The organism is Bacteroidales bacterium (assembly GCA_035299085.1).
GTDB lineage: Bacteria > Bacteroidota > Bacteroidia > Bacteroidales > UBA10428 > UBA5072.
Genome location: DATGXG010000033.1, coordinates 57,672 through 173,014, shown reverse-complemented (window position 1 = coordinate 173,014; position 115,343 = coordinate 57,672). Strand labels below are relative to the sequence as shown.

Here is a 115,343-nt window from a genome sequence, read left to right as displayed (position 1 = left end):
TTATTAATGCAGTACATGAAGATAATTTTGAAACAATCAATGATTATAAAAGTATTAAAGATAAAATTGTTCAGATTCATAGCTATCCAATTAAGAAGTACTATCGTGACAATAAATCAGGAAAAATAAATCCTGCGATAGAGGAGTCAATAAAAAATAATAAGATCATTAGGATAAATCCTTATACAAACGTTCCTATTACATTTAGTATTGAAGAAACTAATCCTGAGAATATAATTCTTTCGAATATTGAGTTTTTAGACTTAATTAACGAAAATAATATAAGGATTGGCCCGTTTGTTTTTAATAATTTATTACATCCATATTTCTTTAAAACCAGAGACATTTTAAAAGAATCTGGAATTAAACTTTTTGAAAAAATTTTTACAACTAAAAAGCTTATCAGAGGCCGGAAATGCAGTTTAATTGAATTGATTGATACAAATGGATTAAACATATTTTATCCTAAAAAATCTGATATTGAAAATCTAGATTTCGTAAAATTTAAACAAAAAGTATTAAAAAGTGAAAGAGGAATTGGTAACTATAAATTGGAAAGATATCCAACAGAAGAAGGTTGGAGATTTCCACATACTACGGACTATTTTAATGAAATTGTTAGAGGTAATCAAGTCCTAATCTTGGATGACGGCTCATGCACTGGAGCCTCCTTGAAACAAATGATAAATGATGTGGCATACTTTATACCAAAAAAGATAACATTAGTATGTCTTATAGGTAGAGTATCAGAGCATAAAAGAGAGTTTCTAACTAGTATATCGCAAATTGTAAAAGGCTCAAATACAATTGAAGTAGAAATTTTCTTTGGTTCTTATTGGCATATCCCCACTTACTTCATAGACGATAATCCAAATATTAAAGAGCGAATTTGGTTATCTCGGATTTTAAAGCTCCCAAATTTACCTACAGAAATAAATAAAGTAGCAAATGAAATTAATTACATTCTTATACCAAAGGATGAAGAATACAAATATTTCCCAAGGAAAGATGGAAATATTCCAAAAAAGGAAATTATTAAGGTTAGAGATGAGATTGGAAAGATTATTGGTTATCTTTTCTACAAAGAAAGTTTCAATTATTTTAATGAATTTATTAAGCTTTATAGTTTTAGAGAAGAAAAAGAAGACAGATATAAGACTATTGAATTAATATGTGCTGTTATTGCTTATGAACCCCATGTATTTGAAAGACTTAAAAATATCATGCCAGATGTTGTTGAAAAATTAGTAGAATTTATTGATGTATTAATCTTTAAAAGCCCCAGAAATCTATCAAATTCGCCTTTAACATATAACTGGAATATAAGGGACATATTTCATCTATTTTTTATTCTAAACGAAGAGGAGCAAATATATAATAAATTGAAAGAAGGTTCTAAATTTTCTAATTTTGTAAAATTCATAAATTTAAATGATACTACTTCATTCAACTATCTATTATTTAGGGTTTTAAGATATTTCCCTTTAGAATTGTCAGATTTGCAAAGAAATATTGATCGTAAATTTCTTGTGTTACTTAATAAATTTAAAAAAAGTAGTGAATTCTCAAGTGAGACAAGGAGGATGATTAAAGTTTTTATTTCGTTTATACATACTCTACCTAAAAACAGAAGCTTTGAAAATCAACTTTTATTACTTAACAGGAATTTTGAGTCAATTGAAAATGATAAATCTCATTTAAATAATATTAGCGCCAATTTAGGCTTTATGCTTTCAGATATAACAACTCGCCTAAAAAATTATGATGAATCAGCTTTGATCAAATTCAAAAAGAGTTGGCAAGTAGCTGCAAATTTTATCGAACCATTATTATCATTCTATAGTTCGTTTCCTAATTTCTTCCCAAGTAAAATTTCAAATCAGGTAGAAGAAATTAGTCTAATATTTAAAAGACTTAATCAAAGAATAATTCTTAACATCAATGATTCAAATCTTACAAATATTCAATCCGATTTGAAGATTCTACAATCCGAATATTTCAATTGTAATACAGATCTTTTTAGGCTTTTTATTCAGCCAACCACATCGGAGCTAAAAGCAAAATTATCTGAAAAAATTATTGAGTTTAATAGAACTGAAATTGGTACAAATAGGTATATAGAATTGAAAGGCGAAATGGACGCTAATATATTTATTGATTTTCCTGATTTTTACTTTTCAGATATAATCCTTAATACTTTATTTAATAATTTTAGGCATAGCGCAGAAAAGGAAAAGATCACAATATATATTAAACCAGAAAAAGTTCATAATATTTTTTCAATGGAAATTTACAATACTATTTCAGAAGAAATTGATTCTGGAGGTGGAAATGGAATATCGAAATTACTAGAAGCAAAAAAGTATCCAAATAATATTTTCGATTATCAATTTAAATCAATCGGTACAACATTTTATCAAGTAGTAAGAATCAAACTTTTATAAATCCAATGGCTTCAACAGATATTACTTTGTTAATGTGGGATACTAAAGAAAACTTCAATTTGGAAGAAACCCAAAGGAATTTAGGTGATGAATTTGTTTTTAAGAAAAAGTTCTCTTTTAACTCAAAAGAAACTTTTAAAAGTATATGGCTCGCACTAGATGATGATGAAAAATTTATTTTTGCTTGCCATTACAAATGTGCAGATGGCAGTTTGTATAAAAGTTTTCAGTATTCCAGAATCGAGTCTGAATATAATATACCAGAAATACATTATCTTTCCAATGATGCTGAAAAAGCTTCCAAAAATTATCAAAGAACTAGAAAAGAAAGTGAAAGGATAGTTCATTATCATTCGTTTATGGAGAAAGTTACCAAAAATGATATAAGAATCTTTACAAAGAAGTCTATTGAAATTGATATTTTAGCAGTTAAAAAAGAGGTTGAAAATTCAAAGTATCCAAAAATAAAATATGCCATAATTACAGCACTTTATGATGATGAGTTTGAACAGGTCAGAAAAATATTTGATTTTCCTGAGAATGAAGAAATCAATATTGGAGATAAAACCTATTATGTTGGGTATTTGAAAACAAATCAGTTAATACAGGTTGTCGCAGGCATACCATTTAATACAGGTATGGTTGATGCGTCTATAATGGCAACACAAATGATTGAAATATTTAAACCAGAATATATATTAATGTCAGGTGTTTGCGGTGGATTTAAAGAGGATTGTAATCTTGGAGATATAGTTGTGGCACGTAATGTATATACATTTCAAAAAGGGAAATTATCTGATATAAAAACAAAAAATGAAAAGGGTGAATTAGGAAAAGTTGAATTATTTGATAAATTTAACAATCTTATTGATTATGATAATTTATATGATAAAGATGGCAATCAGATATCAATTAATATAGAAAAGTTTAAAAGAGAAGATGATTCTGTTATAAGTATTGATCATTTTAAGGATAAGTATGATAAGTATAAAAATAAAATAATAGATAATATTAATAAAAAAATTAAGGATGATTTTCCTATAAAGCTAAAAGCAGATATAAAATTGCATTATGAACCAATGGCCTGTAGCACAATGATTATCGACAAACAAGGATTCTTTGAAAATAATTTGAAGTCAATTGACAGAAAAACAATTGCTGTTGAAATGGAGAGCTATGGTATTGCTAGAGCCTGTCGTTATGCAAATGAAGGTAAAACAAAACCTATTATTTTCAAATCTGTTATGGATTTCACGTATGATAAAATGGATGCTACAGATCAAATAAATTGGAAAAAATTTGCTGCATTTACTAGTGCACAATTTATGAATAACCTATTTGAAAACAATGTTATCTAAACAGGTTTTCAGTATCCATTTGAAAACCGTATTCGACTCTTGTGAAAAAAAAAAAGTTATCCTAACTTCCAAAAAATATTCTTTAGATTTTGCATAGGTTGTTTAGTCCATTAAGGATTCGAACCAATGCTTCAGGAGAGCAACCAATCCACCAAATACGAAGAAATATGATTTCTCCTCCACCTTTTAAGCACCGATTCCGGCAATTAGTAATAAGTTGAGGCAGAAGCTTGTACAAAGCTTGACAATGACAATTTTGACAAAGATTCCACTTAGTGTTTTATTTCTTTATTTAACCAACCACCTTTTAATCCCATGTTATTTGATATTAATAAGTTACTTTTCAATTAAATAATATTCATCAAATATTCAAAATACTTATAAGATTTCTTCTTAATATAACTAACGTACAAAGCTTAAATAAGAACTACTGTATCGCTACATCCGATTTTCCCCTAATACAGGTCAGGTAAGTATATCCATAAACATAGAACAAACACTTATTTTTTTCGTATCCTTACAAAAGTGTATTTGTAATTTAAAATCAAAAGTTTATAATTTAAAAAACTTCTGGATTGAATGAAAATACCAGCACTTAGTAGTATGTTTTGTAAACATTAATATATGAATTCAATGGCGTTTAGGGTTCATTTCCTCAATGGTGTTCCCCGATCACTTTGATAATATAGTTTAAAAATGCTTATCAGATCATAAAATAACTAATTTATGAACAAGGTAAAATTTCAACTAAATAACCAGAATTATAATGAAAACCATAGTTTCCTTTGCACTTGTTATAATTAAAGCCTCTATTTTCTATTTGCTTATAACCAGCTGCAACAAAGATGATGTTAACTTGGACTGGCATCTTACTTCTCATCGAAAATTGTTTGATACTACAGATCATGTTTCATTAAATCATGATGTAAATTTTACCTTTCTTGATGATACAACATTCTTTTTATACGGGAAAAATCGTGTCACGAATTTTTACCGGACATATCTAGTATGGCCAGATTCAATAATTGAATTAACCGATAGTTTCCATGTATTTATTAATGAAATTTGTTTGACTGAACAGAATATTTTCTTTCGATCAAATTATAATATTTATAAGTCCGATAGATTAATTAATAAACTGCAATTGATAATTTCTGATGAACTCGAATCTTATGAAAAAATGCACTTTATTGATAAGGATACCGGAATTATATATAAAAGTGGTTATTCGGAATTTTTGATCACAAATGATGGAGGAGAAAATTGGAGCAACTCTTCCTTAACTAGCTTGGAAAGGTTTTATATATTTTTTGCATTAGGTGATGATAAGCGAATATGTTTTTTAACGTCTCTAGATAAAGTTTATATTTCCAGAGATGGAGGTATCAACTGGAATTTCTACTTTGCTACTGATTTTAAAATCTCAAAGTTATTCTTTGTAAATGAAAATGAAGGGTATTTAGTTGCAGAGAACAAAGTATATAAGACAAAAGATGGAGGTGCAACCATTAATCAAATTTTCGCTGCAGATTTTCATGTTGATAAAATACAAGCAAGAAATAATGAAGTTTATGTTCTTTCTTCATGGGCCTTGTTTTATTCGGAGGATGACTTTGAGAATTTCAGAATAATGACATTGGAGAATCCCGTACCTGAAAATATGGATCGATGTGTGATTAATTTTGAAATTAGAGATAAAAGGAGTTATCTCGTGGACAATATGGGAAATGTTTATTATAGAGATAATTAAATTTTTTCATTTAAATTATCAGAATTTGATCCAATAAGGATTGGAACCTTATTGAAGAAACCAGCTCATACCAGTGCGATACAGGTAGTTCATACCTGCTCGTTCCGGCGTTACCTGGTTAATTTACTCTGGCATAGATCTGCTGTATCATCAACATGGTGTTCTGACATATAAAGGCACCATTCCGGATTACTCATATTGCAATGCTTTCACCGGATCTTCTTTAGTCAGCTTAATCGATTGATACAATACAGACAATATTGTCACAATAATAATTATGAGTCCGCCATATATAAAAGTCATCAGATCTGCACCAATATGATATGCGAACGAGTTAAGCCACCAGTGGATCAGTAGCCAGGTAACCGGAACTGCCAGGACATAAGCAACAGCGATAAGGCCCAGGGATTCTGCTGACAAAATTTTCAGTAATAAAGAAAAAGAAGCGCCCAGCACTTTTCTTACGCCCATTTCTTTACGACGTTGTTCAGCCATAAAAGTAGATAGACCGAATAAACCCAGGCAGGCAATGAGTATGGCCAGAAAGGTAAATACCATAACAATTTGGGCAAATTGCTTCTCATTTCTGAATTTGGCTTGAAAGTCCTCATGGATAAACGAATACCGGAAATCAGCATCATCGGTAAAGTTCTTCCATTTCGATTCAATCTGGTCAACTGCGCTTACAATATCATGTGTACCGATTCTTACCAAAAGTATTTTTCCATCAGAACCCGGGAAAATGACAAGTGGCGTGATGTTTTTCTTAAGTGTCTGGAAATTGAAATCTTTAACAACTCCGATTATAGTGCGGGGTTCATTCATCGAAGCCCAATGAGTCTTTAATTTTTCTCCAATAGCATTGTTCCATCCAATGAATCTTGCAGCTGCCTCGTTTATAATAACTGCACTTGAATCTGATGGGAATTCAGTTGAAAAAAATCTTCCGGAAGCCATGGATATACCGAGTGTATTTTGATAATCTTCATCGGCCGTGAAATAATTAAATCCAACATCTTTAGCATCTTCTTTTACCGGAAAAAAAACATCCGAACCATCCACATCAGGTGGAGCCATATCAACAATACTGGCAGATTTAAAGATGGCCATGCTTTTTAATTCATTCTTAAAGGAAATTATATTATTACCGAGTGCATCCGCATTTTTTATAACCAGGATATTTTCATTGCTAAAACCAAGATCTTTCTTATCCAGATGTTTCAGCTGTTTATAAATTATGAGGGTGGAAACAATCAGGATTGCTGAGACAAAGAACTGAAACACCACGAGCCCTCGTCTGATCAGACTGCTCGATTTGCCGGCCTTTATCCTGCCCTTCAACACTTCCACTGGTTTAAATGATGAAAGGTAGAATGCAGGATAGCTGCCCGCAATTATCGCTATAATCAAAAGAAAAGCAATGATCCCCAGGATGAAATCAAAACGGATGAACATATTCAGATCAAGTTCTTTTCCTGAAAGCATATTAAACCTTGTCATTAGGGTGGCTATCAAGACAAGGGCAAGGAGAAATGAAAGGAAGGTCATTAAAAAGGATTCGCTCAGAAACTGGAAAATAAGTATTTTTTTGGAAGCACCCATTGTTTTACGCACTCCAACCTCCCTTGCCCTGACTGAAAATCTGGCTGTTGCAAGATTCATGAAATTTATACAAGCTATCGCCAGTACAAAAATGATGATGGTAATCAGGATATAAATTGTGCTCATGTTTCCTCCCGGCTCGAGTTCACGATCCAGATCAGATTTCAGGTGAATTTTCAGCATAGGTTGAAGTGTAAAACCATATGCGCCTCCTTTATTTATAAAGTCATCCATGCTAATTCCCATCGCTGCCTGAACCTGTGGTCCTACATATTTTTTAACCAATTCCGGAAACCTGTTTTGAAGTTCAGTCCAGGATGTATTAGGATCCAGCTTAAGGTAAGTATTAACATTGCTGCCTAACCATATCGGACTGTGACTTCCTTCCCAGGATTCCATGGGCAGTATGAGACTATAATGAAAATGTGAATGATGAGGCGGATCTTCTGTTATGCCCGATACTTTGAATACCTTTTTATCCGGACCAATTATCACAGTTTTACCTATCGGAGAATTATCGCCCTGTCCTTTGTATCCAAACAGGCGTCCAGCCATAGATTCGGTAAGTACCATTCCGTTAGGTTCATTCAATACAGAAGACTTATTCCCCTGCAGTAAATTAAAGCTGAAAAAACTGAAATAATTGGAATCAGCCACCAGTACCTTGCTCTCTGTGAAGCTGATCTCATTATATCGAACCGGAAGATCATTCCAGATGGCAATGCGGCATGCATCTTCAATTTCAGGAAATTCCGATTTCATACCTGCAGCGATCGGCGCTGCTGTATAACAAGTATTAAATTCCTGGCTGGCCAATTTTCCGTAAAGATTGACACGGTATGTTCGTTCAGCATCTTTATGGAAAGAATCAAAGCGATATTCATCTATGATGTATAATATGAGGAAAAGGCAAGTTGTTAATCCAACAGCCAGTCCAACCAAATTGATTAGAGCGTAAATTTTCTGTCGGGCGATCATTCTGATCCCGATTTTCAGATTGGATGTTAACATAATTGTAGTATTTGAGTTTGGATAACATATATTTGACATAGTTAACTTTCAAACGGTTACATAATTTTATCTGAATTTTCGGGATAATTATGTCCTTTACCATTTTCTTTATCGGTGCCCGGCAAAAGCAGTATTTCTGATAAATAACAAATTCGTCAAAATTCAAACCTTCGCTGAAAAGTTGACTTTTACTATTTATCAATATAACTTTAACATTTCAAGAAGCTGCCTTATGTCTTTTTAGGCAGCTTCTTGTTTTATGGATCTAACTAGAGCGGACTAATGGTACTGATAACTATTAGAATAGCACCTTAACTATTTCATTAACCAACTCAACCGGTAGCTCATTAATTACAGGTATACTGTTTTCGTTGGGTCTTTTGCAAAAGACAATCGTATTGGAACCGTATGCCAGTTTTCGTTTATATTGTCCAATTGGGGCTAAAAATCTACCCTCGAAAAGTAACTCCCATTCTTTTCTATCTCGTTTGCATACGTACTCGATATCGCATCCCTGTTCATCTTTACCCATTGTCATCAGCAAAACAGTCCGGCTGTGTGAAATTGAAATCTTAATATCGCTTTTCTCAGTAACGGGCTTTCCGTTGGCTGCCCAACTGCCGATCCGCAAATAGTAATATCAAGTCGCATAGGAGGACTTGATACATGGTATACAATAAAACCCATTGTGGCTGCCAATAGATTTCTCAAAGATATACAGTCTTTTGAGCCGGGCAGGGAATTGTCAGCAAGGGTGCATCTGGACGCTTCTACTGATCTTTACGTGGCTGATCATAATTATTATGAAAGTTTCAGCATATCGATAAGATAGTTGCACTTAACAGGGACGAGGCTTATTTTACGACAAAAGCAGCTATTCATAAGCAAATACTATTAGATAAGATCAGGAAACAATTAAATAAATAGGTTATTGCCGGAACAAGCCACAATCTGTCTTCAGTTAACCTCAGGTTTAAAGCATGGTTAACCGGCATATCCCCATCTACTTAAATTTACTTCTTGCCAACAGCCTTTAACTGAATAAGTCGGTCAGCTCCGGATCTCCTTCTATTACAGCCGACATTAGGACCGTATCTTCCATGCGTGTTTACTATAAATAAAGTAAAGACTCATTAATACCCGGAAAGTTACTGTTTTTAATTAAGTTTTTAACCGTATTGATAACCAGTTAAGCTGATAGAAATATATAAGTCTTTTGAAGTAATAATTATTGCTGAATTGTTATACATAGTTAATCGAAATTTGCTCTGACTATATGATTGATTTAAATAATATAATACAGGAATACCGCAATTTTCTGTTAAGGGCATTTCGGATTGTGAATAGCTATGATCCATTAATTGAGGAAGAGCCCATCAAAAGGTACTTATATGCGGACTCTCCACTTGAAAAGGATTATTGGTATACAAAAATCAAAAAGAAAGTTGCAGTGGGGCTGAACAGGCTACTAAACCGGGAGGTATCATTATTGAGAAAGACCAGATTGCAACTTAATGGCAGGTTACAAAAGGCAACGTCTTTCAATACTATTATGTTCATCATTATTCAGATAAATCATGTTTTTTCATGGTGGGATAAATCATATGAAATAAACTTAACAGGCGAATAATCCTAAAACTTGCATAAACATTAGATTTCTGAAGTTGTTCCTTTATTCATTCGATGTTTTCGTTTCATGAAAGGATTTCAACATGGCAAACACCACAAACGATACTGATAATGAGCGTTCTAAAAATCGAAACCGTTCACATATTCTGTTTTTAGTAATCTCACTAATTATACTCCTCCTGGGAATCATAGTAAACAGAGCTCTTCGCAGGGAAATTATTGAAACCCGAACCTCAGAATTAGAGTCAATCGCTCAGCTGAAGATAAATCAAATATCAGATTTCAGAAACGAAAGATACAGTGAAGCAAGATTCCTGGAAGGAAATCAAACTTTTATTAATTCAGTTTACAATTATTTGAAAACAGGAAATAACACTTATGCCAATGAGATACAAGACTGGTTAAGCCCGATAGTAAACAATCATCAATACCGGTCTTTTACAATAATCGAAAATAATACATGGAACAGTCTGTTTTCTGTTGGTAGCGATACAATGGATTGGTCAAGGCTAAACATAACAAAAGATGGTGTTCAACAATGCCTTAATGAAGAAAGGATTGTATTCGGAACTCTTACCAAGTTTCAGAATACCATCTTTATTCCGATTTTTGTCCCCCTTATAAAAATTAATGAAGGTCAGAGACATAAAATCGGCGCCGTTGAGTTCATCCTTGACCCTGAATCAGGATTTTTTAAATTGATTCAGTCAATGCCTTCCGCAGGTAAAAGTGGAGAAATTCTATTGGTTAAAAGGGTAGGTGATGATATTGTTTACCTTAATCAACTAAGATTTCGAGCCAAGACATCATTAGCATTTAAACTACCTGTATCGACACCAAATCTTCCTGCTGCTAAAGCAATTTTGGCCGAAGAAACTTCACTAATGGGGACTGATTATCGTGGTCATAATGTTTTGGCTGTTTCTAAATCGGTACCTGATTTTGACTGGAAAATCGTTGTAAAGAAGGACACCAGTGAATTATTTCAAGGTTTAAGAGTAAGGGAATTACTTATTTACAGTAGTGTAGCCCTTATTATTTTAAGTTTGGGATTGTTGTTTCGACACATTTCAGATAAGCGAAATCTTAGTTTTTATGCACAGAGAGTCAATGATTTAAAGACCATAGGTAAATTAAATCGATTATTTAAATTTCTCAATAACGTTGAAAGAGCTATTGTGAAAAACAGTGAGAAGGAAAGCTTGTTGAGCGAGGTATGCAACATTATTTTTAATGAAGGAGACTATGCCCTTTGTTGGGTAGGTTTGAAAAATGATAACACCGGCGTTATTGAATGTCTAGCTCAATGTGGACTTAAGAAAAGCAGAATTGACGCATTCAGTTATTTTACCGTTCACAATAATGAATCGGATTCCAGGACAGTTAGCTTTATAGAGGGAGAAAGATTTGTAAGTAATGATATTATTAATGATACACGATTAAAAAGCTGGCGTGAAAGACTGGAGGTTGAAAAATTCCGTTCGATGGCCATATTCCCATTGATGAGAAATTCAATAATGATAGGCTCAATAAATCTCTTCTCCTATGAAGTGGGTTATTTTAAAACTGAAGAGATTGACCTGTTCACACAACTTTGCGACGATATCTCTTATGCACTTGATAAAATAGATCTTCAGAAAAGGGAAACGCAGGTAAAACAAAGTCTGATTGAAAAGGAACATGAATTGCTATTCAATGAACAGAAATTAATGGATCAGAATAAGCAGTTGGGCATTCTCAATGACAAATATTACTGTACAAATGAAAATCTCAAACAATCCAATGAAAGAATCAAAAGGGTCAATCAGGACTTAATTATTGCCAGAGAGAAAGCCGAAGAATCGGCTCGGCTGAAATCAGCATTTATTGCAAATCTGAGTCATGAAATTCGTAGCCCCATGAATGCCATTATTGGCTTTGCCGAATTAATGAACAGTAAAAAGTTGACAAATACTGAAATTAAAGAATTTACATCGATCATTATATTAAAATCAAATGAACTCCTTCATCTTATCAATGATATATTAGATATTTCTAAATTGGAATCGAATACTACTTCGCTCTACTTTGAAACTGTTTCTCTCAATGAAATACTCAATGAGCTATATCTTGTTTTCAGTAAGCGTCTTGAACAGTCTATGAAAGACCACATCAGGCTTGAATGTGTCAGAGCACCGGAGAACTTAGAAATCACAACGGATTTGACGAAACTTAAACAAATATTCAACAACTTATTGGAGAATGCCATAAAATTCACTGATTCCGGTAAAATTCAATTTGGATATCAAGGTCATAACTACAAACAGCTGACCTGTTTTGTAAGCGATACTGGTATTGGAATAGCCCCACAACACCATGATTACATTTTTGAAATTTTCAGACAGGCAAAAAATGATCTGAACAGGAATTTTGGAGGTACCGGACTCGGTCTGGCTATTTGCAAAGGGAATGCCAGTTTATTGGGTGGTGATATTAAGGTTGAATCAGAAGCAGGGAAAGGCAGTACTTTTAGTTTCTCCATCAATTTTGAGAACAATATAAGCAAGTTTGAAAAACAGGAATCGAATCACAAAAAGATAAATCATAAGGAAGTGAAGAATATACTGCTAATTGAGGATGATTTCTATACATTGGAATATATAAAACACCTGTTTCAGAACAGTGGTTTCAACCTCTCGGTTGCCCGTAATGGAAAGGAAACGCAGGCTTTCTATAAAGTATTGAATAAATTTGATTTAGTACTGCTTGATATGAGATTACCGGATGCTAATGGTCTTGACCTTGTTAAAGAAATTAAAGAACGGAAGAAAGATCTGCCGGTTATAGCACAAACAGCTTTTGCTACAGAGGAAGATAGGGTAAATTGCTTGAATGCTGGTTGTGATGAATTTATTACAAAACCCTTTAAGAAAACAAAGCTTTTCTCGGTAATTGAAAGCTTTTTAACCTAGAAGTCAACTCAATCAGATTTGCTCATTCAACTTTAATTAAGAGCAATTTGTTTCTTTCAAAAGACAACCTTGTCATTATGGAAATCATTAGATCTAATTTTCAATTTTCCGAAGAAGTACTCCAAAATTGTATTCAACCAAGGAAATACCAAAAATCATTTGCCTCAATTGTTAATTTTGAACCCGGAGCAAAAACTGCCTGGCATACTCATCCACTTGGACAAATTCTATTTGTATTATCTGGAATAGGTCGGATACAAAAGGAAGGAGGTAAGGTTGAAGAAATTCATAGGGGCGACATAATATGGGTTGATCCTGGAGAAAAGCATTGGACTGGTGCATCGCAAAATATTCCATTGAGTCTTTTTAAATTTCAGGATGAGTTAAACAGTATTAAAGGTATTTGGCCTGAGAAGGATGAACAATAAAATCCAAACAATTCAGCCACCTTCGGTTATGCAGCGAATGTTCGGATCTCAACATGCGGTTTAGCAAGAGGCGATTTCTTAGTAAAAACATCATTTATTAATCTTTGATGTTGTGATCTTGTCTCAGAAAGGATAATACATGATTTTAAGCCTTGTGAATGAGTAAATAGCTCATAAACCATTGGCAAAATATTACTATCTTTATAAGTGTTCGTTATCTAAGCTAACCTGTTATCTTGTTTATTTGAAAATCATTAATAATATTCCGGATTCTATATTATACTATTCCAACCTAATCCAGTATAAATAGATACCATTTACATAAACTCGAAATGCATATGGAAGATAAAATCAGGATTTTGTATGTCGATGACAATATGCATGATCGTAAACTTGTCAGAGACCTCCTCATAAATCATCACAGTGTCTTTGAAGTGAAAGAAGCAGAAAGCCGGGAGAAATTCATCAAATATCTCAACGAAGAAATATTTGACTTAGTGCTTAGTGATTTCAATATCAGGGGATTTGAAGGTCTACAGGTTATTGAAATGGTTAAGCAAACCGACCCTAATCTGCCGGTTATAATTATAACGGGTACCGGTTCGGAAGAAATTGCCATCCAGACGATGAGGGCAGGAGCAGCCGATTATATTATGAAATCAGAAAAACATATGAAAGGTCTTGCTGCAACCGTTAAAACGGTTGTGGAAGATAGAAAAAAGAAAGAGAAAGAGAAGAAAGCACAAGAAGCTCTAAGGTTTGCCGAAAACAAATACCACAAACTCCTTGAGAGTATGATGGATGGATTTGCCTTTGTGACTATGAACGGAATTATTGAGAATTGTAACAGGGCTTTTGAGCAAATGTTGGCCTACACGTTATCAGAGTTACAAGTTTTGAAATATACTGATATTACGCCACAAAAATGGCATGCCTTTGAGGCTGAAATTATTAAAGAGCAGGTTCTTAAAGAAGGATATTCAGATGTATATGAAAAAGAATATATCAGAAAAGATGGTACAATTTTTCCGGTTGAAATACGATCTTTTCTTTTCAAGAATGACAAGGGAGAAAATGATGGCATATGGGCTATAGTCAGAGATATATCACTACGTAAACAACATGAACAATTATTGATTGAAAGTGAAGAGAATTTTCGTGAATTATTTGAGTATTCTCCGGTTGGAAAGTCAATGACTTCTCTTGACGGATCACTGACGGTTAACAATGCGTTCTGCAATATGTTGGGTTATACCAGGGACGAATTACTTACAAAGAAATGGCAGGATATCACATTTCATGAAGATATATCAAAATCAGATGAAGTTTCTAAATCACTATTAAATGGTGATGATTCTGTCGCCCGTTTTGAAAAAAGATTCGTTCATAAGAATGGACAAATTGTATGGACCGATATTTCGGTTTATTTGAGGCGGGATAAAGAGAATAACCCTAAGTTTTTTATAACCACAGTATCTGATATAACAGAACGAAAGAAAGCCGAAGAAGAACTGGCGCTTAGAAATGTTTTGCTCACCACTCAACAGGAAGTTTCTTTAGATGGTATATTGATTGTTGATGAAAACGATGCCATCATTTCTTACAACAATAAGTTTGTGGAAATGATGAATATACATCAGGAATTACTGTTAAAGAAGTCCGATGAAGCGTTATTGCAATACATGGTAAATAATATCGAAAATCCCGAACAATTCCTCTCAAGAGTGGAATATCTATATAACCACCGGCAGGAAACGAGTTTTGATGAAATACATTTCAAAGATGGAATGATATTAGAGCGTTTCTCATCACCCATGTTTGGAAAAGGGGATCATTATTATGGACGTGTCTGGTATTTCCGCGATATAACAAATCGCAAAAATGCTGAAAGAAAGCTATTGGAAAGTGAATCCCGTTTCAGAAGCTATTTTGAACTTTCCATAGCTGGAATTGCCATAACCTCACCCACGATGAAATGGATTGAGGTAAATGAATACCTCTGTTATTTGCTGGGTTATTCCAGAGAGGAATTAATAGCTCTTACATGGTCTGAATTGACCTATCCTGAGGACATTAACCTTGATCTTGAAAATTTTAAAAAAGTGATGCAGGGTGAAATGGATGGTTATTCTATTGACAAACGCTTTGTGAGAAAAGATGGAAGTATTATCTGGACGAGTTTATCCGTAAAATGTGTCCGGCAAAGCAATGGGAAAGTGGATTATTTTATGGCTCTTCTTTTTGATCTAACAGCACGCAAGCAGGCGGAAGAATCCCTGCAAAAAACTTCGTCAGAATTGCAATTGATCATTAAAAACATGCTCAACGCTTTCATTGTATGGGAATCTGTATTTGATGAAAAGGGAAATTATGTAAGTTTTCGATTTGGACTGTTCAATGACGCCTATGAAAGGATTTTAAGAGTGAAACAGGAAGAAGTTTTTGGAAAGGACGTATTTGAAATTTGGCCTGGAACTGAAAAAAGCTGGGTTGAAGTTTATGGGAAAGTGGCCACTACCGGGATACCACAAATATTCGACATGTATCATGAGCCGACCAAAGGTTGGTATCACTGCCATGCCTATCGGCCCACGGATTCATCCCGTATGATTTGTGTTATTTTTGAGGATATTACGGCGCGGAAATTAATGGAGGAAAAACTGGTCTGGGAACAGTATCTTATACATTCGCTTTTAGACAATATTCCTGATTATATTTACTTTAAGGACCTGGAAAGTCGATTTATCAGAATAAACAAAGCATTAGCACGCGTTTTCGGATTAGATGATCCCTTAAAGGCTCTTGGCAAAAGTGATTTTGATTTTTTTAAAACTGAACATTCACAAGAGGCTTATTCTGACGAACAAAACATTATTAAGAGCGGTGTTCCACTTATAGGTAAAGAAGAAATGGAGGTCTGGTTTGACAGGCCATCTACCTGGGTTTCTACGACAAAAATGCCCTTAAAAAATACTAAAGGAGAAATAATAGGTACTTTTGGAATATCCAGGGATATTACCGAAATAAAAAAGATTCAGGATGATTTGTTGCGTTCAAAGGAGAAGGCTGAGGAGAGTGACCGGCTGAAAACGGCGTTTCTTCAAAATATTTCTCATGAAATACGAACGCCCTTAAATGCTATTGTTGGATTTTCTACCATTCTGGGGAGTTCTGAACTTCCTGAGGAAAAGAAAAAAGAGTTCGCAAATATTATTAACGTCAGTAATGATCAATTGCTTTCCGTCATTTCAGGTATAATCGCTCTGTCCACATTGGATGCCGGGCAGGAGCAGGTTACAAACAAAGAAACCAACCTGGATGAGATCCTGAAAAGTGTATACGACCAGTTTTCATTAAATCAAACGAATACAGAGGTAACGCTAAGTTATTTTACAGATGCATTCGGGTTATCATCCATTGTGTTTACCGATTCTGTTAAACTGATGCAAATACTGATCAACCTTGTTGGAAATGCCCTGAAATTCACTCACAAAGGTTATGTCAAATTTGGATATACCATAGCCGGGAATACCATTCAATTCTCTGTTGAAGATTCAGGTATTGGAATATCTGAGGATATGCATGATCTTATATTCGAACGGTTCAGACAAATTGATAATTCTTCCACCCGAAAGTACGGGGGTACTGGTCTCGGACTTGCACTTTCCAAGGGCTATGTTGATCTTTTGGGAGGAGAAATAAAAGTGTCCTCCAAGCCTGGTCAGGGTTCGACATTCATTTTTACATTACCTTACAAGCCAGTATTCCGATCATTTCATTCAGAAGTAATGCCTGTTTTCGCAGGTATGGAAAGTACCGCATCAGGTAAGAAAATCCTGGTTGCTGAAGATGACACCAACAATTTCATGTTGGTTGAAGAAATACTGATTTCCAAAGGAATAAAGGTAAGTAGAGCTTCGAATGGGCTTGAGGCTTTGGATGCCTGTTCAGGAAAATATCCGCCTGATATAGTTTTAATGGACATTAAAATGCCTGTAATGGATGGTATGGAGGCAACCAAAAAAATTAAAGCAATTAAACCGAATATCATTATTATTGCATTGACAGCGTATGCATCTGAATTGGATGTACACCATATTCTTTCTTCAGGTTGTGATGATTATATTCAAAAGCCAATTCGAGTCGAGAATCTGTTTCAAACTTTATTAAAATACTTGTAAGAGGTTGCATTAAGGTTTGTATTCCCTTCAATAAGTGCAGTGACCTTCGTTTTCCAACTCGTTATTTCATTGATGAACATCAACTATTTCATTACAGAGTGTCATTCATATCCATACAAATTATCATTTGATATACTTATGTAAATCAAGCAACTAAACAAATCTTTGCAATGGGCAAATCGTAAACCCAAGAAAAGATTGTATATATGAAAAAGTTAGTGACAATTACATCTTTTCTAATATTAATGACCACTTTCCTAGATGGGCAGCAGAATATGGAACCGCAACAAAAAGCTAACTATGGAATAGAAATCAATCAATTTAAAACAGGAAGCGGATTTGCTACTGGCTCTGAAATCTTATTAGTTGTCCATGATGGAAAAAGAACCCTTCATGTAGGATTTTACTATTGTCCCGAATCAAAGCGTATTTCAGGAATAATTGCTCATCATGAAATATCCTTGATACACAATCCCATGACTAAGACTTTGGCTCCTTATTTATTTTATAATTGTACTTATAGGATGACCAGATTAAAAAGCAGTGATATTGACTCTTCTATGACAATGGGTATTGGAAGATATAAGACATTTGAACACCATTTTGGCGTTGGTCTCAAAGTAAATATTACTAAAGCAATATATTTTTCTGGTTCACTTGGTTATGGAGTTTATTTCGGATCAATTAAAAAGCCGGAAAAATTACCATATACTAACGAGATAGTTGGTACAAACGGTTTTTCTCCGATTGGGAAAGTGGGTTTTGGTATATTTATTCGCTGATGCACTCTAAACGCTATCTTGTCATATCATTTCTATTCAATAGCATTAACCGTACTATAAGCATTTTCCAATGGTTCATCAGAAGTTCTTCCTATAAGAGTTACCTCATTAATGCGTAATATTCCGCATTATTTCAGATAGATTTGCTTATGACCGGTTTAACCATACGAAAAACCGGTGATTTAACAACTTATTTATATCGTGTAGGGAGTAAACTTTTTCATGTAACTTTGATTTATAGTTGAATCAAAACCACGTAATGAAAAAGCAAATAGATTTTAATTCCCTTCCCCAGGCTATCGCTGATCTTTATGAAAAGGTTGAAAATATTGAAAAGCTGATTATTAAGTTAAGTGAGAAATTAGATAAGCCGGTTAAAAAGCCAGCAAAAGCAAAGCCCAATGTTCTTACTGAGGAAAAGGTCACTGTCATAAAAACACCTTCACCTTCTGGTATGGATGAAGATAGTCTGACTGTCGAACAAGCCAGTGCCTTTTTGCAAATGACCAGGATGAATATTTACGCCCATGTTAAACTATCGAAAATTCCTCATTGGAAAAATGGCAGAAGACTGGTCTTCTCCAAGATCGAACTGGAGGAGTGGATGAAAAAGAAGAGAAAGACGGATGCAAATAATACTAAAGACGCGATTACATTCCGGGATGCTGTAAAGCTTACCGGATTGAAGCCATCTAAGCTGCAATATGAAATAAAGAAAAGGAAAGTGCCGGTTATCGCGAAACAAGGAAATCTTCTGTACTACTCAAAACGGGCATTAACTAAGGCATTGACTTCAGAGTGAATAAAACTGCAACAAATGTTGGAATGGTTTTGGTATTCATTCGATAAGTATCCACATTAATCCGGAATATTCCGGATTATTCAAATAGGATTGCTTATGCTTGACTTAACCATCCAACAAATCGATGCTTATTTTATTTACTTAAAATAATGGAATCTGGTATATAATACACATAAAGGATTAATCCGGATTATTCCACATTAATCCGGATAATTGTGGATTATTCTGGATTATTGCGTAATGTTACGGCTATTCAAATCCTTCCGAAAAGAACTCCTGAATGGATACACCCAGAGCTTTTATAACCCTTAAAAGGCTTGTATATCGAAGATTTTCTCCGTTCTCATATTTGCCGTATTGTGCACGGGCAATATTATGATCGTAGGCAAAACTCTCATAGTTGCTATAGCCTTTTTTAATCCGTAGGGTACGGATGCGATCACCCAATCGTTTGAGGTCTTCATTCTGAACCTGAAGCTTTTCTTTTGCCATATACAAAAAAAGAAAGAAAACATCACATTTGTTACCTTTAATAAATTACGTCTTATATGATACTATATATTAATAGCTTTAATATATTTGTGGTGTTAAAAAAACAACAATAATTTACCAAACACTTGATTTATGAAACCATCCGTAAAATTCTCCAGGCTTGGCTTGATTATTCTAACATGTATTTCCACTATTCTTATCCTTTCAGCGACGGTTGATAGTATGAATCACCAGGATAAAGATCTGTCGCTCTCACGAGTTCAAAAAATGAGCGGTAAATACGTTTTCATCAATAGCGAGCCCATCAATGAATATGAAGTGGCTTTTGAAATCAAAGGATTTACATTAGGTCATTTTGATACTCCTGATGAAATATCAAATTTTGTTGTGAAAAATGCGCTGAAGATTTCTGGTAAGGATCATAAAGATTTTGATGGTGTTATTATTGGAAGTGGCAAGGTAGACATTGCAATCAAATTTAAATGACAAACCATCAGCTTAGTCAATGAAATTTTTATAATATCATCTTTCCCTACCCAATCATGTCAGCACAAGCATTGAAAAATAAAATTGAGAGAATGTCCACCAGGGAGCTTATAGATAGGATTACTAAATATAGGTGGGCATTATCGAAAACTGAAGACAAAAAAGAAAGGGCCGTTATGATATCGGTGATTAACCAATTTAAAAATGTCCTAGCCAAAAGATTAATTCTCGTGATGTATTTAATAACGAATCTGAACATCAGAAAATCTTAATTTAAGCGATTTTGTAATGGTGACATAAGTCATCTGCAAATTACCGGGTCGTGCGCTTAATTTTATTGTTTAACCTGTAGCCATATTTTAGGATATGACAAGTTTATCTGTACTTTCAATTACGAATTCTTCTGAGCCATCTTGAGTTTTGAATGTATCAAATTTCTCAAGTGCCTTAAAATCAATATTAGTTAATCTGCTTAGCATTTTTATGCTACACTGAAAATTTTTAAACTTTACATCTTTGTCAATATCCAAGGCTTCTTGCTCTACACGCATGCTTTCATCAAATTTGATTGGATCAACAAGCATTTCTTGGGAAAGCTTAAATGCAGTAGCCTTTGGTTTGTTATTATCATCAAGCCAGACAATAACTTTATAAAATTCTATAGGGATAACGACTCCTTTAAAAATCCTATCTTTCTCTTCGTTAAAGATCGGACCGTTGAACACAGTCATTTTAGCTTGTTTTCCAGCTTCCTTGGTTATTCCTTTTTCTAACACCGCTTTTTCAAGTTTCCCCCATATACCAGCAGCCCTATTAAGAGCAACAACCTGAGGGCAGGCATTAGTATAAAAGCAAGTATGTATGCCATTTCTTAAAGCATCGGATTTTGTATCACCCCAATTTGCATCTTCAAAACGGCTCATATGCCCTTTGTCAAAGTTTGATTTAGAATAGAATTTGTCAAATAGCTGGCATTCTATATCGATACGATTATCTCTCAACCAATCATCATTTCTCTTACTATCATCCAGTCTTTTCGATGCATCACCTTCCACATTTACCGCACTAATTAAGGGCATTTTGAATACTGCATTGAATATTATACTGTAATTAAAATATTTAAGTTCAATCGTTTTGTCTTTCAACATCGCAATTTGCTTGAGTATTTTATTTTTAGGCTGAGGTAGCGGAATGGCTACGCCTAAGAAATTCGAATCATAGCCTCTGCATTTGCTGAAATCTACAGCATTCTCTTTCTCGGCTTTAGCTACTTCCAAAAGTAAATCGTCAGTTTTGTTTACTTCTACAGTATCTTTTATTATAGGTCCTTTGGTTATTAACTTACTAGATAAACTTAACTCTATAGATCTTTCACTGTCTAACGCCGCCGTAGGAATACTAACAACTAAATTTTTGGATGAATCGTTTAAAATTATCTTGTCAGTTTTTGATTTTGAGGATGATGAATTACTAATAACAAACTCTAAATTTTCATACAATGGAGGAACCGTTAAAGTCTTTAATGAGGCATTACCTGGATTTTTACTAAATATGTGCTTTAATATGACACTTATACGAATGCCTTCATTCTTTTCCCAGACAATTCTTGTAACATCAATTTTATCATCAATAATTGGAATGATTAAATCATTTTTATCCAGGTAGTTCTGACCATCTGAACTCATCTTGGCAATACTTTTATGATGAAGACCTACGACCTGCCATTGATCATTGAATACAGGACTTCCGCTACTACCTGGAGCAGTATCGGTTTTGTACATTATTTTTGTCTCGTCAATATCTACAAATGTATTTTCCCGAATTGAGATTTGTTTATAGTCCCCTTGGGGGTGATGTATTATGTTTAAGCACTCTACATCTTTATCACCGATTTTACCTAATGTACCATCAAGAAATAAATAGCCAATATCTTGAAGGGAGACTCGGCCGCTAACATCAAAAGGTTTGACTGCAACAAAACAGTAATCTAGATCCTCGTTATTAAAAAACTGAGTAGTGTCGAATGAAAAGATAACAGGTGATAAGGGGTGCCCTTGCATGTCATACTCGTAGAAGAAATGAACCTCACTTTCTTCGGCTATTCCTTTATTTTTAAATACATGCCAATTAGTAAGCATTAAACTTTTTGATACCATAAAACCAGTAGCATAGCCGGTTATTTTATTGTCTTCCTTTTGTACAATCCTTCCGACCTTTCTCTTCGTCAGTGCAATTAATTCAGCAAAGTTGCTATATAGAGAATCATTGTTTCCAATTGCCCGTTCAAATGCAAAATCTGTTGGTTCAAAGCCAACTGCAGAAATCATATCCCTTCGATGTTTTAAGTTCTCTGATTCTCCAATAATAGCACCTGATACAATTGGTTCTTTTAAAACAGTCACTTCAAATGGTTTTCTTTTTTCTTGTGAAACATTAGTTTCCTTTCTTAATTGTTTTGCAGAGACTAACATGATACCTAATTTTTAAATTACTTATTTGAAAACTAATTCAATCAGTTCAAACTTAACACAGCTTAATGAAGATCTTCAAACTTGAGACATCGCATACATTGAAACCGGGCCATGAAATATTCAAGTCTTCTCCCTAGATCAATTTCCAACTTTTATCGATAGCCAAACTATACTCTACCCGATTTGATTTGCATAAAATGGTCTACAATCATGTTCCTTGTGAGATTTTGGTTTCATCATGTAACCAAAATGGGTCATTTATAAACTTTATCCAGTCCGAGTGAAAAACACCGATCATTTGATCAAGTAAAGCATTATCAACAGCGGAACCGGATTTCTTTAATTCGATGCAATACTTTAATAGGTTATAACAAGAAGTGAATTGTCCGCATGACACAAGATTTTTCAGTCTTGATACTTCTTTGTCCTTTTCAGTAAACCAAAGCGTTGTCCCCATTTCCCTAGCAATTTTCGCGGATGAAAATATTTTTTCGCCCGGATTTTCAATGAAATCTTCTTTTTCTTCCTTGCGGATTTCATCTGATTCCCCTTTCAGGAACTGCTCCTTGGTAAGTTGGTATATAAGCGATGTTATTCTACGATTCTGTAAATTTTCATCCTTATAGAATAAATCATAATTGAGCCGCCTGATTTGCTTCAGAAAAATATCATTAATCATAGTAACAGCAGAAGTATAGCGTTCTTCAAGCATAATCTTCATCAGTGATAGTTGCAGGTCATAAAAAATGGTCAGTTTTGGTTTGAGAAATCCGGGAACCATTTTGCCAATCCGCAACAAATTTTCTATAATCACTTGCTTTAACTTCCTGGAAAATATCATTATCAACGTCGAACATAACCAGGCAAAACCAACAGCGCCGATCGCAATCCATGCCCATTTACTTTGAATGGTTTGAAATCCTGTTATTAAAATGATTAAACCAATAAACAAGGTAACGTAAAGCAATTTGAGCTGATTAATACTTTTCCTGGTTCTTGTGAAGATTTTTTTCAGACTAATCGGTTTATTTTGAAAAACATCAGCATTCGATGAGGCTTTCCAAGGATCCATAAAGTAACTACCCACATCACAAACCATTATCAGGTCGAATGTTTTCCTGCTTTTTTTCCTTCTCGCATCGGCTTTCATTATACTACCTATGCCTTGATTATCAACAATGCCTCCGTCCATTAGCCCCACACCGTGTATAAAATTAGGTTCCATTTTAAGGTTAGTGTATAATGAGGAGGAATGACTGAAAAAGTCATCAGGAAATACTATTGGCTCAAATCCAAGAGGAAAGCATGATGAGGCCGCAATTGCATCAGCAATTTTTATTTCACCTATTAGTGGGTCCAAAATTCTATTTTTAAGCCTATAGTTTCCAAAATCCCCTGTTGTTTGAAAACGAAATGCCAATCCAAAGGATAAATCAGTTGCATTAAAACAAATGTCCTCCAGATGTGATTTATCCCCATTCTTAATTTCTCTAAAAGCTCCATTTGTAAGAATCTCCTCATAGGCCAGCGCAAATGCATTAATAAGTGACCTTCTCTTATGTGAAGTCTTCCAAACCTCATCAGCACTAAATTTATCAAATGCAGTTTTTAAGATTATATCTTCATCAAGGATATGGTAAAAATCTTTGTAAAAATCAGGAAACTTATTTCCTTTCGCCATGTAAAGCGCATAGGTAGCTCCAGTAAGTGTGCCACCACTTACTGTACTGAGTCCTTTTACAGATTCAAGCAAAGGTTTCTCTTGAAACGGTGTATGATTTAGATAGGATAAAACACCTAAGCCAAAAGCTGATGCACGATAACCTCCACCACTTATGGTAAGAGCTATATTCTGAAAAAGATTCACCTTAAGGTTAGACAAGGTCTTAGGATCTGACATGTTTTCGATACTACGGTTTAGTCTTAAACTGCAATTATTTCCTCTGAATTGAAGGAAAAAGAATTTGCAGCTTAAAATTAGTTGTTTCGTTGTTGGAAGTCAAGCAAATAAAATTCTTTTTGATTAAATAAAAATCTAGCATACGAAGTTCGCTTCTAAATTTCATAAGCTACTTGGTAATTCGTTCAACAATAATTTCATAAAATGTAGAGTCATTAAATAATAAATATTAAATTTAGGATGGGTCTAAATATGAATTTGTTAATCAGAATCAGAATTCATGAATGCAATCATTTATTTCGGTCGAAATGAAAAACCGAAAGATTTTCCTGCCATAATTAATCTTTTACATATCGTTGCTAAAAAGAAAGGTTGGAATGTTGAAGGTGTCGTTGAGGAGGCAGTCTTTGCACCGGATGATACCAGTGATCTTAAGGAATATTACCAGGAACACGACTCGTTATATGAGTTCCTTAACCAAAATCAAATTGAAAAGGCAATTATAATGGTTAAGGACGTGCAAGATTTAGGAAACAACTTACCCAGTATACTTACTTTCGTTAAAGAAATGCATGAATCGAATCGGAGTGTTTATTTAGAGGCCTATGATATCCTTTCCTATGAAAATGGACAAGAAAGTGGAACTTTTAATTTTTTCTTAAATATGCTTTCTCAGGGGTCGGATGTCGAAATCAGTCATCGGAATTTTCTTCAGAGAAATGGCATTGAAAAAGCAAAGCTGGAAGGAAAATATAAGGGAAGACTGAAAGGAGCCAAAGCCGATCCGGAAAAACTGAAAAGAAAATACAATGAAATAATAAACCTTTTAAATGCTTCATTAACCATTAGGGAAATATCAGAAAGAACACATTACTCAATAAACACAGTAAGGAAAATTAGAGACCTTATTCACAAATAGAGTAACCCTATTTTTAATACATCTTTAGGTAAAATTAAAATGCTTTTATTGGTTCATATTCTACTCTTCTCTAATTATATTTCAAAATAAAAGGATTAGTATTTCAGCTACCAAATAATAAATATTATATCCTCATATAAAGCATCACATTATACTCCTCCGGCTGGATTTGAACCTGATCCGTCGGTATATAAAATGTATCTTAGAATTCAGGTGCAAAGTTCTCAGTTCTTACTTATTGATTCTATACATTTTAAGTGTTTCATTTCCGCCAGGATAGGAAATCTCCAGAAAATATAATCCTTCATTAAGATTGCCTATCGCCAGGGTATTTTCATTGCCATTAAATTCTCTGGTCATTAAAATTTTACCGGTCAAGTGCATAACTGAAACTTTATAATCCCTTAAATCCGTTTGAATAACAACGTATTCAGATGCAGGAACGGGATATATGGAAAATTTACTTTCCTTATGATCTGTTACAGCGGTTACGATACCTAGATTGGTAGTGATAATACAATAACATCCACTTGTATTATAAAGGGTATCAACATAAGTGCCGGGTGACCATACTATTTCACCGTCAGGCAAAGTATAGGAGGTATTTCCGATAATTAAAGTATCAATACGCAGAGTGGAATGATTGCAGTTTAAACGAGTAATGTTTGTGACAAAAATGCTGTCACATCCTGAAACTCTTTGATAGCTGTTGATATATGTGCCTGGTTCATTCACAATAGATCCGTCAGGTAAAGTATATTCCTCATTTGTGGTCAGTTCAACATTATTAATAATTGTAGTATCAGAGCAGCCAAGTAATGTAAGGTGAGTAACAATTGTGCTATCACATCCAAGTATGCTTCGCAGATTGCTGGTATAAGTCCCCGCATGATTAACTATTACCCCATCCGGCAGTTCATATGTCGCATTGTCAGCTATGGCAATATCTTCAACAGCAGTTGTGTCCTTGCAGTTCAGCAACGCAATATGAGTAATAATGGTACTGTCACAACCATACAAACTGGAAAGGTTACTGACATAGGTTCCAGAATTATGGGCAATAGTTCCATCTGGTAACTGAAATTCGCCATTAATTGACATATTTTTTTCTACTGTAATTACGGTATCCCGGCAAAGGGTCCATTTATATAAAACTCCCTTGTCATTACTTCCACCTTGAGAAGTAATACCATACAATATATTATTATCCAACAGCATTGATCCAACGGGAAATGCTCCATTATTGCCATTAAAGTAAAATAACATGTGATCATTTCCCCCGCTTGTATCGACCCTGAACACTACTCCGTTTGACAAACCCATGCCACCAAACATTGTTGCTCCATAAATGACGGTATCTTCAACAATTAGTGAACAAGCATAAGGATTATAGCCGTTTACCTTATTCAGGTCCAATACTTCTTTATAGTTCTTGCCATCTACTCCAATTTGATATAGTGTAAAAATCGTCGTACCGTATATAGTTCTTCCATGCAAAGTTATCGGACCTGGTTCGGCGGCATATTCGGATTCAAACTCATGCAAAACAGAATAACCATTACCATTTTTATTTATCCTGAATATTGAACCGTTTCCCTTCGTGTTACCAGCAGTTGTTATTCCATAAAGCGTATCACCAAGCATCATTAAAGGGCCCCATGGATTGCAGCCCTTTTCGTAATCAAAATTGTGTAATACATGATACCCAGTGCCATTGGTGTCAATGCTATATAATACTCCTGCACTAAAACTACCTCCACTGGTAGTTAAGCCATAAAGTGTATTTCCATCTATAACCGGCGTACACCATTGAGGAGATGAACCATTGATACTATTGAACTGATGTATTATTTTAAATCCCGTTCCATCAAGGTTTATTTTAAAGATATTACCGCTGTCACCTTCGGATACACCGCCCCATAATGCAACTCCGAATAAAGCACCATCCTTCATGACTAATGCACTGTTTGGACTACACCCGTCAGAATTATTAAATTCATGAAGCTTTTCATATGAGTCAGAATTGATATTGTATCTGAATATTAGGCCAGCCTGATTTAGTCCTCCGGCGGTAGTGGTACCATAAATAAAGGAATCGACCATAATTGGTGAACCTGCGGGACCTGCTCCATTTGGTCCTGTAAAATCAATTAATTTAGAATACTGGCCATTTGCAAGAACAGTAAAAAGAGCAAATCCAACACCAAATATGCACTTCAGCATGCCAGAAGTTTTTAAACTAGCGATTATTCTTTTTCTGTTTTTCATATATATTAATATAGTGTGAAATTCGATTACCAGTTTCCTCAAAAATTCCAAGAATACAGTTCGTGCTTATGGTGCCTCAAGTTGATCCTCCATGTATACCAGATGAATCCATTTAAGTTATATTATTAAGGTATATGCACTTTTCTTCACCTCTGGAATATCCATTTAGGTCCCCTTATTGTTTTCTACAAAAAAGCTCGGGCCAAACGAAGCCACGATGCTGAAACCGTGGATCGAAACTTTTTGTGCCCGGACCGGGACACATAGACAAAGGATCAAGATTGCTAGGAAAAGGATAATTCTTTTAGACATTCGCAAATAACTTGGTTTAAGAGTCTGTAAAAGGGTTGTACAGAATTTCAAAGGAAAAGGTTACGGAGTTATTGAGGTTTTAGGTTGACAAAACTAGTTTATAGTATCTCCTACCGGGTCCGTAACCTAATTCGGAATACCCAAAGTTTGAAGTACTTTCATATGATCTTATTATTGAGTCCACCGAATAAGAGACTCTAACACCTTTTCAACTAAGAAAACAAAACTTGTGGTTTAAAACAAGAGTAACAAACACTCTTGACGAAATATTAAAGGAATCGTAAAAATTCCTATAGTGTACTTTGAGTATATTAATACAAAACTTTTGAGTTAAGGATATTGAAGTATATGAAGTATAAAAACTACTTTATGGCATATACTAGTATAGGTGAAGTTATTTTAGATATTAAATGAGTATTTAAAGTATTAAAGACTACATTTTTTAATGTTTTATGCCATTTTAATTCATGAATATTATCAAAATATTGTGTGATTTAGATGAGTTTTGAAGTAATTCTAAAGAATTATTGATCCTATAAAGACGTCTGGCAATACCAATTTAAGTAATATGTACTTGATCTTAAGTTATTTACATCATTTTTTACCGATTACCCTGTTCAAAACTCTTTTTATTTCTCAGATAGATTTTGCTATTCAAAAAATTATCTTGGGTTTCAAATTTTGATTAATTCCTTCAACTAAAATGGTAGGAGTGATAAATCAACTTCTGAATTACAAATTTATTATTCACCTTATAAATATAATGTCATGCCATTTGATTTAATTGATTCCCAATTAGGAGATAAACTACTAAAATCTATGAGCGAGTTCAAGAATCATTTACAGAAAGAAGCTCAGGAGAAATACCTCAACCAATGGGTCACCGGAACTGAGGCTTGTAAAAAGCTGAAGGTATGCAGCCGCACATTATTCGAGTATCGCAAAAAAGGTATCATTAAGTATTCGCAATTCGGTAGAAAAATACTGTATAAGCTTTCAGATCTAGAAGATTTCATTCAAAAAGGGTATCGATAGTAATTACTTATAAATTAGATCAAAATGAAAAAGACATTTTTCTATATGGCCGTGTTTTTTATGGTCCTTGAATTGACCTATCTCAACAGCCGAAGTCTTATATACCTTATTGAAGATGACGATTGGGCTGGTAAGGTGTTTTCTATAATTGGAGCCATCTGCTTTTCAATGTTTACCGTATTAGCTATGCGTTCTTCAAACAAAAAGTGGATCGCGATTGTGTTTCCCATATTTGATATATTTTGGGTATTGAACGGATTAAACTTACGTGTATACGATGTAATGCTTAACAACCCCATTGCGTTTGCGCTTCGAATTCAATTTGGGTTATATACAGGATTAGTGACATACGTACTTGGTACAATCGACATTACTTCTGATAAATTAAACAGAGATAATAACATGGAGTTGATGAAAAGTAAGCTTGCCAAAAACGAAAGTGAGATTAATGACATTAATAATATGGTATTGATGAAACAGGGTCAGGCTGATTCTTATCAAAGTAAGGTTAATGAGATGGAAAGTGAGATTTCAAAGAAATTAACTGTGATAGAAAAGATGCAAAGTAAGTTGAGTGAAGTTGAATCAGAACTAAATAATTACAAAGACCGATTTTTTAAATATGAGAAGGGCCGGATAAGGAAAAAGAAAGAAGCCAACCGCACCCCGGAAGAGAAACAAATTTTGGAAGGTCCGGCACAATAAACAGGAGATATGAACTTAAATGAATACCATAAACGATGCCCTTATTGCCAAAAGGAATTTGAGGCCAAACATCTTTCACGTTCCTATTGCAGTGAAAGGTGCAAAAGGCGTATGTTTAGATCAAAACAACAAGAAAAGCGTAAGGCTACGAAAACAGAGAATGAATTGTACCTCAGCAATGATAAGATAGTAGCTAAACTCTATAGAAGTGACTTAAAGCCTATTGAAGAGAAAGACCTTAATAATGCTGGATACAATTCATCTTACTTAAAAGATAGGCTAGTGCATAACAAAAGTCTATTAATAACCTATGAAACTCATTACCTTGAGATATTTAATGATGGTAAAATTATAATTCATAAAAAACTTTAAGTCATGTATTACAGTGCAACAAGTGCGTTTGACCGGACGTCAATAATAAACATTCAAGCGGAAAATATAATTCCAAAAGCATCACCTGTTGAAGTTGTTGAAAATAGTGCAACTGGTAGTAATATTATTTTTTGGTCTATAATAGGTTTAAGTGCCATTGGCGTATACATGCTGATCCGTTATCTTGATAGTCCTGGCTATGCAAAAAGCAAAAATTTTCAGGTTAGCATTCAAAGACCCTGAATAATGTGCCTTAAAAGCAATTACGGTTAATGAATTCTACCATCCAGTTATAATTTGGATCATCAGTAGTCAATTTCTAAAGAACTCTCCTTAAAACCAGAGATAAATACCTAATTTTTAATAGTTTGTTGAAATCTTGGATGACTTGACTCCCTTAGGTAAGTTGAACATATTCCACATTGCAAATAACGGCATAGCAAAGTCGTCTGTTTGAACATCATCTAAAGAACTTTAGTTCAAATTCAATGTGCGAATGTCCCTTTATTGTTTCTTTCAACTACCGCACCGAAAACTTCATTACGGAAGTATGGGAGATAATTCATTCCCTGCCTCCCAGCATCCTCTGTCAAGATATGACCATACTTATCGAAATTCGGTAAATTCAATTTTTTAGCTCTATGGTTTCTGGCTTCTGCCTCACCAACTGCCCTGAAGCTAATCCCTGTTGTGTAAATTCCTTCAATTAGTTTGTCCATGATTTATTATGCTTAAGAATAAATTTAGCACAAAACTCCGGATATATCCGGATATTCTCGGATATATCCCCAAATATTTAAGTATAAAATAGCAAAGAGTGAATATCAAAGATATTTTAAGCTTACAAAATATTCAACAGTATTCCGGGAAATATTCAGATATATCCGAATATTTCCGAATATTTTCTGAAACCTTTTCGAGAAGTCTTACAAGTCCCAGCGGATTGTAAGCATCCTTGAATTTTTTGGCTGCAAACGGAGGTTTCCTAACAATGGAAAATGTTAGGGAGATCAGCAAGCTTAGATTTTTGGGACGTGAATCCTTTATGGCTAATATAAGTAAGCAGAAAGCGACCCCCACCAAGATAAAAGTAGGCAATCATGTAACCAGTTCGGTTGGCATCCATACTGAAAGCCAGGTGGCTGAATTGGAGGGAGACGTTTATCAAGCACCCGCAGGAATGTCTGGAGAAACCTTGAAAGATGAAATCATCATTTTAAAACTTAACAATATGGAAACAATGAATTATTTTGAAGCAAAGGAGTTGGCAAAGAAGCTGAACATTGAAGGTTATGGTACTATGAAAAAGGATGTACTTTTCGCCAAGTTAGAGGAAGTGAAGGCCGAACGTGAAACTCTTAAGGAAGAAAAGCAGAAACTGTCCACAAAAGTGCCCAAGTCAACTGTAAATAAAGGCTATACCATAGGTCAAAGTGTCACTGAAATTGCGGCAGGTAAAGTGGGACAGATCATGGAGCTTTTAGGCCGTAATGCCAGGGTACAATTTGGTGAAGCAGTTCATAAGTTGTATTACAAAGAATTTGCAGCAGTCACTTGCTAAGTTTAATAAGCTATTCTGATTTTGCCCCGAACTAATCGGGGCATTTTTTTATTAAAGATTGAGTTTGAAATAATTTTTAAGTTGAAGGGTTACTTTTTAATCTTTTATGGTATTAAACAATGTAGCTTTTACCATAATTTTATAAATTAGAAGTTAAATACTTAACCTCGCATAAGAATCCAATTATCATTTTATATACATATGAATATAAGAAGTAGTTGGGCACAAGTGTAAAATACGCAACCATTGACACGTACTTTGGATCTATTTATGAGACACCAAGATTAACCAAATTAATATACATATGAAAAATCTCAATTTCTTTGTATTAGCTATTTTATTCTTTTCTTTTGAGATATCAAATTCTCAGACACTCAAGATTCAATTTGGTAGAGATTGGTCAAAACTTAAATGGCCTACTGATGGTGAATATTCAGACTTTAAAACATCTCTAAATGGCAATATCCTTTTTCTGGGAGTTGATTATTTTAATGGTAAGTACTTTAACTTATCTTCGAACCTTGGTTATTTACAAAGACAAGGTGGAAAGAGCTATGATAAATTTATTGATGATCAACACACTACTCTTGTTAAATCAGAGACGTCTATTGATCAATTATCCCTCAATATAAAATTCATTATTAAATATCCTGTAATGGAAAGGTTGACTCCTTTCATTAGCATAGGACCAACTTATGATTATCTTATATCACAATCACATAAAGAAGATCGAATAACTAATATAAAGTCAGGGATATTTGGATTAATACTAGGCGGAGGAGCATATTATAATATTTCTAGATTTCAAATAGGTCTAAATATTGATTACTATATTTATTTGTCAAATTTTGGTGATTTAGATTCTCGACCTAGTCCTGGCATGACAGGATTTTTAAAGTCGGAGGATATAAATGCTCGAACATTAATTTCTAGCATAACACTTGGATATCGAATACAATAAACTTTAAAATTGATAGTTAAACACCTGTGCCCAACAACGTGTATAAGCCATTGCTGGCAGCTAGGTTACTGATGTTGACACTCTTGGTTGCCTTGTGGTAACTAGATAACAAGGAGCATCGGCAACGCAACGGCTCATACACGCGGACGTTAGTGGCAAGCTAAAAAATGCCAATACATTAAACGATAAACAAAATGAATAATAGAATAATATTAATTGGGTTATTTTGGTCAATAAATATTTTACTAAAGGCTCAAATGATCTATCCATCAGAAGATGAAAAGGATATTTATTGGCAACCCAATACTCAAATTGAATTCGCGGATTACCAATCTTCAAGCAAAGAAGATTGCCATAAATATTATGAGAAATATGGCGTTTCAATGGCTTCAAGCATCGGTCTTAGAGGTGTTGTAGACGTACCCAAAAAGAAAGGGAAATTCGATAAGTTCTATATTGCTCCTGTTTTTTGTAAAAATTGTTCTTGCATCCTTTCTGAAGATTCAATCTGTTTACTAGTAGACCGCCTACTATTTGATATAGCAGAAGTATGTGCAAGAAATGCACGTAAGGAGTTACTTGATATGCAAAAGGAAATGAACTCTGACAACACTTACACAATGTTTTTTACTTCTATAAAAAATAAATGGGATGAAGAAATGCGAGCTTATTTTGGAACTGTAGTAAGGGATATTTTGATAGAAAAAAAAGATAGTGCTTATATCACCTGGAAAAAAACAGTTGATGATGTTAAACTACAAATGATCAATTATTCAACAAAACCTGAAGACTGTTATAGATTTATTATTAATGAACCTATAGAAAAAGGATACATCATGGCAAAATCTATTATGGGCGATATGCGAAATAAAGGGGAGGAATAATAAAATAGCCAGCCACTAACAGCCTGTATACACAATTGCCGGGCTGAGGGGTTGCTTATGTTGGTTCATTTGCTTTTCTTGTCGGTAACCCGACAAGAAAGCGCTCTGAATCGGCAACTACGCATATCCGGCGGACGTTAGTGATAATTGCAAAAAAAGACAGTATGAAACACAGAATAATTTTTATAATATTTCCTCTTATACTTTTGACTGGTTGTGGCATGATTTTCAAACAAGGAATAGACACAGGCGTGACCTCCTTTTATAATGGGATTGTTCCAGACTCATGTGATATTCTATTATTAAATGATGTAGTAGATTTTCGTAAGATTAATAACACATTTCCTTCAAATACTTGGACAGTGGAAAGAGTACAAATGCAATCAAAAGAATGCCAGTCAACCTATGATTCAATAAATGTTATCACATTTGGTAAGGATTCCGCGGATATATTTTTAATAAAGCAATTTAATAATATAGATATAAAGTTTTCAAAAATGCGAAAATACTATAGGCTTCGATTTGCAAATGACACTTTGACTAGCATTACCCCAAATTTGATAACATCAAAGGATAAATACTATTAAGCAACTACAGCTAACAGCCGATAATACGTAATTGCCGAGTTATGTGGGTGCTAATGTTTGATCACATGGCTTCATTAGCGGGTAATCCGATGACTTAGCGCCCTGATACGGCAACAGCGTTTACATGCGAACGATATTGTGATCGAATTAAAAATTGATAAATACTATTTTAAAAAGATATGGAAAACTCAAATATAACGCATTATCATGATTGAAATTGTCAAACCAATAAGAAAGCAAATAATTGATGCTATTGAATTAGAGTTTGGCTTCATCAAAGACAAGTTTGAAATCATTGACTTACTCGCTAATAATTCGCCTATGGACTATGAAACAATAGAGTATCTTAAGCTTCCCACCGTTGACTACAATATAGTTTGGCATCCAGGGGTATATACATTTATGGGTAACAATTCTTTGTATCGTGTAGGAGTAAGTATGCAGAATAGTAGAGCTAGAGTGTTACAACACTTAGAAGCCTGTACCTCAAAAAATGGATATTGCGTCTGGGACATTGACCATTATCTCGACAAATCAATAACTCTGTTTAATGTTAAAAACAAATCGGATATACATTGGCTTTTGGCACTTGAAACATTTATTGAGATAAAATTTGAACCTAAAATAAAATCAGGCCGAATAGGATAGAACAAAGATGAAACGCTAATGGCCTGAAAAAGCTACAAGATGATATCTAGAGAGACTATACTTGGCTTCTTGAATTTCTTAGTTGCTAAGAAGCTGGAAAATTCAGCTTCTTCATATATTTCAATAAAGAATGCTTTGAATATATTTGCAATTCCTTTTCCAATAATTCGTATAAGCAAAGGAACACCTTTATTTAGAGCTAGAATTAATGAGAATGAGAATATTCTTTTCAATACAGTTCAGGACTTAGGACACATAATATCAAGAAACAAAATACTTACTTTTGGAAGAGCTAATGAACCCTTACAAAGCATTTTCTATTGTTCGACATCTAGTACGGTTTCTAGATTTGAAACTTCACTTATACATCGAAATAATCTTGATAAAAACTCAGAAGCAGTGACCATTGGTAAATGGATACTAAATAAAGATATTTTTGTTGCATGCCTTCCCTCCTTTGAAAAAGAGAAACATAGGAGTAAAATAGTTAATAGACTTGATAACGAATTTGATTTATTAATCAAGAATTTTACGTATGACGGAATTGCCGATTGGAAAATGGTGTTAAAATTGTTCTCTATTGAATTTATGAAAAAGGATATTATTGGAAATTATTTAATCAGTTCGGCCTTTTCAAATTACGTTTATAATACATTTGGAAAAAATCCTGAAACAGGTGAAACAATTGAACCTGATGGAATAATGTACCCTAGCGTTCAATTTGAACATGATGGAATGAATATTGCACTAAAGCCAGAATTGGTTGAAGATCGTAGTATCGAATTAGCCCTTGCAGTATATCAGAGGCTTAATAGGTTTGCAGAAAAGGAATATAGAGATACTGTGACAATAAAATCAAAGACAATTGATTATGATTCATATGAAATTACTTGGAATCAATGAACTTACGTTATCAAAATTGCACCGATAAAATGTATCTAAATTACTCTGAAGTCAACGCCTCAGTTAACGCACGTTTTGAATAATACAAAAGATTGCCTCGTTTCCCGATAACAGGCACTTTCCTTTTCTTGATTTCATACTGTAGCTTAGAAGGCTTCAATCCTGTAAGTTTAACTGCATCCCGAAAAGTAATTGCATCTTTTTTATTAGCAGCATTGGCCTTTTTCCTGGATTTAAACCACTCCTCTAACTCGATCTTGGAGAACACCAGTCTTCGGCCTTTCTTGGTATAAGGGATTTTGGCAAGTTTAACATGAGCATAAAGGTTCATTTTTGTCATATCAAGGAAGGCTCGCTTGCTCCACAGTTAAAGCATCAACGTCAATAGAATCAATTGAAGGTTCGGTTATTAAGGTGACCTTTTCTTCTGTGATAGGATATTGCCCCTTTTTCCGCATTCTTGCCGGTTTTTCGTCTTGCTTTTTAACCCACTGTTCTAGCTTTTCGCTTAACTTAATAATCAGCTTTTCAATATTTTCAACCTTTTCATAAAGATCAGCAATAGCCTGGGGAAGGGAATTAAAGTCTATTTTTTTTTCATAACGCAGCATCAGTCGTATATGAAATCAAAGTTAGCGGAAAAACTTTACTTATTCATAATCGAAATCAGTTTTGAATTATAACACTTGAGTGGTAAAAAAAACGCTTACCTTCAGGGTTACTTTTTAACCTTTCGCAGTATTAAACATAAAATATCGAACATTTCACTTTTTAACATATATGAGTAAAACTTTTCTTACTATATCAAAGAAGGAATGTCTTAGTGTTTATCGGGATATACTTGAAAATTCTGAAAAAAAATGGACCGCGGCTAGCAAATTAGCTGAAATAGGAGAGTTTGGTAGTGCAACTTCAATGGCAATAATTAGTGTTGAGGAATTAATTAAAGCTCTCATCTTGTTTTTTGATGGCAAAGGTTTTGATTTTAGAAGCATAAAAGGCATAAATGTAATATTTAGAAACCATAAAGTTCGATATTTCATTGCATTTGCAATGTTTGTAGTTAGCGTACTTGGAGACGATCTGTTAAAATTTATCAGCGAGATTCGAAAGAACCCAAAAAAATTGGTTACACTTTTGGACAAACTTAAGGCATTACATGGCTATATAGAAGATTATCTTAAACCTTATGTTGAGAAGAAAATAGGTGTTTTTAAGGAAGAGTTCATTTGGTTTTCAAATGTTGATATCTTCAGACAGGACGGTTTCTATTGTGATTACAAAGAACAACTCAAAAATCCAATTAAAATTACGAATGAAGACTATTTAAAGGTTATTCAACGGCTTGAAAGAGTTAGAAAAATTGGTATAGTTTTTATTGATAGCTTTAATTTAGAAGATGAGCACACAGTAAGTCAGTTAAAAATCACTAGACATGATTTTAAACGTAAAAAAATATATTATCAAATTGGTGAAGCACTAAATTTACTAAGAGAAACCAAACTGAGCCCTTTTGATTTGGCGAGACAATGTTTTAATTACATATAAGACCAAGTCTTATCAAAATAATAACATATGAATATTAAACAGAACCCATTTTCACTGTATGATTTCCTGGGATATTTCATTCCAGGAGCTACTGGTATCTATTTGTATATCCTGATCCTTCAATTGTATTCTTATAATGAAATTGAGATATCATCTGTGTTGAATGGCTTAAATCTTGAATCAGTGGGTTATTATCTACCCTTTATTATTGGATCATACATTTTAGGACACATATTGAGTTTTATTTCCTCAATATCTGTCGAGAAATACTCTGTATGGAAATATGGCTACCCATCAAAATTTTTATTAAAAATGAACCATGATGGTTTCTGGGGCAAAAGAGAATTAAAAAGACAAAAAGTCTGGAGAATTTTGGTTGTTTTCTTGATATATCCAGTTTTTATCTTTGATCTATTCGTTGGTAATCTACTTAAAGCCAAAGATATATACACTAAGCAATTGGATGATTTTCTAATTAAAATTATTAGGGAAAAGAAAAAAGCACTTATTAACCACCTCGGATATAGGGGTTTAGAAGAATTTGGAGATGTTTCAAACATTGATTTTTATCGCATTATTCTTCATTATACTTATGAACATTCAAAGACTCATCAGAATAAAATGTATAACTATGTTGCACTTTATGGTTTTCATAGGACTCTATGTTTTCTAGCAATTATACTTCATTGGTGCATAATATGCCGAGGGATCGTATTTGTTGATTTCTTCAGTCTAAAAAGCCAGATTCTACTTTTATTTTCAGGTGCTCTATCCTATATATTTTTTATGGGATTTATGAAATTTTATCGAAGGTATACATTGGAAGGTTTTATGACTTTAGTTTCCTTAGAGAATTACTCTGATAGTAATGACATAAAAAAGGGTGAGAGTACCTTATGAACCTCTCACCCGATGCAAAACTGCAAAAACTTCTACCAAACAAGTTTAATGTTTAATACTTGGAAAGAGGGAAAAGTAACCTTAAACTTTCCTCTTAGCCTCATTTCTTTGTTCACGTGGCACCACAAACAGGTAAAACGAACCCCTTGAAATTCAAGGGGTTTTGTTTTTTAACTTCCTGAATTGTCCGGTATTTGTCCGTAAATTAGGTGTTCTTAAATTGTTAGTGGTTAAATATTTTTATAATTTTACTGGGCTACCATGGTTATAAACAAGATTTTTAATCTAAAATGGAGTTTTTAATAACATCAACGGATATTAAAGGCAATGAAGGAGCTTTGAACCTGTTTGAAAGATTCAAGGTCATTGCCCGAGATAGTAAAGGGTATTGTTATTATAAGTATCCTATTGCAGGCGGATTTGAATCGCATCTACCAGACATAGTTTTAATAGATTTAACCAAAGGTGTATGTGCCTTTGATATACTCTCACATATTACTCTAGAACAAATAACTAAAATAAACAATGATGAATGGGAAATAAATGGTAAGACTGTTGAGGCCCCATTTTTAAAACTTGAAGATTATAAGATTAATCTACAAGCCAAGTACGATAAGTATCGGCAATTACGAAACTTGATCAAAATAAACACTTATATTATTTTTCCGCTAATTCACAAATCTGACTTTATTAGGAAATTCGGAAGTTTCGAAGAAATCAAAGGAATGTTGTTTAATGATTATCTTGATCATTCATACGATAAGTTTTGGAAATCTCAATCAAATATCCAGGATAAAATTCTAAAAGGACTTTTTCTTTCTGTTTCACAAGGGGCAGGAAGATTAAATAATTATAAAAAAATAATTGAAGGATCGAAAGCAGAAAAAATTGGTGAAGCCATCAAGCTAATAGATACTAAAATAGCTTATTTGGATAAACAGCAACATGCCGCAGCTATTCAAATTCCTGACGGCCCTCAAAGAATTCGGGGTATGGCTGGTACAGGGAAAACTATTATCTTAACAATGAAAGCAGCGTTCCTTCATAGTCGATATCCAGACAAAAAAATCCTTTACACTTTTCATACGCAAAGCTTATATAATCAAATTCGTGATTTAATAACGAAGTTTTATCGTGATACTGAGGAAAAGGATCCAGATTGGAATAAGCTCTTAATACTACATTCTTGGGGAGGTAAGGCGAAAGAAGGAGTATACTCACGAGCATGTCTAAGGAATTCAATTGAGTTTATGCCCTTTAATATTGCAGAATCGTTTAACCCTGATGATCCATTGCAATATGTCTGTAATGAAGCTCTAAAAAAAGAAATTACTGAAGAATATAACTATGTATTGATGGATGAAGCTCAAGATTTTCCTTCGGGTTTCTATCAATTAATTTATAGACTGACTCAAAATCCAAAACGAATAATTTTTGCGTATGATGAATTGCAGTCTTTAAATGCAGTTTCAGTCTCTGATACAGGTGAACTTTTCGGGTATAATGCTGATGGAAGCAAAAAGGTTGATTTTAGTAAAGGAACCTATGATGGAAATATTGAAATGGATTTCGTTTTAAACAAATCATATCGAAATCCACTTGAAATATTAATGGTAGCACATAGTATGGGCCTTGGATTATACAATTCTGACGGCTACATGCAGGTCATTGATGATAAGCAAGTATGGAATGCTATTGGATATGAAGTTCTTAAAGGTGAATTTAAGACTATTGGAGAAGAAATAATTATTGAAAGACCAAGACAAAACAGCATTAGTTTGGCAAATGAATCATATAATGGGAAACAACCGATTCTTTTTTACAAAACTTTTGCCAATCGTAATGAGGAGATAAGCTGGATAGCCAATCAAGTTGTACACGATGTGAATTCCGAAGGTGTAGAACCGGAGAATATCATTGTAATTTCACTCAATCATCGAAGAATCGAAAGAGTTTTTACTCCATTACAAAATCTGCTTTTTAAACGAGGTATTCCAAGTATTATTCCAGGGGTTGGAGGAGTGGATAGAGATAAATTTGGAGAAAAAGGATTTGTAACTCTTTCTACAGTTTATAAGGCTAAGGGAAATGAGGCGTTTATCGTTTATATAATGGGGTTCGATTATCTTTATGATTATCTTGATTTTGTTTATGCAAGAAACAGGGCATTCACTTCCATAAGTCGTTCAAAAGGATGGTGCAGAATTACAGGCGTTGGACAAGATATGGAAAGGGCAATTTCGGAAATTAAAACAACTCAAGGTCTCATACCACAGTTTAGATTCCAATTTCCTGATCCAAATAAAGTAGCAAAAAAACTCAGTCAAGAAGAGCATGCCAGAAGACTTCAGGAAAAAAAGAAAGGTTCAAGAGCATTGAACGATTTGTTAACCCTAGAAGATGCCGCTATAAATTTAAGTGATGAAGAAAAGGCAGCTCTTAAAAAGAAATTGGGATTATGAGTTCTACAAAAACCCTTTACAGCAATTTAGAGCGTATTTATAATGCTAATTTCAGAAAGTATGACCTTCAGAACCCTTTCTTTTGTTTAAAGAATAATGAACTGACATGGCATTCATATGTTCCTAAAGAATCATTTTATACTTATGATGAGTATTTTAAATGGGTCATTAATAACAACCAATATAGTTTGGCAGTTTCGGGGAAAGCTTTAATACAAGTATATTTTAGAGAAGAGAATAGGATTATTACTAAGGGAACACTTGCTTTTCTTCCAGAACCTGATTCCTTCATGACCTATTTTCGTTTTGACATGGATACAATAAATCCGGCCCCTTATTATCACAATACTTATCATATACATTTCGGATATAGATCTGATGATATTCGGTTTAGTTTATACAAATTTCCTTACCCAAGTGAATTTATAAAATTCACATTGTTCCTTCTTGGAAATTCAGAGTTTACATCACATAACAATGAAAGGTTTTTCAGCGATCTGGCTACTATTGGAGAAAGTTTCTCACACAAGTTTGAGTTTGTTACCAACTAAACACAAGCAATTAACTTAGAGTTGTTTAATCAATTCCTTTGCTTTGCTAATATTAACCGAACCTTCAACTGATTTTTGTTCAAAAATCATGAAGTAAAAGAATCCTTTTCCTGATAATTCTGCCCATCGATTTCCAAGACGACATTTCGCTAGACTGTCAGTATTATCTCTGTCATCGCCTTTAGTTTCAATCAGAATAATGTTTCCAGATTTTGTAACGACTATGAAGTCTGGATAATGATTTGATTTGAAACCATTTATGGAAAAACCCTTACCTCTTCCAAGATTTCTATGCCAGAATGCCACATTTGATAAACTGGCGATATCAGTTATTACAGTCGTTTCAAAATTATTCATAGCTCCTTCACGCTCATATAATGAGTTCCCGATGGAGGCTCCCAATACGCCAGGGACTATTTCCTCAGAAAAATGCCAAAATGGTTCAGCATATATCTTTCGAATTTTGATCATATCATTGAAAATACTTTCGGCATAAGTATCGGCATGTTGTTTTATTTTAGCCCTAATTCTGTCTGAATAGCTCCATTTTCTAAGTAAAACGTCATGTAACTGTTCAATATTTAGTTGGCATAATACTCTTTCTATATACATCCGGATTTCTTGATCTGGTATCGGATACATGTCACCAATAAGTTGAACGATCTGATGTGTTATATCTTTTACTTGGCCATCTTTGGGTTTTGATAGAATATATTCAATCATAGGATCTTTGATGACCGCATCTTCAATTTTTGTAAATCGAGGAGCATACTCATCTTTTTTAATTAACTCGACATCTACTTTATATAAATCGGATGTGATGTTTTCAAACGATATTTTAGAATCTTCAGTACTCAGCTTGAAACCTTTTAATAAAGATTCCTGGTTAAGCAAGGCCTTATCTAATCCATATAAATCGTTGCGTGGAATATCCATGAAAAACTGTGGAAGTTTAATTTTTGATGCTAATTCCTTATTAGCATCATTCATGCTATATCGTCTGACTTTTTCACCCATTTCCTGAAATATATTTTCATCAATCGGCTGTTGACTTAATTTTTCAATATTATGTTCTACTATTGATATTTCGTTTTCCGCAATGTTTTGAATTTCATTTACGGCAATATTCACTTTCTCATCATCTGATGGCTCGGAATTAAATGAAATCCTTTCGGTGATTATCTCGTCCTCATCAATTTTCGCAATATTAGATTCATGTTGCTCAGGAAAAAGAAAAGCATCTAACTGATTTACTGTTGTCTTTTTCTTTTCCTCAGATGGCATATTATCTTTTTGCCTATAGTCTTTTTCACTAAAACCGGATGATTGAAGACCAAGAACAATGTTTTGTAAGGTTTCATTAAACTTGGCAGACGCAGTAAGTACATATGAGACATTCAATAATAAGGCAGAATGTTTTATAACATATGGTTGCCTTAAAACTCGACCGAGTATTTGTTCTACATCAACAGCGGAAGATTTATCTGCTAATGAAGCAAGAATATAAGCAAAAGGACAGTCCCATCCCATATTTGTGCTCAAGAACTCTGAAAGGAACATCTCTGTGATGATTAATTACTTTTTCTTTCCCTATCCAATGTAATGACGGCATGGCGAAAACTAATAAAATTGTAATATCAAAAGTAAGAAATTGACACGCTTGACCTACAAATTGATTAAATAAAATAGATTCCATGCATAATTTCACTTAAAACCATATCCAACTTTAGGTACGTACTGCACCCATATTCATAATTATTAAACATTGATGTATAGTGGTTTATAATGGATGGCATCTTGGGTTGTTCGGTAACGGCGCTAAAATTAGCGCCGTTTTTCTTTATTTAGGTTCCATCGAAGGCTCTACGGCTTCTTTCAGCTTAATCATTTCGCTCATCTGTCTTTTTTTTACAATCTTACCATATATAGCTGTTGTCCTGATATCCTTATGGCCTAGCATAGACTGAACTAATTCCATGCTCGCACCATTTGAGAGAGCAACTGTGGTTGCAAACGTATGACGGGCGGCATGTGTGGTCAAGGACCTGCCAGTATTGATATTAGCTTTTACTGCTATTACTTTCAGCCATTGATTCATTTTTTGGTTGGACAAATATGGAAGTAACCGCCCTTTTTTATATCCTTTCCACTTTTCAATTATAGCTCCGGCTTTAGCAAAAACCATGACGAACGACTAAACTCCTGTCTTATTCCTATCCTTGTCAATAAAATAATGGCCTTCTTCATATTTGAAATCATCCTCACAGAGCTGGAAGGCATCGCAATATGCTAGTCCAGCAAGACAGCAAAATAGAAACAAGTCACGAACCATATCAGCAGTACCTTCAAATTGGCATTCTTCCATTCTCTGTAATTCTTCTTCAGTAAGATATTTGCGGTCATAAGTGTTATTGCCTTTTTTAGCTTTAAAATTCAGATAAGGATGATCCTTAGGATCGAATCTTTTAGAGGCAATGGCTGAATTGATATAGATTTTTAAAATTATATGCTGGTTATATATTGTACCTTGCTTTTTAATAGAAACGCTTCGATGCATGGAACGATCCCATTCCAAAATATTCTCATAGGTAAGATCTCGAAAGAGTTTGATCTTACCAAATTCTTTTAGCCTTCTCAGAGTAACGAAATGATGTGACCGAGTTCTTTCTGAAATACCCTGGCGGGCTGTAATTTCCTGTTCCATATAGTCAATGAAACTTTTAAAGTCTTTACCTTCGAGAAAACTGTCGAGAGAATCCAGATTAAAGGCCTGACCTATGCTTGTCAGTTCTATTTCGTAATCCTGAAGTGCCAAGAGCTTTTGACGTAGTACCTTATTATATTCCAGGGCCTTTGGATGTTTGACAACTTCTTTCCGAGATTCACTCCAATATTGTTTTTCAACACGAATGCCAGTTGAGATATATCGGCGCTTACCATCAAAATAAACGCAAATCTGAATTAAAGATACGTCTGTGTTCTTTAACTTTTCATTCTTTCGATTGAATACCAATGAATAAAAAACTGTTTTCATAAATGTTTGTGTTTTTTGTGATTTTAAATAACTGTTAACTCATATCAGGGCGTGGATTTGATGGTTTTTGTGTTACCGTTTTAGGGCGGTAACATACAGGTATCAAAAAAATGTAATGAAATGGCAACAAATGATCTTTTGAGAAGTTGAGGCAAATCGCAGGAAAGCCTTACCGTGATTGAAGATGATCGGATATGACAATAAAAAAACCCCTCCTGATCGAGGGGTAAAGTGATTCCGGCGCGATTCGAACGCGCGACCCATCATCATGTAGGAGTATACTCCTAGCATGGTATTGGCGATGCATCATCCCCGTTTATTGAATTCCTTTACAATCCTTTCTTTTGCTTCAAGTCTTGCTCATAACCTTTATGCCTTTTAACAATGATAGTATATCGATAAGTCCTTTTGAAATTGCTGGCACACAATAAAGCCTCAGACTTAAGGTCGGTTTTGAAAGACTTTACTTTTTTTTGGTCACAGTAGCCTAAATTTTTATCTTCCCTTCTAAAAAAGAAAGTCTGATGGTTCGTGCCATACCATTGATCTCGTTCAGTTGCTAGAGGATGAATGTCCTTGATTTCCAGAACGTCATGTGAGTCTTTTTTGGTCATAAAAATGGTAATCATTGGTTTAAGATTTAAGGTTGAAAGATCAATTAGTAATCATATTTTCCGGCGAGTTTTTGCATATCCTCTTTTAAAAGCTTATCTACAATCCGGCTATAACGCTGTGTCATTTTTATTGAGGTATGACCCAGCATCTTGGAAACACTTTCTATGGACATGTTATTTGCTATAGTTACAGTGGTTGCAAATGTATGCCTGGCTGAGTGTGTGGTAAGAGGCTTCTTGATATCGCACAAATCGGCGATTTCTTTTAGGTAAGCATTCATCTTCTGGTTGGATAAGACTGGTAACAACGTTCCTTTAATTATGCAGATGGGATTCTCCTTATATTTTTCTATTAGTTTGAGGGGAACGGCGGATAATGGAATCCTGCTTTCCACATCCGTTTTTACTCTCTTCTTATATAGCCAGGTAATCCCATCTATACTCATAAGGTTGTTGCGGGTCACTGTTTTGACATCGGAAAATGCCAATCCGGTGAAACAACAGAAAACATAGGTATCCTTAACCAGTTCCAAACGAGGTATGTTAAATTTCTTCTTCATTAACCTTTCCAACTCATCATCATCCAGAAAAAAAGTATTTACTTCCTGAAACCTATACTTAAAACTAGCATATGGATCTTCTTTAATCCAATTGTTGGCCAATCCGATTTTGATAATCTTATGAAAGTTCCTGATGTACTTCATGGTTGTGTTATTAGCACATTTCCTTTCGGTCTTCAGGTAAAATTCGAAGTCCCTGAGAAACTGATAGTTAACTTCTGAAAATAGTACATCAGCCGTACCATATTTGTACTTAATAAACTCTTGTACATGCTTATAGGCCGTGCGGTATCGTTCCAAAGTTCCATAACGGATGTCGATGTCAACCAATTTCTCACACCTTATATTATGCTCGGTAAATTTGTCCAATAAATAGACTGAGGTATTGTCAGAGTCAAAATAAAGGTTCCTGACACTTCTGGCAGTCACAGGCTTTAGACTGTCCTCTAAAGTTCTTTTACAGTTTCTGAGCTTGTCGATAACACACTGGATCGATTCATTGAGTTCGATTCCTGTTTTCTCCGATATCAGGGCTCGTTGTGTGTTGCTATCCCATAGTTTCGGAGGGATCGTTTCATTCATTGAAAACTCAATTCGCTCACCGTTTACGGTTAATCTTACATAAACAGGGCATTCGCCCCGCACTGTAAGCTTTGTTCGCTTAATGTAGAACATAATTGCGAACCTTACACGCTCCACCATTTTGTCCACCTTTTTTAAGTTAATAACCTGGTTTAAAGTTACAAGCAAGGGAGCATTTCACGAGGTGCAATAAACGGAATTACAATGAATTACATTCTATTCGGTGGAGGTAAAATTTTTTAAAAATGTCCACCGGATAAGCCACAAATAAGATGCTTTTTAATGCTTTTCATTGCTGTTCGTAAAAATAAAAAACCCCATAAAATCAGCGTTTTACGGGGTAATTCATCTTGTTGCATCTGTACTTGGCGGAGGAAAAGGGATTCGAACCCCTGGTCCACCGGAAGGCGGACAACGGTTTTCAAGACCGCCGCATTCGACCGCTCTGCCATTCCTCCTTGGGGCTGCAAAATTACAAATAATTTAACATTTTGTGCATCTCATGGATAAAAATCTTTGATTGGCCCGTATTCATTGAAAATAATTTCAACAATTTGTCGCTTTCTCACTGATAATCTACCTTTTAAGAGACTTTTATCGTCAAATTTATTATATTATTGATTTACTGATATTTTATATATACGACTTAAACCTTTACTTGAGATTTTATCCGGAAAATTCTTTAAATACTGAGATAGTTATTAACAACTTTTTGTAAATAGTTGAATATTTTTCAGGTCCGAAATTTGGAAGCCATTATAAATCCTTTATATTTGTATAGGAAATTTGAAAATTTACTAACCCTAAAAAATTTTTTGTTATGAACAAAGCACAATTAATCGACGCCATTGCTGCAAATGCAGGTTTAACCAAGGCAGACGGTAAAAAAGCTCTCGATGCATTCGTAAAAGCTACTACCCAGGCTCTGAAAAAAGGTGACCGTGTTGCCCTCGTAGGCTTTGGCTCATTCTCGGTTTCCAAGAGAAGTGCAAGAACAGGAAGAAACCCACAGACCGGCAAAGAAATTAAGATTCCTGCCAAGAAAGTTGTTAAATTCAAAGCTGGTGCTGACTTATCAAACGTTGTAAAATAACGCTGATTAAATTCTTTAAAGGGAGCACTACTGCTCCCTTTTTTTTTGACATCCGATGACCAGGGCCCTCGTTGACCATCTGTCCCAATTTGTATCCGAACGGCGCCTTCAGCTTTTTGACACCGTTCTGAATATGCGCACCCGGTACATGACCGTGGTCCTCGAAGATATTTATCAACCCCACAACGCCAGCGCAGTCCTCCGCTCCTGCGAATGCTTCGGTATCCAGGACATCCATATCATTGAAAATAAAAATGAATACCACATTAATCCCGATGTGGTCATGGGTTCCACTAAATGGCTCTCAATCAACCGTTATAACCAGTTTGATGACAATACAGCGAATACACTCAGGGACCTGAAAACTAAAGGCTACCGCCTTGTAGCTACAAGCCCCCATAAAAAAAGCGCCGACCTCCGGGACTTCGATACAACACGTGGAAAATTCGCCCTGCTGTTCGGAACCGAATTAAAAGGTCTGTCCCCGCTTGCCCTTGATATGGCTGATGAATTCATCCGGATCCCCATGACCGGTTTTACCGAAAGCCTCAATATATCGGTCACTGCCGCCATCTGCATCCATCACCTCACCAGCATCCTTCACCGGGATAACTCCATTTCGTGGCATCTTACCGATGAAGAAAAACAGGAAATAAAACTTGACTGGCTCAGGAATTCGATCAGGAAATCACATCTCATCGAAAAGGCGTTCCTGGAGCAATTCCAAAAGAATAAGAAAGAATTTTGATTTTCCTTTCTCCGGACTTTCAGAATGGATTTTTTCATATATTTGATGTGATAATATTTGACCAATTTCCTTTATTTTTTGACGAAACAATCCCCTTATGAATTGTATAATCATTGATGACGACCTGATGTCCAGACGGATAATCGAAGAGTTTATTTCACGGACTGATCAGCTGAGGCTCCTTGCATCCTATGAGAACGCCGTCGATGCCATTAATGCATTCAACGGCGAAGAAGATATCGATATGATCTTCCTTGATATTGAGATGCCTGAAATGAGCGGGATCGATTTTCTTGAAACGCTCACCAATCCTCCCCAGATCATCATCATCTCATCGAAGGAAAAATATGCCCTCGATGCTTTCAATTATGACGTTACCGACTACCTTCTGAAACCTATCTCTTACAGCAGGTTTTTTAAGGCAATCAATAAAGCCAATATCCGCTTTAAAAATAAGGTGGATACCAAGGAAAACGAAATTTTCATCAAGAAGAATTCAGCCCTTGTGAGACTGAAATATGAAGATATCCTGTGGGTTGAAGCGCTCGAAAATTACGTGATATTCAATACTTTTCACGAGAAGTTTACCATCCACTTCACTATGAAGGCTGTTGAAACCAAACTGCCAGCCAATAAGTTCACCCGGGTTCACCGCTCATTCATCGTGAATACAAGCCGCATCAATATTATTGAAGATAACTCGGTTATTGTTAAAACGCAGGAAGGTGCAAAGGCCATACCTATTGGCAAATCGTATAAGGATAAACTGCTGAAGGATATTAACTTAATCATTAAATAGCGGTTTAGCGGTTTAGGGGTTTAGAAGTTTGAAATAATAAACCGGCTATACGTGGTTTTTAACCAGACTATAATACGGTAAGACGAAGTCGGAGACTTCGCCCAGCAGCTCCTGCCAATGCTAAGCGTAGTTTGTAACTACGCTTCTTAATTCAAACACATGATAAAAGAATTTCTGATATTCAGTTTCCTTTTTATTTCACTTGCTGCTTTTAGTCAGAATACTCTTCCTGGCTATGAGGCACAGGTTGTTAAACTCTACAGCCACATTTCACCTGCCGCTTCGGATGAACACAACAAAGCGGTTCATGATTCAATTGCGGATATCCTGAACCAGGTATTCCAATTACCTAATGCTTTTGAATATCCATTTACTTCCATTAAGTTCATGGGCAAGATCACTTCAGAAGATAAAAAGGTACGGGTAATTACCTGGAATTGGGTACGGAATGATGCCACCAACCTGTATTATGGCTTTGTGATCCATAGGAATCAATCCGGCAAAACGGATGTCTTCAGGCTTACCGATAAGAACGAAACAATAGCGAAACCTGCTATCCAACAGCTTGATGCGGGTAACTGGCCCGGATGCCTCGTGTATGAAATTGTCCAGGGCAAGGCGGATAACCAATACCTGTTGCTGGGCTATGATCCCCGTAGTATTTTCATAAGCCGGAAAATAATCGATGTATTGTGGTTTCAGAATGATATTCCTTTTTTCGGAAAACCCATTTTCCATACGAACGGACAAACTGTTAACCGTATAATTTTTGAATATTCTGCAAAAGTGAGGATGAGCCTTACCTGGAACAAGAGAATGAATATGATCGTTTTTGATCACCTCGCTTCCTCGTCCCCCTCCTTCCAGGGCAATTACCAGTATTACGGCCCCGATCTTTCATTTGACGGACTGTCATTTGATAAGGGAGTTTGGGAGTTGAGGCAGAATGTGGATGTGAGGAATTAGTCTGTAAGTCTGTAAGTCTGTTAGTGAAGCCGTCATTGCGAGGAGCGTGATTCGTAAATGATTATAGAAGGGTGTAAATGAGACGAAGCAATCTGCCTGAATAGGCAGGGCCTATCCAAGACAGCCTTTCGGAAAAAAGGTGCTCTTTGTAATGTCCTTCCTGTGCAGGCAGATTGCTTCGTCGCAAGCTTCGCAAGCTCCTCGCAATGACGTGCTCTTGGCCAGCATCCAACCTGACTATTTGACAGTTCATTTTCATCGGCATAAAGTTTGTTTATCGCAGACTTGAAAAAACTGATGTCGAACTTTTAAAACCGATAAATCATGCAGACAGGTAAAATTGGTGTTACCACCGAAAACATCTTTCCTATTATCAAGAAATTCCTGTACTCCGACCATGAAATTTTCCTGAGAGAACTTGTTTCAAATGCAGTTGATGCCACCCAGAAACTGAAAACCCTTGCCAATATGGGCGATTTTAAAGGCGAACTGGGAGATATCACAATCCGGATTAAACTGGATAAAAAAGCAAAAACATTGACGATTTCCGACCAGGGTATAGGCATGACGGCAGAAGAAGTGGATAAATACATCAACCAGATTGCTTTCTCAAGTGCCGAAGATTTCCTTGAAAAATACAAGAACCAGGCTGCCAGTATAATTGGTCATTTTGGACTGGGATTCTATTCCAGTTTCATGGTTTCCGAACAGGTTGAAGTCATCAGCAAATCGTACAAGGAAGGTTTAAAAGCAGTGAAATGGGAATGCGATGGCACTCCTGACTATAAGCTTGAAGATACCGAACGGGTGCAAAGAGGAACCGATATTATCCTGCATATTGACAAGGATTCCGAAGAATTTCTTGAAGAATCCCGTATAGAAGGCATCCTCAGGAAGTACTGCAAATTCCTCCCCGTTCCTATTGCATTCGGCAAAAAGACCGAATGGAAAGACGGCAAATCGGTTGAACTCGATGAAGATAAGATCATTAATAATACGACACCGCTTTGGACTAAAAAACCGGCTGACGTTAAGGAAGAGGATTATAAGGAATTCTACAGGGAACTATACCCTATGGCCGAAGAGCCACTTTTCAATATCCACCTTAATGTCGATTACCCGTTCAACCTGACAGGAATTCTTTACTTCCCCAAAATAAAGAGTAATTTTGACATTCAGAAAAATAAGATCCAGCTCTACAGCAACCAGGTCTTTGTAACCGATTCGGTTGAGGGAATTGTTCCTGAATTTCTCACCCTGCTGCATGGAGTCCTTGATTCACCGGATATCCCGCTTAACGTATCGCGTAGTTACCTGCAGAGCGATTCCAATGTTAAAAAAATATCAGGCCACATCACCAAGAAAGTGGCTGACCGCCTTCAGGACATCTTTAAAAACGACAGGGAACAGTTTGAAAAGAAATGGGATGACCTGAAGCTTTTCATTGAATACGGCATGATCTCGGAGGAAAAATTCTATGACCAGGCGTCGAAATTTGCCCTGCTGAAGAACACTGAAAATAAGTATTTCACTTTTGAAGAATACGAAAAGCTTATCAAAGAAAATCAAAAAGATAAAAATAAGACCCTCGTTTACCTTTATACAACCGATACACAGAGCCAGTTCAGCTTCATCGAAACCGCACGCAACAAGGGATATGATGTGCTTGTGATGGACGGCCACCTGGATATGCATTTCATCAACCAGCTTGAAACGAAATTCAAGGAATCCCATTTCGTAAGGGTAGACAGCGATATTATTGAGAATATCATTCAAAAGGATGAAAAGCGGGAATCGAAACTGACAGCCGAACAGCAGAATGAATTGCGGCCTGTGTTTAACAGTCTTCTTCCTGAAGGTAAATCACACTTCTCTGTAGCCTTTGAAAGCCTTTCTGAAAACGATTCCCCTGTGCTTATCACCCAGATGGAGTTCATGCGCCGTATGAAAGATATGTCGCAGATTGGCGGAGGACCTATGAGTTTCTATGGCGAAATGCCCGATCAGTACAATGTGGTGATCAATTCAAACCACCCGCTCGTACTCCGTATCCAGGAAGAAATGGAAAAGAAGTGCCGCAAGGATCTTGAAAAGATCAGTGAAAAACTGAAACCGCTGGCTGACAATAAGGCTGAACTGGATAAAGCCAACAAGGACAAGAAGGATGAGGAAATAGCTCAGGCCGATAAGGACAGGATTGCCGAACTGGATAAAAAAATCACCGAATTTGAAGATAAGAAACAAGGCGTTCTGAAAAAATTCGGCCAGGAGAACAAAATTGTGAAACAGTTGATAGATATAGCCCTGCTCTCAAACAACATGCTGAAAGGCGAAGACCTGAACAAGTTTGTGAAGAGGAGTATTGAATTGCTGTAGCTTTTTAATAGCCCCGGCCTTCAGGCCGGGGTATAAAGATCAATAACCATAGTCGCCGGGCCTTCAGGCCCGTGGTTACATTGTACTGAATATTTCAATATTAATTTCCCCGGCCTAAAGGTCCGGGGCTACTAAAACAACTGTTCCACTTCCTTTTTCAAAAACGCAATGGCATCGGACGTGGGTGTTTTTTCAATATCCACCATCGACTCGAGAATGGCTTTGCTTAATTCGATGGACGGTGCTGTTTTCATCACTTTTTCAGTCATGGTATTGATCAGCTGAATGGTGCGGCCCCTTGCTATTTTTAGCATTTCCCACCCTCCGTGTGAAATATAAATCTGCTGGGTCAGGTTGTGTTCGTATTCTGAACGGATAGCCTGCAGCATTTCCGATTGCAACTGCTGGCAATTCAGGCCCTGCCGGTTTACCCTCATAATCAGGTTTTCAGGCGAAATACGTTCGAGGAAAAGTATGGCTCTTTCATAGGCCTGCAACCGCAAAGGGGTTATCATCTGTCGGTTATTCAGCACAGCTTCCTGTCGCCTGATCCGTTCTTCGTTCTCAAAATGCTTTTTTACAAGGAAGTAAGTGGTGGCAAATACAACCAGCGACGGAAGCAGGTATTTCAGTATCTCAAGCAAGGTTTGAACGCTCATAATTTCTTGAAAAATATAACAAAGTAATATTAATGAATTTTAGCTGAATAGTTTATTTTTGGAAACGGAAAATGGTTTGTAACCTGGTTACTGAATCATTGAATAATTCTCAATTTTCAAACTTCAAACTTTATTGAATATGGAAAGCATCTCAAATCGTGTGAACAGTTTGTCGCCTTCTGCTACCATTGCCATGAACCAGAAGAGTCGTGACCTTCAGGCAAAAGGAATCAATGTAATTAACCTCAGTGTTGGTGAACCTGATTTTTTTACACCTGATCACATAAAAGATGCTGCCAAAAAAGCCATTGACGACAACTTTTCCTTCTATCCCCCTGTACCCGGTTACCCTGATCTCCTTAAAGCCGTAAGCGAGAAATTCAAGAAGGAAAACAACCTTGATTATACTCCGCAGCAGATCATTGTTTCATGTGGTGCCAAACACTCCCTGGCCAATGCCATGATGTCGCTCGTAAACAAAGGGGATGAAGTGATCATTCCCGCACCCTACTGGGTTAGCTATCTCGAGCAGGTTAAGCTGTGCGAGGGTACGCCCGTTGTTATTGAAGCAAAATATAAGGATAATTTCAAAATTACTGCAGCCCAGCTTGAGGCTGCACTGACCCCGAAAACAAAGGCCCTTTTGTTGTGCTCGCCTTCCAATCCTTCCGGAGCGGTATATTCAAAAAGCGAACTCAGGTCATTAGCCGACGTACTGGTTAAACATCCCCAGGTGTTTATTATTTCAGACGAAATTTATGAGCACATCAATTTCATAGGAGGCCACGAGACTATCGCCCAGTTTGCCGATATGAAGGAGCGCACAGTGCTTATCAATGGAGTGTCAAAAGCATATGCCATGACCGGCTGGCGAATTGGCTACATGGCCGGACCGCAATGGCTTGCCAAGGCATGCGATAAATTGCAGGGACAGACGACAACCGGCGCGACCACCATATCACAGAAGGCTGCAACTGCCGCGCTTACAGGCGATCAGGGCTGCGTTGCCGAAATGAACAAGGCATTTAAGCGCCGCAAGGAGCTTGTGGTTAAACTGGTGAGGGAAATGCCCAACGTGAAAGTTTATGACCCGGATGGAGCCTTTTATGTGTTCCCAAAAATGGATGCGTATTACGGGAAAAGTTTCAATGGCTCTGTAATTAAAGGTTCAACGGATCTTTGCCTTTATTTACTCGAACAGGCTCACATTGCCACCGTTCCGGGTGATGCATTCGGCGATGACGCCTGTATAAGAATTTCTTTCGCTACCTCTGACGAGAAGCTTGTGGAAGCGATGAAACGCATGAAAAACGCGTTGGCTGAACTGAAATAATATGCTAATGAGTTAATGTGCTAATGTGCTAATAACCGGGCAAATTAGCACATTAGCATATTAGCATATCAGCACATTACAGACTTAATTTCCTTTTAGTATACTCACTGAAATCATTTTCAGCGGGTTTGTAATCTGAAGCCATGAGCGGGGATGAGATCATATAGTCGGCTGAAGCCCTGTTACAGGCTGTGGGAACATTGTATAACACCGTGATCCTTAGCAGGGCTTTTACATCCACTTCATGCGGCTGGGGCATCATCGGATCCCAGAGAAATATCACCAGGTCCACCTTTCCCTCGGCTATTAAAGCCCCGAGCTGCTGGTCGCCTCCAAGTGGTCCTGATTTCAATTTCCTTAGCCTGATCTTGTCTTTTTTCGCCAGTCCGGTTTTCTCAAGCAACAGCTTTTCAATGAGTGTGCCAGTTGTGCCTGTGCAGATAAGATCGTGTTCTATCAGAATTTCCCAGTTCCAGTCGACCCACTCGAGCAGGTCTCTTTTGCGGTTGTCGTGGGCTACCAATGCTACCCGTTTTGTCTTCTTCATGGTTAGTCTGTTAGTCTGTAGTCTGTTAGTCTGTAGTCTGTTAGTCTGTTAGTAAAAGCCGTCACTGCGAGGAGCATAAATTATAATTGATTATAGCAGGATGTATAAGCGACGAAGCAATCTGCCCGCACCGGAAGAGCCTGACCAAGACAGCCTTCAGCATAATGTGACTCTTTGCGTTGCCCTGCCTGTTCGGGCAGATTGCTTCGCACCGTAGGAACCGGCGCTCGCAATGACGTACCTTTGCTATCCAGCATCCAGCATCGTTCTTAATTCGGTGATTCCACCGGAATTTGTTTCAGCATTTCAATATACTTGATGTAATACTCATCATACAACGCATCCAGGAATTCATTGGCTTTAGCCTGGCGGGCGGAATAATCCTGCTTTGTTTCATTGCTTCCTTTGGGTGCAAACAAATCGGATGCGGCAATCCGCTCTTCTATTTCCTTTTCATAATAAGAACCCGCCAGGAAGATCTTTTTATCGAGTTTGCAGATCCGCGCTGTTTTGTCATCCGATGTCGATGCAATGGCTATGCCCGATTTGTTAAACCTTACTGCATTAACCACACCTGAATGCCCGTTGAATGTATATATCTTTTTACCGGTTGCCGTTTCCCATAATATTATTGTATTTCCGGCATCGCAACTGATCAGGTGAAGGCCGTCGGGACTGAATTTCACATCAAAAACAGCGGCTTCATGGCCAATATAAGTGCGGATCACTTTACCCGATGTAATATCCCATAACCGGATTGTTTTATCGGCTGAACAGGATACCAGGTATTTTCCCGAAGGATGAAAATCGAGTGCAAAAATATTTCCGGAATGTACTTCCAGCTTTGACCTTTCTTTTCCCGTGGCAGCGTCCCAGATTCTCACTGTGCGATCGAGCGATCCACTGGCAATCAGAGTTCCATCGGGACTGAAACAAACCGGAAGGCAGCTTTTCTCATGACCGGTAAGGGTCAGTGCAAGCTTTGCAGATGCAAAATTCCAGACTTTTATCGCACTGGCATACGATCCGGCAACAATACGGCCTGAAGGTTTATTATAACTGAAACTCCATACATCGGTCGTATATCCGGCAAATGTGCGGATGGTGCTTCCTTTCTGGTCCATCAACACCACATTATTGCCGCATGCCACAAGCAGGTTTCCTTCTTCGGTGAATTCGATTGATTTTACATTGCAATTGGTATGAATGGTTGACAGAAGATTCCCTGTTCCGGCATCCCAAAGCATGATCGACTTGTCTTCACCCCCGGTGGCAACGATTTTTCCATCCTCACTAAAGGCCACCGCTTTCACGGGTGCTGTATGCTTTTTCAGCACCATGCATTCATCATCCTGTGAAAATGCAAGAGATCCGCCGGTCAATAAAGCGGACACCAAAAAACTAATAGCAAAGGATTTCATTGTAGATCTCAAAATTTTCGACATCAAAAACAACAAAAGTAACCAGGAAGCCGGTGTGACGGGAAAGCCAGGAACGAACCGAGTCAATGGCAATGATGGCGGCGTCTTTTTTTGGATAGCCGTAAACCCCGGTACTTATATTAGGAAATGCTATACTTTTTAAACCTTTTTCAACCGCCAGATCCAGGCTGTTCCGGTAACAACTTTCAAGCAGAAAGGCCTCATTATGAGTTCCTCCATGCCAAACCGGTCCTACCGTATGAATGACAAACCGGGCCGGCAGATTATATCCTTTTGTTATTTTGGCCTGACCGGTATTACAGCCTTTCAGCAAACGACATTCTTCAAGGAGTTTCGGTCCGGCCGCCCTGTGGATAGCTCCATCCACTCCCCCGCCGCCCAGTAAGGAAGAGTTTGCTGCATTTACAATCGCATCAACTTCAAGCAGGGTTATATCACCCCGGATGAGTTTGATATTTTCCATTTATTTCCGGATTATTGCTCCCAGCTCGCGACTGTAAGCATCCATAAGCCTGTTCATAGTCCTGTCAATCCTTTCATCCGTCAATGTGGCTTCCTTGTCCTGCAAAATGAAGCTCACAGCGTACGACTTGCGTCCTTCGCCAACCTGTTCGCCTTCATACACATCAAAAAGATCCACGCGGTTCAGAATTTTACTTTCCGTTTTAAAAGCAAGGTCTTTTATTTTATCGTAGGTGAGCGACTTATCCACCAGGAGAGCAAGGTCGCGCCTGACTTCGGGGAACCTGGGAAGTTCAGCATACTGAACCTTGTGCTCACCCCTCATCTTTATTAAGTCCTCCCAGTAAACCACACCAAAGTACACATCATTTTTAATGTCAAACTGGCGCACAAGCGACTGTTTAACCACAGTCAATTCGGCAATCTGTTTTCCCCGGATGCTGTAGCTTAAGCCTCCGGCATAGAGATCGGCTTTACCTTCAATGCCATTTACCTGAAACTGATCTTTTGAGAAACCAAGCTTATCCAGCATATTCTCAAGCGATGCTTTTAATTCATAGTAGCCCGAACTCTCGCCTTTTGATATCCAGTTTGGTTCGTGTTTCTTGCCGGTGAGAAATAATGCGAACTGGAAATGCTCGTCGTATTTATCCAGGGGATTTCTCTTGCCCTTATCAGCATTGAAGAAATAGCAGTTACCTGCCTCAAACAACCGCAAATTCGGCCTTTGCCTGTTTGTATTATGACGGATCGTTTCAAGTCCGCCAAACAGCAACGTCTGACGCATCACATTCAGTTCATTGCTTAAAGGGTTCATAATCCTGACAGAATTTTCTGCGGGAAAGGTTTTCAGCGGTTCATAATACGCGGCATGGGTAAGTGAATTATTCATGATTTCGGTAAAACCGGCCCCGCATAAATATTCGGAAATCATATTGACCAGTTTTTCATTGTCAGGCCTGTTGCTGAATGAAAGGCTTGTATTTAGCTGACCTGATATTTCCACATTGTTATATCCGTAAATCCGCAGGATTTCCTCAATGACATCGGCTTCACGTGTAACATCAACACGGTACTGAGGCGCAATCAGGGAGAGTTCTTCTGCATTTTCATTTACAATTGTGAAATCAAGCGAGAGCAGTATGGATTTAATGAGTTCGTGATTTATTTTTTTCCCGATAAGGCGGTCGATATGGGCATAACTGACTTTTATCTGAGCTGGTTTAAAAGGTTCAGGATAAACATCCACTATTTCAGACGAGATCACACCACCTGCAATTTCAGCAATGAGTAAAGCACAGCGTTTCAGCGCAAACAGAGTTCCTTCGGGATCAACACCGCGTTCAAACCGGAATGAAGCATCGGTATTCAACAGGTGACGTTTGGATGTTCTTCGGATTGAAACCGGGTTGAAATAGGCGCTCTCAATGAAAATATTGGTTGTCTTAGCTGTGACGCCCGAATGCAGTCCGCCAAAAACACCTCCGATGGCTACGGGCTTTTCCGCATCACAAATCATAAGATCTTCTGCAGACAGCTTCCGTTCGGTGCCATCAAGGGTTACAAAAGGCGTACCTTCAGGCAGGTTCTGAACAATAATTGTTTTCCCGCTCAGTTCGTCAGCATCAAAGGCATGCAAAGGTTGTCCCAGTTCATGCAAAACGAAATTGGTAGCATCCACGATATTGTTAATCGGATTCATTCCTATTGACAGCAGCCTGTCCTGCAGCCATTTTGGTGAAGGACCGGTTTTGACACTGGATACGCTCACACCGGCATAACGGGGACAGGATTTGGCATTCCTGATCTCGACTTTCACGGGATACGTATTATTCTGAACTTTAAAGGCAGATACATCGGGCCGGATTAATGAAATGGCCATATCTTTTTTAAGATAGGCAGCCAGGTCCCTTGCCACTCCATAATGTGAAGCACTGTCAATGCGGTTTGGCGTAAGTCCGATCACGAACATCGTTTCGGCTTCAATTCCAAAATAGCCGGCAGCTGGTTTTCCCACAGGTGCATCAGCGGGAAGAACCATAATACCGTCGTGACTGTCGCCAAGTCCTATCTCATCTTCAGCGCAAATCATTCCTTCTGATACAGCACCTCTTATTTTGGCTTTCTTAATCTGAAAACTTTCCTCGCCTTTGTAAATGGTAGTTCCGATTGTTGCTACTACAACCCTCTGTCCGGCGGCCACATTGGGTGCCCCGCACACGATATTGAGCAGATGTTCTTCACCCACATCCACAGTAGTAACCGAAAGTTTATCAGCATCCGGGTGCTTTTCACAGGTCTTCACTTCGCCGATTACAAAGCCTTTGAGTCCGCCTTTAATCTTTTCGACGGTTTCAACTGCTTCCACTTCGAGGCCGATACTTGTAAGAACCCTGGAAACTTCGGATGTACTCAGGTTGATATCGATATATTGCTTAAGCCAGCTATAAGAGATATTCATGGAACATGTATTAAATTGAACAAAAATAAACAATTTGGAATAATGCATGGCCTGTTGGGTTCATAACTTCTTCACTTCATTACCACATCAGGCATAAAAATGTATCTTTGCAGCATATTCAGTATTTCATGGCAGACAGTCAAAAACTACCGTTAATTCTAATTACCAATGATGATGGTGTAGAGGCAAAAGGATTGCAGTCACTGATTGAAACCATCCGCCCCCTCGGAACCCTTATTGTAGTTGCACCCGCTGACCCTCAGTCGGGTATGTCACATGCCATTACGGTAAAAGTACCGTTAAGGCTCACAAAAGTAAGAGACGAAGAACATCTGACCGTTTATAAATGTTACGGAACACCGGTTGATTGTGTTAAGATGGCTTTGAATCACCTTTTGCCTGAAAAACCCGACCTTCTGCTTTCGGGCATCAATCATGGTTCGAATTCAGCCGCCAGTGTATTCTATTCGGGCACCATGGGTGCTGCCCTCGAGGGCTGTATTAATGAAATTCCTTCTATTGGGTTTTCTCTGCTGAATCTTGATCATGATGCGGATTTCACTACGGCACAGCATTACGCCGGAATTATCACTCAGGATGTGCTTCAGAACGGACTTTCACACTCTGTATGTCTCAATGTGAATATACCGGATGTACAGGTAAGCCAGGTTGCGGGGATAAAAATCTGCCGGCAGAACCGTGGTTACTGGCAGGAAGAGTTTGATCAGCGCACCGATCCGGCCGGAAAGCATTATTTCTGGCTTACGGGTGTGTTTCATAACACTGAACCTGAAGCAACAGATACGGATGAATGGGCACTCAACAATAATTACGTTTCGATAGTACCCCTTCAGACCGACCTTACCCACCATGCCGCCCTGAAAGAACTTACAAACCGTAATTTCAGCCATGAATAAGCTTAAAAAATTCGATACGCTGGCAACGGGTTTAATTGCCGGAATAGTTATCCCGGTAATCGTTTATTTCATCTTGTATTTCGCAAAAGTGCAGGATGTAAGGCATACGCTGTTTTCGAACAGGCTTGTGGCCGGCAATATCATCCCGGTGCTGATCAGCCATTGTGTGTTGCCCAACCTGATCCTTTTCTTTATATTCAACGGTACTGACTGGATGAAAGCAGCGAAGGGTGTGGTGGCCATGACCGTTGTACTTACCGTTCTTATATTTTTAATGAAGCTTCTTTTTACAATTCTATGAAATATTATCTCATAGCCGGAGAAGCATCAGGTGACTTACATGCTTCAAACCTCATCAAAGCCATCAGGAAAACGGATCCTGGTGCTGAATTCCGCTGTTTCGGAGGAGACCTGATGAAAAATGCAGGTGCTGAAGTTTTCATTCATTACCGCGATATGGCTATGATGGGACTTGTTGAAGTGGTAAAGAAATACCCGGCCATCCGCAGGTACAAAAACTCATGCCGGCAGGATATTTTGAAATACAAGCCGGATGTGTTGATTCTTGTGGATTATTCAGGCTTTAACCTGCCCATGGCAAAATTTGCAGCTGAACACCATATCCGGGTCATTTACTATATATCTCCCAAACTATGGGCCTGGGCAAAATGGCGTGTGAAAAAGGTTAAAGAATATGTCAACCGGATGTTTGTCATTCTGCCTTTCGAAGTTGATTTTTACAGGGAACACCAGGTTGAATCGGAATACTACGGCAATCCCGTGCTTGACAGCGTGGCCGGATTTGAAAATTCATACAACGCATCTGATGATTTCAGGGAAAGGAATAAACTGAATGAAAAACCGGTTATTGCAATGCTGGCCGGTAGCCGGAAACAGGAAATCAGTGATCTTCTTCCTGAAATGCTTTCTGTTATCCCCCAATATCCCGGTCACCAGTTTGTAATTGCGGGCGCACCTTCTATTACACCAGAGTATTACAGCCAGTTTACTGCAGGTCACCAGGTGAGCATCGTGTATAATCAAACCTACACGCTATTGAAGAATTCGGTTGCCGCGGTGGTAACATCCGGAACTGCCACACTTGAAACGGCATTGCTCAACATACCGGAGGTTGTAATTTACAAGACCAACCCGGTTACTTTCTTTATTGGCAGTTTCCTTGTTAAGGTCAAATTTTTCTCACTGGTTAACCTGATACTGGATAAAGAGGCCGTTAAAGAACTTCTGCAGGATAATCTTTCACAGGATATCAAAAAAGAACTCGACAGACTATTATTTGACGGTGCTTACCGTAAAGAAATGCTTGACCATTACGCCCGCCTCCGTAAGATCCTAGGGGAACCGGGTGTGGCCGACCGCGTAGCAGAACGAATATACCAGATTGTAACCACCTAAACAGATACAGGAGATTTGATTAAAATATTCAGCCTTGTTGTTTTAATTCATGTCAGCAGCCTTATTCTTTCAGCAGCAGATATTAAGATCGGCCTTTATTACGGATTGGGTGTGCAGTCATTTGTGTTTTCCGCTGTTGATGGGGAATACGATGTGTTGGCCGATGGCAACAAAATAGCACGGGTTCACAAAGGGAATATTTTCCATATAGAAAAAGAATCGCAGAAATTATCACTTAGTGATACGCAGGGAACTTACGGCTCATTCACCAAAATCCTGTTTGAGCCGGTTTCCGCATCATGCATCTTCCAGGTAAAAGCTGTTGTGCCTGCACTGCCGGCCAAAGAATCGGACAATGAACTTGAGGCCAGTGTGGCAGAACAATCGATTCAACTGGTCAATACACTTGATATTGAGAAGTATATTCCTGGAACTGTCGAAGCAGAAGGTGGTTCGGCTGCTTTACCCGAATACTATAAAGCCCAGGCTGTTTTAGCCAGGACCTATGCGGTTAAGAATTTTACCCGTCATGCCACGGAAGGATTCAACCTGTGTGACGGGGTGCATTGCCAGGCATACAACGGGAAAAGCAGGATGAACAGGGAAATTTATAATGCCACCCGGCTGACAAGCCAATATATTCTGACAACTAAAAGCGATGAGCCGGTTGTTACGGCTTATCACAGCAATTGCGGAGGCATGACGGCAAACAGCAGAGACGTTTGGAATAGTGATCTTCCTTATCTTACTTCGGTGAAAGATCCATTCTGCGATAAGTCATCAAACCGCAACTGGAACAAAACAATACCTCTTGCAAGCTGGGAGAATTTTCTTAAAGGCAGGGGATATACCGGAAGTATCGTGTCACTGGCAGAAAACAGGCAGAAATTCCTTGCTGTTAATGGCATTCAGATACCCATGACTGAAATCAGGCAACAATTTAACCTGAAATCAGCTTACTTTGGTATAAACATAACCGGAGGCACGGTAACATTTAACGGTCATGGTTACGGCCACGGCATCGGCCTCTGCCAGCAGGGCGCCATGGAAATGGCACGCGCAGGATATTCGTATGTGGATATATTGATGTTTTATTTCAGGGGATGTAAATTAATGTGCCAATGAGTCAATGTGCCTTGAGTCAATGTGCCTTGAGTCAATGTGCCAATGAGTCAATGTGCCAATGTGCCAATTTAATCGCATATTAGCAGCACATTAGCACATTAGCATATTAGCACATTAGCTCATTAGCTCATTAGCTCATTAGCACATTAGCATATTAGCACATTAGCACATTAGCACATTGGCACATTAGCACATTAGCACATTAGCATATTAGCATATTAGCATATTAGCAAGATGATATCAGTAGATCAACTCAGTGTTTCTTTCGGTGGCAGTTTCCTGTTCAACAGGATTTCTTTCATGGTGAACAGCCATGATAAAATCGGGCTTGTGGGGCGGAACGGGGCAGGAAAAACCACATTGCTGAAGGTCTTTATGGGACTTCAGCAGGCGGATGAAGGCAAAGTCACCATACCCCCGGGAATCCGGCTTGGCTATTTGCCGCAGCAAATGGTAATTACCGATGATAAAACCCTGATTGATGAAGCAGGCAGTGCTTTTGATGAAATCCTGATACTTGAAAACGAAATCAAGGAACTGAATCATCAGATCACAGTGCGCACTGATTATGAATCGCAGGATTATATCGATCTGATTGAACAGCTTTCTGATAAAACGGAACGTTTTCACTTACTCGAGGGCGACAACCGCAACCAGCGAATCGAACAGGTGCTTATGGGTCTTGGATTCAGCAGGTTCGATTTTAAACGCCACACTCGAGAATTCAGCGGCGGATGGCGTATGCGTATTGAGCTGGCCAAAATACTGCTGAAAATGCCGGACGCAGTCCTTCTCGACGAGCCTACCAATCACCTGGATATTGATTCAATCCAGTGGCTTGAGGCCTTTCTGCATGACTACCACGGGGCTGTGTTACTGATTTCGCACGACAGGGTGTTTCTCGACAGGGTAACTGACAGGACTGTGGAAATTTCACTCGGGCAGATATATGATTACCGGGTCCCCTATTCGAAATATGTGGAACTCAGGAAAGAAAGGCGGGAACAACAAACAGCGGCTTATAACAACCAGCAGAAACTCATCAACGATACCCGCGATTTCATAGAACGTTTCCGGTACAAGCCCACTAAGTCGGTACAGGTTCAGTCGCGCATCAAAATGCTTGAGAAGCTTGAAATCATTGAAATTGATGATGAAGACACATCATCCATTAATATTAAGTTTCCTCCTTCACCACGCTCCGGCAATATTGTAGTGGATATAAAAGAACTTTCAATGAGCTACGGGCATCACAACGTGTTGAATTCAGTTGACCTTACGGTACACCGTGGCGAAAAAGTGGCTTTCGTGGGAAGGAACGGTGAGGGAAAAACAACCCTTTCGAAAATTATTGCCGGTGAACTGCCTTTCCAGGGTTCACTGAAGATCGGGCACAATGTAATGCCCGGTTATTTCGCCCAAAACCAGGATGAATTGCTCGATGGCAACAGGACGGTTCTTGAAACCCTTGATGAAGTGGCTGTGGGCGATATCCGGACCAAAATCCGCGATATCCTGGGTGCATTCCTGTTCCGTGGTGAAGATGTGGATAAAAAAGTGAAAGTGCTTTCAGGGGGCGAACGGTCGCGACTCGCCATGGCGCGCCTTTTACTGGAGCCATGCAATTTGCTGGTGCTTGACGAGCCCACCAATCACCTCGATATGCGTTCAAAAGATATACTTAAAAAAGCATTGCTTGCATATGATGGCACGCTGATTGCAGTATCGCATGATCGTGAGTTCCTTGACGGATTGGTAACGAAAGTTTTTGAATTCAGGAATAAAAAAATCAGGGAACACCTTGGCGGCATTTACGAATTCCTTGAAAAAAGAAGGATCAGCACTCTTTCTGAACTTGAACGAAAGGGAAAGCCTGAATCAGCTTCCGGCAACCAGGACGGATCAGCCAGACAGTCATTCTTTGATAAGAAGGAGTATGACAGGGAATTGCGAAAGATTGAGAACCGGATTCTTAAGGTTGAATCGGTAATTGCAGGTTTTGAAGAACAGATAGCAAAAACTGAGTCGATTATTGCCAATCCGGAATCCAATCCTGCACAGGTACAAGCACCTGATTTCTATTCAAATTATGAAAAACTGAGATCCGATTTAAATGGACAGATGGAAATATGGGAACAGCTGCAGATTGAACTGGAACAATTTAAAAATAAAAGAATTTAAGTACTTTTACGTGTGTGTAATAGCCGGAAATTATGAACCGAATAGTCATCTATATATTTTGCCTGTTAATCATACCGGTAGGCTGCCGTTCACCCAAATCACTGGTGAAACCGAGCGTTATCAACCTTTCAAATATGTACAATCCTACCAATACCCGACTTCATCCCGCTTTTGCCATATATAATGATACTCCTGCCACCTCCCTTCTTCTGATTAAAATATTCCCTGCTGAATTGTTGTATTCAGGAACTATTGAACCCAACAAACTTTTAGGCCAGGTGGGCATAAGCTATGTGCTCACTGATATTACCAATAAAGAACAGCCTGTTATTGCGGATTCGGGAAAAACAACTTTGACCTTTTTAAGGGAAAACGCCGATAAACGATATCAAACGCAGCTTCCGATTAATACTGATGCCGGAAAACAATACCAACTTGCTGTTACTGCCAGGGACCTTGTAAGGCGATCGGAAAGTCTGACTTACCTTTACATTGATAAATCACAACCTTACAGCGCACAGAATTTTCTTATCATGAACCCGGAAGACCGGCTGCCTCAATATGATCCTTATGTGATAGGCAACCGGACAATCAAACTGGATTACAGCTTTGAAGGGTACGACAAGGTATTTGTAAGCTATTACGGAAAGGAAATTCCACTTCCAAAGCCCTCTTTTTCATTGAACCAGGAAAAAGAATATTTTGACAGGCCTGACAGTGTGTGGGTGTTGCCACTCAGTAAAAATGTGCAATACCAGCTAAATTACCAGGGTGTTTATTATTTTCAGCCGGATACTACTATAAAAGCAGGGCTCACCCTGATGAATTTCGGTGAAAGCTATCCCCGTGTGCAACAGGTTACACAACTGATAGAACCCCTCGCCTACCTTGCTACTTCGGTGGAATATGAGTCGTTAAAAAAAGCCACCAACCAGAAACTTGCAATTGACAATTTCTGGCTTGAAAAGGCCGGAAATATTGAAAAGGCCCGCGAACTTATCCGGGTATATTATAACAGGGTGTATTTTGCCAACTATTATTTTACATCATTTAAACCGGGATGGAAGACTGACAGAGGAATGATCTTCATTATCTACGGACCTCCGCAAGCGGTTAAGGAAACTCCCACACAGGAAAAGTGGATCTATTATAAAAATAATTATAGCACCACTGTCACATTCACATTTGATCATGTACCTTCTGCTTATGCTTACGATAATTATGTACTGCAACGCTCCGACAGTTACGATACCTATTGGCGTGCCGCAGTGGATACGTGGAGGAGGGGGAATATTTACCTGATTGAGTGATGCTGGATGCTGGATGCTGGATACTGGAGACACAGGTACGTCATTGCGAGTTCGCGGTTCCTACGCGGACGAAGCAATCTGCCAGAACAGGCAGGGCAATGCAAAGAGCCTCATTTTATTTCGAATGTCTGTCTTGGTTAGGTCGTTCCAATGCAGGCAGATTGCTTCGTCGCATTTACATGTTACTATAATCAAAAATGGCGGAAGCTTCCTCGCAATGACGGCTTTGAATAATCAACTAACATACTAACAGCTAACTAGTGAAACACAAAGAAACCATTCTATTCGGGATTCACCCGGTTCTGGAAGCAGTCCGTTCCGGAAGGCAGATTGATAAAGTATTACTGAAACAGGGGTTCAGGAATGAAATAACACCTGGTCTTCTACCCGCGTTGCGGGAACAGAATATCCCGGTTCAATATGTACCGCTTGAAAAGCTGAACCGGATTACAACCAAAAATCACCAGGGGATTATTGCCCTGATCTCCGAAATTGAATACACCGATATTGAGAAACTGGTACCCATGCTTTTTGAACAGGGAACTGTTCCTGCCCTTGTGATGCTCGATGGTGTAACCGATGTGAGAAATCTTGGAGGCATCGCCCGAAGTGCCGAATGTGCCGGTTTTCAAGGAATGATCATTCCGTCGAAAGGATCGGCCCAGATCAATGCCGATGCCATTAAAACTTCGGCAGGTGCGTTGAATTCCCTGCCGGTCTGCAGGGTAAACAACCTGCAGGAGACCATGAAATACCTTCGTGACAGCGGGTTCACAGCTATTGCTTCCACTGAAAAAGCAGAAAAAAGTCTGTATGATGCCGATTTCAGCCAGCCTGTACTTGTGATTCTCGGCGCCGAAGATACCGGTATTGATCCTAAACTGCTAAAGCAGGCCGATATGCTCGTAAAAATACCGATGAGGGGAACCATTCAATCGCTAAATGTTAGCGCTGCCGCGGCAGTGGTGTTTTTTGAGATGGTGAGGCAGAGAAAGTGATTTACGATTTACGATTTACGATTTACGATTTACGATTCAAAGGCTAACACCAACGCTGGGAACACTGAATGCTGATTTTTGATTTTAGAAAACCTTAGGCCTTAATACCTTATTACTAAATCGCTGACAGCCTGATAGCCTAACAAAAAAACCTCCGGAGTGACCAACTCCGGAGGCAACCTAACTAACTTACCTGTTGAAGAATCATAAACCTCTAAACCTAATTAATCTAATCTAACTAACCTTTCTTAAATATCTTATAATCCGCCTTTTCCTTCATTTCTTTCGTATTCAACAGCCCTGTTGATCTTGCTGATCTTATTACCCCTGTTGAAGCTGTAGGTAACCGAGAAACAGAACAGCTGGTTAACCTTTACGTGTCCTTCCCATGTTTCATAATAACCCGGGGTTTTAGTTTCGACCTTCTGGTACATGAAGTTGTTGATGAACGGATTGTATAATACATCTGCCTTCCATTTGTCATTGAATTTCTTTTCTGCACCGAACAGTACAAGCAGATCCCTTGTGAATTCACGCTGATAACTGATGCTCCTGCTTCCATAGTTTGCGAACATGAACAGGGTGTAGTCCTTCGGCAGGGTTACAATGTTGCTTACATTGAAGCGGCAGCTTACCATTTCTTCCTTACTGTGACCGGCAACAGCTTCGTCTGTGCGGAATAACTGGTTGAATACTGTAACATTGGCATTGAGTCTCCAGCGTTTCATAACCTGGAAGGCACCATTTAAGCCCAGACCGTATTCCATGTTTTTGCCTACATTGTCCTGTGTGATCATTGTAACTCCTTCATCAGTTATCACGGTATTGTCCTGTATGCCATTTGTAGTGTACCGCAGGTATACCTTAGGTGATATGAAATTCGATTTGAAATTCTTTGAATAAGCCAGTTCGAAGCGGTTCTCAATAGCCGGATCAAGTTTCGGATTCCCTACCCTTACGTGAAGTGAATCGGTCCATGTTTCAAAGGGATTCAGGCTGCCGATACCGGGGCGGAATATCTGCTTGCGGTAGGTGAATTTCAAATTCTGCTCTTTGTTCAAACTCTGATTCAGGCTGAACTGGGGTAAAAGTACAGTGTAATCGGTTTTAGCCTGTGAATTGATATCAAGCCATGTATATTCTCCCCTCAAACCTGCCTGCCACGAAAGTTTTTTAATTTTTCCCGAAAGGTTATAGTAGGCAGTCTGCCTGGTTTCTGTATAGCTGAACTGGTCAAGATTCACATCCGAAATTTCTTCGATTGTATAGGATTTGGTAAAATCATTGTCCATTTTGGCTGCATACGATCTTACTCCGACTTCATTTCTAAGATTCTTTAGTGAAAACGACAGGTCAAGTTTTAATTCGCCGTTATTCCTGAGGTTCTGTGTAAGATCAACCCTGTCAATCCTTCCTGTTTGAGTTATCTCATCAATCGGGTCAATGTATAATTCGGAGTATTTATTGCGGTCGCGGCCGGTTTCGTGATTGTAATATATTTCGGCCTTGAACTCATCGCCTTCTTTTTTCAGCTTCCTGTTATAGTATAACGAGAAGTAATAGTTATCGCTCCTTGTAAGCCCATCCTTTTTCGTTTTCAGGAATTGTGTCGGATTGTTATCCACAAAAATCTTGCTGTCGTAGTTGTAATCATTGGCCACGCCTTTCCAGTTTCTCCATTCACCCAGGAAATTCAGTGATGACTTCTCATTGATGAACCAGTCAACTCCGTAGTTCATATAGTTGTTCTGCCAGCTGTTAACCCCTTTACCTGTTTTTGTAAAGTTGTAAGGGAGTCCGTTCACATCATCAACGGCAGTTGTAAGTTCTTCAGTGCCATGGAAACGTTCAAAGTGCATCTGGTCTCCGATATAGAACCTGAAATTCTGATTACCGTATTCAATGTTACCATTAGGCTCAGCCACAATTTTTTCAGGGCTGGGAATGGGAACCTGGAGGGAACCGCTCATTCCATAACGTGCTTCTTTGCGCAACACGATATTAATAACACCCGAAACATCGGCGTCATATTTTACACCCGGGTTGGTAATCAATTCGATTTTATCAATCATGTCCGGCTTGATCTGGGCAACATATTCCTTTGTCCTCAGCACACCGTCAACATAAAACTGGATGTTGCTCTGTCCTTCAAGCGAAACATTGTTCTGGAAGTCTACCGATACCGAGGGAATATGCTTCAGTGCATCAATGGCCGTGGTGGACGCTTTCCGGATATCATCGTTAAGTGTAAAAACCGTCTTGTCCACTTTTTCTTCGCCCTTGAGCCGCTGGCCGACAACAACTGCAGCATCAATGGATTTCACCGATTCGTCCATCTTTACTTCTTTTAAATCGACTACTTTATTCTGCCGGGTGACTTCAATATCTTTGACACTTACCGTTTGATATCCAACGAAGGATACTTTAACATGATATTTGCCATAAGGAAGATTGGTAAACTGGAATCTTCCCTGATCGTCGGTAATTACACCGGTTACCAGACTTGAATCAGAATTCAGCAAAGCAACGGACGCAAAAGAAACAGGCGTTGAAACACTGTCGCTTACCAGTTTACCGGTAATGGTACCGCTGTCGGTTTCACTTTTAAAGGCCGACAGGAAGAATATACATACAATAAAAAGGGTTGTTGGAATATTTGTAAGTACAGACTTTTTCATATCAAATTTCTTGTTTAAAGGTTTATGCTTAATTATTGGGCCCGAATGCATATTCACACATTTCGGGCCAAACCTTACAAGAAACTGATTAACTGAAAATTATGATAATTTAGGTGGATTTTGACTGTTGCACAAAAATGAACGGCTGTGTATACAGGGTGTCCGGAAACGGACAATCACCGGTTTTGCATACAATTTTTAGCCTCAATGCACCATAATAACTCATTTACAAAGACTTCTGCGCGTTTCAGCGTTCTTTCAGCATCAACAGGTATGCCTTTTTCATTAAAAGTTTTATCCGTATTCGGAACAGGGAACATGGCCGGAACTGTCCATGCCTTTATTTTCCATAAGGAAAACTGCAACGATGTGATGACCTGGGTGCCGCCAAAACTGCCGTCCGACACGGTGCTGATGGCTACCGGCTTTCGTTTCCATTCATTGGTAAGCAGGTCTATTACATTTTTTAGTGCTGCCGGATATCCTCCGTTATATTCAGGGGTAACGATAAGGATGCCATCGGCATTCCGGATTTTTCCAGCAAATTCAAGAATGTCGGTACCCGGCGACTCCAGGTATTGCAGTCTTTCTTCGAAGAGCGGGAACCTGTATTCTGCAAGGTCAATAATCTCTGCTTCGATCCCTTTTCTTTCTGTCAGGAAATTTCTGAAAAAAAGAGCTACCCTATGGCTGTTTCTGCCTTTCCTTACGCTGGATGACAATACAATAATTCGCGGCATATCAATAAATTTTCAGTTCAGTAAAATTACTTCAAAACATTGTGTGTATTTATTATATATTCGTTGACTTGTTTCAATCATTTATTACATCATGCAAAATTTACGGATTCGGAAAGCTCTGTTCCTGCCTGTATTCTTGCTGTTTTTAACCTACCCTGTTATTGCCCAGAACGAAAAAGCAAGGCTTGTCCATCATAAAGCCTGTGTTATTGATACACACACCGACACTCCTATGCAACTCCTTGACGGGTGCGACCTGGCTGTAAGGCACGAGGCACCTGACTACCGGGTGGATTTTCCGCGATTGCGTGAAGGTGATGTGGATGCGATCTTTTTCGGTGTTTTCACGGGACAAAAAAAGCGAACGCCTGAAAATTACGATGAGGCCTACAAAATGGCCAACCGCATGATCGATTCCACTAAAAAAGCGGTTTCTTTAAATAGAGGAACCGTTGAGATGGCCTATTCGGTTAAAGATATTGCGCACATCTCCGGTCAGGACAAAACCGCTATCCTGTTAGGCATGGAAAACGGTTTCCCGCTTGAAAAAAACATATCGCGGGTGGAGGAATTCTTTAAAAAAGGAATCCGTTACATCACGCTGTGTCATACAACGGGTAATGATATCTGCAGTTCTTCAACGGATGAAGGAACAGATAACGGGCTGAGTGATTTTGGCGTACAGGTTGTGAAGGAAATGAACAGGCTGGGTATGGTCATTGATGTTTCGCATATTTCAGACAAGGCATTTTACGATGTGCTTGCCATTACAAAAGCCCCGGTTATAGCGTCGCATTCAAGCGTGAGGGCATTATGCAACCACCCCAGGAATATGTCGGATGACATGATCAAAGCACTGGCAAAAAACGGCGGGGTCATTCAAATCTGTATCCTGGGCGATTACATTGTGCCGGGGGATACCACATCGATAAATCACCTGAAGCACCAGGAACTCAGGAAAAAATTCCATAACTGGCAATTTATAGATGATAAGGAACGGGCCAAGGCCTGGCGCGAGTATGATTCGATTGACCGGGCATTTCCCCCCGTGCTTCCTTATATTACCGACGCGGTGAACCATATTGACCATGTAGTAAAACTGGTAGGGACTGACTATGTGGGTATTGGCAGCGATTTTGACGGCGGTGGCGGACTTGCCGACTGCAGAGATGTCGCCGATTTTCCGAAAATCACTGAAGAATTACTCCGGCGCGGTTACTCACAGAAAGACATCGATAAGATTTGGGGAGGGAATTTTCTGAGGGTATTTAAGGAAGTGGAGAAAGCAAAGGCAGGTAACTGATACTGGATGCTGGATGCTGGATGTTGGCAATAACGGAAAGCCTCAAACAATAAACTTCAAACCTCAAACCATGAACAATTTACAAACAGAAGCCATCACCAATTTCCGCTCCGGACTCAACTGTGCCCAGTCAGTAATAGGCGTATACAGCGAAAAATACGGAATCGACAAAAGCACGGCTTTTATGATGTCATGCGGCTTTGGCGCAGGAATGGGACGTTTGCAGGAGACCTGCGGCGCTGTCACCGGATCTTTTATGGCCATCGGACTTCATATTTGCCGGAAGGTTTCCGATAACAAAGAACGGAAAGAACAATCTTATGCGCTGATCCGTGAATTCGACAGGCGTTTCAAAGAGCTTCACGGCACCTGCCGCTGCGCTGACCTGCTCAACCTCGACCTGAGAACACCTGAAGGCCAGCACGAGTTCCATGAAAAGAACATGCATGAAACCATCTGTGAAAAGTGTATTGAGGACGCGGTAAAGATTGTAGAAAATCTGATAATGAGTTAATGTGCTAATGGGCTAATGTGCTAATGTGCTAATGTGCTAATGTGCTAATAAGCGCATAAATTGGCATATTGGCATATTGGCATTATCACATTGGCAAATTGGCAAATTTTCTTGCTTTTTTTTCCATCGGCAATATGCAATTATAAATAAACCGGTTAATTGGAGTTGGGACACCGTATTTCTCACCGAGGCGAACCACAGTTCCGTTCTGGTATTCTATTTCAGATGGTTTGCCTTCCCAGACATCACGAGTGAGTGATGACGTGGCGGTATAATCAAATGAATCAATGAATGCCACTGTTTTTGCAACAAATTCGTGCTCCACATGAACACCGGCTTTTTGCGACAGATTCCAGATCTCTTCGAACAGGTCAATCATCATGGTGCGGGTCTCCTTCATTTCCCTGATTTCGCCGTATGTGGAGCGGGTTACGGCAAGCAGTCCGCTTGCACATATGTTGATGAACTTTTTCCACAATTCAGCCTGTATATCCTCTGAAATCCTGGCTTTGATTCCGGAACCGGTAAGCAACTTTTCAATTTTCAACACCCTTTCCGTTATTGCATTGTCTGTTTCTCCGAAAATAAGTGAAGGTTCAACACCGGTATGAACAATCACACCGGGTGATTCAATTTTGGCGAAGATGCGGCAAAGTCCTCCTACCGCATGGGAAGTACCCAGTTCCGCGGCCAGTTCATCATTCACAAGTATGCCGTTCTGGAGTGGCAAAATGATAGTTTCTTTTCTGATATGATTTCTGAGCTGTGCGGCAATACCGCTCACCTGCCACGCTTTAACACCCAGGATGATGAGATCGGCGTTCCCCGCCTCGATAACATCGTCGGTTGCATGTACGGAAGGAACTTCAAAATCTCCTAAGGGACTTTTAACCCTGAGTCCCTTTTGCCTGAGGGCTTTCAGCTGTTCTCCCCTTGCAATAAACACTACTTCATTCCCCGCCTGTGCGATTTTTCCTCCAAAATAACCTCCTACTCCCCCCGTTCCGATAATGGCAGTTTTCATGTACTCAAAGAATTTTTACAAAATTACAAAAATATACCACCCCGTCGGGGTACCCCCACCTCGACAGGGTGGTTTTATTACTTTTGTCATGTTTTTAGGCGCCGAAAACAGCTTATAAGATTGATTTACTGGTTATTGAACAAAAGGAAGTCGTTACCACCCCGTCGGGGTGGGGGTACCCCGACGGGGTGGATGGATCACCATGTAAACATGCGATTATCATAAAAATACATAAGATAGTACCCCTGTTGTCATAGATTAACCGGGGTAATTTTTATTTTTGCAGGTATCAAAAAAACCCTTTAAAACTTTATTGTATGAGCAAACCATTGATTGTCCCTCCGAAGTATAAGAGCTATCTCGACCTCAATCAGACCGAAAAAGGCATTAAGCTTGTTAAAGATACTTTTCAGCAACAGCTTTCTGCTGAGTTGAATTTACGCAGGGTGACAGCTCCGTTATTTGTGTTGAAAGGAACCGGAATCAATGATGACCTGAATGGTACAGAACGCAAGGTTGCTTTTCCTATAAAAGACCTGGGGGACGCCAGTGCCGAAGTGGTGAATTCACTTGCCAAATGGAAAAGAATGGCCCTGGCCGATTATTGTATTCCTTACGGAAACGGTATTTACACCGATATGAATGCCATCAGGCCCGATGAAGAGTTCAGCAACATTCATTCGTTATATGTGGACCAGTGGGACTGGGAAAGGGTGATTTCACAGAAGGACAGGAATGTGAATTTCCTCAAATACATCGTCCGCAAGATATATGAAGTGCTCAAAAGGACCGAATACGTTGTTTTTGAGAATTATAATAACATCAAACCCTTCTTACCCCAGGAAATTACTTTCTTTCATTCAGAGGAACTTCTTGAACAGTATCCGAACCTGGGTCCCAGGGAACGCGAATATGAAGCCGTTAAAAAGTACGGTGCCATTTTTGTTATCGGCATAGGCGGAATGCTTGCAAACGGTGAACAGCACGATGGCCGTGCTCCCGATTATGACGATTGGACTACGGAAACTTTAAACGGATACCGCGGACTGAACGGTGATATTATTCTCTGGAACCCGGTACTTGAAACGGCTTTTGAGGTTTCGTCCATGGGAATCCGGGTCGACAGGGATTCCCTGCTTAAACAGCTTGAAATAACCCATTCAAAAGAAAGAGCCGAACTCCTGTTTCACAAACGATTGATCAATAATGACCTGCCTTTGTCAATCGGAGGCGGTATCGGCCAGTCAAGGATATGTATGTTTTATCTCCGCAAGGCCCATATCGGCGAAGTTCAGGCCAGCATCTGGCCCAATGAATTAATTGAGCAGTGCCGAAAGAATAACATATTCCTTTTGTAGGTGTTATAAGCCTGAATTACTAAATTTACGGATGATCAATTCATTAAACCGATAAACATGGCGAATACTGAAACCCTTCTCTCCAAACTCAATGCAGGTACCGACGCGTTGAAAAAATTATACGGAAATGATCCTGCTGAATTAATAAAAAACTCACAGCGTTATCAAAACCTGTTAAAGCAGTTTGTAAATGATTTCGGAAATGCAGATGCTGAATTTTTCAGCTCTCCCGGCCGTACCGAAATAGGCGGAAACCATACCGATCACAACTACGGAAGGGTACTTGCCGGGGCTGTTAACCTCGACAACGTGGCTGTTGCAGCCCGAAATAACACAAACACGGTTCGTATTGAATCTGCAGGGTATCCGGCATTTGAAGTCGATCTTTCAAACCTGAAACCCGACAAGAATGAACAGTATACTTCTGCTTCGCTTGTAAGAGGTATCAGTGCCCGTTTAAAAGAACTTGGCTTCCAGATCGGCGGATTCAATGCTGTAATCGACGGCGGAGTTCCGAAAGGTTCAGGCCTCAGTTCATCGGCTTCTTTCGAAGTGCTGATCGGTGCCATAATCAGTGAACTCTTCAACCAGGGAAAACTTGATCCGATTCAGAACGCCATTATCGGGCAGTATGCCGAGAATAATTTTTTCGGAAAGCCTTGCGGTCTGATGGATCAGACAGCCTGTTCAATGGGCGGACTGATAACAATTGATTTTAAAGATCCTTCTAAACCGGTTGTGAAGAAAGTGAATTTCGACTTCATCGCTACCGGATTTGCCCTTGTGATAACAGATACAGGCGGAAACCATGCCGATTTGAATGATGAATACGCATCATTACCCACTGATATGAAAGCTGTGGCAGCCCAGCTGGGTGCAAAAGTGCTCAGGGAAGTCACTCTTGAACAAATCATCGATATTGCACCGCGTATCAGGGAAAAAGTCGGTGACAGAGCCATTTTGAGAGCCATCCATTTTGAAAAGGACAATCAGCGGGTTGTCGACCAGGTTGCAGCCCTTGAAAGAAACGATTTCAAGTCGTTCCTGGATATGGTAATCGAATCAGGCTACAGTTCCTATATGTATAATCAGAATATTTATCCTGTCAATAATGTTCGTGAACAGGGTGTTTCACTTGCCCTGGCTCTGAGCGACATCGTACTGAAGGGTAAAGGCGCGTGGCGTGTGCATGGAGGCGGATTTGCCGGAACCATCCAGGCTTTTGTCCCTAATGATGCACTGGATCAGTATATATCCACCCTTGAACATGTATATGGAAAAGGTTCCTGCCATAAGCTTTTCATCAGGCAGCAGGGAACGGGGAAAGTGGAAATATAGTAGGGAGTAAGGAGTAAGGAGTAGGGGTAAGGAGTAAGGTGTAAGACCGATTCTGGATGCTGGATGCTGGATACTGGGTGCTGGATACTGGGTGCTGGATGACGGAAGGAGGAATGCTAGGCGAAGTCTCCGACTTCGTCATACCAATATCAAGTAAGTGATTAGTGATTAGTGTTTAGTGATTGGATTTCAGTCCTATAAATCCTATAGGTCCCATAGGTCCCAGCAATAAACACCGAACAAGGAACACTGATTTTTGATTTCAGAAGAATTTCTTAGGCCTTAATACCTTATTACTTAACAACTAACAAACTACAGACTAATAGACTAACAGACCAAAGACATGCTTAACGAAAACAACTTTAAAACCGTTCATTACGGCAAGGAAACGCGGCTCGTCACGTTGAAAAACAAGAACGGATTAATTGCCCAGGTTACGAACTATGGCGCTATTATTGCCAGTATTCATGTTCCTGACAGGAACGGTAAAATGGCGGATATCGTCCAGGGATATGATACAATAGCCGAGTACATCAGTGGCAACGGGCCCTATATGGGAGCAGTCTGCGGTCGCGTAGCCAACCGTATCGGCAAGGGAAAATTCACACTGAATAAAAAGGTATACACTCTTGCCATTAATAACGGTCCCAATCACCTTCATGGCGGAATTACAGGTTACAGTAAAGTCGTTTGGGATGTTATGGAAACCAAAGCCAACATGGTACATCTCCAGTATGTTTCGGTGAACGGAGAAGAAGGATATCCCGGGAAAGTAAAGGTAACTGTAATTTATACACTCACTGACAATGATGAACTGAGGCTGGATTACAGGGCTACAACCGATTCAACAACTATTTTCAACCTCGCCAGTCACTCCTACTTTAACCTGGCAGGAGAAGGTTCTGGTGATGCCATGGTGCAGGAATTGCAAATCAATGCAAAATTCTTTACGCCTACTGATGATACAAACGTTCCTACTGGGGAAATTCTCAGTGTGACAGGCACACCCATGGATTTTACCGTGGCAAAGAAGATAGGCAGGGATATTAACGCAGATTATGATCAGCTTAAATATGGAAACGGCTATGATCATAACTGGGTACTGGATCACCCTTCAGGAGAGCTCGGATTGGCAGCTATAGCCTATGACCCGGGATCAGGACGTGTAATGGAAATTTTTACAACCCAACCGGGTGTACAGTTGTACAGTTCGAACTGGATGGATAATGAAAAGGGCAAGGGTGGCAAAAAATACCAGAAACGCCAGGCATTCTGCCTCGAAACACAGCATTTTGCCGATGCCATTAATAAACCTCATTTCCCGGGCATAATGCTGAATCCCGGAGAGGAATATAGGCATAGCTGTGTGCATCGGTTTACGGTGAGAAAATAAATATTACCAGGATGGCCTGTTCGACATTCAAAAATCAGTGTTCAGTGTTCAGTGTTCGTTATCAATAGATTATACGAAAAAATATCGAACAAGGAACACCGACTTAAGGATAACGAAGTTTTTATAATCCAACAAGGAACACCGATTTAAGAATAATGAAGTTTTATGATGGGAGCAAACTGTCCAAAAATTATTATCTTCAACCGATATTGAACTTACAAACTTCAAACAAGAACATATGACTAAGAACGAAAACAACTCGAAATTTCTATTTCCGCTGATTGTGATGGCTTCTTTATTCTTCCTGTTCGGATTCATCACAACCATGAACAATTCAACGATTGAATTCCTGAAAAATGCTTTCGGGCTTGATGATGTAGCCAAGCAGTTACCCAACACATTTTTTTACGGTGCTTACATCCTTTCGGTCCCTGTTGGTTTTCTTCTGAATAAAATCGGTTACAAAAACGGGGTCCTGTCGGGACTGGCCCTTATCACACTCGGATTTTTCCTTTGTATACCCGGCGTATCCATGGGCTATTATGGATTTCTTTCCACTGTGTCGGTATTTGCAATAGGTGTTGTTATTCTCCAGGTTGCAGCAGCACCTTATGTTAACGCCCTCGGGCCCGCAGAAACGGCCGCCAGCCGACTTACACTTACCAATGCGCTCAATTCGGTGGCCACTGTAATTGCCCCGATATTTGTATCAGTATTGTTAGTGACTCCCAAACTTGAACCCGGCACCAAATTGGAAAACAGTGCCATCAAAGACATTGTTGACGGTCCTTTCCTTACTATCGGAGTCATTACAGCCGTCATCCTTGTCATCATGTTCTTTTTGAAATTACCTGAAATTAAAAGTGAAGGTGAATCAACTACAGGTTCCGAAAAGAAATATAAATCCAGTGCCTTTAAGTACACACACATGTGGCTGGGATCGTTAGCCATTTTCTTTTATATGGGTGTTGAAATCGGTATTCCCAGTTTCTTCGCCGATTATGCCGGAAAACTCGGAGTACTCGATAAGATCAACCCCATCGACATGCTGAAGTACTACTGGGGTGGACTTATGGTTGGCCGTATTATCGGAATCTTTGTTCTTCGCAGTTTCAAGGCAAACAGGATATTAAGCTTCTGTGCAGTTGGCGGAGCTTTACTGCTTGCCCTGTCATTTGTAATCGGAACCAACGCCAGTACGCTCGCTATGTGGGTATTCCTGGCTACCGGCCTCTTCCATTCCATCATGTGGCCTTGCATTTACAACCTTTCACTTGAGGATCTCGGTCCCCATTCAAAAGTAGGATCAGGCGTAATCGCTACTTCGGTCATCGGCGCTGCTATTCTGCCGATTATTATGGGCGGAATTCAGAAAGAAATAGGCCTGATTATTGCCATCAGCTGCCTCTTCCTCTATTACGCCTACATTACATTCTTTGCTGTGAAAGGATCGACTATAAGGTAATTATATAAAATCAGACGCTATAAACCGGAGACGCGATGAATCGCATCTCTGCGCGGATAAAAAAACCTGCATTATTGATGCAGGTTTTTGTTTTTTAAGGATGTTCAAACGCTCACGTCCTCCTGACGCTGTCAGGTTTTTCGCCGGCTAATCGCCGTTTTCTTTGGTTAACGGGTTGTTTACCCTGCCCATGAATAAAACAGCGCCGGTTGTTGTTTCACGAATGGCAAACATAAACGGGCGATTAACATTGAATTCAAGATTAGCCCCCGGATAGGAGGCTTCAACAATTTCAACCGCCGTCACTGCGGCTGCTTCAGTTCCCTGTTCATTTACCTCTACAAATGATTTATGGATTACCCTGGAAATCTTGAGGCCACCATATCCGTTAATTCCTGAAAAGTCAGCTCCGTCAGAAAAAGCAACGCCCATCCCCATACCGGTGAGATCAGGATTCAACAACCTGCTATAGCTATAAGTAAATTTCGGTAAGAATAAATCGACATTCCTTTTTTTCAGACCACTGATCCAGGTATTCCAGTTTTCATTCGTGATTGAATCCGCCAGGTTGTCTACGGTGTTATCATTCTTAGGCAACAGAATTACCATACTAAAATTTCCTCTCCCATAAGGCAGTTCAATCATATCGAAACCTGAATACTGTGCAGCCTGAAAGGTACCCGATTGTGTCATATAATCCACACTAACAGAACTCCCTCCATTTGCCGTAAATGATCCGCTGAATGTTTTTGATTTATCAAATTCATACTGCCAGATTCCCTTGAAATAAATCGCATTAATCAGGTACATAACGGCATCACCAGGTATGCCATCAATAATTTTGTTGATTTTTCCGTGTGTCTGAACATTTACCCATCCATTTATTGTGCCGGCAGATGAAGGATCACTGAAATCAAGTGAATCCACTTCGGCATTATAAAACTGCCTGTTGATGTTTATAAAATCAGGTAAAACAGTAAATCCTTCCTTATACCAGATTGAATTGGCAATTTCGAGAATAACCTTCGGATCAACCGATTTCAGGGCATCAATGAGACTTTTGTACCCATTGTTGATTTCTTCATCCGTAAAACCCTGTTTATGCAAAGCCGTTTCCATGGCTGCGCGGGTATCGCCGGCAGATCCGTTATACGTCATGGCAAGCGCCAGTGCCACACTTGTGGGTGATACAAAAATGTTATCGGATTCGGCATCGTTTTTAAGAACCTTAGTAAAAAGGTCAAGTCCGAATGCATTATCCGCTTCAATTATATCTGTTGTGCTTTTAGACAGTCCGAGATCGGCAGGCTTTGCAGGTACCGGGTCATTGTTGTTTTTCTCACAGGAGAACATGAAAAACAGGGCGGCCAGAAAAAGATATGCAGCTTTCATAAAGAGTATTTTATAAATAGATGCATAATTCATTCCAATGGTTGCCTTTAGAATAAAAAAAACTCCGGAGATCCTATTAATATCAGTTTCTCCGGAGAAAAATAAACAACACCTGTCTGCTATACGATTCTTTCAGCCTTGAATTTAATGGCTACAAAATCTGTTTCTTTATTGATCTTAGTTTCAAGGATCAGCATTTTGCAAAAACGACCATCCTTTGTTTTAACCAGCCAGACCTGGTTTGCCCTCAAATCAAGGGCGAATTGTTGAAGTGGTTCTCCATCGGGGGAAACATTATAGGAATCAAAATACGCTTCAGCACTTTTTGCATCGTCAAATTCCTTTGCAAGAATAAACCGCCTTTCAAAATTCGGATGCGACAGAAAGGGAGACATTACATCACCTGTCAGACCGGTTTGAGGTATGATTATAAAATCAGCTTTAACCTTGATGGCATCGGCCATCCGGAGATATTCGACTGAAAATCCCTTGTTATCCCCTGAACTCAGGGTATAAACCTCCGTATTGATTGTTGCAGCGTTGCTTGCTGCAGGAGCTTTGTCATTTGACAGATCTTCCTTTTCACATGAAACTAAAAAGAACAACACTCCACATAACACACTTACAAAAAAACGATTCATATTACCTATAAAAATTGATCAGTGTAAAGATAACGGGCAATTATATGCCTGATTTCAGTTATGCGGGTGATATGAGTCATCCCGTTGGCTGATCGTTTATACCTTTTCAATTTCTGTTGACAATCTGGTTATAAATCATTATCTTTCCAATACTATCTGACCCAAACATATGACTGACTCAGTTTCCGATAACAACGGACCTGTGGAGAACGGAGACACAGAACTCCGGAAAAGGATCCGGTACCTTGAAGACAGGTTGTCACAGGCTAATTCAATCATTGAGGAACAAAAGGACTTTTCCATCCTTTTCAATACCAGTCTGCACCTGCTTGAGTCAGTGGATAAAAAAACAGTGTTGCAGAGGATTGTAGACAGTGCCTCAAAACTTGTAACCACTGATACCAGTGCCATTTACCTTGTGAAAGAGGATGAACTCATTCTGAGAGCCACGTATCCTCCTCTGCCTCCGGGATTCCCTGATGAATTCAGGCTGGCAAGGCTTGAAAATCATCCGCATATCCGAAGGGTAATTGATGAAGAAACGATTGTAATTATTCCTGATACGGCCAGGGAAGATTTCACGGATGAAGAAAATGTAATTGTCAAAAAGAGGAAACTGGGATCTATCGTTTACATCCCGCTATTTGTGAATAAAAGAGTCACCGGAGTCATTATAATCGGGACTATCAAAAGACGCTCAAAATTTGAAAAACACCAGGTTGATTTGTTCCGGTCGTTTTCGAATATTACTTCGCTGGCCCTTGAAAACACGTACCTGGTAAAAAACCTGATTGAAACCAGGGATAAGGCGGAAGAAAACGACAGACTGAAAACTGCCTTTCTTCATAATATTTCACATGAAATCAGGACGCCTCTGAATGCCATTCTTGGTTTTTCGGGGATGCTTACCCAGAAAGACCTCACCAAAGATCAGATCCAAAAATACATCGATATTATTGATAAGAGCGGCAAACAGCTGATGTCAATAGTTGATGATATTATCAGTATATCTCATATTGAAACCAGGCAACTGAGTGTCTATGAATCCACTGTCAACCTGAATGCATTGCTTATCAACCTTGAACTTCAATATCGTACTATTGCATCACACAAAAACCTTGAATTCAGAGCGATTAATTTTATTCAGCCACCGGATAAAATAATTCTAACTGACGAATTCAAACTGTTGGGAATATTGACCAATCTGATTAACAACGCAATTAAATTCACTGACAAGGGCTTTATAGAAGTAGGAGTCAGTGAAAAAAACAAGACTATAGAATTTTATGTTCTTGATTCAGGAATTGGAATACCGGAATCTGAAAGATCGAAAATTTTTGACCGCTTCTACCAGATAGATTACGGGGTAAACAGGACTTATGACGGTATGGGTCTGGGATTATCCATATCAAGCGCATACTCTGAACTACTTGGCGGAAAAATTACAGTGGAATCTGAAGCCGGTAAAGGTTCCAAATTTATCTTACAGCTACCTGAAGCAAGGACAGGAAAAGAAAATCATTCAGAGATTTTTACCGACAGATCGGCAATGATGTAAGAAGATTTACGATTTACGATTTACGATTTACGATTCGATTTACGATTCGATTTACGATTCGATTTACGATTCGATTTACGATTTACGATTTAATTACCAGCATAACAGGAACAACTAATCGTAAATCGTAAATCGTTTAATCGTAAATTTTATTTCGCCCAATTAAATACAGCCGATTTCACATCGCGTGAATTACCACCCACAAATACGGTGAAGTCACCCGGTTCCCAATCATACTTCAACTGGCTGTTATAGAATTTCAGATCATCGGTTGTTACTTCCATAACTACCTCTTTCTTCTCGCCCGGCTGAAGCATTACTTTCCTGAAATCCTTCAATTCTTTCATGGGTCGTGAAACAGACCCAACCATATCGCGGATATACAACTGAACGACTTCTTCCCCGGCCAATTTGGATGTATTGGTGACTGTTACTGAAACTGTCAGTTTGTCGTTTCCTTTGAGTGCATTGCTGCTTAATTTGATATCGCTGTAATCAAATTTTGAATAGCTTAATCCATAGCCAAACGGATAAAGCGGATCATTTTGAATATCAAGATATTTTGAAGTGAATTTATTATTGGCATCCATCGGCCGGCCCGTATTTTTATGATTGTAGTACAGGGGAATCTGTCCTACGCTCCTTGGAAAAGTTGTTGTCAGTCGGCCTGACGGGTTATAATTGCCGAAAAGTACATCTGCAATTGCATTACCGGCTTCCGAACCGCCCGCCCATGCTTCAAGAATAGTGCTTACATTTTCATTTTCCCATGCCAGTGTTAAAGGCCTGCCATTAATGAGTACAAGCACTACCGGTTTCCCTGTACCGAGCAATGCCTTGAGCAGTTCCTGCTGAGTTTTCTGCAGGCCGATTTCTGACATGCTGGAAGCTTCACCCGACCATGCGGAAGCTTCACCCAGGACGGCAACAATTACATCTGCTTTTGCAGCAGTCTGCAAAGCTTCGTTCAACAGGTTACCGGATGGTTTCTTTTCCTTATTCTGATCTCCCCGTGGGCCCAAAGGATTTGTTGCCTTCAGCATTAACGCGTTGTCTGTAAGCTCCGAACCTTTTGCATACAGCACTTTCACGGCATCTCCACTCACATTCTTAATACCCTCAACAACCGAAACAATCTGTTTGGGATCACCACCCATGGCCCATGTGCCCAGCATATCGAACTTACTTTCGCCCAGAGGACCAATCACTGCAATCGTTCCTGATTTTTTCAGCGGAAGTACCTGCTTGTCATTCTTAAGCAATACCATTGATCTGGAAGCTATGGTACGAGCGGTACTGATGTTATCCGGTGTCAGCACTTCGGTTTTTGCCCTTTCTTCATTCAGGTAACGGTAAGGATCGTCAAAAAGTCCGAGCTTATATTTTGCCTCAAGTACCCTGCGGCAGGCCACATCAATGTCCTGCAAGCTTATTTTTCCTTCGTCAAGCGAATTTTTAAGTGTTGTAAGAAATCCTTCGCCCACCATATCCATGTCGGTTCCGGCAGAAACTGCCAGGGCAGACACAGCCTGAAGATCACCCATTCCATGGTTAATCATTTCATTTGTGGCTGTATAATCAGTCACCACAAATCCGTTGAAGCCCCATTCATTACGCAGGAGTTCAGTGAGAAGCCAGCGATTACCCGTGGAAGGAATACCGTCCACTACATTGAATGAAGTCATCACACTTCCTGCCCCTGCATCCACAGCGGCCTTATAAGGAGGAAGATAATCGTTATACATGGTGAGCCGGCTCATATCAACGGTATTATAGTCGCGCCCGGCTTCAGCAGCGCCATATAAAGCGAAATGCTTTACACAGGCCATCATTGTATTGTTCTTTGTAAGGTCATCACCCTGGTAACCTTTAACCATGGCTTCTGCAATTCGTGAACCGAGCCAGGGATCTTCGCCGCTTCCTTCTGCAATTCTTCCCCAACGGGCATCCCTTGCAATATCGACCATGGGTGAAAAAGTCCATGCTATTCCGTTGGCAGTTGCTTCCTGAGCAGCAATGCGGGCCGATTTCTCAATCAGTTGCATGTCCCATGTGCAGCTTAAAGCCAGTGGAATCGGGAAAATTGTCCTGTATCCATGGATCACATCCATCCCGAAAAGGATTGGAATATGATTCGGAGATTCTTTAACAGCAAGGTCCTGGGCTGATTTCATTGCTGAAACCGAAAAAACGTTGAACAATCCTCCTACCTGTCCACTCTTTATCTTCTGTGCCATATTGGAGTTAGTGGCAGTACCGGTTGTAAAATCACTACCGGTAATCAGGTTGAGCTGACCGATTTTCTCCTCTACCGTCATTTTGCCCATCAGGTCGTTGATGAACGCTGTCATTTTCTGATCCTGGGCCTTCATGCCGGACGCAAACAGAACAGCTGCAAAAAAAGCAATACTTATCCTCTTCATATAAATTCAAAGATTTAATTTATTGAACAGTAAAAGTAAACAAAATGTGCTAATTTTTCGACTGCAGAGATTCCTGGTATCTGTCAAGAAACTGCAGCTGCGGCTTATACGGGAGGTCAGCGGGCTTAACCTCATCACCAAACTCAATAATCTTTGGATTGGTCGGGTTAAACGAAGGCCATTCCGGTAAGCCTTTGCCGTTCGGATTCCCTGTTTTTGCAAAATTCACCCAGTAGGATGACATCATGTCGGCCAGCTTGTAATCCGCATCAGTGAAAGGGCGATCCCAGTATTTCAGGTTATTGAGGCAATACCCGAATTCAGCAGAATGAAAGGCCCCGTAATTGGGTTCACCCGGAGGTACATGACTGAAAAGATACAACCATGCCTTGTTTTTTCCTTTTTCACTCTGCATGGTTGCCCACCTGTAATTTTGCCAGCCAAACGATAAAACTGACAAGAGTTTTTGCGATTGATTGGCCTGTTCATCCGTTTCAGCAGGGAACACCCTTAACATATCTTCAGAGAAATTACCGTAACGCCTTTGGGCTTCAGCTTTAAATGAGGCCGCTTTTGCCGGGGGGCCGAAATTAAACTCATCCGCATTCCACCCGGTTAAAAGGGCTACATCATTTTGCTGCGATGAAGCAAATGTTTGATCGGCAGGCATAATTACAACACCATCAATTACAGGTCCGGCAGCACCTGCCTTGAGCAAGGTCTCTGCCGGCAGCTTTCTCATTTCAGCAATAGTGGATTTGAGTTTTTCAGCCAATCTCACTCCTGCATCCTCACCATTTTTCAAACCGGAAGTCAGCATACGGTCGCCGCCAAAAATACCACCGCTTTCGGCAATAGCCTTCTGAAATAATCCCTTTGCTTTTGGTGATACAACCAGTGCATTCACACTGAATGCACCGGCCGACTGCCCTTCAATTGTAACGTTCGACGGATCACCGCCGAACGCTGCTATATTTTTATTTACCCATTTAAGTGCGGCAATCTGATCGAGTATGCCATAATTTCCTGAAACGCCATCAGGGGATTCCTTTGAAAGATCAGGGTGTGCAAGGAATCCGAGGATGCCCAGCCTGTAATTGATCGTAACAAAAACGACTCCTTTCTTAGCGATTGCTTCCCCGTCATAAAGCGGCACTGAACCTGAACCACCTGTGAATGCTCCTCCATGAATGTAAACAATCACTGGTCTCTTCTCATCAGCGTCTTTTGCCGGTGTCCATACATTCAGGTAAAGGCAGTCCTCGCTCAGCGGTTCTTCGGGTGCCATAAATTCTTTGCTCCACATGGCAAAAGGAGCCGGCTTTGCCTGGATGGCACTGGCGGAAAAAACTTCACATTTGCGTACGCCTTCCCAATGGGCAGGTGGTACCGGCGGTTTCCAGCGCAGTTCGCCTATCGGAGGAGCCGCAAACGGAATTCCTTTGAAAATTTTAACAAGACCGTCTTCACCGGTATAGCCTGAAACCAGACCGGCTTCTGTTGGCACCGATTTAACATCAATACTGTTTCCGGATTGATTCCGGAATGAAAAACAGGCTGTGATTGTAACAGTAGCAGCCAACAGAATTACCGGCAGTTTCATAGTGGGAGTTATTTAGGTCTTATTTCATTAATTTTCTCTTCGGGAACCAGGGCAATGGTTTCTTTTTTAACCACAAGCTTTTTAGCCAGTGTAAAATCGGCTTTCGATTTTATGTCGCGTGAAGAGGCACCGATTGATACTGTATAGGTTCCTGGATCAGCAATCCATGAGGAAGAAGCCGGATCGAAGGAACACAGGTTTCGGTCAGCCAGTGTAAAGGTCAGAGTCTGTGTCTCACCGGGCTGCAAAAGCTTTGTTTTGGCAAATCCTTTAAGCTCAATGGCCGGCTTATCCAACGATCCTTTCGGTGCAGTGAGGTATAATTCAACCACCTCCTTACCGGCTACCTTACCTGTGTTTTTAATATCCACGGAAACGGTAAGCGTCTTACTGAATTTACCGGAACTCAGTTTAATCTGCCCATAATTGAAAGTTGTATACGATAAGCCATAACCGAATTCATAGGATGGCTTTACACCGAAGCTCTCATAGTAGCGATATCCGACATAAATCCCATCCGTGTAGGTATCTTCGGCAGGAACTGACCGGAAGAATCCTCCGCCTGTGTTGTTATCAGGCTGCAATGGTTTGCCCGGAAATGTAGCGGCAGAAGGAACATCTTCGTACTTAGCAGGAAATGTAACAGCCAGCTTACCGGAAGGGTTATCTTTTCCGCTCAGAATATCGGCAATTGAATTACCTGTTTCCTGTCCGGCCTGCCATGCAAGAAGAATGGCATCGGGAATCTGCTTCCAGCTGTCGGTTTCTATTACACCACCCACATTCAGCACTACAATCGTTTTCTTTCCTTTGGCTTTAAAAGCATCTGCCACTGTGCGAATCAGCTTCTGTTCGTTATCCGTTAACTGGAAATCTCCTTTACCACTTGACCTGTCACCGCCTTCACCTGAATTTCTTCCGATTGTGATAACTGCTGCATCATTCGTAACTGCCATACTGTTAGCAAGGCCTGAACTGATTTCAAATTCGGGAACCGGTTCAACCGGCATGAACATGGACATTCCTTCTCTTTTGGGTCTGCCTTCTTTATTTGCTGCCAGCAGGGCTTCATATAACGTTTTCAGGTTTGCATTCACCACATAGCCTGCATTCTGCAGACCTTCCGTAAGGGAAACACTATATGCCTCGTTAACGTCACCGCTTCCCGTTCCGCCTGATATAATATCATAGGATGTATTTCCGAATACTGCGAGCTTTTTAATGTCCGAAGCCAAAGGCAAAGCCGATCCCTCATTTTTCAGAAGTACCATTCCTTCGGTGGCAGCCTGGCGGGTAACCAGGGCATGAGCTTTCAAATCGGGCTTATTGGAGTATTTAAAACCTTTAAACCGGGGTCCGGCAAGAATTATATTGAGAATTCTTTCCACATTCCGATCGATAACTTTCTCATCAAGTTTACCGTCCTTTACAGCCTGAAGGATCGCTTTGCTCTGGTTGGGTGTGCCGGGCATCAGAATGTCATTGCCGGCTTTCATCTGGGCTACTGCATCTTTTCCGCCGAACCAGTCGGTCATTACATAACCCTTAAAGCCCCAGTCCTTCCTTAATATATCGGTAAGCAAGCCCGGGTTTTCAGATGTATAGGTTCCGTTGATCAGGTTATAGGATGACATCACTGTCCATGGTTGTGCTTCCTGAACCGCTATTCTGAAACCTTCAAGGTAAATCTCACGGAGAGCTCTTTCACTTACTTTAACATTGAGTGCATTGCGATTGGTTTCAGCATTGTTACCTGCAAAATGTTTGATAGATGTCCCCACACCGTTTGACTGAATACCATTGACCATGGCAGCGGCGATTTTGCCCGTAATTAAAGGATCTTCGGAATAGTATTCGAAGTTTCTTCCGCACAGCGGATTGCGCTGGATGTTCATTCCGGGTCCCAGGATGACGTCAACTCCGTATTCGAGCACTTCATTTCCCATGGCCTTGCCGACTTCATTTACAAGGGTTGTATTCCATGTGGAAGCCAGCAAAGTACCAACCGGGAAGGCAGTACAATAATAGGTTTTGTTGTCGTCAGTGCGGGTTGGACTTATCCTCAGTCCTGCGGGACCGTCGGCAACAACCGAAGGATTGATGCCGAGCCTGGGGATTGCGAAAGTGGTTCCTGCAGAACCATCAACCAGTACCGATGTCTGGCCGACTCCCTGTCCGGGAGCCGGTGCAGGCGGCTGCTGACCCTGAGGCGTCTGACCCGGCTTTGCATTCGGGTTACCCGGAGGTGTGGATGGCGGAGGTCCCGGCATGCGCATACCGGTGCCTACAACAAGGTTTACTTTTTCTTCGAGTGTCATAGCCGCCACAACCTGTTTCACTGTGGCTTTTCCCAATTGCGGTGCCTGCGAATAGGATTGTGCTGTTAATGCCGTTATTACGGCAAAAGCAAATAATACCCGGCAGGTAAGATTTCTATTTTTCATTACTTAAGGATTATAGGTTAATTACGCTGTCAGCTGTTAAATATAAAATCAAATAAAGGTAGTTATAAGGAACAGACAGTTGGAAACAAAATCGATGAATAGGGGGTTTGTGTCGATAGTCTGTTAGTTTGATAAACTTCTTAAATCTTAAATCGGTGTTCGATGTTCGGTGTTTTGTTAGCTGTCAAGTAATAAGGTATTAAGACCTAAGAGATCCGGCTTCCAGTATCCAGCTTCCAGTATCCAGTATCAAAAAAAATGGGTGTGCCTGGCAGCACACCCATACCAACCCCTGTATCAAAACCCTAACTACTTAGAAAAAACTATAACCTTTTTCTACAATACAAATATCCGGTGATATCAGCTGGTTTAAAAACGAAATATACGAATGCCGGAAATATATAGACGAATCTTAAAAGATCATCGCCACCAGCGAATGTTTAAATCTTAACACCGAACACTGAACACTGATTTACGTTTTAAGAAGACAGGCTTACTTCAATACCTTATCCGCTGCCAGAACAAGGAACAGGTAATTGCTTTCGCCACCACCCAGCACATACTCGGTTTGCTGCCAGAGGAAGGGAAACTCCTTCAGTTCGGCAAAATCAGGACGGATAAGCGCAGTTCCCGAAACCACACCGCCGGGAATATATGAATAATCCGCACGGTTATACCCATAGGCCATTGTAGCCGATTTTGAACCTACCCCGGAAGCAAAGGACGCCGTATTATCACCCGGATGACAACCGAGAACAAAATTCAGCGCGTTGAACATATAATCGTAGCTGAACAACTTCGGGAAATATTTGGCAAGATAATACTGGTGCACCCCGAATTCCTGGATATTCCAGCCTGCGCCCCAGATATGAGGCCTGTAGGGAACACCGTAAGGAGTTTCCTTTCCCTGCTCGATAATTTGTTTTGATAGGGTTGCAAGCGCTTCCTCAATCTTTTTGGTATATACGGCATCATTGATATCCGGAACCGTTCTCACAACCATCCAGCCAACCGAGGAAATCCGTTTGGTTATCGAATCGGTATTCGCCAGCAGAAAGTCCCTGAATTCAGGTGAATGGGTTGTCAGGTACAATTCCACTGCCGCATTGATCTGTGAGGAAAGCTGCCAGGATGTAAGTTGCCTTTTCTGGCCCCATAATCCGATCGCTGCTTTAACACAACGTTCAGCCAGTTTATCATCGTAACCTTTAAGAGATCTTCCGGCGGCAGCCAAACCCTGGATCGCATCAAATTCATGACCCGGATTTTCTTCGGTATAGACAGCCCGGTCATCCTTAATTCCCGCACGCGATTCAAAGCTACCGTTATATTTCACCGACCCGTTGTAGTTGAGGTTATCAGTCTGGTTTGACACATCGCCCACCATGGTATACTGTTTGAGCGACGGACTTATGATACCGCGGTAAACACGGCCCATGCTTTCATAACCGGCAAGAACCGTGATGGCGCCATGTTCAATCTGCTGCAAAATATCCGGTTTCCCGTCGGGAACATGAATTTTCACTTCACGGGCTGCCTGGTTGATTGTAGTGGCATCCAGTTCCGGTTTGAATTCTTCCCAGGCCATGGATAACAATTGAACGCTTCCAGCCTGTGATTCCACTCTTAAATCGTCATCACCTGCATCATGCCAGCCGCCCCTGTTGAGTCCCGGAACCCTGTCACCCGGCTTAAACTTCGTAAGTGTGGACGGACCTTGTGCGTACCCGTCAAACAGTACCGAATCTACAGGTGCCATCACGGCATCGTCCAGATGGCAGGCGCCATGCCAAACCCTGTATGCATCAGTGACCTTCATATGACACATCTGCACCGGTAGAAAAACCTCGAGAGTGGGCTGCCAGACGTGACGCTCATAAATTGTCGGGGAGATAACAAAAGGATTCGATTTAAAATCCCCGTATTTTACCTGGTAAGTACCAGATTCTTTTACATCAGAAAAATCAAACAACACGCATTGATAACGAAGGAATTTCCCCCATTTTGACGGTTTGGCCATTTTTACAGCCTTTTCGCCATCCTCAGTGATTTTCACAAGACTGGCAGACGTAATTGATTTTTCAGCGTTGTCGAGTTCAATTACAGCTGTTTTTTGCTGATTGGGATGGTAACCGACCTGTGAAACATGAACAACCGGGTCAGCCTTCCAGCCCGGCAAATGATTTACCTTTACAGTCCATACAATGGCATTTTTAGTTACTCCTGCCGGAATCGGTGACCGTACAACAAACCATCCGTTCGTATGCCTGATTCGGCCATCGAGTAATTGAATATCCGCTGTTGAGCTTTCAATGGAGAAACGTTGTTTATCCGATTCGGGGGCCACGGTGAGTTTTCTACCGACTGCCATTGGCGTGGCCTGGTTTTCATTGTTTTCATCAAGGATTTCCGGGCCGTTTGCCTGGGGAGGGAAAAACCCTGATGCGGAATCCATCATCCATGTTTTTCCGAACAAGGCCGGAGGGAATAGTTCAATATTGAAACCTATTTTCCCCAGCCACTCTTGCGGCACTGGTTTATCCAGGTCGACGTAAATCCGGAAATAATCTTCCTCAGCCTTTACCCTGATGGAATAAGTCAACACCAGGTCGGGATAGAATATGGGATTAAATCCTTTGCGGTTGATAGCCGTGTCAGGATACCAGAGTTTGACTGAGATCTGGTTGCTGTCGCGGTTTATATCGCGCGGGCCAACCTTAGGTATAGGCTGGAATTGGCCGGGAGTTAGTTCCAGGCGGACATCACCGTTGGTGGCAACCCTCACCCCGTGCTGTATAAAACCGACACCACCCTGGTGGCCTTCCGGATAGATATCCTCGAATACCATAACATTGAGGCCGGGTAATTCAAAATAATTCTGATCATTCAGAACAAGTTTCTGTTCAGGGCTTTTGGAACAGGATAAGGCGAGGATTACGAGTAATGCAAATAGGTAACGCATGTTTTAAGTCTGTTAGTCTGTTAGTCTGTTAGTAATACCCGTCATTGCGAGGAACATCAAAAATAATTGATTATAGCAGGATGTATATGTGACGAAGCAATCTGCCTGCACAGGTAAACCCTGACCAAGACAGCCCCTGTAAAAATGTGGCTCTTGGCAACGTCCTGCCTGTTCCGGCAGATTGCTTCGTCGACGAAAACCTTGTACTATAATCATAGTTTTTTCAAGCTCCTCGCAATGACGTACGCTTCACCTGGCATACTTCTCCGTCCTCGCGTCCTTAATCATGCCGCTCCAGTTAAGGCCGAATCCGAAATCGTATACATTTCCGTCTGCATCTTTATGACAGGTCATATCAAAAGGAACATCTTCCTTCTGAAGCTCGACTGTTTTCATGTCCGCCGGCATCTGGAAAGGAAGGAGTCCCGAAGGCTCATACGCTCCGGTGAGGATATCCAGCTTAGCCTGGTCCTGAACCCCGAAAGCCAGGATTATGGCATTTGCCTGGTTTTCGAATTCACTGAAAACCATTGGCTTTGAAACATCTATTACAACAATAACCGGTTTGTCTTTCATTGCTTTACGGGCATCGAGTACCATATTCAAATCACCTGTATTTGAAGGGGTTACTGTTTTGTTTTTATAGCTTCTGTTTGTGAATTTTTCAAGCGGATCGCCCCCTGCAAGGCTTACGTCACGGGCATCTACAGCTTTGTAAGGTTTATACTGGAGACTGATAGGCACATACCCGTTTCCGCCTTTTTTCACATCATTAGGATCATAACCACTGCCAGAATTCGGACTGGCAATGCAAACCAGGGCAAAGTCAGCTTCAGCCGGATTATCGGTAACGTTGAAATACTTCTTAACTGTTTCAATGCTGATCGGGTAATTTAACGAAGCAGGCTCTTCCATACCGAGAAAATTACGTGAAGCCGGTGTAAATCTTTTAGGCACATAGGCAGTAAGTTGCTTTTTGAGAGGCAGAACCTTGCCGCTGTTCTTCACCATGACAATTGATTTTACCTGTGCCTCATAGCCGGCCTTCATAAAATCAGCATTTCCAACGGTTTTCTTTGTGGTCTCAACATCAAGGTAAGGAATCTCAAACAAACCTGTATGGAAAATATTTCTGAGCAGTCGAACAGCTGACTCTTCAAACCTTTTGCGCATGAATTCCTCACCGTGTTCTTTTACTCCCATCTGGTAAGCTTCGAGAACAGGACCTTTATCGTTGTTGCCGCCAAACTGGTCCATTCCGGCCATTATGGCCTTGTAATGCCTTTCAGCAACAGTTAGGCCTTCAACACCCCAGGATGTGGTGCCGAAGCCGTCAATCGCTTTGTAATCCTGGGTTACACCCCAATCGGTGCATGCAACACCGTCATAACCATATTGTCCCCTTAGCATATCATGAATAAGATAAGCGCTGAAGGAATTACCTACATTTTCCTTATTTACCGTGTCAAGCCCGTAGGAAATTGTATAATAAGGCATAACAGCTGAAGCCATTTTAGTGGGACCTTCCAGTTTAAAAGCTCCCTGGGTAAATGACATCAGGTGATCTGCCAGGTTTTTACCAGGATAAACGGCGTATTTACCGAATGAAAAGTGAGCGTCACGACCGCCTTCTTCAGGACCTCCACCTGGCCAATGCTTGATCATCGCATTCACGCTTGTATATCCCCAGCCGTCAGCAATCACGTTTTCACCCTCTGAGGTCTGGAATCCGTCAACGTAGGCCCTTGCCATATCGGTATTCAATTTTGGACTTTCGCCGAATGTACCGCTGAACCGGCCCCACCTGGGTTCGGTGGCCAGGTCAATTTGGGGCGAAAGGGCTGTGGCGATGCCAAGCGCCCTGTATTCCTGCGATGCAATATGTCCGAATTGCTTTACCAGTTCAGGATCAAATGTAGCAGCCATACCCAGCGAACCCGGCCACATGGATATCTGACCTGCAGAACCGGTAAGGTATTCAACCTCGGAACTGGCCTGGTGGCGTGGATCTGAACTGTTATTGGCAGGTATTCCGAAACCGATGCCTTCGCAAAGGGCCTGCACATTGTTATTCCATATGGCAGCAATTTCAGCGCTTTGTACCCTTGTTACCAACACATGCCTTACATTGTCTTCTTTCAGAAATTTGATTTGCTGGTCGCTCAGGTCAGATGCTTTGGCACCACTTTCAGTAAAAGGTTTCCCGTTATAAGTGCCGCCCATGAACCTCGTGGCTCCGGCAGGAATCGACTGATGCGCACTATAAAGCATCAACCCTGCAATTTGTTCCACGCTGAGTTTTGAAGCCAGGTCCTTTGCTCTTTCATCTGCAGGCAGGCGCCAGTCTTCATATTTATCAAGGTTTCCGTTTTTATTCAGGTCCTTAAATGCAAACCCTTTGTCAAACACCAGCTTTACGCCGGAACTTGTATCATAGGCCAGTTTCTGACCTCCTTCATTTGTCACATACATAAGGCTTCCTGAAGCCTGTTGACTCCATTTTTTACAGCTTTGCACCATTAATAGTGTTAATGCAGCCAGTAAAAAAAGAATAGGCGCTTTTTTCATGATGTTTAGGTTATTTTTGGTTTAATGAATTCATTCAAAAGTAGAAAAAGAATCCTCTCTGTGTTAACTGCTATAAGGGTTTTTATTTTAATGTTTAATAAAAAAAAGCTAATTTTAAATAAAAATGGAGATGAAACCAAACTCTTTCCTGACGTTTACGGCACTTTTAATGATCTGTATTCCTGTACTCAGCCAGAAACCTATCAGGGTAACTGAGGACAGTCTGAAATACGGCGCTGCCAAATATCCGGGTTTTTCAATCAGCATACCGGAGGTTAGTTATGAGCGTACTGAAAAAAGCTGGATTAAAGAACTGCAATCCGGTACCAAATCAAAAGTCGTAAATGAGAATGGCGATATGTCCATTTTCGGTGCCAACATTAAAGATATATCGGCTACACCTATGAATATATACAGCCGGCTTGAAAGCAGGGATTCATTGGTTATGCTGATGGTAAGTTTTGAGGTGAAAAAAGATCAGTATATCCAGAAAGCCAACAATGAAGCTGAATTAATTGCGGCCAAAGAATACCTGAAGCAGTTTGCCAAATCAGAATACATGAACCTGGTAAAAGGACAGCTTCAGGATGAGGAGAAAAAGCTGAGGGATCTGAACAACGATCTTAACAGCCTGAAAAACGACAAATCAAGAATGGAACGGTCTATACAGTCGAACCGTTCGCTGATAAAGGAAATGCAGGATAATATAGTGCTTCAGAACACCGAACTTTCAAAAGTTTCTGCCGAACTGGTAAACGAAAATAACCTCCTTACCTCAATGGACGAAGGAGCGGCAAAAGAAGAAAAAGCTTCGTATGTGAAAGATCTCGAAAAACGGAAGAAGAAGATATCAAATGAAATTGAATCCTCTGAAAACAAGATAAAAAAAGCCAATAACGAGATCGATGAAGCCGACAGGAACATCCCGAAAAATGAGGCCGACCAGGAAGACATGAGATCAAAGGTGGCACAGCAGGAGGCTGTTGTAAACCGGTTCACACAAAAGCTTAACACGATTAAAGCCTATTGAATCGCACTGAACTTACAAACCGTTTAGGTAATCACAATCACGACCGGGATATCATTGTGATCGGTGGTGGAGCTACCGGTGCAGGAATAGCCCTGGATGCGGTTTATCGTAACTATGACACGCTCTTGCTTGAGCAGGAGGACTTTGGAAAAGGAACATCGAGCCGGAGTACAAAACTCATTCACGGCGGTGTCCGTTACCTGGCCCAGGGAGACCTGGTTCTTGTTTTTGAAGCGCTTCGTGAAAGGGGCAGGATATTAAAAAACGCTCCTCATATTACATTTAACCAGCAATTTATTGTACCGGTTTATTCCGCCTGGGAAGCCATTAAATACACGATCGGGCTTAAATTCTATGATCTGCTGGCCGGGAAGCTGTCACTTGGAAAATCACAGTTTATTGGCCGTTCGAAAACACTCGCCAAAATGCCCGGGCTCAATGAAAAAGGGCTTCTTGGCGGCGTAATTTATCATGACGGGCAGTTTGATGATACAAGGCTTTTGATTGATCTGGTGCGCTCTGTGAATGATAAAGGCGGTATCTGCCTGAATTATTGCAGGGTTACAGGATTGCTGAAAGATAATAAGGGTTCCGTCTGCGGTGTTAGGGCAATCGACACTCTCACAGGAAAAGAACACGAATTCAGGGCTAAAGTAGTCGTAAACGCTACCGGTGTTTTCACGGATGATATCATCAGGATGGACCAGCCGGTAATGAAAAGGACTATACGACCCAGCCAGGGAATTCACCTTGTGCTTGATTCAAAGTTTCTTCCCGGCGATGCATCCGTTATGATACCCAAAACCGATGACGGGCGTGTCCTCTTTGCCATTCCGTGGTACAATAAGGTGGTTGTAGGAACCACAGACACCGTTGTGGACGAGGCAGCCCTTGAACCAAAAGCCCTTGAAAAAGAAATTGATTTCATCCTTAACACCACTTTGCGGTATTTCAAAGTTCCTCCCCAACGAAAAGACATACTCACGGTTTTTGCAGGTCTGCGACCCCTTGTGGCCAGTCCGGACGATCCGTCAGCAACCCGCGAATTATCCCGCCGGCATAAAATAAGTATCTCCTCTTCCGGGCTTGTGACCGTTGAAGGAGGAAAATGGACCATTTACAGGCGGATGGCTGAAGACACAATCGACCGCATTATAAGGAAAGGCATGTTACAGCCAGGAACCTGCCGGACCGGGACTCTCAGAATTTATGGGGCCGATGGCGAATGGCCGCGCAATGACAGGCTTCATATATACGGATCGGATGCACACGAAATAAAAAAGATGGAAGAGGCAGATCCAAAGCCGCTTCATCCTGATCTTCCCTATACAAAAGCCGAAATTACATGGATCTGCAGGAATGAGATGCCCCAAAAGCTAGAAGACATGCTGGCCAGGAGAACACGTTCGCTTTTCCTGAATGCAAGGGCAAGTGTTGAAATAGCACCCGTTGTTGCAGCCATTATGGCTTCCGAGATGGGATTTGACGGCAACTGGCAAAAAACGCAGGTTGAAGAATACACTAAACTGGCAGCAAATTATATTATCTCATAACGACTACAATTTGTATTATGGATAAACAAAAATACGTTCTGGCGCTTGACCAGGGAACCACAAGCTCAAGGGCCATTCTTTTTGACCATAAGGGCAAACCGGTTGCCGTGGCACAAAAAGAATTCACGCAGATTTACCCTCAACCGGGGTATGTGGAACATGATGCTGCTGAAATATGGTCCACCCAGGCCGGAGTGGCACTGGAAGCCATTACAAGAGCCCGGATAGACAGCTCACAAATTGCTGCCATCGGTATTACCAATCAGCGGGAAACTACTGTTGTATGGAACCGCCTCACCGGCAAACCCGTGCATAATGCCATTGTGTGGCAGGACAGAAGAACTGCGGCTTTCTGCGACCACATAAGGGAAAGCGGCAACGGCAAACGCATCAGGCAGAAAACCGGGCTGGTTATTGATGCCTATTTTTCCGCTACCAAAATTGCATGGATCCTCGATAACGTGGAAGGTGCAAGGGCCATGGCTGAAAAAGGCGAACTGGCTTTCGGCACCATCGATACGTGGCTGATCTGGAACCTAAGCCAGGGAAAGGTTCATGCCACGGATGTTTCGAATGCATCGCGAACCATGCTGTTCAATATTCATACGCTTCAATGGGATAAGGAACTGCTTGAGATTTTCAGGATTCCTGAAAAATTGTTGCCGGAAGTGAAATCGTCAAGCGAGATTTTCTGCCACACGAGCGGGTTGTTTTCATCCACCATACCCGTTGCCGGTGTTGCGGGTGACCAGCAGGCGGCACTCTTCGGACAGCTCTGTGTAAACCCCGGGATGGTTAAAAACACATATGGCACCGGGTGCTTTATGGTAATGAATACAGGCGAAAAACCCATTGACTCGGAAAATAACCTGCTGACGACCATTGCCTGGAAAATCGGCGACCGGGTTGAATATGCACTCGAAGGAAGTATTTTTATCGCCGGCGCCGTGGTTCAATGGCTACGTGACAGCCTTGGCATTATCAGAAAATCTTCGGATATCGAAAAGCTGGCTGCAAAAGTAAATGATAACGGAGGGGTTTATTTTGTGCCTGCATTCGCCGGACTTGGAGCACCGCATTGGAATCAGCATGCCAGGGGTACGTTGGTGGGACTGACAAGGGGAAGCAATACAAGTCATATAGCCCGTGCGGCAATTGAAAGCATTGCCTATCAAACCCTGGAAGTATTGCAGGCTATGGAAGCCGATTCAGGCATAACCATCAGGGAATTGCGTGTTGACGGCGGTGCCACTGTAAATGATTTTCTGATGCAATTCCAGAGCGATCTGATCGGCACCACTGTTATAAGGCCTGAGATTACGGAGACAACAGCACTGGGTGCGGCTTATCTCGCTGGTCTGGCCACCGGTTTCTGGAATGGAATCAATGATCTTGAACACCAGTGGAAACCGGAACGAAAGTTCATGCCTGCAATGGATAAGAAACATGTTCAGGAACTGACTCATGGCTGGAATAAGGCAGTTGCAGCGGCGAAGGCGTGGGCGGATGGGAAGTGAGGCGAAACCAAAAGCACGTCATTGCGATGACCGGTTCCTACGGTCAGAAGCAATCTGCCAAAACCGGCAGGACCATGCAAAGAGCCATTCAGAAAGGCTGTCTTGGTTTCGCCCTTCCGGTGCGGGCAGATTGCTTCGTCGCGTTTACATCCTGCTTTAACAATTATGATTTACGCTCCTCGCAATGACGGATTTACATAACAACAGACTAAACTTCTAAACTTCTAAACTTCTTCAGATGTCCCCTTTTATAGCAGAATTTATCGGAACGGCAATTATCCTGATTTTCGGATCCGGTGTGGTAGCCAATGTGACCCTTAATAAAACAAACGGTAATAGCAGCGGATGGATAGTCATCACCTTTGGGTGGGCTATCGGGGTTTATACAGGAGTACTGATTTCGGCCAAATACAGCGGAGCGCATCTGAATCCTGCCATTACACTGGCACTGGCAGCTGTCGGAAAATTCGAAACATCTCAGATATTACCTTATATAACCGCCCAGTTGTTGGGAGCCATGATGGGTTCACTTATTGTTTATTTTGCTTACCATAACCATTTCAAGGCAACTCCCGATGCTGCCGTGCTTAAAAGTATTTTTTGCACTTCCCCTTCCATCCGGAGTTATTTTAACAACATGATCACCGAGGCAACCGGAACCTTTGTGCTTACCCTTGCCGTATTGTATATGGCAGCGCCTGATGTCGGACTCGGTGCACTCAACGCTTTGCCCGTTGCACTTGTTGTGCTCGGCCTGGGTTTGTCCATGGGCGGTCCGACCGGTTATGCAATCAATCCTGCCCGTGATCTCGGGCCCAGAATCGTGCATGCCCTGCTTCCCATTAAACCCAAGGCCGGTTTTGACCTGAACTATGCATGGGTACCGATCATCGGGCCTATCCTGGGAGCACTTCTGGCTGCCCTGGTTTACTATGTAATTACAGCCACATTGTAAATCAGTAATCAGGAAACCTTAACGTAAAAGCAGTTTCAACAGAATCAGAACGGACTGTTATTCCCCCGCCATGAGCTTTCATGATCTGGCGGCTCAAACTAAGGCCTATTCCCGATCCCTCAGGCTTTGTGGTGAAGAAGGGTACGAAAATATTTCCCAATACCTCAGGGGAAATCCCTTCGCCGTTATCCCTGATTTCGACCAGGATCTCATCGTGTTGTTTGGATGCGCGGATGCTTATTGACGGATCGATAGTTTCACGCAAGGCATACATGGCATTGTTGATCAGGTTCAGCAACACCTGTTCAACCAGTTTTTCATCGGCATTCAGCATTAATGATTTCTTTTCCACATCAATAACCAGGTGTATCCTGCGGATTTCAAGCTCATGTTTTATTAGGGCTGTCACCCTGAGTAATAACTCATCCACATTTACAACGGTGAACGACGGCTTCTGGACACGGGTCAGACTCCTGTATGATTGCACAAAGCCAATAAGTCCCCGGTTGCGCTTTTCAATCGAATGAAGCGCTTCCAGCGCATTTTCAATAACAGTATCATCGAGTTCTTCAACCTTTAACGGTTTCCCGCTGCGTTCAAAAAACTTTATGATTGTATTGGTGAGTGAATTTACGGGGGTCACCGAGTTCATGATTTCGTGGGTAAGAACCCGGATGAGTTTTTGCCAGGCATCTGTTTCTTCGTCTTCAAGCTCAGGCTGAATATTCTGTATGGAGGCAAGTTTCAGCTTTTTCCCTGAAATCCTGATCTCTGCCATGCGGATCCACAGACCGACAGGCTGTACATTGATCTGAACGCGCAAAAGCTTCGGTTTACCTGGTTTCAATGAATTGAGTATTTCAGGCATCTGTGCCGACACTGCAGTCAGTGCACTGATGTGTTCAGGCTTTTGAATCCCAAGAAGCTTAAGAAACGCACTGTTCACTGTTTCCACTTTACCTGATTCGTCGAAGATCAGCAAACCGGTGCCTGTATGATCGATGATGCTTTTAAAATATTGCCTTTCCGTCTCCTTTTCGGTTTCCACTTTACGGATAATGCCAAGGACTTCGTTATAAAGCTTATCCAGTTCTTCGAAAAGCCTTCCCTTCCCTTTCTGAACTCTTACTGAATCAAGGTATCGCAGGGAATCCATAAAAACTTTGAGAGTCCGGTTTGTTTTGGTAATGTAGTAAATGAGCCACACGATCAGCACAAGCCAAAGAGCGATAAATGTGATCCGGGCTATGAAAAGGTTTTCGAGAGTGAACGACCATACAACAAGCAATCCTGCCAGTGCAATCATCACCACAAGCAAGACAACATGTAAAAGGAACCTTTTAAGAATCATTCTTTCCCATTTTATAATAAAGCGCCCTGCGTGAAATTCCCAGTTCGGCGACTGCCCTTGTTATGTTTCCGTTGTGCTTTTCGAGAGCCCGGCGGATGGCTTCATTCTCAAGCTCTTCAAGATTCAGGATTTCACTTAGTGAACTGCGGTTGCGCGAATTCGCACCAAAAAAGAAATCTTCGGTATGCAGCTTACCGCCCTCCCCGAGTATTACCGCCTTTTCAGTCATATGCTGCAACTCTCTTATATTTCCCGGCCAGTTGTACTGGATAAGCTTTTCCATAGCTTGCTTTTCAATATTGAAGCCTGGCTTCCCGTATTTGAGCGTGTATTTTTTAAGAAAGTAATCCACAAAGAGTGGGATATCCTCTTTCCGTTCACGAAGCGGCGGAATTTCAAGCATGATCGTATTGATCCGGTAGAGCAGGTCCTCCCTGAACATTCCCTGCGCCGACAATTCGAAAAGCTTTTTATTGGTAGCTGAAATCAACCGGATATCCACCGAAACCGGTTTGTTTGAACCAATGCGGGTTACCTCCCTGTTCTGCAATACAGCCAGCAGTTTCGACTGCATAGGTAATGGCAGGTTGCCAATTTCATCCAGGAAAAGCGTACCTCCTGTGGCAATCTCGAACCGTCCGGGCCTGTCATCCCGCGCGTCAGTAAAAGCGCCTTTTATATGCCCGAAAAGCTCGCTTTCAAACAAGGTTTCTGCCAGGGATCCCATATCTACACCGATAAAAACCTCTTTTGACCGGGCCGATAACCGGTGAATCTCCCGGGCAAGGATTTCCTTGCCTGTGCCATTTTCTCCCAGGATCAGAATGTTCGCGTCAGTGCCGGCGACTTTTTCAATTGTCCGGTAAATTTTCTCCATGGCCGGAGAATTTCCCCTCAGGGAATCGTACTGGTCGTTCAGTTTTTCACTGAGATGTTGTTGTTTTTCTCTCAGACTGGTGATTTCCTGCTTTGATTTACGCAATTCCCAGGCTTTTAGCACAGAAGCAAGCATTTTATCGTCGTCCCACGGCTTTTCGATAAAATCAACAGCACCCTGCTGGATGGCCTTAACGGCCAACTCGATGCCGGCGTAGGCAGTAATAAAGATAACAGAAACAGCAGGATCGGCAGCCAGGATCCGGTTCATCCAGTATATTCCTTCATTACCGGTATTGATGCCCGCTTTAAAATTCATATCCAGGATGATCACATCAAAGTTTTCCCTGTTCATAAGAGTCGGAATGACATCCGGCTTTTTTTCAGTGACTACCTTTTCAAAATAACCGGATAATTGCAGCCTGAGCGCCACCAGGATTTCTTCATTATCGTCGATTATCAGTATTTTACCTTTCTTCTTCATATACACAAAGCTATCGAAATTCGTGCAATTCTTGCGAAGTAGTGTGAAATTTTTGCACACAACTCGTTCGAACATTTACAGGTATGCCATTTATAATGTGTATGTTATAAAAATGGCATATCCTTGGCATGATCCTCTCCATAACCATTTAATTATTCTCTATGTTCAGGAATTTCTTTCTGATAGCCATAAGAAACATCATTCGCGACAAGGCTTTTTTGATTCTGAATGTGCTTGGGCTTACACTGGGTATAGCCGGCAGCGTGATCATTCTGCTCTATGTAAGGTATGAACTCAGCTATGAAAAATTTCATCCCAATGCCGACAGGATTTACAGGATCGACATGTATGCAAAAATGGAGGGAAAGGAAATATCCGCGGCCATTACGGCGCCTCCACAGGCAAAAGTATTCAAGGAAGAGTATTCCGAAATTGAGGATGCCACACGATATTATTATGCACAGGACCAGAAGGTAACTGTAAATAATGTCACTTATCATGAAAAGCATTTTTTCTATACGGACGCCAATTTTCTTCAACTATTCAATTTCCCCCTTCAAAAAGGAAATCCCGTAACTGCACTTGAAAATCCGTACTCTGTGATTATCACTCCTGAAACGGCCATGCGGCTTTTCGGAACACTGGATGTTGTCGGCAAAAACTTAGTGCTGAATAACAACCAGGTTTATCAGGTTACAGGATTGACCCAGAAAATGCCGGATAATACCCACTTCCGGTTTGATTACCTGGCTTCTTTTAATTCCCTTGATCTGAGCCGAAGTCAGTTCTGGCTTTCACAAATGCTTGAAACCTATGTTATGCTAAAGCCGGGGTATTCATACAAGGCCCTTGAGCCGAAATTTGAGGCATTGATGGATAAATATGTGATGCCACAGATAAAAATGCTGATTCCGATTAAAGTCAACAATTACAGTGAATTCAAAGCGATGGGCAATGAATCGAGGTATTTTCTTGAGCCCTTGAAGGAAATTCACTTTAACGCAGAATACATGCTTGGCTACGGGCAGTACACAGACCGGATATACATTTACTTCTTCTCAATTGTGGCCGTGTTCCTGTTGTTCATTGCCTGCATTAATTTCATGAACCTGTCTACGGCACGCTATTCATCACGAACCAAGGAAGTGGGTGTTAAGAAAGTATTGGGGTCAACACAGTCCTTGCTTGTAAGGCAATTCCTTACCGAATCGTTTTTCATTACGATTGTCGCAGTCCTTTTATCGTTTACCCTGATAGAACTTGCTATTCCGGTTTTCAATAATTTCACCGGAAAGACTCTGTCAATCGGGTACCTGAGTCACTGGTATACTTTTCCGGCAATCATTCTGCTGACTATAGCAATAGGATTGCTTTCGGGACTGTATCCTGCTTACTATCTTTCCTCATTCAAGCCGGTTGAGATCATGAAATCGCGCTTCAACAACAAAACAGGTAACATTAAACTCCGCTCTGCACTTGTTATTGCCCAGTTTGTCATTACCATCATGCTTATTTCCGGGACACTTGTCGTTTCTTCACAATTGAAATTCATAAGGAATAAAAACCTCGGTTTCGATAAAAATAATGTGCTGATCGTCAGAAATACAGGCGATTTGGGTGAGAGTTCCGAATCGTTCAGGCAGGAAATACTTAAAATAAAAGGCGTTGAAAAGGCAAGCCGTTCCTGGACATTCCCTGGAGATGCCTATAATGGCTCAACCTACCAGATACAGGGTGATTCGTTGGATAAAATGTATCATTTTGAAATCATCCAGGGAGATTACGATTTTATACCTACCCTGGGAATGCAGGTTGTAAAAGGACGGAATTTTTCAAGGGATTATGCTACCGATGTGTCTGCTGTATTAATCAATGAACGGGCGGTAAAATTCCTGGGCTTGAAAGATCCGGTAGGTGCGCGACTGACAACGCCTAACGACAGAGGCGGAATGGATGTGCTTGAAATCATAGGGATCTTCAGGGATGTATATTATAAATCGCTACACGAGAAAATCGAGCCCACAATGATCAGTCTGAATACCAACGCCACCAACGGGTACACGATTATTCGGCTGAATGGCGAAGATATTGAAGGCACAATAAAAAGAATTGAAAGGAAATGGAATGAATTTCTTCCCGAACAGGCATTTGATTATACCTTCATTGATAAGAACTTTGAAACACTTTACAAATCGGAAATGCGTGCAGGCAGCCTGTTCATGACATTTGCCGGACTGGCTGTTTTTATTGCTTGCCTGGGACTTCTCGGATTAAGTGCGTTTACCGCTGCAAAAAGAACCAAGGAAATAGGCATCAGGAAAGTGAACGGGGCCTCAGTTACTTTGATTTTAGGGCTGCTTACCCGTGAGATTGTTCTGCTGATTTCAATTTCATCGTTGATTGCATGGCCGGCTTGTTACCTTATAATGCAAAAATGGCTGGAGCAATTTGCCTACCGCACACATATCAATCCTTTGATATTTCCTGTTTCAACCGGTATAGCCCTTTTAATTGCCATAGCCGTAGTGGTTCAGCAGTCGATGCGGGCAGCCAGGATCAACCCAGTTGAAGCGCTTAAGTATGAGTAGGTGTTTCAGCCTCTACAATTGCCATACGTCGGCAGAACCGGGTACAATCACCGCATCCTTTGCACTTTTGGGAATCAATGCTGGCTTTGCCCTGGTCATCTACTGAAAGGGCCTTGTCGCGGCATGCCTTGAAACAATGGCCACAACCGTCGCAACGTTTTGAAAGGACTGTATATTTTTTCTTCTCCTTCGGTGTATCCTGAGCAAACCCGGCAACAGAAAGGCTTCCTAAAATCAACATGCCTCCGAACTTTGTAAGAAATTCTTTTCTCTCCATAACGGAAATTTTTACATATTACGAATCAAAAATAATACCGGTTTTCAAACTCGTCAAAAATAATATATCAATTGGGAAATTTTATAGATGAAGGGACTGTTTTTGAGGAAGATACTGGATGCCGGATGCCGGATGGTGGATACTGGATACTGGATTCTGGGTGCTGGATACTGGATTCTGGGTGCTGGATGACGAAGACTTTTTTTTACCTTTACCCCCACAATCCCTCTTATGAAAAAACTGCTTGTTATTCCTTTTGCACTGCTGTGTTTTATGTTGCAGGCGCAGGTAGTGCGAAAATCAAACCCTCAGGTGCTGCCTGCTTTTGATATAACACAGGCAAACGGACAGCATTATACATTATCCGATCTTCCGGCAGGGAAACCGGTGATGATTGTATATTTTGATCCCGATTGTGACCATTGTGAAACCTTCATCGGGCAGCTTCTTAAGCAGTTCAATAGTTTCAGCAATACACAAATTGTACTGATCACCTATGTTACCGTTCCTTATTTAAAGGCTTTTGTGCAAAAGCATGATCTCGGTAAATATCCGGGTTTAATTACAGGAACAGAAGGCAACTCATTTATTGTCCGCTATCATTACGATGTCATCCAGTTTCCATATGTCGCTTTACACGACAAAAAGGGTAATCTTATTGCCAGGTATGAAAGCGAAGTCCCCCCGCCGGAGGATTTGGCGAAGATGTTGAAGTGATAAAATAAAATGCCTGTCTTTTAAGGAGCAGGCATTTACTATTAACAACTGTTTTTGTATCGCTCTGCCTGTGCCGGGCAGATTGCTTCGTCGCATTTACATTCTGCTAATAATCAAAGTGATGTCTGGCTCCTCGCAATGACGGCCGTGCCAGTATCCAGCATCCAGTATCCAGTATCTAGTATGCTGCGGCATTCCACCGCAATTCATTCTTGATGCCATGAATGGTGGTGTGCTTATCAATATGTACGAATTCAATGTCTGCCATTTCGCAGAAATCCTCAATGTATTCAGCATTGACTGCCTGGCTGAAAGCCGTGTGATGTGCACCGCCGGCGAGTATCCATGCCGTTGCACCGATGCGGAGATCCGGCTGGGGAATCCACATAGCGCGGGCTACAGGAAGCTTAGGCATATCCGCATTCGCTTTTACGCAATCCACTGAATTCACAATCATGCGGAACCTGTGGCCCAGGTCAACCAGGCTGGCGCAAATAGCGGGACCTTCGGGAACATCAAATACAAGCCGGGCAGGGTCATCCTTGCCTCCAATTCCGAGAGGATGCACTTCGAGTTTGGCTTTACCTGTGCCTATTGTGGGACATATTTCGAGCATGTGGGCTCCGAGTACTTTTGAACCTTTCGGATCGAGATGGTATGTGTAGTCTTCCATAAAGGAACATCCGCCTTTCAGTCCGATGCCCATAACTTTTACCGCACGTACAAGTGCCGAATGTTTCCAATCGCCTTCAGCGCCGAAACCGTAGCCTGCATCCATGAGGCGCTGGCTGGCTAGGCCGGGAAGCTGTTTCAAGCCATGCAGATCTTCAAATGTGGTTGTGAATGCACCGAATTTACCACCTTCAAGGAATCGTTTCATAGCAATTTCAAGGCGTGCCTGGTAACGAACGTTTTCATATGATTTGCCGCCTGCTTTGCCGGCTTCAGCAACCAGGTACAAATCCTGGTATTCCTTCACAACACTGTCAATGGCTTTATCATCCACTTCGTTCACCATTTTTACAAGATCGCCGACGCCATAGCCGTTAACCGACATACCGAATTTGATCTGTGCTTCCACTTTGTCGCCTTCGGTTACAGCCACTTCCCGCATGTTGTCGCCGAAACGGGCCACTTTCAGTGTCTGGAAATCGTACCATGCAGCAGCCGCACGGCACCATACACCAATCTGTCTCTGAACATCTGCCTCGCTCCAGTGACCGGCAACAACTTTCCTGCGGATATTCATCCGGGCCATGATAAAGCCGTGTTCACGGTCTCCGTGTGCAGCCTGGTTCAGGTTCATGAAATCCATATCAATTTCACCCCAGGGCAGATCGCGGTTAAACTGCGTGTGCAGGTGAAGAACGGGTTTCTGAAGGATTTTCAGTCCGTTGATCCACATTTTTGACGGTGAGAAGGTATGGCACCAAGTAATAAGTCCGATGCACGCTTTTGTAACGTTTGCTTCCTGTATGGTGCTGAAAATTTCGTCGGGTGTTTTCACAACCGGTTTGAAAACCACTTTTACAGGGATGTCTGTTGATTTACCAAGTTCTTCCACTATTTTCTGCGAATCAGCAGCTACCTGCCTCAGGGTTTCTTCGCCGTATAAATGCTGGCTTCCGGTTACAAACCAGATTTCTAGTTTTTTCAGGTCGATCATTTTTTATTTGTTTTAATTGTTAGTCTGTTAGTCTGTTAGCGCTTAAGTAATAAGGTATTAAGGCCTAAGAGCTATTTCTGAAATCAAAAATCAGTGTTCCTTGTTCGGTGTTTATTGCTGGGACCTATAGGACCTATGGGACTTATAGGACTGAAATCCAATCACTAAACACTAATCACTTACTTGATATTGGTATGACGAAGTCGGAGACTTCGCCTAGCATTCCCCGACGTTCGGCTAAGGCTCTGCCTTAGTCGAATATATCCTATCAGGCTCTGCCTGAATTTTGATCAATCCCAAATCCATCATCCAGCCTGCCTGCCGGCAGGCATCCAATATCCAGTATCCAGTATCTACTCCTTACTCCTTACTCCTTACTTACTCCTTACTCCCTATTCTCTCCTCTCACTACTGTCCGTAATACGATCCCGGGCCGTGCTTGCGTTCGAAATGCTTACGGATGAGGGAATCTTTCATCCGTTTGGCTTCTGGGTTTACTTTCTCGGTAAGGAAGGCCATTTTAGCCAGTTCCTCAAGCACAGCACTGTTGTAAACCGCTTTGTCGGCCGTTTTTCCCCAGGTAAAGGGACCATGGTTGCCCACGAGGATCATTTCAACCTCAGCATAGTTCAGGTGCTTCCAGGTCATGCAATTGATGATCTGGTTGCCTGTTTCATGCTCGTAATTTCCCCTGATCATATCATCCTCCATAGGCGGAGCACAGGGGATATCACATGTCAGGTGATCGGCATGGGTGGTGCCATAAAGCGGTATGTCGCGTAGCGACTGAGCCCAAGCCGTAGCATACGTAGAATGGGTGTGAACCACCGAACCAATATCGGTCCATTTCTTATATAAAACGGCATGCGTAAGGGTATCCGACGAGGGCCTCAATTTTCCGTCAATTATTTTACCATCGAAATCCACCACAACCATAGATTCAGGCGACAGTTGATCATAACTGACACCGCTGGGCTTTATGGCGAATACGCCAAGGTTACGGTCGGCAACGCTTACATTTCCGAAAGTAAACAAAACCAGTCCCAGCTCAGGAAGCCTGATATTGGCTTCGTAAGCCGTTTTCCTGATTACGGCGAATTGATCGGTACTCATGAATTTCTCGAAAAATGTTCCACAAAGCTGCCTGCCTCACTGTATCTTTTATAAAGCCCTGCATAAATTTCAGCATTGGCTTTATTCGGCTTATATTCTGTCTCGTACCCGCTGCCCATGGCTTTCTGAGCTTCAAGCACATTAGGATAAATGCCGGCTACTGTAGCGGCTGCCATTGCCGTTCCCAACGCACAGGCTTGTTCACTGCGCGCAACCAGGATGGGCATATTCAGTACGTCAGCAACAACCTGCATCACAAAAGGGGACTTCTTAGCGACACCGCCGAGAGCAACAATTCCATCAATGCGGACGCCTTCATTTATAAATCGATCCACGATTTTCTTGGCACCAAATGCCGTAGCTTCAACAAGAGCACGGAAAATGGCAGGAGCATCGGAACCCAGGTTCAATCCGAAAATCGCCCCTTTCAGCATCTGGTCGGCGTCAGGAGTACGGCGTCCGTTCATCCAGTCAAGGGCCATGATTCCTGATTCGCCCGGAGGTAAAGCAGCAGCTTTCTCTGAAAGCACAGGGATCATCCGGTCAGCCATTTCGTCAACCAGTTTTTGTATTACCTGTTTATCGGCATTCTTACTATTTGAAAGGATCTCTTCCACGGGCCACAACAATAATTCGCGGAACCATGCATAAATATCACCAAAAGCGGATTGTCCCGCTTCCAGACCCAGCATACCAGGAATAATGGAACCGTCAACCTGACCGCAGATTCCCTTTACCAGTTTATCTCCCACCTCATTCATAGGGGCAATGAGCATGTCACAGGTTGATGTGCCCATGACCTTGCTGAGATAATAGGGTTTTATTTCTCCGCCTATTGCACCGAGATGGGCATCAAAAGCGCCGGCACCCACGACAACCGATTCTTTCAGTCCCAGCCGTTTTGCCCATTCCGTAGTGAGGTTACCTACCTTCACATCGCATGTAAAAGTATCGGAGAACAACCGTGATCGCAGTCCTTTCAGAATAGGATCCAGCCGGGTGAGGAATTCTTCTGAAGGCAACCCGTCGAAATCGGGATGCCACATGGCTTTATGGCCAGCTGCGCAACGGCTGCGCTTAAGTGCAAGAGGATCGGTATTCCCCGTAAGGATAGCGGGAATCCAGTCGCAATGCTCCACCCAGGAAAATGCCTCTTTTCTTACCTTTTCATCTGCCCTGAGAATATGCAGTACCTTTGCCCAGAACCATTCGGATGAGTATATTCCTCCTTCAAATTTTGTGTAATCAACCCCACCCCATGTACGGGCCAGGTTGTTGATTTCATCGGCTTCACGGGTGGCGGTATGATCTTTCCAAAGCACAAACAGGGCATTTGGATTTTCCGCAAATTCGGGCCTGAACACAAGAGGTACTCCCTGCTTATCGACAGCGATGGGTGTGGAACCCGTTGTATCCACTGAAATGGCCACCACATTTTCAGCCACATCCGGAGCGCATTTAGATAATGCGGTCTTAACCGTTTTCTCAAGTCCTTCGGTATAATCAAGAGGATGCTGCCTAAACTGGTTTGTAGCCGGGTTGCAGTATTTACCTTCTTTCCACCTGGGATAATAAAAAACATCACTGGCAACTTCATTGCCGTTGGATGCATCCACAATCAGAGTCCTTACTGAATCGGTACCATAATCGATACCTATTACATATTTTTTCATTTTACCATATTTTAATCCTCCGGGGGCCGCGAGTTAAGGCCGCAGAGACCATGCTGCTCTTTAGCCTTAACCTCTAGCCCGGAGATTTTCTACCAGAAATAAATATAAAATGCCACACAAAATGCTACCACACCAAGCGAAGCAACTACATCCCATGTATTCCAGCTCCGTTTGATGAGTGCCCTGTAGTCGCTTGTGAAAGTCACAAATTCAACCTGTTTTGCGGTTGGTTTGGCTGTAAAGAATGAAATTACAACCATTAATATCATAATGAAGACAAGCAGCCATATCTCAAAGATCAGCCAGTTGGTATGCCAGAACCATTGGGTGGATTGCCACAATCCGCCTGTCATAATGTCTTTACCGCTATGTGTAAGGATGTTGGTAAGCAAGCGTACCATACCAACAATAAAGCCCACGATCATACCATACTCGCCAGCCTTGGGAGTAATTTTTTTGGAGAATATTCCCAATACGAAAACGGCCACCATGGCAGGTGCCAGCAACGATTGAATGTCCTGCAGGTACTCGTACAGGCTGCCCAGACTTTTCATAACGGGTATCCAGGCGATACCGAGTATCACAACTACAACGGTTGCAATACGACCTACTAAAACATAGCGAGCCTCTGTCTTACCTTTAAATAAAGGCTTATAAAAGTCCTCCGTATAAAGTGTGGCGCATGAATTAAAGAATGCTGCAAGCGATGCAACGAGCGCGGATATAAAACCGATTGTAACAATACCTTTCACACCGGCGGGTAAAACAAATTTAACCATGGAACCAAAGGCTGTGTCAGGATTTTCAAGGGTGAAGCCACTGCCGGGGCGTGCGGACAATGCTGCGGCTATCATGCCGGGGATCAGGAACATGAACACGGGTAATAATTTGAAGTAACCGGCAGCGATTGAACCTCTGCGTGCACGTTTTATCACTTCATCGTTAGGTTCGCCTTTACGCTGGCCGAGTACACGTTGAACAATGTGCTGGTCAGTAGCCCAATACCACAAACCAATAATCGAGGCTCCTATGAATACGGCGAAACCCGGGAATTTTTCATACATCGGATCACCGGTCCTGAAGTGGAAAACATGGTTTGTGCCATATGCAACACCGTCTTTCCCAACGCTCAGCGTTCTTGAAAAATCAATCATTGCAGCCCAGCCATGAGTGATGCTGCCATCACCGAGAGCGGCCAGTCCAAGGAAAAGCACAAGGAATGATCCGAGGATCAATATAGGCGTCTGAATCGCCGATAAGGTCATCACCCCTTTCATACCTCCTGCAATAGTAAAAATACCTGTCAGTACAATTAATCCTATGGCGCCATACCAGAAAGGCAAGCCGAGAAGACTCTGCATGAAGATACCCCCTGTAAATGCAGTTACACTTACTTTAGTCAGCACATAAGCGATAAGTGTAATAATCGACAGCCAGGTGCCTGTACGGGGGGTATACCTGTTCTTTAAGAAGTCGGGCATGGTAATGATTTTGCCCAGCTTACTGTTCATCAACTGATAGAACGGTACAAAAACCCAGCCCAGGATAAGGATCATCCAGCCCTGCATTTCCCAGTGAGCCATACCCACACCTGCCTTGGCACCTGTACCGGCAAGGCCTACAAGGTGTTCCGAACCTATGTTGGCGGCAAAAATTGCAGCGCCGATGATATACCAGGGTTCTCCTTTTCCGAAAAGGTAATCCTGGCTGTCAGCTCCCTGAAGCTGTCTTTTGTGTTTTTGTATTGAACGCCAAATGGCCCATACTATGGCCAGAATTCCTACTGCCATAATTGTCCAGTCGAGCCAGACAAATTCCTGAGATTTCCAATTCATTGATTTAAGCGTGTTAGTGTTGCCAAATAGTTGTTATTTATGAAAACTTAAATAAGAATTAAGATTTAAATTGTCCGTTGGTTTTTATAATCGGTGCCAGGTTCGGTTCCCCCGTATTTCCGGGCACATACTGGTAAAGGAATGCCCCTTTTTTCGAATCGGCCTTATCCTTAATTCCGGTACTCTGCAAAACACCCAGTGAAAGCACCTTTTTCCTGAAATTTCCGGCATCCAGCGGCCTTAGAAAAATAGCCTCATACAATTTTTTAAGCTGGGTGAGGGTGAATTTATCACCGAGCAATTCAGGCCCGATCAGTTCATTGCCCGCTTTTTTCTGTAGCGCCACAAGCGAATCTTCCACCATATCTTTATGATCGAATATAAGCTTCGGAAGTTTTGCCACCGGCCACCATCTGGCGCCATGTTCTTTCAGCAGATCCCTGTCCTGTTGATTAATGCGGATGAGCGCATAATAGGCCACACTGATTACTCTTCCGGCAGGGTCACGGTCGAGCTTTGAAAAAGCGTGTACCTGTTCCTGGTAAATATGCTGAAGTCCTGTAGTGTTCAACAGGATACGGCGTGCTGCATCGCCAAGAGTTTCTTCGGTTTCAACAAATCCTCCAAGCAAAGACCACTTTCCGGCAGCAGGTTCAAACCCTCTCGGGTAAAGCAGTACTTTCAGTACCTCATCTTCATACCCGAAAATGATACAATCCACAGCAACATAGTGCTTTGCATGAATGCTGTATATATTATTTACTTTTCCCATCAGATCACAGTTGTCCTGGTGTCACCATGAGCATGACATAGTAAATATAAAAAGTATTTTTTACTTTTAATATTTATTGAGAAAAAATTTCCAGAAAAATGTGAGATTCCTCCTTTCAGTCGGAATGACAGGTAAGTACTTAAACAGTGGTGGAACAGGGTGCGGCTCCGCCGCACCCTGTTCCACCACTCCAACCGTTTCAAGTTGTCATTTCGAGCGAAGCGAGAAACCTCTCATTTAATCTTTACCCGTATTACGGAAAACGAATACGGCTTCAGGATGACTGAAAGTTTCTTTCCTTTCAGGCTTAATTTTCCTTCAACGGGGTAAATCACTTTTGCATTTTCAATGTCGTTTACGGCTTCAGGATTGTCATTCTGAAGCACCGTAGTTTCAACCCCTTCAAGGAGTTTTTGTTTTGTCAGCAGAGAGATAACCCGGCTGACTTCCTTACCGGATGTGTTCACCAGTTTTAGTATGATTTCCTTTTTGTTTTTATCAATAGCAGCCGTTCCAAACAACCCATCATCACCCTCCAGCAGCTTTCCGTCCTGGCTTATATCAATTTCATCGGTTCCTTTGTTTGTTGAAAACAGTTTCTGAACATAATAATTAGCGGTACCAAATGATTTCAGGTTATCAAACCAGATCAGGTCAGGCGTCCACTGCCAGCCTTCGAGATGGGCAAACAGCGGGGCATATGAACACATGACAACCACATCCGAATTGCGTTCGAGCCCGGTCATGAATGCAGCTTCAGATAAAGCACATTCCCATGTGTTCCGGTTCTTCGGACTGGTTGTATAGTCGCTCTGGGCTGCATATTCACCGGCAAAGATCTTATAACTGTTCCTGTCGTAATTATCGTAGCGGCCCGCATTATCTTTAAACCACTGTGGGGGCTTGTAATAATGCTCATCCACTATGTCGGCTTTTGTATCTTTCAACGCTTTAACTGCAAAATCAAACAGGTCACCATCGGGTGAAGGTCCTGCGCCGGAAACCAGCACTATTTCCGGGTATTTGGCTTTTATAGCTTTTTCAAATACAAGATAGCGTTCAAAATATTGCGGCCCCCATTGTTCGTTGCCCACGCCAAGGAATTTCATGTTAAAAGGCGCAGGATGTCCCATCTTAGCCCTGACACTCCCCCATTTTGATTCGGCTGAACCATTGGCAAATTCGATCAGGTCGAGGGCATCCTGCACATACGGATCAATCTCATCCATGGGAGCCACTTCTGCACTGTTGAACTGGCATGCCATTCCGCAATTGAGAATGGGAAGCGGAGCTGCACCGATATCCTCGGCCAGGAGGAAATATTCATAGAAACCAAGACCGAATGACTGGTAATAATCCGGAGTCGGCCTGTGGTTGAATTCCGTGTTCCACCGGTTAACAATGGTTTTCCTGTCGGCAGGATCACCCACCGTTTTCTTCCATTGATACCTTCCGTTCAGATCATAGCCTTCCACAATGCATCCGCCGGGGAATCTCACAAAACCCGGTTTCATGTCAGCCAGAAGTTGAACCAGGTCAGCCCTGAGACCATTCGGCCTGTTTTTCCATGTATTATCCGGAAATAAAGAAATCATATCCATATCTATAAGGCCTTTCCCTTCGAACCAGATATTCAGCTTTGATTTGGGATCTGTCTGTGTGGCTTTAATATCAGCCGTGTAACGTTTCCAGTCATTGCCCGATGGATTAATTACAGCTTCACCTGTTTTCTCACCTTTTGAATTAACCAGCTCAATGCGAATTTTCAATGCATCCGAAGTATTCAACGCAGCAATGCATGAAAAATGATAGAGAATATCCTTTGTAATACCCATGCCCCTGAATCCTGAATTTATAAGGCACACAGGGTTCGATTCATCATCCACCTTGATCCGTGCAAACCTGGGATTGTTTATGTTTTCAATACCCCGGTTGATGATCAGAAGGTGGGACGAATCTTTGTCCTTCACCTTTACCGCCCACCCCATTTTTGGTTTCCTGAATTCAAACGAGCGATTCATCACCAGTTCCGCATAAATACCCCCGTCAGCCGCAAAGTTGATGTCCTCAAAGAAGATACCCCACATGGTAGGTTGAATGGCATATTTGGGCTTATCCACATTCACAGTGATGATCTGTGACTCAAGGGAAAAGGCAAGAACAAACAGGAAGCACGTGAGTGTTAGTTTTCGCAATAATTGTATCATGTTTTCAGAGTTTTAAGTTGAGCGGAAAACAAATATAAAAAGTATTTTTTACTTTTAAAATGCTTGTACAATTATTAATGTACATAGAAGCTTCGCCAGGAGCGACATTATGGTAGATGTCAGCCCTAATGGGCCTGATTTCCTGCGAAAGGCCTCACAATTATCTTATATTCATATACGGCAGGCAGCACCCTGTAGGCATTGAAAACCGACCGGGCGGTGCAACCGACACCACTTGTGAGGTGATCGAAATTGAATGTAATGCCGTCGAAGGGTTTCAGCTGGTAAGTATATAGTGCTTTTGAAAGATTGTCAACGGTGTAAGGCCATGCATTGAAATTGAATGGTTCATCGCCTGAAAATTCAATCCCCATGCCCTTGTTATCATAAAAAGCAACACTTCGGTTATCGGTTCTCAAGCCGTAATCCTGCGGGATGAGGTAGGGTTCATACATTTCCGTCACACTTGAACTGTATTTTCCTACCCGGTAACCTGATTTCCTGTCGGGATAATTCTCCTGTGGGCCACGACCAAACCATTCCACATGGTCGAGATCGCGGTTAAGAATCCAGCTTGTGCCTATTCGCGGCAGCCATGCAGGCATATCGCCCCAGGGTATGATCTTATGGCATATAGTAAGACTGCCGTCACCATTTATAATATAGGTGTAATTATTCTGAAAACCTGAAGAGGAATTAAGAAACGTGACCAGTTCATGGACTTCAATTTTCAACGACATATCAACGCTTTCGTACCGGAAGCTCTCCAAATGGTGATTTAACCTGTTAATACCTGTGG

88 protein-coding genes and 1 tRNA gene (2 of these 89 cut by a window edge) are annotated in these 115,343 nt (G+C 40.4%); 49 read left to right on the top strand and 40 right to left on the bottom strand.

Going from position 1 to position 115,343, the window contains the following annotated elements; translation table 11 throughout:
* The 3 genes from VK179_10905 to VK179_10895 all read left to right on the top strand — a co-directional run.
* Positions 1-2,444, top strand: the 3' portion of a protein-coding gene (locus tag VK179_10905) for a phosphoribosyltransferase (protein ID HLO59243.1). Its footprint begins 2,263 nt before the window's first position; only the last 2,444 of its 4,707 coding nucleotides appear in the window; its start codon lies off the left edge, out of view; it ends in the stop codon at positions 2,442-2,444.
* Positions 2,445-2,449: 5 nt separating this feature from the next.
* Entirely contained in the window at positions 2,450-3,802 is a 1,353-nt protein-coding gene (locus tag VK179_10900) for a hypothetical protein (GenBank protein HLO59242.1), read from the top strand.
* A gap of 766 nt (positions 3,803-4,568) precedes the next feature.
* Positions 4,569-5,552: a hypothetical protein gene (locus VK179_10895; GenBank protein ID HLO59241.1), complete on the top strand. Its 984-nt coding sequence runs from the start codon at positions 4,569-4,571 to the stop codon at positions 5,550-5,552.
* A gap of 189 nt (positions 5,553-5,741) precedes the next feature.
* Here the strand turns inward: VK179_10895 and VK179_10890 are convergent, their stop codons facing one another.
* The gene (locus tag VK179_10890; protein HLO59240.1) at positions 5,742-8,165 is read right to left on the bottom strand and encodes an ABC transporter permease; all 2,424 of its coding nucleotides are present in this window, start codon (positions 8,163-8,165) and stop codon (positions 5,742-5,744) included.
* A 298-nt stretch (positions 8,166-8,463) separates the two neighbouring features.
* Positions 8,464-8,796, bottom strand: a complete 333-nt coding sequence (locus VK179_10885; GenBank protein HLO59239.1) for a hypothetical protein — start codon at positions 8,794-8,796, stop codon at positions 8,464-8,466.
* Positions 8,797-9,441: 645 nt separating this feature from the next.
* On the opposite strand from VK179_10885, the gene VK179_10880 reads away from it, so the two are divergent.
* The 6 genes from VK179_10880 to VK179_10855 all read left to right on the top strand — a co-directional run bounded on the left by VK179_10880 (position 9,442) and on the right by VK179_10855 (position 18,938).
* Positions 9,442-9,795: a hypothetical protein gene (locus VK179_10880; protein ID HLO59238.1), complete on the top strand. Its 354-nt coding sequence runs from the start codon at positions 9,442-9,444 to the stop codon at positions 9,793-9,795.
* An 82-nt stretch (positions 9,796-9,877) separates the two neighbouring features.
* Positions 9,878-12,745: a response regulator gene (locus VK179_10875; GenBank protein ID HLO59237.1), complete on the top strand. Its 2,868-nt coding sequence runs from the start codon at positions 9,878-9,880 to the stop codon at positions 12,743-12,745.
* 77 nt (positions 12,746-12,822) lie between these two features.
* Positions 12,823-13,173, top strand: coding sequence for a cupin domain-containing protein (locus VK179_10870; protein HLO59236.1), 351 nt, complete (start codon positions 12,823-12,825; stop codon positions 13,171-13,173).
* Between the two features lie 338 nt (positions 13,174-13,511).
* Positions 13,512-17,354 carry a PAS domain S-box protein gene (locus VK179_10865; GenBank protein HLO59235.1) on the top strand — a complete coding sequence of 1,281 codons (3,843 nt, stop codon included), beginning with the start codon at positions 13,512-13,514 and terminating at the stop codon, positions 17,352-17,354.
* A gap of 206 nt (positions 17,355-17,560) precedes the next feature.
* Positions 17,561-18,136: a hypothetical protein gene (locus VK179_10860; GenBank protein HLO59234.1), complete on the top strand. Its 576-nt coding sequence runs from the start codon at positions 17,561-17,563 to the stop codon at positions 18,134-18,136.
* Positions 18,137-18,395: 259 nt separating this feature from the next.
* A complete protein-coding gene (locus tag VK179_10855) occupies positions 18,396-18,938 on the top strand; it encodes a helix-turn-helix domain-containing protein (GenBank protein HLO59233.1) in 543 nt (180 codons plus the stop codon).
* Positions 18,939-19,187: 249 nt separating this feature from the next.
* On the opposite strand, the gene VK179_10850 is transcribed toward VK179_10855, so the two are convergent.
* Complete coding sequence (locus tag VK179_10850; GenBank protein HLO59232.1) at positions 19,188-19,430, bottom strand: helix-turn-helix transcriptional regulator; 243 nt, start codon at positions 19,428-19,430, stop codon at positions 19,188-19,190.
* 132 nt (positions 19,431-19,562) lie between these two features.
* Here VK179_10850 and VK179_10845 point away from each other — a divergent pair, with 132 nt between their 5' ends.
* Positions 19,563-19,916 (top strand): hypothetical protein, encoded by a 354-nt coding sequence (locus tag VK179_10845; GenBank protein HLO59231.1) that lies wholly within the window; start codon positions 19,563-19,565, stop codon positions 19,914-19,916.
* Between the two features lie 359 nt (positions 19,917-20,275).
* Here the strand turns inward: VK179_10845 and VK179_10840 are convergent, their stop codons facing one another.
* Both VK179_10840 and VK179_10835 read right to left on the bottom strand, forming a co-directional pair.
* Positions 20,276-22,387 carry a DNA/RNA non-specific endonuclease gene (locus VK179_10840; GenBank protein HLO59230.1) on the bottom strand — a complete coding sequence of 704 codons (2,112 nt, stop codon included), beginning with the start codon at positions 22,385-22,387 and terminating at the stop codon, positions 20,276-20,278.
* A gap of 208 nt (positions 22,388-22,595) precedes the next feature.
* Complete coding sequence (locus VK179_10835) at positions 22,596-24,287, bottom strand: patatin-like phospholipase family protein (GenBank protein ID HLO59229.1); 1,692 nt, start codon at positions 24,285-24,287, stop codon at positions 22,596-22,598.
* Between the two features lie 280 nt (positions 24,288-24,567).
* On the opposite strand from VK179_10835, the gene VK179_10830 reads away from it, so the two are divergent.
* On the top strand, positions 24,568-25,206 hold the full coding sequence (locus tag VK179_10830; GenBank protein HLO59228.1) for a hypothetical protein: 639 nt from the start codon (positions 24,568-24,570) through the stop codon (positions 25,204-25,206).
* Between the two features lie 231 nt (positions 25,207-25,437).
* On the opposite strand, the gene VK179_10825 is transcribed toward VK179_10830, so the two are convergent.
* Entirely contained in the window at positions 25,438-27,474 is a 2,037-nt protein-coding gene (locus tag VK179_10825) for a choice-of-anchor tandem repeat GloVer-containing protein (GenBank protein HLO59227.1), read from the bottom strand.
* Positions 27,475-28,845: 1,371 nt separating this feature from the next.
* Between VK179_10825 and VK179_10820 the strand changes: the two genes are divergently transcribed.
* Positions 28,846-29,526 (top strand): hypothetical protein, encoded by a 681-nt coding sequence (locus VK179_10820; GenBank protein HLO59226.1) that lies wholly within the window; start codon positions 28,846-28,848, stop codon positions 29,524-29,526.
* Between the two features lie 375 nt (positions 29,527-29,901).
* Complete coding sequence (locus tag VK179_10815; GenBank protein HLO59225.1) at positions 29,902-30,141, top strand: hypothetical protein; 240 nt, start codon at positions 29,902-29,904, stop codon at positions 30,139-30,141.
* Between the two features lie 242 nt (positions 30,142-30,383).
* Here VK179_10815 and VK179_10810 read toward each other — a convergent pair whose 3' ends face one another.
* Positions 30,384-30,617 carry a hypothetical protein gene (locus VK179_10810; protein HLO59224.1) on the bottom strand — a complete coding sequence of 78 codons (234 nt, stop codon included), beginning with the start codon at positions 30,615-30,617 and terminating at the stop codon, positions 30,384-30,386.
* Between the two features lie 272 nt (positions 30,618-30,889).
* Between VK179_10810 and VK179_10805 the strand changes: the two genes are divergently transcribed.
* From VK179_10805 to VK179_10780, 6 genes are all read left to right on the top strand, one after another.
* Positions 30,890-31,459, top strand: coding sequence for a hypothetical protein (locus VK179_10805; GenBank protein HLO59223.1), 570 nt, complete (start codon positions 30,890-30,892; stop codon positions 31,457-31,459).
* Between the two features lie 304 nt (positions 31,460-31,763).
* Entirely contained in the window at positions 31,764-32,420 is a 657-nt protein-coding gene (locus VK179_10800; protein ID HLO59222.1) for an outer membrane beta-barrel protein, read from the top strand.
* Positions 32,421-32,614: 194 nt separating this feature from the next.
* Positions 32,615-33,304 (top strand): hypothetical protein, encoded by a 690-nt coding sequence (locus tag VK179_10795; GenBank protein HLO59221.1) that lies wholly within the window; start codon positions 32,615-32,617, stop codon positions 33,302-33,304.
* 164 nt (positions 33,305-33,468) lie between these two features.
* Positions 33,469-33,891 carry a hypothetical protein gene (locus VK179_10790; GenBank protein ID HLO59220.1) on the top strand — a complete coding sequence of 141 codons (423 nt, stop codon included), beginning with the start codon at positions 33,469-33,471 and terminating at the stop codon, positions 33,889-33,891.
* A gap of 207 nt (positions 33,892-34,098) precedes the next feature.
* Positions 34,099-34,539, top strand: coding sequence for a hypothetical protein (locus VK179_10785; protein ID HLO59219.1), 441 nt, complete (start codon positions 34,099-34,101; stop codon positions 34,537-34,539).
* A 39-nt stretch (positions 34,540-34,578) separates the two neighbouring features.
* The gene (locus VK179_10780) at positions 34,579-35,442 is read left to right on the top strand and encodes a hypothetical protein (protein ID HLO59218.1); all 864 of its coding nucleotides are present in this window, start codon (positions 34,579-34,581) and stop codon (positions 35,440-35,442) included.
* 40 nt (positions 35,443-35,482) lie between these two features.
* On the opposite strand, the gene VK179_10775 is transcribed toward VK179_10780, so the two are convergent.
* Together VK179_10775 and VK179_10770 are read right to left on the bottom strand one after the other, a co-directional pair.
* A complete protein-coding gene (locus VK179_10775; protein HLO59217.1) occupies positions 35,483-35,782 on the bottom strand; it encodes a hypothetical protein in 300 nt (99 codons plus the stop codon).
* 1 nt (position 35,783) lies between these two features.
* Positions 35,784-36,053 (bottom strand): hypothetical protein, encoded by a 270-nt coding sequence (locus VK179_10770; protein ID HLO59216.1) that lies wholly within the window; start codon positions 36,051-36,053, stop codon positions 35,784-35,786.
* A 169-nt stretch (positions 36,054-36,222) separates the two neighbouring features.
* Here VK179_10770 and VK179_10765 point away from each other — a divergent pair, with 169 nt between their 5' ends.
* From VK179_10765 to VK179_10750, 4 genes are all read left to right on the top strand, one after another.
* A complete protein-coding gene (locus tag VK179_10765) occupies positions 36,223-36,990 on the top strand; it encodes an AbiV family abortive infection protein (GenBank protein ID HLO59215.1) in 768 nt (255 codons plus the stop codon).
* A gap of 27 nt (positions 36,991-37,017) precedes the next feature.
* Positions 37,018-37,890 (top strand): hypothetical protein, encoded by an 873-nt coding sequence (locus tag VK179_10760; protein HLO59214.1) that lies wholly within the window; start codon positions 37,018-37,020, stop codon positions 37,888-37,890.
* A gap of 290 nt (positions 37,891-38,180) precedes the next feature.
* Positions 38,181-40,352: a DEAD/DEAH box helicase family protein gene (locus VK179_10755; protein ID HLO59213.1), complete on the top strand. Its 2,172-nt coding sequence runs from the start codon at positions 38,181-38,183 to the stop codon at positions 40,350-40,352.
* Positions 40,349-40,903: a hypothetical protein gene (locus tag VK179_10750; GenBank protein ID HLO59212.1), complete on the top strand. Its 555-nt coding sequence runs from the start codon at positions 40,349-40,351 to the stop codon at positions 40,901-40,903. The genes VK179_10755 and VK179_10750 overlap by 4 nt, the downstream gene beginning before the upstream one ends.
* A 15-nt stretch (positions 40,904-40,918) precedes the next feature.
* On the opposite strand, the gene VK179_10745 is transcribed toward VK179_10750, so the two are convergent.
* The 6 genes from VK179_10745 to VK179_10720 all read right to left on the bottom strand — a co-directional run bounded on the left by VK179_10745 (position 40,919) and on the right by VK179_10720 (position 46,151).
* Entirely contained in the window at positions 40,919-42,463 is a 1,545-nt protein-coding gene (locus VK179_10745) for a hypothetical protein (protein HLO59211.1), read from the bottom strand.
* A gap of 280 nt (positions 42,464-42,743) precedes the next feature.
* Positions 42,744-43,088 (bottom strand): tyrosine-type recombinase/integrase, encoded by a 345-nt coding sequence (locus tag VK179_10740; GenBank protein ID HLO59210.1) that lies wholly within the window; start codon positions 43,086-43,088, stop codon positions 42,744-42,746.
* A gap of 9 nt (positions 43,089-43,097) precedes the next feature.
* Positions 43,098-43,937, bottom strand: coding sequence for a phage integrase SAM-like domain-containing protein (locus tag VK179_10735; GenBank protein ID HLO59209.1), 840 nt, complete (start codon positions 43,935-43,937; stop codon positions 43,098-43,100).
* Between the two features lie 329 nt (positions 43,938-44,266).
* The gene (locus tag VK179_10730) at positions 44,267-44,566 is read right to left on the bottom strand and encodes a hypothetical protein (GenBank protein HLO59208.1); all 300 of its coding nucleotides are present in this window, start codon (positions 44,564-44,566) and stop codon (positions 44,267-44,269) included.
* A 29-nt stretch (positions 44,567-44,595) separates the two neighbouring features.
* Positions 44,596-45,813: a site-specific integrase gene (locus VK179_10725; protein ID HLO59207.1), complete on the bottom strand. Its 1,218-nt coding sequence runs from the start codon at positions 45,811-45,813 to the stop codon at positions 44,596-44,598.
* A gap of 246 nt (positions 45,814-46,059) precedes the next feature.
* Positions 46,060-46,151 (bottom strand) — tRNA-Ser (locus tag VK179_10720).
* A gap of 362 nt (positions 46,152-46,513) precedes the next feature.
* Here VK179_10720 and VK179_10715 point away from each other — a divergent pair.
* From VK179_10715 to htpG, 5 genes are all read left to right on the top strand, one after another.
* The gene (locus VK179_10715; GenBank protein HLO59206.1) at positions 46,514-46,786 is read left to right on the top strand and encodes an HU family DNA-binding protein; all 273 of its coding nucleotides are present in this window, start codon (positions 46,514-46,516) and stop codon (positions 46,784-46,786) included.
* 55 nt (positions 46,787-46,841) lie between these two features.
* Positions 46,842-47,534, top strand: a complete 693-nt coding sequence (locus VK179_10710) for an RNA methyltransferase (GenBank protein ID HLO59205.1) — start codon at positions 46,842-46,844, stop codon at positions 47,532-47,534.
* Positions 47,535-47,631: 97 nt separating this feature from the next.
* On the top strand, positions 47,632-48,333 hold the full coding sequence (locus tag VK179_10705) for a LytTR family DNA-binding domain-containing protein (GenBank protein ID HLO59204.1): 702 nt from the start codon (positions 47,632-47,634) through the stop codon (positions 48,331-48,333).
* A 159-nt stretch (positions 48,334-48,492) separates the two neighbouring features.
* Entirely contained in the window at positions 48,493-49,299 is an 807-nt protein-coding gene (locus VK179_10700) for a hypothetical protein (GenBank protein HLO59203.1), read from the top strand.
* A gap of 324 nt (positions 49,300-49,623) precedes the next feature.
* Positions 49,624-51,675 (top strand): molecular chaperone HtpG, encoded by a 2,052-nt coding sequence (htpG, locus tag VK179_10695; GenBank protein ID HLO59202.1) that lies wholly within the window; start codon positions 49,624-49,626, stop codon positions 51,673-51,675.
* A gap of 131 nt (positions 51,676-51,806) precedes the next feature.
* On the opposite strand, the gene VK179_10690 is transcribed toward htpG, so the two are convergent.
* On the bottom strand, positions 51,807-52,334 hold the full coding sequence (locus VK179_10690) for a hypothetical protein (GenBank protein HLO59201.1): 528 nt from the start codon (positions 52,332-52,334) through the stop codon (positions 51,807-51,809).
* 139 nt (positions 52,335-52,473) lie between these two features.
* Between VK179_10690 and VK179_10685 the strand changes: the two genes are divergently transcribed.
* Positions 52,474-53,667: a pyridoxal phosphate-dependent aminotransferase gene (locus tag VK179_10685; GenBank protein HLO59200.1), complete on the top strand. Its 1,194-nt coding sequence runs from the start codon at positions 52,474-52,476 to the stop codon at positions 53,665-53,667.
* Positions 53,668-53,743: 76 nt separating this feature from the next.
* Here VK179_10685 and VK179_10680 read toward each other — a convergent pair whose 3' ends face one another.
* From VK179_10680 to pheT, 4 genes are all read right to left on the bottom strand, one after another.
* Complete coding sequence (locus tag VK179_10680) at positions 53,744-54,214, bottom strand: methylglyoxal synthase (GenBank protein HLO59199.1); 471 nt, start codon at positions 54,212-54,214, stop codon at positions 53,744-53,746.
* A 269-nt stretch (positions 54,215-54,483) separates the two neighbouring features.
* Complete coding sequence (locus VK179_10675; protein HLO59198.1) at positions 54,484-55,635, bottom strand: WD40 repeat domain-containing protein; 1,152 nt, start codon at positions 55,633-55,635, stop codon at positions 54,484-54,486.
* The gene (locus VK179_10670; protein HLO59197.1) at positions 55,616-56,119 is read right to left on the bottom strand and encodes an O-acetyl-ADP-ribose deacetylase; all 504 of its coding nucleotides are present in this window, start codon (positions 56,117-56,119) and stop codon (positions 55,616-55,618) included. The genes VK179_10675 and VK179_10670 overlap by 20 nt, the downstream gene beginning before the upstream one ends.
* Positions 56,120-58,579, bottom strand: coding sequence for a phenylalanine--tRNA ligase subunit beta (gene pheT / locus VK179_10665; protein HLO59196.1), 2,460 nt, complete (start codon positions 58,577-58,579; stop codon positions 56,120-56,122).
* A 128-nt stretch (positions 58,580-58,707) separates the two neighbouring features.
* Here pheT and surE point away from each other — a divergent pair, with 128 nt between their 5' ends.
* The 7 genes from surE to rlmB all read left to right on the top strand — a co-directional run bounded on the left by surE (position 58,708) and on the right by rlmB (position 66,526).
* Positions 58,708-59,496, top strand: coding sequence for a 5'/3'-nucleotidase SurE (surE, locus tag VK179_10660; GenBank protein HLO59195.1), 789 nt, complete (start codon positions 58,708-58,710; stop codon positions 59,494-59,496).
* Positions 59,489-59,797 (top strand): hypothetical protein, encoded by a 309-nt coding sequence (locus VK179_10655; GenBank protein HLO59194.1) that lies wholly within the window; start codon positions 59,489-59,491, stop codon positions 59,795-59,797. The genes surE and VK179_10655 overlap by 8 nt, the downstream gene beginning before the upstream one ends.
* Entirely contained in the window at positions 59,794-60,912 is a 1,119-nt protein-coding gene (lpxB, locus tag VK179_10650; protein HLO59193.1) for a lipid-A-disaccharide synthase, read from the top strand. The genes VK179_10655 and lpxB overlap by 4 nt, the downstream gene beginning before the upstream one ends.
* 15 nt (positions 60,913-60,927) lie before the next feature.
* Positions 60,928-62,037, top strand: coding sequence for a SpoIID/LytB domain-containing protein (locus VK179_10645; GenBank protein HLO59192.1), 1,110 nt, complete (start codon positions 60,928-60,930; stop codon positions 62,035-62,037).
* A gap of 234 nt (positions 62,038-62,271) precedes the next feature.
* Positions 62,272-64,218: an ABC-F family ATP-binding cassette domain-containing protein gene (locus tag VK179_10640; GenBank protein ID HLO59191.1), complete on the top strand. Its 1,947-nt coding sequence runs from the start codon at positions 62,272-62,274 to the stop codon at positions 64,216-64,218.
* 32 nt (positions 64,219-64,250) lie between these two features.
* Positions 64,251-65,528: a GWxTD domain-containing protein gene (locus tag VK179_10635; protein HLO59190.1), complete on the top strand. Its 1,278-nt coding sequence runs from the start codon at positions 64,251-64,253 to the stop codon at positions 65,526-65,528.
* A 260-nt stretch (positions 65,529-65,788) separates the two neighbouring features.
* Positions 65,789-66,526 carry a 23S rRNA (guanosine(2251)-2'-O)-methyltransferase RlmB gene (gene rlmB / locus VK179_10630; GenBank protein HLO59189.1) on the top strand — a complete coding sequence of 246 codons (738 nt, stop codon included), beginning with the start codon at positions 65,789-65,791 and terminating at the stop codon, positions 66,524-66,526.
* A 257-nt stretch (positions 66,527-66,783) separates the two neighbouring features.
* Here the strand turns inward: rlmB and VK179_10625 are convergent, their stop codons facing one another.
* Both VK179_10625 and VK179_10620 read right to left on the bottom strand, forming a co-directional pair.
* Positions 66,784-69,204: a TonB-dependent receptor gene (locus VK179_10625; protein ID HLO59188.1), complete on the bottom strand. Its 2,421-nt coding sequence runs from the start codon at positions 69,202-69,204 to the stop codon at positions 66,784-66,786.
* Between the two features lie 176 nt (positions 69,205-69,380).
* Positions 69,381-69,944, bottom strand: a complete 564-nt coding sequence (locus tag VK179_10620; protein HLO59187.1) for an NADPH-dependent FMN reductase — start codon at positions 69,942-69,944, stop codon at positions 69,381-69,383.
* Positions 69,945-70,035: 91 nt separating this feature from the next.
* Between VK179_10620 and VK179_10615 the strand changes: the two genes are divergently transcribed.
* Both VK179_10615 and VK179_10610 read left to right on the top strand, forming a co-directional pair.
* Complete coding sequence (locus tag VK179_10615; GenBank protein HLO59186.1) at positions 70,036-71,247, top strand: dipeptidase; 1,212 nt, start codon at positions 70,036-70,038, stop codon at positions 71,245-71,247.
* A 70-nt stretch (positions 71,248-71,317) separates the two neighbouring features.
* A complete protein-coding gene (locus tag VK179_10610; protein ID HLO59185.1) occupies positions 71,318-71,761 on the top strand; it encodes a C-GCAxxG-C-C family protein in 444 nt (147 codons plus the stop codon).
* An 85-nt stretch (positions 71,762-71,846) separates the two neighbouring features.
* Here VK179_10610 and VK179_10605 read toward each other — a convergent pair whose 3' ends face one another.
* On the bottom strand, positions 71,847-72,785 hold the full coding sequence (locus VK179_10605) for a 2-dehydropantoate 2-reductase (GenBank protein HLO59184.1): 939 nt from the start codon (positions 72,783-72,785) through the stop codon (positions 71,847-71,849).
* Between the two features lie 317 nt (positions 72,786-73,102).
* Between VK179_10605 and asnA the strand changes: the two genes are divergently transcribed.
* The 4 genes from asnA to gluP all read left to right on the top strand — a co-directional run bounded on the left by asnA (position 73,103) and on the right by gluP (position 78,339).
* Entirely contained in the window at positions 73,103-74,143 is a 1,041-nt protein-coding gene (gene asnA / locus VK179_10600) for an aspartate--ammonia ligase (protein HLO59183.1), read from the top strand.
* Between the two features lie 57 nt (positions 74,144-74,200).
* Positions 74,201-75,481: a galactokinase family protein gene (locus VK179_10595; protein ID HLO59182.1), complete on the top strand. Its 1,281-nt coding sequence runs from the start codon at positions 74,201-74,203 to the stop codon at positions 75,479-75,481.
* Positions 75,482-75,824: 343 nt separating this feature from the next.
* Positions 75,825-76,874, top strand: a complete 1,050-nt coding sequence (locus VK179_10590; protein HLO59181.1) for an aldose epimerase family protein — start codon at positions 75,825-75,827, stop codon at positions 76,872-76,874.
* Positions 76,875-77,112: 238 nt separating this feature from the next.
* Positions 77,113-78,339, top strand: a complete 1,227-nt coding sequence (gene gluP / locus VK179_10585) for a glucose/galactose MFS transporter (GenBank protein HLO59180.1) — start codon at positions 77,113-77,115, stop codon at positions 78,337-78,339.
* 147 nt (positions 78,340-78,486) lie between these two features.
* Here the strand turns inward: gluP and VK179_10580 are convergent, their stop codons facing one another.
* Both VK179_10580 and VK179_10575 read right to left on the bottom strand, forming a co-directional pair.
* Complete coding sequence (locus VK179_10580) at positions 78,487-79,731, bottom strand: serpin family protein (GenBank protein ID HLO59179.1); 1,245 nt, start codon at positions 79,729-79,731, stop codon at positions 78,487-78,489.
* Positions 79,732-79,850: 119 nt separating this feature from the next.
* Positions 79,851-80,372, bottom strand: a complete 522-nt coding sequence (locus tag VK179_10575; GenBank protein HLO59178.1) for a hypothetical protein — start codon at positions 80,370-80,372, stop codon at positions 79,851-79,853.
* Positions 80,373-80,541: 169 nt separating this feature from the next.
* On the opposite strand from VK179_10575, the gene VK179_10570 reads away from it, so the two are divergent.
* Positions 80,542-81,930: an ATP-binding protein gene (locus VK179_10570; protein ID HLO59177.1), complete on the top strand. Its 1,389-nt coding sequence runs from the start codon at positions 80,542-80,544 to the stop codon at positions 81,928-81,930.
* Between the two features lie 149 nt (positions 81,931-82,079).
* Here VK179_10570 and bglX read toward each other — a convergent pair whose 3' ends face one another.
* The 5 genes from bglX to VK179_10545 form a co-directional block, all read right to left on the bottom strand.
* The gene (gene bglX, locus VK179_10565; GenBank protein HLO59176.1) at positions 82,080-84,353 is read right to left on the bottom strand and encodes a beta-glucosidase BglX; all 2,274 of its coding nucleotides are present in this window, start codon (positions 84,351-84,353) and stop codon (positions 82,080-82,082) included.
* A 49-nt stretch (positions 84,354-84,402) separates the two neighbouring features.
* Entirely contained in the window at positions 84,403-85,956 is a 1,554-nt protein-coding gene (locus tag VK179_10560) for a carboxylesterase family protein (GenBank protein HLO59175.1), read from the bottom strand.
* Positions 85,957-85,964: 8 nt separating this feature from the next.
* Positions 85,965-88,400 carry a glycoside hydrolase family 3 N-terminal domain-containing protein gene (locus tag VK179_10555; protein HLO59174.1) on the bottom strand — a complete coding sequence of 812 codons (2,436 nt, stop codon included), beginning with the start codon at positions 88,398-88,400 and terminating at the stop codon, positions 85,965-85,967.
* Positions 88,401-88,893: 493 nt separating this feature from the next.
* Complete coding sequence (locus tag VK179_10550; GenBank protein HLO59173.1) at positions 88,894-91,362, bottom strand: glycoside hydrolase family 9 protein; 2,469 nt, start codon at positions 91,360-91,362, stop codon at positions 88,894-88,896.
* Between the two features lie 249 nt (positions 91,363-91,611).
* Positions 91,612-93,930, bottom strand: a complete 2,319-nt coding sequence (locus VK179_10545) for a glycoside hydrolase family 3 N-terminal domain-containing protein (GenBank protein HLO59172.1) — start codon at positions 93,928-93,930, stop codon at positions 91,612-91,614.
* A 130-nt stretch (positions 93,931-94,060) separates the two neighbouring features.
* Between VK179_10545 and VK179_10540 the strand changes: the two genes are divergently transcribed.
* The 4 genes from VK179_10540 to VK179_10525 all read left to right on the top strand — a co-directional run bounded on the left by VK179_10540 (position 94,061) and on the right by VK179_10525 (position 98,985).
* Entirely contained in the window at positions 94,061-94,960 is a 900-nt protein-coding gene (locus tag VK179_10540; protein ID HLO59171.1) for a hypothetical protein, read from the top strand.
* Positions 94,957-96,513: a glycerol-3-phosphate dehydrogenase/oxidase gene (locus tag VK179_10535; GenBank protein ID HLO59170.1), complete on the top strand. Its 1,557-nt coding sequence runs from the start codon at positions 94,957-94,959 to the stop codon at positions 96,511-96,513. The genes VK179_10540 and VK179_10535 overlap by 4 nt, the downstream gene beginning before the upstream one ends.
* Before the next feature lie 17 nt (positions 96,514-96,530).
* Positions 96,531-98,030: a glycerol kinase GlpK gene (glpK, locus tag VK179_10530; protein ID HLO59169.1), complete on the top strand. Its 1,500-nt coding sequence runs from the start codon at positions 96,531-96,533 to the stop codon at positions 98,028-98,030.
* 238 nt (positions 98,031-98,268) lie between these two features.
* A complete protein-coding gene (locus VK179_10525; protein HLO59168.1) occupies positions 98,269-98,985 on the top strand; it encodes an MIP/aquaporin family protein in 717 nt (238 codons plus the stop codon).
* A gap of 1 nt (position 98,986) precedes the next feature.
* Here the strand turns inward: VK179_10525 and VK179_10520 are convergent, their stop codons facing one another.
* Both VK179_10520 and VK179_10515 read right to left on the bottom strand, forming a co-directional pair.
* Positions 98,987-100,336 (bottom strand): ATP-binding protein, encoded by a 1,350-nt coding sequence (locus VK179_10520; GenBank protein ID HLO59167.1) that lies wholly within the window; start codon positions 100,334-100,336, stop codon positions 98,987-98,989.
* Positions 100,326-101,696 (bottom strand): sigma-54 dependent transcriptional regulator, encoded by a 1,371-nt coding sequence (locus tag VK179_10515; GenBank protein HLO59166.1) that lies wholly within the window; start codon positions 101,694-101,696, stop codon positions 100,326-100,328. Before VK179_10515 ends, VK179_10520 begins: the two co-directional genes overlap by 11 nt.
* A 161-nt stretch (positions 101,697-101,857) precedes the next feature.
* On the opposite strand from VK179_10515, the gene VK179_10510 reads away from it, so the two are divergent.
* A complete protein-coding gene (locus tag VK179_10510; GenBank protein HLO59165.1) occupies positions 101,858-104,284 on the top strand; it encodes an ABC transporter permease in 2,427 nt (808 codons plus the stop codon).
* Here the strand turns inward: VK179_10510 and VK179_10505 are convergent.
* Entirely contained in the window at positions 104,271-104,561 is a 291-nt protein-coding gene (locus VK179_10505) for a 4Fe-4S dicluster domain-containing protein (GenBank protein HLO59164.1), read from the bottom strand. The two genes, VK179_10510 and VK179_10505, sit on opposite strands and share 14 nt — an antisense overlap.
* Positions 104,562-104,792: 231 nt before the next feature.
* On the opposite strand from VK179_10505, the gene VK179_10500 reads away from it, so the two are divergent.
* A complete protein-coding gene (locus VK179_10500; protein ID HLO59163.1) occupies positions 104,793-105,278 on the top strand; it encodes a redoxin domain-containing protein in 486 nt (161 codons plus the stop codon).
* A gap of 178 nt (positions 105,279-105,456) precedes the next feature.
* Here the strand turns inward: VK179_10500 and araA are convergent, their stop codons facing one another.
* From araA to VK179_10465, 7 genes are all read right to left on the bottom strand, one after another.
* A complete protein-coding gene (gene araA, locus VK179_10495) occupies positions 105,457-106,944 on the bottom strand; it encodes an L-arabinose isomerase (protein HLO59162.1) in 1,488 nt (495 codons plus the stop codon).
* Between the two features lie 408 nt (positions 106,945-107,352).
* Positions 107,353-108,057, bottom strand: a complete 705-nt coding sequence (gene araD, locus VK179_10490; GenBank protein HLO59161.1) for an L-ribulose-5-phosphate 4-epimerase AraD — start codon at positions 108,055-108,057, stop codon at positions 107,353-107,355.
* On the bottom strand, positions 108,054-109,730 hold the full coding sequence (locus VK179_10485) for a ribulokinase (protein HLO59160.1): 1,677 nt from the start codon (positions 109,728-109,730) through the stop codon (positions 108,054-108,056). Before VK179_10485 ends, araD begins: the two co-directional genes overlap by 4 nt.
* An 89-nt stretch (positions 109,731-109,819) precedes the next feature.
* The gene (locus tag VK179_10480; protein HLO59159.1) at positions 109,820-111,565 is read right to left on the bottom strand and encodes a sodium:solute symporter; all 1,746 of its coding nucleotides are present in this window, start codon (positions 111,563-111,565) and stop codon (positions 109,820-109,822) included.
* Positions 111,566-111,623: 58 nt separating this feature from the next.
* A complete protein-coding gene (locus VK179_10475) occupies positions 111,624-112,337 on the bottom strand; it encodes an NUDIX domain-containing protein (protein ID HLO59158.1) in 714 nt (237 codons plus the stop codon).
* Positions 112,338-112,570: 233 nt separating this feature from the next.
* Complete coding sequence (locus VK179_10470; protein ID HLO59157.1) at positions 112,571-114,544, bottom strand: alpha-L-arabinofuranosidase C-terminal domain-containing protein; 1,974 nt, start codon at positions 114,542-114,544, stop codon at positions 112,571-112,573.
* Positions 114,545-114,669: 125 nt separating this feature from the next.
* Positions 114,670-115,343 carry the final stretch of a glycoside hydrolase family 2 TIM barrel-domain containing protein gene (locus VK179_10465; protein ID HLO59156.1) on the bottom strand. It continues 3,097 nt past the right edge of the window, so only the last 674 of its 3,771 coding nucleotides appear in the window; the start codon falls outside the window, past its right edge — the gene reads right to left on this strand; the stop codon is at positions 114,670-114,672.

Coding starts and splice junctions, on each gene's coding strand:
- VK179_10900 (HLO59242.1), top strand. CDS start 2,450: ATGGCTTCAACAGATATTACTTTGTTAATGTGGGATACTAAAGAAAAC.
- VK179_10895 (HLO59241.1), top strand. CDS start 4,569: ATGAAAACCATAGTTTCCTTTGCACTTGTTATAATTAAAGCCTCTATT.
- VK179_10890 (HLO59240.1), bottom strand. CDS start 8,165: ATGTTAACATCCAATCTGAAAATCGGGATCAGAATGATCGCCCGACAG.
- VK179_10880 (HLO59238.1), top strand. CDS start 9,442: ATGATTGATTTAAATAATATAATACAGGAATACCGCAATTTTCTGTTA.
- VK179_10875 (HLO59237.1), top strand. CDS start 9,878: ATGGCAAACACCACAAACGATACTGATAATGAGCGTTCTAAAAATCGA.
- VK179_10870 (HLO59236.1), top strand. CDS start 12,823: ATGGAAATCATTAGATCTAATTTTCAATTTTCCGAAGAAGTACTCCAA.
- VK179_10865 (HLO59235.1), top strand. CDS start 13,512: ATGGAAGATAAAATCAGGATTTTGTATGTCGATGACAATATGCATGAT.
- VK179_10860 (HLO59234.1), top strand. CDS start 17,561: ATGAAAAAGTTAGTGACAATTACATCTTTTCTAATATTAATGACCACT.
- VK179_10855 (HLO59233.1), top strand. CDS start 18,396: ATGAAAAAGCAAATAGATTTTAATTCCCTTCCCCAGGCTATCGCTGAT.
- VK179_10850 (HLO59232.1), bottom strand. CDS start 19,430: ATGGCAAAAGAAAAGCTTCAGGTTCAGAATGAAGACCTCAAACGATTG.
- VK179_10845 (HLO59231.1), top strand. CDS start 19,563: ATGAAACCATCCGTAAAATTCTCCAGGCTTGGCTTGATTATTCTAACA.
- VK179_10840 (HLO59230.1), bottom strand. CDS start 22,387: ATGTTAGTCTCTGCAAAACAATTAAGAAAGGAAACTAATGTTTCACAA.
- VK179_10835 (HLO59229.1), bottom strand. CDS start 24,287: ATGTCAGATCCTAAGACCTTGTCTAACCTTAAGGTGAATCTTTTTCAG.
- VK179_10830 (HLO59228.1), top strand. CDS start 24,568: ATGAATGCAATCATTTATTTCGGTCGAAATGAAAAACCGAAAGATTTT.
- VK179_10825 (HLO59227.1), bottom strand. CDS start 27,474: ATGAAAAACAGAAAAAGAATAATCGCTAGTTTAAAAACTTCTGGCATG.
- VK179_10820 (HLO59226.1), top strand. CDS start 28,846: ATGAAAAAGACATTTTTCTATATGGCCGTGTTTTTTATGGTCCTTGAA.
- VK179_10815 (HLO59225.1), top strand. CDS start 29,902: ATGTATTACAGTGCAACAAGTGCGTTTGACCGGACGTCAATAATAAAC.
- VK179_10810 (HLO59224.1), bottom strand. CDS start 30,617: ATGGACAAACTAATTGAAGGAATTTACACAACAGGGATTAGCTTCAGG.
- VK179_10805 (HLO59223.1), top strand. CDS start 30,890: ATGGAAAATGTTAGGGAGATCAGCAAGCTTAGATTTTTGGGACGTGAA.
- VK179_10800 (HLO59222.1), top strand. CDS start 31,764: ATGAAAAATCTCAATTTCTTTGTATTAGCTATTTTATTCTTTTCTTTT.
- VK179_10795 (HLO59221.1), top strand. CDS start 32,615: ATGAATAATAGAATAATATTAATTGGGTTATTTTGGTCAATAAATATT.
- VK179_10790 (HLO59220.1), top strand. CDS start 33,469: ATGAAACACAGAATAATTTTTATAATATTTCCTCTTATACTTTTGACT.
- VK179_10785 (HLO59219.1), top strand. CDS start 34,099: ATGATTGAAATTGTCAAACCAATAAGAAAGCAAATAATTGATGCTATT.
- VK179_10780 (HLO59218.1), top strand. CDS start 34,579: ATGATATCTAGAGAGACTATACTTGGCTTCTTGAATTTCTTAGTTGCT.
- VK179_10775 (HLO59217.1), bottom strand. CDS start 35,782: ATGACAAAAATGAACCTTTATGCTCATGTTAAACTTGCCAAAATCCCT.
- VK179_10770 (HLO59216.1), bottom strand. CDS start 36,053: ATGCTGCGTTATGAAAAAAAAATAGACTTTAATTCCCTTCCCCAGGCT.
- VK179_10765 (HLO59215.1), top strand. CDS start 36,223: ATGAGTAAAACTTTTCTTACTATATCAAAGAAGGAATGTCTTAGTGTT.
- VK179_10760 (HLO59214.1), top strand. CDS start 37,018: ATGAATATTAAACAGAACCCATTTTCACTGTATGATTTCCTGGGATAT.
- VK179_10755 (HLO59213.1), top strand. CDS start 38,181: ATGGAGTTTTTAATAACATCAACGGATATTAAAGGCAATGAAGGAGCT.
- VK179_10750 (HLO59212.1), top strand. CDS start 40,349: ATGAGTTCTACAAAAACCCTTTACAGCAATTTAGAGCGTATTTATAAT.
- VK179_10745 (HLO59211.1), bottom strand. CDS start 42,463: ATGTTCCTTTCAGAGTTCTTGAGCACAAATATGGGATGGGACTGTCCT.
- VK179_10740 (HLO59210.1), bottom strand. CDS start 43,088: ATGGTTTTTGCTAAAGCCGGAGCTATAATTGAAAAGTGGAAAGGATAT.
- VK179_10735 (HLO59209.1), bottom strand. CDS start 43,937: ATGAAAACAGTTTTTTATTCATTGGTATTCAATCGAAAGAATGAAAAG.
- VK179_10730 (HLO59208.1), bottom strand. CDS start 44,566: ATGATTACCATTTTTATGACCAAAAAAGACTCACATGACGTTCTGGAA.
- VK179_10725 (HLO59207.1), bottom strand. CDS start 45,813: ATGGTGGAGCGTGTAAGGTTCGCAATTATGTTCTACATTAAGCGAACA.
- VK179_10715 (HLO59206.1), top strand. CDS start 46,514: ATGAACAAAGCACAATTAATCGACGCCATTGCTGCAAATGCAGGTTTA.
- VK179_10710 (HLO59205.1), top strand. CDS start 46,842: ATGACCAGGGCCCTCGTTGACCATCTGTCCCAATTTGTATCCGAACGG.
- VK179_10705 (HLO59204.1), top strand. CDS start 47,632: ATGAATTGTATAATCATTGATGACGACCTGATGTCCAGACGGATAATC.
- VK179_10700 (HLO59203.1), top strand. CDS start 48,493: ATGATAAAAGAATTTCTGATATTCAGTTTCCTTTTTATTTCACTTGCT.
- htpG (HLO59202.1), top strand. CDS start 49,624: ATGCAGACAGGTAAAATTGGTGTTACCACCGAAAACATCTTTCCTATT.
- VK179_10690 (HLO59201.1), bottom strand. CDS start 52,334: ATGAGCGTTCAAACCTTGCTTGAGATACTGAAATACCTGCTTCCGTCG.
- VK179_10685 (HLO59200.1), top strand. CDS start 52,474: ATGGAAAGCATCTCAAATCGTGTGAACAGTTTGTCGCCTTCTGCTACC.
- VK179_10680 (HLO59199.1), bottom strand. CDS start 54,214: ATGAAGAAGACAAAACGGGTAGCATTGGTAGCCCACGACAACCGCAAA.
- VK179_10675 (HLO59198.1), bottom strand. CDS start 55,635: ATGAAATCCTTTGCTATTAGTTTTTTGGTGTCCGCTTTATTGACCGGC.
- VK179_10670 (HLO59197.1), bottom strand. CDS start 56,119: ATGGAAAATATCAAACTCATCCGGGGTGATATAACCCTGCTTGAAGTT.
- pheT (HLO59196.1), bottom strand. CDS start 58,579: ATGAATATCTCTTATAGCTGGCTTAAGCAATATATCGATATCAACCTG.
- surE (HLO59195.1), top strand. CDS start 58,708: ATGGCAGACAGTCAAAAACTACCGTTAATTCTAATTACCAATGATGAT.
- VK179_10655 (HLO59194.1), top strand. CDS start 59,489: ATGAATAAGCTTAAAAAATTCGATACGCTGGCAACGGGTTTAATTGCC.
- lpxB (HLO59193.1), top strand. CDS start 59,794: ATGAAATATTATCTCATAGCCGGAGAAGCATCAGGTGACTTACATGCT.
- VK179_10640 (HLO59191.1), top strand. CDS start 62,272: ATGATATCAGTAGATCAACTCAGTGTTTCTTTCGGTGGCAGTTTCCTG.
- VK179_10635 (HLO59190.1), top strand. CDS start 64,251: ATGAACCGAATAGTCATCTATATATTTTGCCTGTTAATCATACCGGTA.
- VK179_10625 (HLO59188.1), bottom strand. CDS start 69,204: ATGAAAAAGTCTGTACTTACAAATATTCCAACAACCCTTTTTATTGTA.
- VK179_10620 (HLO59187.1), bottom strand. CDS start 69,944: ATGCCGCGAATTATTGTATTGTCATCCAGCGTAAGGAAAGGCAGAAAC.
- VK179_10615 (HLO59186.1), top strand. CDS start 70,036: ATGCAAAATTTACGGATTCGGAAAGCTCTGTTCCTGCCTGTATTCTTG.
- VK179_10610 (HLO59185.1), top strand. CDS start 71,318: ATGAACAATTTACAAACAGAAGCCATCACCAATTTCCGCTCCGGACTC.
- VK179_10605 (HLO59184.1), bottom strand. CDS start 72,785: ATGAAAACTGCCATTATCGGAACGGGGGGAGTAGGAGGTTATTTTGGA.
- asnA (HLO59183.1), top strand. CDS start 73,103: ATGAGCAAACCATTGATTGTCCCTCCGAAGTATAAGAGCTATCTCGAC.
- VK179_10595 (HLO59182.1), top strand. CDS start 74,201: ATGGCGAATACTGAAACCCTTCTCTCCAAACTCAATGCAGGTACCGAC.
- VK179_10590 (HLO59181.1), top strand. CDS start 75,825: ATGCTTAACGAAAACAACTTTAAAACCGTTCATTACGGCAAGGAAACG.
- gluP (HLO59180.1), top strand. CDS start 77,113: ATGACTAAGAACGAAAACAACTCGAAATTTCTATTTCCGCTGATTGTG.
- VK179_10580 (HLO59179.1), bottom strand. CDS start 79,731: ATGAAAGCTGCATATCTTTTTCTGGCCGCCCTGTTTTTCATGTTCTCC.
- VK179_10575 (HLO59178.1), bottom strand. CDS start 80,372: ATGAATCGTTTTTTTGTAAGTGTGTTATGTGGAGTGTTGTTCTTTTTA.
- VK179_10570 (HLO59177.1), top strand. CDS start 80,542: ATGACTGACTCAGTTTCCGATAACAACGGACCTGTGGAGAACGGAGAC.
- bglX (HLO59176.1), bottom strand. CDS start 84,353: ATGAAGAGGATAAGTATTGCTTTTTTTGCAGCTGTTCTGTTTGCGTCC.
- VK179_10560 (HLO59175.1), bottom strand. CDS start 85,956: ATGAAACTGCCGGTAATTCTGTTGGCTGCTACTGTTACAATCACAGCC.
- VK179_10555 (HLO59174.1), bottom strand. CDS start 88,400: ATGAAAAATAGAAATCTTACCTGCCGGGTATTATTTGCTTTTGCCGTA.
- VK179_10550 (HLO59173.1), bottom strand. CDS start 91,362: ATGCGTTACCTATTTGCATTACTCGTAATCCTCGCCTTATCCTGTTCC.
- VK179_10545 (HLO59172.1), bottom strand. CDS start 93,930: ATGAAAAAAGCGCCTATTCTTTTTTTACTGGCTGCATTAACACTATTA.
- VK179_10540 (HLO59171.1), top strand. CDS start 94,061: ATGAAACCAAACTCTTTCCTGACGTTTACGGCACTTTTAATGATCTGT.
- glpK (HLO59169.1), top strand. CDS start 96,531: ATGGATAAACAAAAATACGTTCTGGCGCTTGACCAGGGAACCACAAGC.
- VK179_10525 (HLO59168.1), top strand. CDS start 98,269: ATGTCCCCTTTTATAGCAGAATTTATCGGAACGGCAATTATCCTGATT.
- VK179_10520 (HLO59167.1), bottom strand. CDS start 100,336: ATGATTCTTAAAAGGTTCCTTTTACATGTTGTCTTGCTTGTGGTGATG.
- VK179_10515 (HLO59166.1), bottom strand. CDS start 101,696: ATGAAGAAGAAAGGTAAAATACTGATAATCGACGATAATGAAGAAATC.
- VK179_10510 (HLO59165.1), top strand. CDS start 101,858: ATGTTCAGGAATTTCTTTCTGATAGCCATAAGAAACATCATTCGCGAC.
- VK179_10505 (HLO59164.1), bottom strand. CDS start 104,561: ATGGAGAGAAAAGAATTTCTTACAAAGTTCGGAGGCATGTTGATTTTA.
- VK179_10500 (HLO59163.1), top strand. CDS start 104,793: ATGAAAAAACTGCTTGTTATTCCTTTTGCACTGCTGTGTTTTATGTTG.
- araA (HLO59162.1), bottom strand. CDS start 106,944: ATGATCGACCTGAAAAAACTAGAAATCTGGTTTGTAACCGGAAGCCAG.
- araD (HLO59161.1), bottom strand. CDS start 108,057: ATGAGTACCGATCAATTCGCCGTAATCAGGAAAACGGCTTACGAAGCC.
- VK179_10485 (HLO59160.1), bottom strand. CDS start 109,730: ATGAAAAAATATGTAATAGGTATCGATTATGGTACCGATTCAGTAAGG.
- VK179_10480 (HLO59159.1), bottom strand. CDS start 111,565: ATGAATTGGAAATCTCAGGAATTTGTCTGGCTCGACTGGACAATTATG.
- VK179_10475 (HLO59158.1), bottom strand. CDS start 112,337: ATGGGAAAAGTAAATAATATATACAGCATTCATGCAAAGCACTATGTT.
- VK179_10470 (HLO59157.1), bottom strand. CDS start 114,544: ATGATACAATTATTGCGAAAACTAACACTCACGTGCTTCCTGTTTGTT.